Source organism: Acinetobacter sp. NigerLNRRAM0016 (assembly GCF_054112845.1).
In genome coordinates, this window is the sequence record NZ_JBSYVT010000001.1 from 115,343 (window position 1) to 230,685 (window position 115,343).

Annotated in this window: 107 protein-coding genes and 3 tRNA genes (2 of these 110 running past the window's edge); 52 read left to right on the top strand and 58 right to left on the bottom strand. The window is 43.9% G+C overall.

Annotation, left to right across the window (positions count from 1 at the left end):
• Both ACWQ4X_RS00570 and ACWQ4X_RS00575 read left to right on the top strand, forming a co-directional pair.
• A protein-coding gene (locus tag ACWQ4X_RS00570) for a hypothetical protein (protein WP_457902348.1) crosses the window boundary here: on the top strand, positions 1-280 show its 3' end. It extends 329 nt beyond the left edge of the window; 280 of the gene's 609 nt are visible here — the last part of the coding sequence; the start codon falls outside the window, past its left edge; it ends in the stop codon at positions 278-280.
• A 188-nt stretch (positions 281-468) separates the two neighbouring features.
• A complete protein-coding gene (locus ACWQ4X_RS00575) occupies positions 469-894 on the top strand; it encodes a hypothetical protein (protein WP_457902349.1) in 426 nt (141 codons plus the stop codon).
• Between the two features lie 94 nt (positions 895-988).
• Here the strand turns inward: ACWQ4X_RS00575 and ACWQ4X_RS00580 are convergent, their stop codons facing one another.
• The 3 genes from ACWQ4X_RS00580 to ACWQ4X_RS00590 form a co-directional block, all read right to left on the bottom strand.
• Positions 989-1,942, bottom strand: a complete 954-nt coding sequence (locus ACWQ4X_RS00580) for a 2-hydroxyacid dehydrogenase (RefSeq protein ID WP_457902350.1) — start codon at positions 1,940-1,942, stop codon at positions 989-991.
• A 99-nt stretch (positions 1,943-2,041) separates the two neighbouring features.
• Positions 2,042-2,239, bottom strand: a complete 198-nt coding sequence (locus ACWQ4X_RS00585) for a hypothetical protein (RefSeq protein WP_142769613.1) — start codon at positions 2,237-2,239, stop codon at positions 2,042-2,044.
• 118 nt (positions 2,240-2,357) lie between these two features.
• Complete coding sequence (locus tag ACWQ4X_RS00590) at positions 2,358-3,647, bottom strand: hypothetical protein (protein ID WP_457902351.1); 1,290 nt, start codon at positions 3,645-3,647, stop codon at positions 2,358-2,360.
• Between the two features lie 278 nt (positions 3,648-3,925).
• On the opposite strand from ACWQ4X_RS00590, the gene ACWQ4X_RS00595 reads away from it, so the two are divergent.
• A complete protein-coding gene (locus ACWQ4X_RS00595) occupies positions 3,926-4,702 on the top strand; it encodes a class I SAM-dependent methyltransferase (RefSeq protein WP_457902352.1) in 777 nt (258 codons plus the stop codon).
• Between the two features lie 22 nt (positions 4,703-4,724).
• Positions 4,725-5,276: a hypothetical protein gene (locus tag ACWQ4X_RS00600; protein WP_457902353.1), complete on the top strand. Its 552-nt coding sequence runs from the start codon at positions 4,725-4,727 to the stop codon at positions 5,274-5,276.
• An 81-nt stretch (positions 5,277-5,357) separates the two neighbouring features.
• On the opposite strand, the gene ACWQ4X_RS00605 is transcribed toward ACWQ4X_RS00600, so the two are convergent.
• Genes ACWQ4X_RS00605 through ACWQ4X_RS00615 form a run of 3 tightly spaced genes read right to left on the bottom strand, consistent with a single transcriptional unit; the run spans position 5,358 to position 7,690 of the window.
• Positions 5,358-5,765, bottom strand: coding sequence for a GFA family protein (locus ACWQ4X_RS00605; RefSeq protein ID WP_457902354.1), 408 nt, complete (start codon positions 5,763-5,765; stop codon positions 5,358-5,360).
• 53 nt (positions 5,766-5,818) lie between these two features.
• Complete coding sequence (locus tag ACWQ4X_RS00610) at positions 5,819-7,018, bottom strand: TIGR03862 family flavoprotein (protein WP_457902355.1); 1,200 nt, start codon at positions 7,016-7,018, stop codon at positions 5,819-5,821.
• A gap of 3 nt (positions 7,019-7,021) precedes the next feature.
• Positions 7,022-7,690, bottom strand: coding sequence for an SAM-dependent methyltransferase (locus ACWQ4X_RS00615; protein ID WP_457902467.1), 669 nt, complete (start codon positions 7,688-7,690; stop codon positions 7,022-7,024).
• A gap of 83 nt (positions 7,691-7,773) precedes the next feature.
• Here ACWQ4X_RS00615 and ACWQ4X_RS00620 point away from each other — a divergent pair, with 83 nt between their 5' ends.
• The 3 genes from ACWQ4X_RS00620 (at position 7,774) to ACWQ4X_RS00630 (ending at position 8,820) form a co-directional block, all read left to right on the top strand.
• A complete protein-coding gene (locus ACWQ4X_RS00620) occupies positions 7,774-7,947 on the top strand; it encodes a DNA gyrase inhibitor YacG (protein WP_457902356.1) in 174 nt (57 codons plus the stop codon).
• Positions 7,948-8,110: 163 nt separating this feature from the next.
• Positions 8,111-8,293 (top strand): hypothetical protein, encoded by a 183-nt coding sequence (locus ACWQ4X_RS00625; protein ID WP_100240477.1) that lies wholly within the window; start codon positions 8,111-8,113, stop codon positions 8,291-8,293.
• Positions 8,294-8,637: 344 nt separating this feature from the next.
• Positions 8,638-8,820 (top strand): hypothetical protein, encoded by a 183-nt coding sequence (locus ACWQ4X_RS00630; RefSeq protein ID WP_457902357.1) that lies wholly within the window; start codon positions 8,638-8,640, stop codon positions 8,818-8,820.
• A gap of 130 nt (positions 8,821-8,950) precedes the next feature.
• Here the strand turns inward: ACWQ4X_RS00630 and ACWQ4X_RS00635 are convergent, their stop codons facing one another.
• The 5 genes from ACWQ4X_RS00635 to ACWQ4X_RS00655 form a co-directional block, all read right to left on the bottom strand.
• Positions 8,951-9,595, bottom strand: coding sequence for an MBL fold metallo-hydrolase (locus tag ACWQ4X_RS00635; protein ID WP_457902358.1), 645 nt, complete (start codon positions 9,593-9,595; stop codon positions 8,951-8,953).
• A 15-nt stretch (positions 9,596-9,610) separates the two neighbouring features.
• Complete coding sequence (gene hemH, locus ACWQ4X_RS00640) at positions 9,611-10,624, bottom strand: ferrochelatase (protein ID WP_457902359.1); 1,014 nt, start codon at positions 10,622-10,624, stop codon at positions 9,611-9,613.
• A gap of 75 nt (positions 10,625-10,699) precedes the next feature.
• A complete protein-coding gene (locus ACWQ4X_RS00645) occupies positions 10,700-11,719 on the bottom strand; it encodes a DUF4062 domain-containing protein (protein ID WP_457902360.1) in 1,020 nt (339 codons plus the stop codon).
• Positions 11,720-11,827: 108 nt separating this feature from the next.
• Positions 11,828-12,703, bottom strand: a complete 876-nt coding sequence (gene murI / locus ACWQ4X_RS00650; protein ID WP_457902361.1) for a glutamate racemase — start codon at positions 12,701-12,703, stop codon at positions 11,828-11,830.
• A 47-nt stretch (positions 12,704-12,750) separates the two neighbouring features.
• Positions 12,751-13,362: a DUF1285 domain-containing protein gene (locus tag ACWQ4X_RS00655; protein ID WP_142769623.1), complete on the bottom strand. Its 612-nt coding sequence runs from the start codon at positions 13,360-13,362 to the stop codon at positions 12,751-12,753.
• 187 nt (positions 13,363-13,549) lie between these two features.
• Between ACWQ4X_RS00655 and ACWQ4X_RS00660 the strand changes: the two genes are divergently transcribed.
• Entirely contained in the window at positions 13,550-15,262 is a 1,713-nt protein-coding gene (locus ACWQ4X_RS00660) for an electron transfer flavoprotein-ubiquinone oxidoreductase (RefSeq protein ID WP_457902362.1), read from the top strand.
• 89 nt (positions 15,263-15,351) lie between these two features.
• On the opposite strand, the gene ACWQ4X_RS00665 is transcribed toward ACWQ4X_RS00660, so the two are convergent.
• Both ACWQ4X_RS00665 and tusA read right to left on the bottom strand, forming a co-directional pair.
• Complete coding sequence (locus ACWQ4X_RS00665; protein ID WP_457902363.1) at positions 15,352-15,879, bottom strand: hypothetical protein; 528 nt, start codon at positions 15,877-15,879, stop codon at positions 15,352-15,354.
• Between the two features lie 89 nt (positions 15,880-15,968).
• Positions 15,969-16,226 carry a sulfurtransferase TusA gene (gene tusA, locus ACWQ4X_RS00670; protein ID WP_016168359.1) on the bottom strand — a complete coding sequence of 86 codons (258 nt, stop codon included), beginning with the start codon at positions 16,224-16,226 and terminating at the stop codon, positions 15,969-15,971.
• Between the two features lie 242 nt (positions 16,227-16,468).
• On the opposite strand from tusA, the gene ACWQ4X_RS00675 reads away from it, so the two are divergent.
• Both ACWQ4X_RS00675 and lnt read left to right on the top strand, forming a co-directional pair.
• Positions 16,469-17,308: an HlyC/CorC family transporter gene (locus tag ACWQ4X_RS00675; protein ID WP_100240467.1), complete on the top strand. Its 840-nt coding sequence runs from the start codon at positions 16,469-16,471 to the stop codon at positions 17,306-17,308.
• Positions 17,305-18,864, top strand: a complete 1,560-nt coding sequence (gene lnt, locus ACWQ4X_RS00680) for an apolipoprotein N-acyltransferase (RefSeq protein ID WP_457902364.1) — start codon at positions 17,305-17,307, stop codon at positions 18,862-18,864. The genes ACWQ4X_RS00675 and lnt overlap by 4 nt, the downstream gene beginning before the upstream one ends.
• 73 nt (positions 18,865-18,937) lie before the next feature.
• Here lnt and ACWQ4X_RS00685 read toward each other — a convergent pair whose 3' ends face one another.
• The 3 genes from ACWQ4X_RS00685 to gspF form a co-directional block, all read right to left on the bottom strand.
• A complete protein-coding gene (locus tag ACWQ4X_RS00685) occupies positions 18,938-19,282 on the bottom strand; it encodes a hypothetical protein (RefSeq protein WP_457902365.1) in 345 nt (114 codons plus the stop codon).
• Positions 19,283-19,557: 275 nt separating this feature from the next.
• Positions 19,558-19,995: a type II secretion system major pseudopilin GspG gene (gene gspG, locus ACWQ4X_RS00690; RefSeq protein WP_100240464.1), complete on the bottom strand. Its 438-nt coding sequence runs from the start codon at positions 19,993-19,995 to the stop codon at positions 19,558-19,560.
• A 30-nt stretch (positions 19,996-20,025) separates the two neighbouring features.
• Positions 20,026-21,231 carry a type II secretion system inner membrane protein GspF gene (gspF, locus tag ACWQ4X_RS00695; protein ID WP_142769629.1) on the bottom strand — a complete coding sequence of 402 codons (1,206 nt, stop codon included), beginning with the start codon at positions 21,229-21,231 and terminating at the stop codon, positions 20,026-20,028.
• Positions 21,232-21,383: 152 nt separating this feature from the next.
• Between gspF and ACWQ4X_RS00700 the strand changes: the two genes are divergently transcribed.
• The 7 genes from ACWQ4X_RS00700 (at position 21,384) to ACWQ4X_RS00730 (ending at position 28,993) form a co-directional block, all read left to right on the top strand.
• Positions 21,384-23,606 carry a primosomal protein N' gene (locus ACWQ4X_RS00700; RefSeq protein WP_457902366.1) on the top strand — a complete coding sequence of 741 codons (2,223 nt, stop codon included), beginning with the start codon at positions 21,384-21,386 and terminating at the stop codon, positions 23,604-23,606.
• A 53-nt stretch (positions 23,607-23,659) separates the two neighbouring features.
• Positions 23,660-25,501 carry a monovalent cation:proton antiporter-2 (CPA2) family protein gene (locus tag ACWQ4X_RS00705; RefSeq protein ID WP_457902367.1) on the top strand — a complete coding sequence of 614 codons (1,842 nt, stop codon included), beginning with the start codon at positions 23,660-23,662 and terminating at the stop codon, positions 25,499-25,501.
• Positions 25,502-25,551: 50 nt separating this feature from the next.
• Positions 25,552-26,427, top strand: coding sequence for an Hsp33 family molecular chaperone HslO (hslO, locus tag ACWQ4X_RS00710; RefSeq protein ID WP_142769632.1), 876 nt, complete (start codon positions 25,552-25,554; stop codon positions 26,425-26,427).
• Positions 26,428-26,726: 299 nt separating this feature from the next.
• Positions 26,727-27,191 (top strand): DUF2147 domain-containing protein, encoded by a 465-nt coding sequence (locus tag ACWQ4X_RS00715; RefSeq protein ID WP_457902368.1) that lies wholly within the window; start codon positions 26,727-26,729, stop codon positions 27,189-27,191.
• A gap of 150 nt (positions 27,192-27,341) precedes the next feature.
• The gene (locus tag ACWQ4X_RS00720; protein ID WP_457902369.1) at positions 27,342-28,298 is read left to right on the top strand and encodes a DnaJ C-terminal domain-containing protein; all 957 of its coding nucleotides are present in this window, start codon (positions 27,342-27,344) and stop codon (positions 28,296-28,298) included.
• A 10-nt stretch (positions 28,299-28,308) separates the two neighbouring features.
• The gene (locus ACWQ4X_RS00725) at positions 28,309-28,647 is read left to right on the top strand and encodes a chaperone modulator CbpM (RefSeq protein WP_100240457.1); all 339 of its coding nucleotides are present in this window, start codon (positions 28,309-28,311) and stop codon (positions 28,645-28,647) included.
• A gap of 85 nt (positions 28,648-28,732) precedes the next feature.
• A complete protein-coding gene (locus ACWQ4X_RS00730; protein ID WP_457902370.1) occupies positions 28,733-28,993 on the top strand; it encodes a YdcH family protein in 261 nt (86 codons plus the stop codon).
• A gap of 140 nt (positions 28,994-29,133) precedes the next feature.
• Here the strand turns inward: ACWQ4X_RS00730 and ACWQ4X_RS00735 are convergent, their stop codons facing one another.
• From ACWQ4X_RS00735 to ACWQ4X_RS00760, 6 genes are all read right to left on the bottom strand, one after another.
• Positions 29,134-30,369: a magnesium transporter CorA family protein gene (locus tag ACWQ4X_RS00735; protein ID WP_457902371.1), complete on the bottom strand. Its 1,236-nt coding sequence runs from the start codon at positions 30,367-30,369 to the stop codon at positions 29,134-29,136.
• 191 nt (positions 30,370-30,560) lie between these two features.
• Positions 30,561-32,648 (bottom strand): polyribonucleotide nucleotidyltransferase, encoded by a 2,088-nt coding sequence (gene pnp / locus ACWQ4X_RS00740; RefSeq protein ID WP_171334019.1) that lies wholly within the window; start codon positions 32,646-32,648, stop codon positions 30,561-30,563.
• A 246-nt stretch (positions 32,649-32,894) separates the two neighbouring features.
• On the bottom strand, positions 32,895-33,164 hold the full coding sequence (gene rpsO, locus ACWQ4X_RS00745; protein ID WP_004637724.1) for a 30S ribosomal protein S15: 270 nt from the start codon (positions 33,162-33,164) through the stop codon (positions 32,895-32,897).
• A 1,088-nt stretch (positions 33,165-34,252) separates the two neighbouring features.
• Complete coding sequence (gene recD, locus ACWQ4X_RS00750; protein WP_457902372.1) at positions 34,253-36,001, bottom strand: exodeoxyribonuclease V subunit alpha; 1,749 nt, start codon at positions 35,999-36,001, stop codon at positions 34,253-34,255.
• Between the two features lie 62 nt (positions 36,002-36,063).
• The gene (locus tag ACWQ4X_RS00755; protein ID WP_457902373.1) at positions 36,064-39,774 is read right to left on the bottom strand and encodes a UvrD-helicase domain-containing protein; all 3,711 of its coding nucleotides are present in this window, start codon (positions 39,772-39,774) and stop codon (positions 36,064-36,066) included.
• A gap of 5 nt (positions 39,775-39,779) precedes the next feature.
• Complete coding sequence (locus tag ACWQ4X_RS00760; RefSeq protein ID WP_457902374.1) at positions 39,780-43,457, bottom strand: exodeoxyribonuclease V subunit gamma; 3,678 nt, start codon at positions 43,455-43,457, stop codon at positions 39,780-39,782.
• A gap of 178 nt (positions 43,458-43,635) precedes the next feature.
• On the opposite strand from ACWQ4X_RS00760, the gene ACWQ4X_RS00765 reads away from it, so the two are divergent.
• Positions 43,636-44,142, top strand: coding sequence for a hypothetical protein (locus ACWQ4X_RS00765; RefSeq protein ID WP_374529288.1), 507 nt, complete (start codon positions 43,636-43,638; stop codon positions 44,140-44,142).
• A 46-nt stretch (positions 44,143-44,188) separates the two neighbouring features.
• On the opposite strand, the gene pap is transcribed toward ACWQ4X_RS00765, so the two are convergent.
• On the bottom strand, positions 44,189-45,607 hold the full coding sequence (gene pap, locus ACWQ4X_RS00770) for a polyphosphate:AMP phosphotransferase (protein ID WP_457902375.1): 1,419 nt from the start codon (positions 45,605-45,607) through the stop codon (positions 44,189-44,191).
• A 214-nt stretch (positions 45,608-45,821) separates the two neighbouring features.
• Here pap and ACWQ4X_RS00775 point away from each other — a divergent pair, with 214 nt between their 5' ends.
• The 14 genes from ACWQ4X_RS00775 (at position 45,822) to ACWQ4X_RS00840 (ending at position 61,598) form a co-directional block, all read left to right on the top strand.
• Positions 45,822-46,526: an FFLEELY motif protein gene (locus ACWQ4X_RS00775; RefSeq protein WP_457902376.1), complete on the top strand. Its 705-nt coding sequence runs from the start codon at positions 45,822-45,824 to the stop codon at positions 46,524-46,526.
• A gap of 167 nt (positions 46,527-46,693) precedes the next feature.
• A complete protein-coding gene (gene ubiE / locus ACWQ4X_RS00780; protein ID WP_142769643.1) occupies positions 46,694-47,638 on the top strand; it encodes a bifunctional demethylmenaquinone methyltransferase/2-methoxy-6-polyprenyl-1,4-benzoquinol methylase UbiE in 945 nt (314 codons plus the stop codon).
• Between the two features lie 22 nt (positions 47,639-47,660).
• A complete protein-coding gene (locus tag ACWQ4X_RS00785; RefSeq protein WP_457902377.1) occupies positions 47,661-48,329 on the top strand; it encodes a ubiquinone biosynthesis accessory factor UbiJ in 669 nt (222 codons plus the stop codon).
• Between the two features lie 18 nt (positions 48,330-48,347).
• Positions 48,348-49,967: an ABC1 kinase family protein gene (locus tag ACWQ4X_RS00790; protein WP_100240445.1), complete on the top strand. Its 1,620-nt coding sequence runs from the start codon at positions 48,348-48,350 to the stop codon at positions 49,965-49,967.
• A gap of 172 nt (positions 49,968-50,139) precedes the next feature.
• Complete coding sequence (locus ACWQ4X_RS00795) at positions 50,140-51,222, top strand: patatin-like phospholipase family protein (RefSeq protein ID WP_457902378.1); 1,083 nt, start codon at positions 50,140-50,142, stop codon at positions 51,220-51,222.
• Between the two features lie 175 nt (positions 51,223-51,397).
• Positions 51,398-52,180, top strand: a complete 783-nt coding sequence (hisIE, locus tag ACWQ4X_RS00800; RefSeq protein ID WP_457902379.1) for a bifunctional phosphoribosyl-AMP cyclohydrolase/phosphoribosyl-ATP diphosphatase HisIE — start codon at positions 51,398-51,400, stop codon at positions 52,178-52,180.
• A gap of 7 nt (positions 52,181-52,187) precedes the next feature.
• Positions 52,188-53,699: a UvrD-helicase domain-containing protein gene (locus tag ACWQ4X_RS00805; protein WP_457902468.1), complete on the top strand. Its 1,512-nt coding sequence runs from the start codon at positions 52,188-52,190 to the stop codon at positions 53,697-53,699.
• 24 nt (positions 53,700-53,723) lie between these two features.
• Positions 53,724-55,103 (top strand): ATP-binding protein, encoded by a 1,380-nt coding sequence (locus ACWQ4X_RS00810; protein ID WP_457902380.1) that lies wholly within the window; start codon positions 53,724-53,726, stop codon positions 55,101-55,103.
• Positions 55,104-55,408: 305 nt separating this feature from the next.
• Positions 55,409-58,249, top strand: coding sequence for a monovalent cation/H+ antiporter subunit A (locus ACWQ4X_RS00815; RefSeq protein ID WP_457902381.1), 2,841 nt, complete (start codon positions 55,409-55,411; stop codon positions 58,247-58,249).
• A gap of 1 nt (position 58,250) precedes the next feature.
• Entirely contained in the window at positions 58,251-58,616 is a 366-nt protein-coding gene (locus ACWQ4X_RS00820) for a Na+/H+ antiporter subunit C (RefSeq protein WP_100240440.1), read from the top strand.
• A complete protein-coding gene (locus tag ACWQ4X_RS00825) occupies positions 58,616-60,427 on the top strand; it encodes a monovalent cation/H+ antiporter subunit D (RefSeq protein ID WP_457902382.1) in 1,812 nt (603 codons plus the stop codon). The genes ACWQ4X_RS00820 and ACWQ4X_RS00825 overlap by 1 nt, the downstream gene beginning before the upstream one ends.
• 2 nt (positions 60,428-60,429) lie before the next feature.
• Entirely contained in the window at positions 60,430-60,951 is a 522-nt protein-coding gene (locus ACWQ4X_RS00830; protein ID WP_100240438.1) for a Na+/H+ antiporter subunit E, read from the top strand.
• Positions 60,948-61,223, top strand: a complete 276-nt coding sequence (locus tag ACWQ4X_RS00835; RefSeq protein ID WP_100240437.1) for a monovalent cation/H+ antiporter subunit F — start codon at positions 60,948-60,950, stop codon at positions 61,221-61,223. The genes ACWQ4X_RS00830 and ACWQ4X_RS00835 overlap by 4 nt, the downstream gene beginning before the upstream one ends.
• Before the next feature lie 12 nt (positions 61,224-61,235).
• Positions 61,236-61,598: a Na+/H+ antiporter subunit G gene (locus tag ACWQ4X_RS00840; RefSeq protein ID WP_100240436.1), complete on the top strand. Its 363-nt coding sequence runs from the start codon at positions 61,236-61,238 to the stop codon at positions 61,596-61,598.
• A gap of 65 nt (positions 61,599-61,663) precedes the next feature.
• On the opposite strand, the gene ACWQ4X_RS00845 is transcribed toward ACWQ4X_RS00840, so the two are convergent.
• The 9 genes from ACWQ4X_RS00845 to tpiA form a co-directional block, all read right to left on the bottom strand.
• Positions 61,664-62,071 (bottom strand): ribosome-binding factor A, encoded by a 408-nt coding sequence (locus tag ACWQ4X_RS00845; protein WP_457902383.1) that lies wholly within the window; start codon positions 62,069-62,071, stop codon positions 61,664-61,666.
• Entirely contained in the window at positions 62,071-64,773 is a 2,703-nt protein-coding gene (gene infB / locus ACWQ4X_RS00850; RefSeq protein ID WP_457902384.1) for a translation initiation factor IF-2, read from the bottom strand. Before infB ends, ACWQ4X_RS00845 begins: the two co-directional genes overlap by 1 nt.
• A gap of 10 nt (positions 64,774-64,783) precedes the next feature.
• Positions 64,784-66,268 carry a transcription termination factor NusA gene (gene nusA, locus ACWQ4X_RS00855; protein ID WP_100240433.1) on the bottom strand — a complete coding sequence of 495 codons (1,485 nt, stop codon included), beginning with the start codon at positions 66,266-66,268 and terminating at the stop codon, positions 64,784-64,786.
• Between the two features lie 35 nt (positions 66,269-66,303).
• Positions 66,304-66,828 (bottom strand): ribosome maturation factor RimP, encoded by a 525-nt coding sequence (rimP, locus tag ACWQ4X_RS00860; RefSeq protein ID WP_142769655.1) that lies wholly within the window; start codon positions 66,826-66,828, stop codon positions 66,304-66,306.
• A gap of 204 nt (positions 66,829-67,032) precedes the next feature.
• Positions 67,033-67,109 (bottom strand) — tRNA-Met (locus tag ACWQ4X_RS00865).
• 92 nt (positions 67,110-67,201) lie between these two features.
• Positions 67,202-67,278 (bottom strand) — tRNA-Met (locus tag ACWQ4X_RS00870).
• A 44-nt stretch (positions 67,279-67,322) separates the two neighbouring features.
• Positions 67,323-67,407, bottom strand: a tRNA-Leu gene (locus ACWQ4X_RS00875).
• A 53-nt stretch (positions 67,408-67,460) separates the two neighbouring features.
• Entirely contained in the window at positions 67,461-67,790 is a 330-nt protein-coding gene (secG, locus tag ACWQ4X_RS00880; RefSeq protein WP_100242739.1) for a preprotein translocase subunit SecG, read from the bottom strand.
• A 13-nt stretch (positions 67,791-67,803) separates the two neighbouring features.
• Entirely contained in the window at positions 67,804-68,595 is a 792-nt protein-coding gene (gene tpiA / locus ACWQ4X_RS00885) for a triose-phosphate isomerase (protein ID WP_457902385.1), read from the bottom strand.
• A gap of 278 nt (positions 68,596-68,873) precedes the next feature.
• Between tpiA and pilB the strand changes: the two genes are divergently transcribed.
• From pilB to coaE, 4 genes are read left to right on the top strand one after another with little or no spacing between them, the layout of a single operon-like run.
• Complete coding sequence (gene pilB, locus ACWQ4X_RS00890) at positions 68,874-70,580, top strand: type IV-A pilus assembly ATPase PilB (protein WP_457902386.1); 1,707 nt, start codon at positions 68,874-68,876, stop codon at positions 70,578-70,580.
• A 28-nt stretch (positions 70,581-70,608) separates the two neighbouring features.
• Positions 70,609-71,835, top strand: a complete 1,227-nt coding sequence (locus tag ACWQ4X_RS00895) for a type II secretion system F family protein (protein ID WP_457902387.1) — start codon at positions 70,609-70,611, stop codon at positions 71,833-71,835.
• Entirely contained in the window at positions 71,835-72,695 is an 861-nt protein-coding gene (locus tag ACWQ4X_RS00900; protein WP_457902388.1) for a prepilin peptidase, read from the top strand. Before ACWQ4X_RS00895 ends, ACWQ4X_RS00900 begins: the two co-directional genes overlap by 1 nt.
• A 2-nt stretch (positions 72,696-72,697) precedes the next feature.
• Complete coding sequence (gene coaE, locus ACWQ4X_RS00905; RefSeq protein ID WP_457902389.1) at positions 72,698-73,315, top strand: dephospho-CoA kinase; 618 nt, start codon at positions 72,698-72,700, stop codon at positions 73,313-73,315.
• Here coaE and ACWQ4X_RS00910 read toward each other — a convergent pair.
• The 3 genes from ACWQ4X_RS00910 to ppnP all read right to left on the bottom strand — a co-directional run bounded on the left by ACWQ4X_RS00910 (position 73,312) and on the right by ppnP (position 75,475).
• Positions 73,312-74,229, bottom strand: a complete 918-nt coding sequence (locus ACWQ4X_RS00910) for a DMT family transporter (protein ID WP_457902390.1) — start codon at positions 74,227-74,229, stop codon at positions 73,312-73,314. The two genes, coaE and ACWQ4X_RS00910, sit on opposite strands and share 4 nt — an antisense overlap.
• A gap of 33 nt (positions 74,230-74,262) precedes the next feature.
• A complete protein-coding gene (gene rlmB, locus ACWQ4X_RS00915; protein WP_161933153.1) occupies positions 74,263-75,015 on the bottom strand; it encodes a 23S rRNA (guanosine(2251)-2'-O)-methyltransferase RlmB in 753 nt (250 codons plus the stop codon).
• Positions 75,016-75,151: 136 nt separating this feature from the next.
• Positions 75,152-75,475, bottom strand: a complete 324-nt coding sequence (ppnP, locus tag ACWQ4X_RS00920) for a pyrimidine/purine nucleoside phosphorylase (RefSeq protein WP_016168405.1) — start codon at positions 75,473-75,475, stop codon at positions 75,152-75,154.
• A 331-nt stretch (positions 75,476-75,806) separates the two neighbouring features.
• On the opposite strand from ppnP, the gene recN reads away from it, so the two are divergent.
• The 3 genes from recN to ruvX all read left to right on the top strand — a co-directional run bounded on the left by recN (position 75,807) and on the right by ruvX (position 78,570).
• Positions 75,807-77,468: a DNA repair protein RecN gene (gene recN, locus ACWQ4X_RS00925; RefSeq protein ID WP_457902391.1), complete on the top strand. Its 1,662-nt coding sequence runs from the start codon at positions 75,807-75,809 to the stop codon at positions 77,466-77,468.
• Between the two features lie 111 nt (positions 77,469-77,579).
• A complete protein-coding gene (locus tag ACWQ4X_RS00930; RefSeq protein ID WP_100242748.1) occupies positions 77,580-78,134 on the top strand; it encodes a YqgE/AlgH family protein in 555 nt (184 codons plus the stop codon).
• Positions 78,127-78,570 carry a Holliday junction resolvase RuvX gene (gene ruvX, locus ACWQ4X_RS00935; RefSeq protein ID WP_142769665.1) on the top strand — a complete coding sequence of 148 codons (444 nt, stop codon included), beginning with the start codon at positions 78,127-78,129 and terminating at the stop codon, positions 78,568-78,570. The genes ACWQ4X_RS00930 and ruvX overlap by 8 nt, the downstream gene beginning before the upstream one ends.
• 40 nt (positions 78,571-78,610) lie before the next feature.
• Here ruvX and ACWQ4X_RS00940 read toward each other — a convergent pair whose 3' ends face one another.
• From ACWQ4X_RS00940 to ACWQ4X_RS00950, 3 genes are read right to left on the bottom strand one after another with little or no spacing between them, the layout of a single operon-like run.
• Complete coding sequence (locus ACWQ4X_RS00940; protein WP_161933151.1) at positions 78,611-79,615, bottom strand: HlyD family secretion protein; 1,005 nt, start codon at positions 79,613-79,615, stop codon at positions 78,611-78,613.
• Positions 79,616-79,653: 38 nt separating this feature from the next.
• Positions 79,654-79,863: a DUF1656 domain-containing protein gene (locus ACWQ4X_RS00945; protein WP_100242751.1), complete on the bottom strand. Its 210-nt coding sequence runs from the start codon at positions 79,861-79,863 to the stop codon at positions 79,654-79,656.
• A gap of 1 nt (position 79,864) precedes the next feature.
• Positions 79,865-81,952, bottom strand: coding sequence for an FUSC family protein (locus ACWQ4X_RS00950; RefSeq protein WP_457902392.1), 2,088 nt, complete (start codon positions 81,950-81,952; stop codon positions 79,865-79,867).
• 436 nt (positions 81,953-82,388) lie between these two features.
• Here ACWQ4X_RS00950 and ACWQ4X_RS00955 point away from each other — a divergent pair, with 436 nt between their 5' ends.
• A complete protein-coding gene (locus tag ACWQ4X_RS00955) occupies positions 82,389-83,162 on the top strand; it encodes an IclR family transcriptional regulator (RefSeq protein WP_142769668.1) in 774 nt (257 codons plus the stop codon).
• 262 nt (positions 83,163-83,424) lie between these two features.
• Here ACWQ4X_RS00955 and pgsA read toward each other — a convergent pair whose 3' ends face one another.
• The 4 genes from pgsA to ACWQ4X_RS00975 all read right to left on the bottom strand — a co-directional run bounded on the left by pgsA (position 83,425) and on the right by ACWQ4X_RS00975 (position 87,306).
• Complete coding sequence (pgsA, locus tag ACWQ4X_RS00960; RefSeq protein WP_100242754.1) at positions 83,425-84,012, bottom strand: CDP-diacylglycerol--glycerol-3-phosphate 3-phosphatidyltransferase; 588 nt, start codon at positions 84,010-84,012, stop codon at positions 83,425-83,427.
• Positions 84,013-84,121: 109 nt separating this feature from the next.
• Positions 84,122-84,916: a thioesterase family protein gene (locus tag ACWQ4X_RS00965; RefSeq protein ID WP_457902393.1), complete on the bottom strand. Its 795-nt coding sequence runs from the start codon at positions 84,914-84,916 to the stop codon at positions 84,122-84,124.
• Between the two features lie 107 nt (positions 84,917-85,023).
• Positions 85,024-86,823 (bottom strand): excinuclease ABC subunit UvrC, encoded by a 1,800-nt coding sequence (gene uvrC / locus ACWQ4X_RS00970; protein WP_457902394.1) that lies wholly within the window; start codon positions 86,821-86,823, stop codon positions 85,024-85,026.
• A gap of 93 nt (positions 86,824-86,916) precedes the next feature.
• Complete coding sequence (locus ACWQ4X_RS00975; protein WP_142769671.1) at positions 86,917-87,306, bottom strand: winged helix-turn-helix transcriptional regulator; 390 nt, start codon at positions 87,304-87,306, stop codon at positions 86,917-86,919.
• Between the two features lie 103 nt (positions 87,307-87,409).
• Between ACWQ4X_RS00975 and ACWQ4X_RS00980 the strand changes: the two genes are divergently transcribed.
• Positions 87,410-88,411, top strand: coding sequence for a zinc-binding alcohol dehydrogenase family protein (locus tag ACWQ4X_RS00980; protein ID WP_457902395.1), 1,002 nt, complete (start codon positions 87,410-87,412; stop codon positions 88,409-88,411).
• 62 nt (positions 88,412-88,473) lie between these two features.
• Here the strand turns inward: ACWQ4X_RS00980 and ACWQ4X_RS00985 are convergent, their stop codons facing one another.
• A complete protein-coding gene (locus ACWQ4X_RS00985; RefSeq protein WP_457902396.1) occupies positions 88,474-88,884 on the bottom strand; it encodes a PH domain-containing protein in 411 nt (136 codons plus the stop codon).
• 114 nt (positions 88,885-88,998) lie between these two features.
• Entirely contained in the window at positions 88,999-89,913 is a 915-nt protein-coding gene (gene lpxO / locus ACWQ4X_RS00990) for a lipid A hydroxylase LpxO (RefSeq protein ID WP_100242760.1), read from the bottom strand.
• Positions 89,914-90,582: 669 nt separating this feature from the next.
• Between lpxO and fadB the strand changes: the two genes are divergently transcribed.
• The 4 genes from fadB to ACWQ4X_RS01010 all read left to right on the top strand — a co-directional run bounded on the left by fadB (position 90,583) and on the right by ACWQ4X_RS01010 (position 96,637).
• Positions 90,583-92,736: a fatty acid oxidation complex subunit alpha FadB gene (fadB, locus tag ACWQ4X_RS00995; protein WP_457902397.1), complete on the top strand. Its 2,154-nt coding sequence runs from the start codon at positions 90,583-90,585 to the stop codon at positions 92,734-92,736.
• Positions 92,737-92,748: 12 nt separating this feature from the next.
• Positions 92,749-93,921, top strand: coding sequence for an acetyl-CoA C-acyltransferase FadA (fadA, locus tag ACWQ4X_RS01000; protein WP_142769675.1), 1,173 nt, complete (start codon positions 92,749-92,751; stop codon positions 93,919-93,921).
• 421 nt (positions 93,922-94,342) lie between these two features.
• On the top strand, positions 94,343-95,716 hold the full coding sequence (gene drt2, locus ACWQ4X_RS01005; RefSeq protein ID WP_457902398.1) for an antiviral reverse transcriptase Drt2: 1,374 nt from the start codon (positions 94,343-94,345) through the stop codon (positions 95,714-95,716).
• 222 nt (positions 95,717-95,938) lie between these two features.
• The gene (locus tag ACWQ4X_RS01010; RefSeq protein ID WP_457902399.1) at positions 95,939-96,637 is read left to right on the top strand and encodes a hypothetical protein; all 699 of its coding nucleotides are present in this window, start codon (positions 95,939-95,941) and stop codon (positions 96,635-96,637) included.
• 55 nt (positions 96,638-96,692) lie between these two features.
• Here the strand turns inward: ACWQ4X_RS01010 and ACWQ4X_RS01015 are convergent, their stop codons facing one another.
• From ACWQ4X_RS01015 to ACWQ4X_RS01030, 4 genes are all read right to left on the bottom strand, one after another.
• A complete protein-coding gene (locus ACWQ4X_RS01015; protein WP_457902400.1) occupies positions 96,693-98,060 on the bottom strand; it encodes an 8-oxoguanine deaminase in 1,368 nt (455 codons plus the stop codon).
• 79 nt (positions 98,061-98,139) lie between these two features.
• Positions 98,140-98,412, bottom strand: a complete 273-nt coding sequence (locus ACWQ4X_RS01020; RefSeq protein ID WP_100242766.1) for a hypothetical protein — start codon at positions 98,410-98,412, stop codon at positions 98,140-98,142.
• 94 nt (positions 98,413-98,506) lie between these two features.
• Positions 98,507-99,259 (bottom strand): hypothetical protein, encoded by a 753-nt coding sequence (locus ACWQ4X_RS01025; RefSeq protein WP_457902401.1) that lies wholly within the window; start codon positions 99,257-99,259, stop codon positions 98,507-98,509.
• A 127-nt stretch (positions 99,260-99,386) separates the two neighbouring features.
• Positions 99,387-99,902 (bottom strand): hypothetical protein, encoded by a 516-nt coding sequence (locus tag ACWQ4X_RS01030; protein WP_457902402.1) that lies wholly within the window; start codon positions 99,900-99,902, stop codon positions 99,387-99,389.
• Positions 99,903-100,138: 236 nt separating this feature from the next.
• Between ACWQ4X_RS01030 and ACWQ4X_RS01035 the strand changes: the two genes are divergently transcribed.
• From ACWQ4X_RS01035 to ACWQ4X_RS01060, 6 genes are all read left to right on the top strand, one after another.
• A complete protein-coding gene (locus ACWQ4X_RS01035) occupies positions 100,139-100,837 on the top strand; it encodes a DsbA family oxidoreductase (RefSeq protein WP_100242768.1) in 699 nt (232 codons plus the stop codon).
• 252 nt (positions 100,838-101,089) lie between these two features.
• A complete protein-coding gene (locus ACWQ4X_RS01040) occupies positions 101,090-101,323 on the top strand; it encodes a hypothetical protein (protein WP_457902403.1) in 234 nt (77 codons plus the stop codon).
• Positions 101,324-101,534: 211 nt separating this feature from the next.
• Positions 101,535-101,717: a hypothetical protein gene (locus tag ACWQ4X_RS01045; protein ID WP_142769680.1), complete on the top strand. Its 183-nt coding sequence runs from the start codon at positions 101,535-101,537 to the stop codon at positions 101,715-101,717.
• A gap of 296 nt (positions 101,718-102,013) precedes the next feature.
• Positions 102,014-102,193, top strand: coding sequence for a hypothetical protein (locus ACWQ4X_RS01050; RefSeq protein ID WP_457902469.1), 180 nt, complete (start codon positions 102,014-102,016; stop codon positions 102,191-102,193).
• Between the two features lie 9 nt (positions 102,194-102,202).
• Positions 102,203-103,720, top strand: coding sequence for a hypothetical protein (locus ACWQ4X_RS01055; RefSeq protein WP_457902404.1), 1,518 nt, complete (start codon positions 102,203-102,205; stop codon positions 103,718-103,720).
• 87 nt (positions 103,721-103,807) lie between these two features.
• Complete coding sequence (locus tag ACWQ4X_RS01060) at positions 103,808-104,947, top strand: hypothetical protein (protein ID WP_457902405.1); 1,140 nt, start codon at positions 103,808-103,810, stop codon at positions 104,945-104,947.
• A 107-nt stretch (positions 104,948-105,054) separates the two neighbouring features.
• On the opposite strand, the gene htpG is transcribed toward ACWQ4X_RS01060, so the two are convergent.
• The 5 genes from htpG to ACWQ4X_RS01085 form a co-directional block, all read right to left on the bottom strand.
• Complete coding sequence (htpG, locus tag ACWQ4X_RS01065) at positions 105,055-106,974, bottom strand: molecular chaperone HtpG (RefSeq protein WP_457902406.1); 1,920 nt, start codon at positions 106,972-106,974, stop codon at positions 105,055-105,057.
• 112 nt (positions 106,975-107,086) lie between these two features.
• Complete coding sequence (locus ACWQ4X_RS01070; RefSeq protein ID WP_100242774.1) at positions 107,087-107,431, bottom strand: lysozyme inhibitor LprI family protein; 345 nt, start codon at positions 107,429-107,431, stop codon at positions 107,087-107,089.
• A 174-nt stretch (positions 107,432-107,605) separates the two neighbouring features.
• Positions 107,606-108,211 carry an OmpW/AlkL family protein gene (locus ACWQ4X_RS01075; protein ID WP_457902407.1) on the bottom strand — a complete coding sequence of 202 codons (606 nt, stop codon included), beginning with the start codon at positions 108,209-108,211 and terminating at the stop codon, positions 107,606-107,608.
• A 292-nt stretch (positions 108,212-108,503) separates the two neighbouring features.
• A complete protein-coding gene (locus ACWQ4X_RS01080) occupies positions 108,504-109,871 on the bottom strand; it encodes a Na+/H+ antiporter family protein (RefSeq protein ID WP_457902408.1) in 1,368 nt (455 codons plus the stop codon).
• Positions 109,872-109,979: 108 nt separating this feature from the next.
• A complete protein-coding gene (locus tag ACWQ4X_RS01085; protein WP_457902409.1) occupies positions 109,980-110,858 on the bottom strand; it encodes an alpha/beta fold hydrolase in 879 nt (292 codons plus the stop codon).
• A gap of 125 nt (positions 110,859-110,983) precedes the next feature.
• Between ACWQ4X_RS01085 and ACWQ4X_RS01090 the strand changes: the two genes are divergently transcribed.
• A complete protein-coding gene (locus ACWQ4X_RS01090) occupies positions 110,984-111,469 on the top strand; it encodes a DUF4442 domain-containing protein (protein WP_457902410.1) in 486 nt (161 codons plus the stop codon).
• 47 nt (positions 111,470-111,516) lie between these two features.
• Here the strand turns inward: ACWQ4X_RS01090 and ACWQ4X_RS01095 are convergent, their stop codons facing one another.
• The 5 genes from ACWQ4X_RS01095 to rpoC form a co-directional block, all read right to left on the bottom strand.
• Entirely contained in the window at positions 111,517-111,876 is a 360-nt protein-coding gene (locus ACWQ4X_RS01095; protein ID WP_457902411.1) for a DNA transfer protein p32, read from the bottom strand.
• A gap of 135 nt (positions 111,877-112,011) precedes the next feature.
• Entirely contained in the window at positions 112,012-112,551 is a 540-nt protein-coding gene (locus tag ACWQ4X_RS01100; protein ID WP_457902412.1) for a hypothetical protein, read from the bottom strand.
• 138 nt (positions 112,552-112,689) lie between these two features.
• Entirely contained in the window at positions 112,690-115,074 is a 2,385-nt protein-coding gene (locus ACWQ4X_RS01105) for a tetratricopeptide repeat protein (protein ID WP_457902413.1), read from the bottom strand.
• A complete protein-coding gene (locus ACWQ4X_RS01110) occupies positions 115,049-115,183 on the bottom strand; it encodes a hypothetical protein (RefSeq protein ID WP_457902414.1) in 135 nt (44 codons plus the stop codon). The genes ACWQ4X_RS01105 and ACWQ4X_RS01110 overlap by 26 nt, the downstream gene beginning before the upstream one ends.
• An 85-nt stretch (positions 115,184-115,268) precedes the next feature.
• Positions 115,269-115,343, bottom strand: partial view of a DNA-directed RNA polymerase subunit beta' gene (rpoC, locus tag ACWQ4X_RS01115; protein ID WP_100242781.1) — the final stretch only. 4,125 nt of this gene lie beyond the right edge of the window; the window shows 75 of its 4,200 coding nt (coding positions 4,126-4,200); the start codon falls outside the window, past its right edge; it ends in the stop codon at positions 115,269-115,271.

Below are 115,343 nucleotides of genomic sequence, written 5' to 3' on the forward strand. Positions count from 1 at the left end.
CAACACCAAACAGTTCAGCGCAGAACAAGCGCAAAATATCAATCAAGGCGCAAGCAAAGCCAAAAACTACAGTGCAGAGAAAGCAGAACGTACCCAAGCCTATTTAGGACAAAAAATGCAGCAAGGTAAAACCTCAACTGAGCGTACTTGGAACAAGACTAAAACGGCATTGACCCAACCCGCACAGTCAGATGTAAACGCACAAGTGGGGGTACATACTCCAGTTGCCAAAACTCAGGTTGGAGTTTCATCACAAACGACTGTGAACACACCAAAATAATTCTGCCAATCCGTTTGAATAGACACATTTTTAAACCAAGCTGTGCATTAGCACGCAATGAAAATTCTTGACGTCCGATGGGATACAGCAGAATATGGGGTATCCATTCGGTCATGACACTATGCAAAACATGCCAGCCTACAGCGTGTTTTCGCCTACATAGTGCAGAGCAATAGAGGACTATGTGCATGCAGTTGATGAAAACCGCCTTAATTTCGAGTACGGTGTTTATGGTTATGGTGCTCCCTGCCCATGCCGCAGAAAGTAGCAAGAAAAAAGGCTATGGAGACAATCCCAATATTTTTGAAGTGCTGGGGCAAAAAACCTTAGATACCGCGCAAGATGCCGCCAATGCTGTAGATCGCACTACCCAAGAAGGGATTGCCAAAGTCAGACCAAAAGTGGCTGAGACTTGGGAAGGCACCAAAACCTATAGCGAAGAACAGGCAGAAATTGCCAAAGAAAACTCACAAAAAGCCGCAGCCACAGTCAATAAAAAATGGCATGAAGCCAAAGCCAGCGTCTTAGGCGATCCAAACAGCCCTCCTGCCCCAATTGAATCGCATCCCTTGAGTCAACCGAATAATGCACCTGCTCAGAATGGACAGCTTTAAGTCCATTTGCTCTGCCCAAAAATCAAAAAGCGCAGCATGAACACTGCGCTTTTATCATTTGAAACGTGAATAAATCACATCAATATTTCTGTACTTAAGCGACTTGGCGAATCGGTTTCCCCTGCTGATAAGCAATAAAATTTTCCAGCATTTGCTGCACAATACGCTGTCTGGCATCGACACTGCCCCATGCACTGTGCGGGGTAATAATCAGGTTCGGAATATCCTCTGCCAGTAACACATTACCCGCTTTCGGTGGTTCCACCGTCAGTACATCAGTTGCAGCACCTGCAATCCGCCTTTCACGTAATGCTTGTGCCAAAGCCGCCTCATCCACAATTCCCCCGCGGGCACAGTTAATCAGAAAGGCACTGGTCTTCATAATTTCCAGTTCATCTGTACTGATTAAATGACGGGTAGATTCAGTCAATGGACAATGTAAGCTAAGAAAATCGATCTGAGGCAATAGCTCCGCCAAAGGCAAACGACCTTCACGTTGCGGGCGATCAGGCAAGCCTGCGATCAAGACCCGCATATCAAACGCTTGTGCAAGCTTGGCTACTGCCTGCCCCAGCTCGCCATAACCGACTATCCCCAAAGTTTTGCCTGCCAATTCCACAATTGGAAAGTCCAACAAACAAAATTGTTTAGCGGTATTCCATGCGCCCTGCTTCACCGCACGGTCATATTTCAACAGTGAAGTCGCCAGTGCCAGCATCAGCGCCAAGGTGTGCTGTGCCACCGCAGATGTGCCATAACCCTGACAATTACATACCACAATGCCTTGCGCTTTGGCTTGAACCAAGTCGACGTTATTGGTGCCCGTGGCAGAAATTAAGATCAGTTTTAACTGCGGACATTGCTGCATCACTTGTGCAGAAATCTGGACTTTATTGGTGATGATGACATCGGCATCCTGCACCCGTGGTAACACCTGATCCGATGCAGTGGCGGGATAAAGTGTCAACGCATCAAAAGCAGCAGTTAAGGGACTCAAATCCAGATCGTGCTGATCTAAAGATTCCACATCTAAAAATACTGCTTTCATTCGACGCTCCTGCTGATGTTGCTCATGACCTGTATGCAGTTCATTAAAAGCCAAAGCAGGTTTGGGTTCAATACATGCGTGTGAAAAAAGAAAAATCCACTATTTTGTGGATTCCTTTATACACTCACGCACCGAAAGTCGAATTTGCTGATAGACATAGCTTGCCAACATGAGCAGCACCAAGACGCCACTGACAAAGACCATCGCTGCCAGATCAAAACCTTGAGAAATGAGATAAATCAAACTGAGAATCAGCGTGATAGACAAAAGTACAGCAGGTATAAATATCCTATTCATACAACCTGACCTTGAGTGAGCCATAAAAAAGAGTGGATATTTTTTATCCACTCTTTCAATCTTAAACCTATTCAATTAAAAATCAAGCGATACAAATCGAATAAGATTCACCTAATTTTTAGGCCTGTTCAGTCTCTTCCGACTCTTCTGGCTGCGTCATGAACTTGGCAGTATCTGGCGTATCTTCAACAAAGTCATTGCCGCCATATTCATCACTGCTGAGGTTAAATTGCTTATAGCTGAGCAAGTAATAGTCGCTATATTTTTTCAACACCAGTGGATGCATACCGCCTGACAATTCATCCTGTTCTTTAAACAGTTTCATCACATGACGGTCATTCATGGCAATCACATAACGCTCATCATTCAGACTAATCTGTACCAGCCCTGTGCCTTTGGCAAAAATCGGAATCAGGAATTTGTGGTTCAGGTTAATCGCATTTTGCGCATAACTTTCAATTTTCTGGCTAATCACGTTAAACACCAGACCATGCCCAAAACTGTCCAGCAACTGACTGTTGCTTTCCTGTGGCAAGTTCACCTGAATACCGAGTTTCAGCAAGTCCTGCTCACTGACCTGACGGTTACTGAGTAACTGACGGATAATGCTTTGTTTGAGCTTGGCATCGAAGAACTGGCTGTCGAGCTGCATGTCATTATTTCTGAGAATTTTCCCCAGCGAACGGCGGTGATGCGGCAATAGCGTTTCAATGACTTTGCGGTAATAGAACTTACTGCCCTTTTTCACCTGACGAATTTTTTGATAGAAATAGACACTGTCAAATTCGCGGGTTAAAAAGTCTTTGAGCAACTCAGAGCTTGCCAACACAGCAATCGCATCATGTCCTGTAAATGGCAAGTTCAGCACTTTAATCTCAGGAATCACTTGTTCTAATTCAACAAAATGCGCGCGGTCTTCGGCACAATAAGGGTCATAGACCACGATATATTCGCAGTCTGCCGCAATATCCTGCGTCTGAACTTGCATATCTGCATTCAGTTCAGGGTGATAGAACATGTTATAACGACTGTCTTCAACCACCTCTGGGTCAATCGAAAACTGCGGCACCAAAGACACCACACGCTTTAAGCCCAACAAATTGGAATACTTAATGGCGGCATAGCCACCCATTGAACCACCATAGCCAATGCGTGTTTGGAAGGGTGCAATCAGCTCTTCAATGGCTTGGAATAAATTGTGCATGGACTCCGCTGGAAACCATGATTTTTCTTTGGGCATAATGCCAATCACATTAAACTCAAATTTGGCTAATGATTTTTCAGCGTTGATTGCAAGTCCTTTGGCACGGGTAATCAAGTCACCAAAAGAAAAAACTAACTCGTCTGACGAACCTTTTAAAAAAATAGCGCGAATTTGTTCGTCTTCAAAAATAATGTGTTTATCCATGTCCACACCGAAACAAATCGGCCCTAATTTTTTGTATCAATAAAATTCATAGTCCAGCAGCCTATCACGCTGTCTATGTAGGAGAATGTGCTGACTGTCATCTCAATCACAATCAACAACAAGATAATTCAACGGCATCACAGATCCGTGGCAGCATTTTAACGTATGCATCAGCAGATGTATGTATCAGAAAAACACATCCAGCTCAGGCTTGCTAATATCCATCAACAGGGACTATGTTATTTTATAGATGCCCAGCAGATAAAAAAGCGCAAAATATGACACAATCACTTCATCCTGCCGCACAACAAGGCTTCAGTTCTGCCGCTGAACTTTATCAACAAGCACGTCCAAATTATCCACAGCAGATCGTGACTTGGTTACAACAACAATTAAATTTAGATGTGCAATCGACAGTGGTCGATTTGGGCTCGGGTACAGGAAAATTCCTGCCTTACCTGCAACAAGTAACCAGCAAGATCATCGCAGTAGAACCAATCAGTGAAATGTTGGCACAGTTAAAACACGCCTATCCACAGGTTTCAACCCTGCAAGCCAGCAGTGAGCAACTGCCGATTACTTCGGAAAGTATCGATGCAGTGATTTGTGCGCAATCTTTTCACTGGTTTGCCACGATTGAAAGCCTGAACGAAATCCATCAAATCTTAAAACCCAATGGGCAACTGGGTTTGGTCTGGAATCAACGTGATATTCAAGTCGATTGGGTCAAAGCATTGGCAGATGTGCTCGAACCCCTCGAAGGTGACACGCCGCGCTTTCATAGCGGGCAATGGCAACAGGTGTTTGAACAGCAGTTTTTGTTTGAACTGGATCAGATCAAAACCTTCCCGCATGTGCATATTGGACGGGTCGATGAAGTGGTGTCCAAGCGCTTGCTCTCGACCAGTTTTATTGCCGCAATGCCAGCCGCTCAGCAACAGCAGTTAAAAGCACAGTTTGAACAGATTGTTACCGATTACACGGGTAAAGCGCCACATGACGAAATTGCTTTCCCTTATGTCACCTACGCGTATAATTTTAAGAAAACAACATAAAATATTCTTTAGGATAACCACGATGCGTAACTTTAAAGCCTATTTACTGCCCCTGCTTTGCAGCTCGCTACTGTTCACGGGGTGCAGTAAAAACAACGAAACCGATACCCCGGATCCTTCCGAAGATCGGATGATGCAGGAGCTGGAATCTTCCCCAATTAAAGAATTCCCGCAAACCAAAGATGATCAACATGACATTGCCCTGCTCCTTGACTATGACCGTCGCTTTAGTGAAATGAGCGATGAAATGGAAGATGAACTGATTAAGATGCGGGACAATGGCAACCTCACCGATGAGTTTGCCCGCAGCCGCAAACAGGACAATATCCAATCGGCATTGACCATGCTCAAAGATCTGGATTTAAAAACCGAACAAGGGCGATATATTCAAGGACTGATGGCACAGTATTGGGAGAATCAAGCCAAGCTTCTGAACAACACCAGCAAAACCTCCCAAGACATTCCCAACTCGACCCCAGACAATATTAAAGGTTTGGGTGAATTCCTGCATGCACAGGAACAACTGGATCATTGGGAAGCGCAATACCCAAGCACTGAAAAAACCAAGTCTTAAGCCTCGTTAAATAAAAGAGCTACACATAAAAAAGACCAGAGACCATCGTGCTCTGGTCTTTTCATTTTCATGATCACTGTCTCAAGGACGTTCAGAGTATTGCGGCAATTGATCGCAAATCACATCCCATTCCGCCTTAGAATCAACAAAAATATGCATGCTTGGCTTTTGTGCTAACGGCGTATCCAAAGTCCCTATACGCAGACGGTAATACTCTGGTGTATCCGCTTTAATGCTCATAATAGGCGAACCACATTCACTACAGAAACAGCGTTGTGTGGTGGCAGTTGACTGATAAGACTTTAAAAATTGTTCACCTTGTACCAACTGAAAGTCTGACTTTTTAATCGGTGCATTGGTGGCAAAGGCTGTCCCATTGGCTTTACGGCAACGCTGGCAGTGACACTGCACCACATCGCCAATTTCACCGCGCACTTCGTAACGAATTGCCCCACATAAACAGCTTCCCGCATAATATTGTTGTGACATCAGTTCTGCCCTGTGATTGGAGGAGTTTTAAACTAGCATGACTCTGGCAGGCTTTACATCACTTTTTGTTGCTGAGACAGATAGGCATGCACCCCTTCACCTGCGGCACGTCCCGTGGCAAAACAAGCCGTTAAGAGATAACCACCAGTTGGTGCATCCCAGTCCAGCATTTCGCCACAACAAAAAATCTGTGGCTGCTGTTTTAACTGTAAATGAGCTGTCAGCGCTTCACGTTTCACGCCGCCTGCACAGCTAATTGCTTCCTCAATTGGGCGAAAACCCGTTAAAGCAATCGGTAACTGTTTAATCTGCGACGCCAATTTTTCAGGGTCATTCCAGTCAGCTTTTGGCACCAATTCACGAATCAAACTGGCCTTTGCGGTATCCAGACCAGCTTTACGCCAGACATTACTTAAAGATTGCTTCTTGCTCGGCTGTAGTTTTTGTACCAATTGTGCATGACTCAGTTCAGGCAACAGATCCAGCATTAACTGCTTTTTCGACTGCTGTCTTAAGGCTCTGCCCAGTTTATAAATCAGCCCACTTTCCAAGCCATAATGGGTGATGACAATATCCCCCTGACTCTTTTGTGCAGGGTCAACCCAAGCAACCACTCGTTTCAGAGGTTGCCCAAAAACTGGCTGCATAAAGCTCGACCATGCGCGTTCAACACCTGCATTACTGGCTTGAAACGGATTCAACTGTTCGTTAGACAGCCAGTTTTGCCATTGCCCATCACCGCCCAATTGCGGCCAAGAAACAGCGCCACAAGCCAGTATAATCGCAGCAAAATCTTCAGAAAACTCGCGTTGCTGTAGTAAATCTTGGATGTGTAAAGTATTGGACTGAATCCCGATACATGCGTGACGGTAATGAAATTGCACACCTTGTTCAGCCAAGCGTTTTAGCCACGCTCGAAGCAAGGGTGCAGCTTTCATCTCAATTGGGAAAATACGCCCTGAGGAACCGACATAGGATTCCACTCCCAAGCCCTGCATCCAATACTGAATCCACGTGGCATCCCAACGGTGGATCCAGTCTGCCAACCACTCTGCCTGATCATAACGCTGTATAAATTGCTCAAGCGGCTCGGCATGTGAAATGTTCAGTCCCGTCTTGCCTGCCATCAAAAACTTACGCGCAGCAGAGGGTTTCTGCTCATACACATGTACTTCATATTCCGATTGGCTCAAGACTTCGGCTGCCATTAAACCCGCAGGACCCGCCCCAATAATCGCAATGCGTTGCTTCATGACTTAGGCATCACTTGGCGTATCGGTAGTAGTGTGTTTTGGCATATTCACACCCGCCAAAGCCTGAAAATCATCAAAACGCGTGCGGTAATGCTCGGGCTTTTCAATCAGTAATTGCTGGCACAATTCACCGCGTTCCAGATATTTGATTTCAAAATGCGTACGTGCTGAATCTGAAGCAATCACTTCTTTCACATATGGCAGTTTCCATACCTCAAGTAATTGCTGTTCTGCTTCTGCAATATATTCAGGAATATTACTAGCGAGGGTAATTTGCCCACCGACTTGTAAACGAGACAATAAAAACTCGAAGAACGGCATGTTTAACCAGCGCTGTGCTGGATTATGTGGTTCTGGATTTGGATATAAAATAAAGAATTGCTGTACTTGCTGTGGTGCCAAGGCATGCACAATCCACGGTAGAGCATCAGCATGCACCGTGTGTAAATTTGGTTGCCCTTCTAGTTGATGCTGTTTTTGCATCGCCAAGAATTTCTCGCGCGTACGTTCAATCGCAATCAATTGGCTGTCTGGATGTTCATGGGTAAACAATAAGGCATGTTTACCCTTACCTGCTCCAATTTCCACACAAATCGGGTCTGAATCAATCATGATAAAATCACGAGGGGCATGCATGTGCTGTGCTTGAAATTGACGAATCGGCATAATCAGATCAAACTAAAGAAAATCTGCGCCAGTCTAACACTGCACAAAGTTTTGACCAAATCTTCCCAGCCTTTTCTCAGGAGCCAATCATGCCGGAGACCTTTGCTTGCCCACGTTGTGGCGAACCTTCAACTTGGGAAGGCAATCCATTTCGACCATTTTGCTCTGAACGTTGCAAATTGATTGATTTGGGTGCTTGGGCAAATGATAAATATAAATTACCTACCGAAGATGCACCGCAAGCAGACAATTCTGAAGAATAAGACTTTATTTTTTACAATTCATCATAACGACATACAAATCATTAATTATTTTATACATGATTATTCTTTGCACAGGTGCCTTTTTGGCACCATAATTTAAATGAGAAAGATTTCTATTCCTTACTTTATAAATTGTGCATTTTGACCTATTCGAGAATTTCCCATGCGAGAATTAGCCCTAAAAATATTCTTCTATCTTTCTATTGCCCTCACGTTCTGTAGTTTTATTGCAGCTATTTATGCGCAGGACCTATTGTTTGCAGGAATTGGCATTCTACTTGCAATTGCAGCGGTATTATTAGGCTTAGAGAGTAAGCAATTCTCCGCAAATCCATTCAGAAAGTAATCTTCATCTATCTCATTTCATGTTGTTTAAAACCACTTTCAATGAACTGTCTACAGCTTCCAAAAGTTAGACAGTTTTTTAAATTTCTGAATAGTTCTGAATGTAAGAACTAACTTGGAACCAAAACTCCAGCGACTGGTCTTATCCTAAAAGCTTAACTTATAAGGCTTTTCTAAATAGCCATTTTCTTATTGCTTTCTATCAGCAAAAACCTATACCAGTTATCATTTTTTTAATCTTTCTCTAGATTTTCACTAAAACCTCCTTATAATGCCTAAAATTTTACGCATCAAGTAACAAATTGTTAATTGCGTTTCTTTATCTGCCGATTTGGGGAATCTCCTATGAAAGAATTAGTACTAAAATTCTCATTCTATCTTCTGATTGTTTTAACCTTATGCGCTGTGACTCTGAGACTTTTCACACATGACATGATGATCATGGGGATTGGTATTCTCTTGGCAATTGCTACTCTGCTACTTGGACTAGAAAAGAAGCAATATAAAGCAGATCCATTTCGCAGCTAAAACTGATCTATCTAAAAAATGGGAGCCTTTACCTCCCATTTTTCTAAGAAAAAATTAAATTCGGCATCCAAAATTCGTTGCAATTGAATGGCTGGATGTGAGTTTTTCCATACCCACTATCCCAAATAAACTAGCCTGCCTTACCCGCCACAAATGGATTATGTTGTTTTTCAAAACCAATGGTGCTTAAAGGTCCATGGCCTGAAATAAATTGTGTTTCATCAGGTAAACTAAAACATTCACGCTTGATCGAATCAATCAATTGCTGGTGATTACCACGCGGGAAATCAGTGCGACCAATCGAACCTTTAAACAACACATCCCCTGTCCATAACAACGCATTTTCCGCATTATAGAACATCACATGGCCTGGAGTATGACCGGGTGCAAAACGGACTTCAAAACTTTGCGAACCAAGCTGTAAGGTCTCTCCACCTTCCAGCCATTGCGTAACTTCAACTTTTTCTGGAATTGGAAAACCATAACGTGCAGAAACATCTTGCAGCATATCCAACCAGAACTGGTCTTCTTTATGTGGACCTATCACAGGCACATTCCAGATACGACTCAGCGCACCGACTGCGCCTGCATGATCTAAGTGTCCATGAGTTAACCACAACGCTTTGACTGTCAAACCTAATGCTTCAACTTCTGCCTGTAATTTTTCAGGTTCACCGCCTGCATCAATCAGCACTGCTTCTTTACTCTCTGAATCCCAAAGAATCGAACAGTTCTGCTGAAATGCAGTTACAGGTACAATTTTCACTTGAAGCATAGTCGCAGCTCTCTCTTAAGCAGATGCCAATGTTTGTTTTAAGCCATCAAGATTAGCTTGCAATAAGCTCAAGAGCAATTGCAGATGATCTTCACGCGCATTCAGAGCAGGGATATAAGCGTAGTGCTCACCACCATGAGACAAGAATAACTCTGCATTCTGAATCGCCAATTCTTCTAAGGTTTCCAAACAATCCGCTGAAAATGCAGGGCTCATAATCTGCACCGATTTCACCCCTTGCTCCGCCCAATCTTGTAACAATTGATCGGTATAAGGCTTGACCCATTCCTGTTTCCCAAAACGAGACTGGAAGCTAATGGCCCATTGATCATCCCTCAAATTCAAGGCTTGAGCCAGTAATTGTGCGGTTTTACGACAACGATCCGCATAGGGGTCGCCCTTATCGGCATAAGGTTGCGGGATACCATGGAAAGACATCAATAACTTTTCCGCCTGACCATGAGCTGCCCAATACTCTTGGACGCTCTGTGCCAAAGACTGAATATATAAAGGATGCTGATAGTAATCCCGCACAATCGAAATACCCGGCAAATTACGCTGCTTTTGCATCCACTGGGACAATAAATCATACAAAGGCGCGGTCGAGGTCGCTGAATACTGTGGAAACAATGGCAGTAAAATAATATGGTCTTGCGGGGTTTGACTGAGCTTGTCCAGTACAGTGGCCATGCCCGGTTGACCATAGGTCATGGCAGGAACCACGTTTAACTCAAACTCTGGATATTGTGCCAATAAAGTCTCACGAACTTGTGCGACTTGCGCGAGGAGAATTTCCCGCATCGGAGAATCTTCAGCCCAGACACTGGCGTAGGCATGCGCCACACGTTTTGGACGAAAAGGCAAAATAAATAAGCGCAAAATGATTTGCCATAATGGCTTGGGAATTTCAATCACGCGTTGATCAGACAGAAATTGTTGTAAAAACTTTCTAACTGCTGGTGCCGTGGGTGCATCAGGTGTCCCCAAATTGGCCAAAATAACGCTGATCTTTGCTTTTTCCGCAGGCATTATGCAACCTTCATTTCCAATTCAACCCACTCACTTTATCAACTTTTGAGTTAAATTAAATATGAATTAATACAATTATTTCGATAGAGAAACGCGATCATCTGAAAGCAAATGGCTTTCAATGAGGTTATGTCCCTTCTGCGTCAACTTCCATAACAAGCGCTGGCGGTCATCCCGCCCTGCAGGACTGATCCATTCATTCTGACGCATCTGCATTTTAATATTATGTAACGCTCGAATGTTGATTTGAGCACGTGCAACCGCATGCGCGCGCGGCATTTCCATCCGCGCATCTTGCAGACCAATTTCATTCAAAAACTCATTGATGCGTTTTGAAAAATATTCTTCAGGCGTTGGATGCAAAAAGGTACTACCCAATACCGCCAACAATTCTGCCCATGTCAGGGTTTTCTGAATTTTTAATTCTTTAAAATTGCCATCTTGATAGGCATGTACACGATACTCAAAACTAAAAGCTTCATTCATCGCCACTTTGGGCAAGGTCAAAAATGGATCAGCTTCTCGTGTTCCCAAATCGCGTTCTAATTGCGCCATTTTGGCTTTTAGGCGATCAATTTCATCATGCAAAGCTTGGGTATTTTGTGGACGCACCCATCCCGTTGCAGGATAACGTTCCAACATTTGCGTCATATTCAAACGTACCGCCATCTCCAGATCACGCAAAGTACGATAGCTAAAGACTTGATCGACTTCCTGCTGCAACAGTTTACGGAACTCGTTGAACTTTTCTTTCAGCTCAGGCTTCTGATCATGTAAGGCTGGATCACGTGCAGCAGGATCATCATGCATAAAGACAATAATCGGCTTTTGCTTGGTCACGGCATAAATATATTCCAGATGCATATAGCCCACACCCGAAACCGACTGCTCCCCGTATTGGCTGCCTAAAAGCAGAATCACATAATCACAATCATCGATCTGGCGACGCGCAAAAGCAGTACTCAGGGGTGTTCGTTGTTCTAATCCCCAAGAGAAAAAACCCATGCCCACCAAAGTTTGGGACAAAACCATCCGTTCTGGTTGCATCTCCGCACCAGATGTCGAAATAAATACTTGATAACGCTTATCGATCATTGGTTATCCTCATCCTTTCTTTGCATACCACAATCAAGATCTTGCGGTATTACAACCCCAATTTTTAATATTGATACTCAAGTTTTAAGACGGATTATTGTTCTGCATTTATTGCATCGAGATATTGTGGATACTCCAACTCAAATCAGGTTGAATCAGATGTTGCAATATCGGTTCTAAATGCGCGGCATTATTCCCACTGACATAACATTCTATGCGCGGTAAGCCATCCTTCCGTCTTTGTTCAAATAATAACTCATTTTTTAACAAAATACGGGAAGTTTGACGCGCAACGGCATATCCAGAGTCAATTAATGTCATTTTTTGCCCAAAAATTGATTCAATCGCTGGTTTTAAGAACGGGTAATGTGTACAGCCGAGCACCAAATAGTCTGCGCCTTGGTCCACCACGGGCTGTAAAATCTGTTTTAGCGTCGTTAAACAGGCAAGACTCATCTGCTGTCCATTTTCGACAAACGGCACCAAATCTAAACACGTGACAGGAATGACCGTGACATGTGATGGCTCAGCAAAACGCTGCACCACATCGTGAATTAATTTACCGCGAAAAGTCGCAGGCGTCGCCAACACCGCAACGGTTTTACTTTGACTTTGCAGCACCGCAGGCTTCAGTGCAGGCACCAAACCAATAATTGGGAAATTTTCTCCATAATGCTCACGCAAATAATCCAGACTAAAAGCGGAAGCGGTATTACAGGCGACCACAGCCACTTTACAACCTTGTCGATATAACCATTCAATCGCACGCGCAGTCAGCTCCCGAATCTCCTGATCCTCTCGCGGGCCATAAGGGACATTAGCGGTATCGGCAAAATAGAGAATGCGTTCATTTGGCAAATAATGTGCAATTTCCTGCGCCACCGATAACCCACCAATGCCTGAATCAAAAATACCAATCGGGGCATCCAATTGCGCTTTGGGCATGGGATTAACTAAAGGGTAAATCGGATGGATCGCTGTCATGACACGCTATTTACAAAGAAAAGATGGGAATGGATCAAGCTTAAACCTCAGGTGCCCAATTGCAAGTGAAAATCACCGCTTTGTAGGCTTAAAATGGTATCGCCCTGTGCATTTTCAAGCAGCTCGCCCATCTCGATCAGATGAAAAAAGGCGGAACGTTGAATCAAGGCATTCATGCCCCAGCGTACATGCACATATGGGCGCAGTTCTCCTGCAAATTCACGCATAAAAATTGGATGTTCTTCATCCACAAGAATCACATCCTGATTGGTGGTGGTGAATTGAATGAATTTCTGCCCATCAATGACCGTAGAGTCAACTTGGTTGACGAATAACGCTTCGTCTTCCACCTCAATTTCAATTTGCTCTACAGGTGTCTTTAAATAAAAGCGCCCCTCTTCTTTCCATAGAACGCTCGAAAACAGGTCCAGTAAGGACTGGCGCTTAATCAATTGACCTTCGTGCCACCATTCTCCATTCGCAAAAACCTTCAAATCCATTTTGCCACAATGCTTTGGCTGCCATTGCTCCAAAGGGGGGATTGACCTTTTGTGACCGCCCTGTGCACTTTTTAAGTCTTGTACAATACTCATTAAGTTTTTATCATCATTTTTCGCTGAATTATTCGTCGGACTGATGGAATTAGTTTGATTTACCATGAATTAATGCCTCCCTGACGTAAAAATATTATGATTCAGCCAATTGGCTAGACCGCGGTTTAAAACTATACTAGCCCACAATATAAAAGGCACGATAATCCATCTGTGCCGAATATTTAAGAACACTCATGGCAGCACTGTAAAGAGTCATACAGTTGCCACCTTTAAGTAATATGAGGAGTCCTACATGGAACACATCGAACGTGAATCGATGGAGTTTGACGTCGTTATCGTAGGCGCAGGCCCTGCAGGTCTTTCTGCTGCGATCAAAATTCGTCAACTTGCGATTGAAAACAATTTATCTGATTTATCCGTTTGTGTGGTAGAAAAGGGCTCCGAAGTCGGTGCGCATATTCTTTCTGGTGCTGTACTAGAACCACGTGCAATCAATGAATTATTCCCGAACTGGAAAGAAGAAGGTGCGCCTTTGAATGTTCCAGTCACAGAAGATAAAACCTATTTCTTGATGTCGCCTGAAAAAGCACAAGAAGCGCCGCATTGGATGGTACCTAAAACCATGCACAATGATGGCAACTACGTGATTTCTTTAGGTAACGTGGTCCGCTGGTTAGGTCAAAAAGCGGAAGAACTTGAAGTTTCAATTTTCCCGGGCTTTGCGGCAGCTGAAGTGCTTTACCATGAAGATGGTACAGTCAAAGGTATTCAAACGGGTGACATGGGTATTGGTAAAGATGGCGAACCAACGCATAACTTTACGCCGGGTTATGAACTGCATGCCAAATACACGATTTTTGCTGAAGGCTGTCGTGGTCACTTAGGTAAGCGCTTAATTGCCAAATTTGATTTGGACAAAGATGCCGATCCGCAACACTACGGTATCGGGATTAAAGAACTTTGGGAAATTGACCCTGCAAAACACAAACCAGGTTTGGTGATGCACGGTGCAGGCTGGCCTTTAAGTGAAACGGGTTCTTCAGGCGGTTGGTGGTTATACCACGCTGAAAACAACCAAGTGACTTTGGGCATGATCGTGGATTTATCTTATGAAAACCCACACATGTATCCATTTGCAGAAATGCAGCGCTGGAAAACTCACCCACTGGTGAAACAGTATCTGGAAGGCGGCAAACGTATTTCTTATGGTGCGCGTGCAGTCGTGAAAGGTGGTTTCAACTCGCTGCCTAAATTTACCTTCCCTGGCGGTTCTTTAATTGGTGATGATGCAGGCTTCCTGAACTTCGCGAAAATTAAAGGTTCACACACGGCCATGAAATCAGGCATGTTGTGTGGTGAAGCCGTGTTTGAAGCAATTCAAGCGGGTGTTGAAAAAGGTGGTGATCTGGCGATTGCTCGTGTCACCGAAGGTGAAGACTTCTTCGCGAAAGAACTCACGGCATACACTGAGAAATTCAACAACAGTTGGTTAAAAGAAGAGTTATACAACGCGCGTAACTTTGGTCCAGCGATGCATAAATTTGGCACGTTCGGCGGTGGTGCATTTAACTTCATCGACCAAAACATCTTTAAAGTGCCATTCACACTGCATGACTTGGTACCTGACTTCAGTACATTAAAAACAGTTGATGCAGCAACAGTTAAGCCAAATTATCCAAAACCAGATGGCAAGTTAACCTTTGACCGTTTGTCTTCAGTTTTCGTTTCAAACACCGTGCATGAAGAAAACCAACCTGCACATTTGAAACTGACTGATGCTTCAATTCCTGTGAACGTGAACTTACCAAAATGGGATGAGCCTGCTCAACGCTACTGCCCTGCGGGTGTTTATGAAATCATGGAAAATGATGATGGTTCAAAACGTTTCCAAATTAATGCAGCGAACTGTGTTCACTGTAAGACTTGTGACATTAAAGATCCATCACAGAACATCACATGGGTAACACCAGAAGGTGGCGGTGGTCCAAACTATCCAAACATGTAATTCACGCAGGTTCGGGCTATGCCCGACCTCACTCAGGAGATCTACATGATCTCCATAAAAAAATCCCCTCACTTGAGGGGATTTTTTATTTAGAAAAATTCTGAGTTTTTGCTAAAGACCATGACGGTCGGTCCTATTGCTGTATGCCCGACGCCATGATCCTGATAAATTTCAATTCGATAATCATGACATTGATAAATATATTTATTTTGTTGTTTTATCCAGCCTTTTTGAGCCACTTTAAACTTTTTAAGAATTCTAGTTTTAAAAAGGTTCAAATCCGTCTCATAGCTTGCCATGGGTCCATCCAAAAAACTTAAACTATAGGAAGTAATCATTTTGGAGTGCGGATCATAACGGATATGCTGAACCCAGCTCACGCCTGCTTGCTTAAGCCTTGAATCAACCCCATCCGCAAATTCTAATTGGTAATTATTGCCCCCTAACACCACAGATTTCACAGCGGGATGCTGCTTTTGAAACTCCCCGATACTTTGCCCAACTTTTAAGCCTGCGACATTCATGCTCTGTACTGGAATTTCACAAGTTTTCGACCATGCCATTGAACTACATAAGGCAAAAATACCCAACCCTAAACATAGCGAACTAATTTTCATTTTATGTCCCGAGATGAACTGTATTTATTGTTTCAAACACTTGTGATCATTGAATTCAAGCGCAGCATCAACAGCGCTCAATATCGACTTTAGCCCTTTTTTACCAAGTAATGGAACTCTTTATTACCGTTTTCATCTAAACGTTCTTCTTGCAACAACAATTCATGCCCCAAGTGCATACAAAATTTAGGAATATCCCAAGAAGTTGAATTGTCCGTTGCAAACACTTCCACCACATCCCCAGATTTAGATTTACGAATGGCTTGATGCAACATCATTACAGGTTCAGGACAACGCAAACCACGGGTATTTAATTGCAGGGTCGGGGTAACAGAGGATTCAGACATCTAGGCACTCTTGGTTCAATTTCAGCGCTATTCTAACATAAACTCGACGGGACACAGCAGCACTTGCTATTCCCCCATGGTGCACAAAATACACAGCCATCAAATGCCCGTTTGAGTCGAAGAATGACCTCAAATTATGACGATAACATTCATATTTTGCTGTATTTTTTGCATAGACATCTGCATTTTCTAAGGTATGATGAAAATAATTTTTTTCATATCTAGAGTCTTTAGGAAAGATCATGCACGATGAATCCAGCCCGTCGTGGGGCATGCGTGGCTTAAGAAAGTGGTTAGGAACCGCACCAGAAACTCGCGACGAATTGCTCAAACTCGTACAAGATTCACGTCGTTTTTTAGAACCTGATACGGTCGCCATGCTTGAAGGTGTACTTGACCTGCCTGCGACCAAAATTCGCGAAGTCATGACGCCGCGTACCGCAATGATTAGCCTGCAAGAAGATGATGAATTACTTGATATTCTGCATGTCTTGATTGAATCGGCACATTCACGCTTTCCCGTGTTTTCTTCAGACCAACCCGATAACGTGGTTGGGATTCTTTTGGCGAAAGATTTACTACCGTTTCTGACTGAAAAAGCCAGCAAAGTCGACATTCGGGTCTTGATGCGCCAACCACTGTTCGTTCCTGAAAGTGCGCGCTCGGATCAAGTACTGCGTATGCTGAAAAACACCCAGACGCATATTGCAGTGGTGATTGATGAATATGGCACGACATCAGGTTTGGTGACGCTGGAAGACATTCTGGAAGAAATTGTCGGTGAAATTGAAGATGAACATGACATGGTCGATGAAGAAGCGCAATACATCGTCCCTGATGATGATCCGAAAACCGCCAATACATGGATGGTGCAGGCACTTACACCAATTGAACACTTTAACAATCTTTTAGATGCTGATTTTCCAGAAGATGAAGTAGAAACTATGGGCGGTTTGTTGCTTCAAGAAATTGGTTTAGTGAGCGATTTACAAGGTCAAGTCATTGAAATTGGCGATTGGGAATTTACCATTGTAGAAGCAGATGCACGCACTATTCATCTGATTCGAGCTGTACTTAAATGAGAACTTACTTTCATGCGCTGTTAACGTCTTCACAACAACAAAAACAGCTCCCCATGATTTTACCTTTTATTATTTCCTTATGTTCGGGTGCCATGCTGAGTTTCGCATTGGCACCTTACTATTATTGGTGGATTGCACTGCTCTCACCAGCCTTGTTGTATGCTTGCCTGCGCCAACGCTCAGCCAAACAAGCCTTCTTCATTGGCTGGGGCTATGGTTTCGGGCTGTGGTTTGTGGGTGCGTTCTGGCTTTACACCTCAATTCACGTCTATGGCGATACTAGTGCAGTCCTCAGTGTCATCATGATTGCGATCATGGCTTTGGCGATGGGACTGTTTACGGCACTGCAAACTTGGATTTATCGCCGGTTTTTTCCTGAAACACCATTAACCTTCGCACCGCTCTGGGTCTTGTTTGAATGGGCAAAAACTTGGGTCTTTACAGGCTTTCCGTGGCTATTTGTCGGTTATGCCTTTACTGAGCGTTTCCTCGATGGCTATGCACCGCTGTTTGGGGTATTCGGGGTTTCTTTTATCGTGATCCTGCTGGCCTGTGCCATCGTGGAAATCCTCAATAAGCGTCTATTCTGGTTGGTTCCTTCGCTCCTGTTACTGCTAGGGGCTTGGGGCGCAGCGCAAATCCAGTTTGTGCAACCTAAGCATGAAAAACCGCTTTCAGTTTCTCTGATTCAAGGCAATATTCCCCAAGACCTGAAATGGCTGACCGAATACCAAACGCAGACTCTGATGATCTATGCAGAACTCAGCCGTAGTGAATGGGGCCGAGATTTAATCGTGTGGCCTGAATCTTCTATTCCAATGTTCCAGACTGACATTCAGCCCTTTTTAGATGCAATGAAAGTACAGGCAGAAAAAAAAGGAACGGTATGGGTCACAGGTATTCCGTATTGGGATTTAGCAGCCTCCAAGCAAGAAGGCTCACCGATGTTCTACAACAGCATCATAGCATTGGGTGATGATGCCGATGGCCTGTACAAGAAGCAACGTTTGGTGCCTTTTGGCGAATACATTCCACTGTCAGGCATGCTGAGCTGGGTTTTGCCTGCATTACAAAATGATCCTTCGGTCAGCGGCTTTTCTCGAGGTGCTTCAGATCAGCAACCCTTACATATCAAGCAGCATAATTTAGCGGCTGCAATTTGTTATGAAGTTGCCTATCCGAATCTGACTCGTCGCAATGCCAGCAACAGTGATTTCTTGGTGACCGTGTCGAATGATGCATGGTTTACAGGGACCGCTGGTCCATGGCAACACCTACAAATGGTGCAAATGCGTGCCAAAGAGAATGGACGTTGGTTTATTCGTGCCACCAATACAGGGGTCACCGCCTTTATTAATGAGCACGGGCATATTGTGCGCCAAGCTCCGATTGATCGACGCACGGTGTTACGTGGCGATTTACCTGCTATGCAGGGTCAAACCCTGTATACCCGTCTAAGTGACTGGCCTATCCTCGGATTTTCAGCACTACTTTTAATCATGGGCTGGTTCTTCCGCCCACGCAAAGTGGATATTTCGTTTAAATCACGACGCTAATCAAAAGGGGATTTTTAAAATCCCCTTTTTTTTTATATTGAAATTCAAGCAAACTTTTGAAAGCTAAAATAGCTTAAAACATGACTGTAAATTGACTCGCCAAATAGGCCACTAGACTGGATAAGAACAGCATCGGCACATAACGATAAGCCTGAAAGATTTTTTGCTCCATTACAGAGTGCTGAGTTTGCACCTGCCAGAGCGTGGCTTTAAGAGCCATCATGAAACACACCACCAACCAAGCACTCATGACACTCAAGGCAAAAAAGCCTATCATGATCTGGCTACTGCCCTCGGTATTTTGCCATAAGGTCACTGCCCCATTCATCAACGGCAAGATGGTCAAAATCAACAGAACAGATTTCAGCATCGCCCAATGAAATTGGGTGATTTCATCTGATAAAACGAATGCTTTCATTCTATTCTCCCCAGCACACTTTTTGTTCTTAAAATCATTATGCTAGGTTTTTTTTAAATAAAAAGTCTATTTATCTACATACTTGACAATTTTTGTAAACATTACGGTTAGGAATAATTCTTATTATAACTCTCAAAAAACCATTATTATATTTAATTATTATTTATCAATATCTTGTATTTAAATTAATAAATAAGAAAGATTATCACTTTATTTTTAATTGGAACACTCAATCATATAAAGTGATAATTTCCATGAATTTAAAAATCGATTATTTAGGGTTGATAATAAATATCAGCATCTGTGCCTTCACCGCCTTCTTTGCCATCAGCACCAAAAGAATATAAATCAAAAGCACGACCTTCCGCACCCGGACTAATATATTGAATGTCATTTTCCCAACTGTCTTTTGGATAGCCACCTTTGACATAGCCCCCTTGCATCCAGTTCTTCGCTGAAGCTGGCTGATTCACCAAGGCATCTAAACCACCATCTTGCATTGATGGGTATTTACCGTTGTCCAACTTGTATTGATCCAGCGCACCCGCAACGCCCTTCAAGGTAATCACCGTGGTATCGACTTTGGCTTTTTCACCACGTCCCATCACATTCGGGACAATCAGCGCGGCCAAGACTCCTAAAATAACAATCACCACCATCACTTCAATTAAAGTAAAACCCGATTGCTGGGCTGGATATTTATTCATTTGCATGCAACAACTCACTCTAAACTCTTTTACTTCTTAAATCATATTGTTCATATTGACGATTGGTAGCATGACCGCAATCACAATCACCAAAACAATGCTCGCCATCAGTACCAGCATTAAAGGCTCCAGCAATGCCAGCAAGGTCGAAATCAGCGTGGTCACTTCCCGATCTTGCATATTGGACGCACGCTCCAGCATCCGGTCTAATTCGCCCGAGGCTTCACCACTTTTGATCATTTGTACCATCATCGGCGGGAAATAACCACTGCGCTCCAGCTGGGTTGCCAAGTTGCCTCCCTCGGTGACTTTTTCTGCGGCCAAATCGACAGAATCACGAATGACCCAATTACTGCTCACGGCGGCACCAATGCGTAAAGCATCTACCAGCGGTACACCCGACTTGGTCAAAATAGACAGCGTACTGGCCAAGCGAGCTGAATTAATACCACGCGACAATTTACCAAATAATGGCAGTTTGAGCGTTAAACGATCAAAAGCATAATGCCCCGCTGTGCTCTTTAAAAACCGTAATAAAAAAACAATGCCCAATACTGTGAACACAATTAAAAACGGCCAAGCCACGCGAATAAAGGCACTGGCTTTCATCAGTGCCACGGTAATCCAAGGTAAGGCATCTTTATTCTGATCGAAGGTTTTGACGATGTCAGGTACGACATAAGTCATTAAGCCCATCACAATTGCAAAGGACATCAACATCAGAATAATGGGATAGATCATGGCCCCTTGAATTTTCTTTTGCATGGCAAAACGGTTCTCGGTGTAATCTGCCAATTGCTCCAGAATTAAATCCAAATGCCCTGAACGCTCGCCAGCAGCAATGGTGGCACGATACAGTTCAGGAAATCGCCCAGACTGCTGTAATGCACTCGCCAACGAATGCCCTTCCAGAACTTTTGAGCGCACAGACAGCACCAGTTGTTGCACATGGGCTTTTTCACTTTGTTTAGCCACGGCACGTAACGCTTCTTCCAACGGAATGGCAGCGGCGACCAATACAGACAACTGACGGGTAAACAGCGCTAAATCATAAGCGGTAATACTTTTTTGAAACCAACGCGTTCCTTGCTGTTTGGCTTTATGTTCTACAGGGTCAACCGTAATCGGGATCAGTGATTGCTCACGTAACTGCTGACGAATCTGGCGTGCCGAATCTCCTTCGAGCACCCCTTTTTGCTGCTTCCCTAAAGCATCAATGGCGGTAAATTGATATGCAGGCATTGTAATGCTCTAATTTTCCAAAATTTGTTGCAGCGCAGTTGCGTCTGACCACTAAAATCATTCATATTCTTCAATATAAATTTTATTTGCACACTCTAACATAACTCTAGACTACACACGACGACCTTTCAGCTGGAACCTTTGACCTGTTTATGCCAAATCCTGTATCGCCTGCCTTAGCCCCATATCGCATCCGTGTTGCCGTTCCAGCACATGTCTACGACTGTTTTGACTATCAAATTTCTGCGGAAGATTATGCACGGGCACAGGTTGGCGCACGGGTAGCGGTGCCTTTTGGTCCTCGCAACTTAATTGGCGTGATTATGGAAAAACTGGCGCTGGATGCCCCCAATAATCCCAAGTTCAAGCTAAAGTCTATTCAAGCTCTGTTAGATGATGACGCGATTTTAGATGGCAAAGTTTTAACTTTGTTGACATGGGCGGCACAATATTACCAATTCCCAATTGGTGAGGTGGTGCAGAGTGCTCTGCCGACCTTATTACGCCAAGGCAAACCTTATGATTTACTAGCACATATGTGGCGTCTGCTTGACCAGCATGCCGATGACAAAATCAAGCGTTCTGAAAAACAGCAACATGCTTATAAAATTTTAAAGCTGCACCCTGCGGGCACATCTGAAAATATTTTAAATCTGGCTGGCATTGAAACCGCCACTTTAAAGGCTCTGGAAAAGAAAGGCATCTGTAAAGCCTATTTAGAACCGAAGGATTTTAGTCCGCAAAGCATGAGCTTGGCGCAAATGCCGCTGACGGCCAATCCAGATCAAAAACATGCCATTCAGCAGGTGTTGAAATCACTGTCGTCGTATCATGCCTATTTACTGGATGGTTTAACCGGCAGCGGCAAGACCGAAGTGTATTTGCAAATCATGCATGAGGTGCTGAAGCAAGGCAAACAGGTATTGGTACTGGTTCCTGAAATTGGACTCACCCCTCAAACCATCAGCCGTTTCCAATCGCGTTTTCACTGTCATATTGCACTGCTGCATTCGGGACTGACCGATGCCAAACGTCTGCAAGCTTGGCAAAGTGCACAAATGGGCAAAGCCTCGATTATTCTCGGTACCCGTTCCGCAATTTACACCCCGCTGCATAATTTGGGCTTGATCATTTTAGATGAAGAACATGATCTATCATTTAAACAGCAGGAAGGCTTTCGCTACCATGCGCGCGATGTAGCACTCTATCGGGCACATCTGGAAAATTGTCCGATTATTCTGGGTTCCGCAACCCCAAGCATGGAAAGCTATGCACTGGTTAATCAAGGTAAATTAAGCTGTCTGGAATTGAATGAACGTGCAGGCACCGCACTACTGCCCAAACTGCATATCTTGGATTTAAAACTCGGGCGCAAACAGCATGGCTTTAGCCAGTTTTTGCTGGATGAAATGCACAAGCGCTTGGCACGCAAAGAACAAGTGCTGATTTTTCTGAATAGACGCGGTTACGCACCCGTGCTGATTTGTGAAAGTTGCGCTTGGCAGGCGAAATGCCCGCATTGCGATGCCAATTTCACCTTACACACTCAACCCTATCAGCACCTGCATTGCCATCATTGCGGCACCATTCATCGTGTCCCCGATCACTGTCCACAATGCCAACATACTGAACTAAAACCGATTGGTATGGGCACAGCCAAAGTCGAGGAAAGTTTAAACGAGTTATTCCCCGAGTTTGATGTGATTCGGGTGGATCGCGACTCGACCAGTCGCGTCGGCAGCTGGCAAAAAATTTATGATCGGATTCAAAAAAGTGAACCTGTGATTTTGCTCGGCACGCAAATGCTGGCCAAAGGACATCATTTCCCTTATGTGTCTTTGGTCGCGATTTTGGATATTGACTCGGGTTTGCTCAGTGTCGATTTTCGTGCGCCCGAGCGTACCGCACAACTGATTGTACAAGTCGCAGGTCGCGCAGGTCGGGGCGAGAAAAAAGGCGATGTGTATTTACAAACCCTGCGTCCAGAACATCCCTTATTACATACCTTGGTTGATGGGGATTATCGACAGTTTGCACGCCAAACCCTAAAAGAACGGCAACAGGCTTTGTTTCCGCCTTATCGTTATGCCGCGCTAATTCGCTGTGAGTCGAAAAGTCAGGAACAAAATCAGCAATACCTGACCGAGCATGCCCAGCAATTGCGCCAGATATCGGAATTGAATATCGATATTTGGGGACCAATTCCAGCACCGATGGAGCGTAAAGCAGGTCGTTATCAGGCACATATGGTGCTATTGTCTAAAGATCGAGCACGTTTACATTACTACTTAAGAGCATGGTGGCAAAATATGTTGCAGCATAAGCCAGCCAGCATGAAACTGAGTCTGGATGTCGATCCACAAGAATTTAGCTAAACGGGGATCATCCCCAGCTAATCACGCTTAAAACTTTCTTTCAGGACAGATGCATGTCGTTATTGTTGCAAATCACGCTTTTTCTCGGCGCAGCCCTACTGGTGGTGCCGCTACTAAAACGCTTGGGTATTGCTACAGTCTTGGGCTATCTCATCACGGGTATTGTTTTGGGACCACATGTGCTGAATATTGCCAATGACCCCGAAGCGATTCACAAATTAGCTGAATTTGGCGTGATTTTCCTGATGTTTTTAATTGGGTTGGAGCTGCGACCACAACGACTCTGGACCATGCGTCAATCCATTTTTGTCATCGGCAGTGCGCAGGTGGGTATCACTGCAGTGGTGATAGGCACCATTCTGTTTTTCGTGTTACAACAAGGCATCGCCACCAGTCTGATAATCGGCAGTGCACTGGCATTGTCCTCAACCGCATTTGTCTTGCAACTGTTGACTGAAAAACAGCAACTGAATACCAGTTATGGTCAACAGTCTTTCTCGATTTTGCTGTTCCAAGACATTGCCGCAATTCCGCTGATTGCCGTGATTCCGCTACTCGCAGGGAATGAATCCACCCATTATGGCATCGCCTATTTTGCGGCAATCGTGGCGGCATTTACTGGACTATTTTTGTTTAGTCGCTTTTTAATTCGACCTTTTTTCCGCTTTATCGTGAAAACTGGTGCACATGAGTTAATTACGGCGATCAGTTTATTCATTGTTCTCGCTGTTGTGTTACTCATGGATCTGCTCAATATCAGTACCACATTAGGTGCATTCTTAACGGGAGTATTGCTGGCAGATTCTGAGTTTCGACATGAGCTGGAAGCCAGTATTGCGCCTTTTAAAGGGCTATTACTGGGACTGTTCTTTATGACCGTGGGGATGCTGACCCCCATTCAGCTTTTATGGCAACAACCGCTGTTTATCTTGGCGGGCGCACTACTCTTGCTGTTGATCAAGTTTACCCTTTTAACGGCAATTGCCCGTTATTATCAACTGTCTTGGCCCAACAGCTTACTTCTGGCCAGTTGTTTGGCACAGGGGGGAGAATTTGCCTTTGTCATATTCAGTGTGGCACAAAGTGAACAACTGCTATCAGAAGCGATTATCGCGCCAATCACCTTAATCGTGATTATCTCGATGATCCTTACCCCAGTTTTATACTGGATTATTCGCCAAGGAATTGTGCCTCATCTTAGGCCTGTCACCGTACCCGCTTATGATGAAATTCTAGATCAGCAACCTACGATGATTATTGCCGGTTTTGGTCGTTTTGGACAAACCATTGCACGGGTGGCGCATCTGCAACACCAAAAGTTTACTGCCATCGACAGCAATCTGGAAAAAGTCGATTTTGTGCGTAATTATGGCGGTCATCTGTATTATGGCGATGCCACCCATCCTGACATTTTAAGAGCCGCGGGCATTCAACAGGCCAAGGTATTTATTCTGGCGATTGATGACATTGAGGACTCCATGAATGTCGCACGCCATATTCGCCTGAATTACCCTGAGTTACAGTTATTAGTCAGAGCACGAGACCGACATCATGTACACTTATTACGTGACTTAGGTGTGCAGCATATTTGGCGAGAAACCTATTTATCTTCACTCGGGATGGCCTATCGCGCCTTGTGTGATTTAGGTGTGAGTGACAGCGATGCCAAGAAAAGTATTGAGCTCTTTCGCGATTATGATGAACAGCTACTGGCACAGCAACAACGCGTCTATACCGACGAACAGAAGGTATATGAATCGCATCGCAATGCCCTGGCTGAACTGGAACATCTGTTTGAGCGTGATGCTGAAATTCGTGCAGTCGAAACAGGCGTGGATTTACAGCGGGGTTTAGATTCTACTCGAATAGATGTGACACGAGATGAAGCAAAATGACTTGTGTTTTACAATATCGCCACCATTAAAGCAGGGTTTTGGAGAAAATTATGTCTGATATACGTCAACGCTTTTATATTGAAGATTGCCCTGTGCGTGGTGAAGTCGTTCATTTAGAAGAAACCTTACAAACGATTCTTGCCCAACGTGACTATGCACAAGCGGTACAAATTTTACTGGGTGAAATGCTCAGTGCGACCGCCTTGTTGGCCAGCACGCTAAAAATTAAAGGGCGTATCAGCTTACAAATTCAAGCCTCTGGAACATTCAAATGGGCAATGGCGGAATGCAACCATTTAGGTGAAGTCCGTGCCTTAGCAGACTATGAAGAAGATCCGCGCTTCCAAGCCGCAAGCGACAGCAGCACTGTGCTAAAAGCATTAGTCAGTCCTGTATTGTTCATAAACATTGAACCTGAATTTGGTGAGCGTTATCAGGGCATCGTACCGCTAGATCAACCGACTCTGGCGGGCTGCTTAATGCAGTATTACGACCTGTCTGCGCAAATTCCGACGCGTATTGTGCTGGCAAGTACGGCACAACGTTCAGGCGGTTTACTGATTCAACTGTTACCGCGTATCAGTGAAGAAGAACAGCAACGTGTAGATGAAGATTTATGGCCGCGTCTGACCATGCTTACGGAAACGCTAAAAGTGGAAGAGTTGACGGACTTGGAAGCCAATGAAATTCTGTACCGTTTATACAATGAAGAAGATGTGCGTCTGCCTGAAATTGAACAACTCAAGTTCGGTTGTACCTGCTCTAAAGATCGTTGTGCCAATGCCCTACAGCAAATTGGGGTCGAAGCAGTACGTGAAACCTTAGAGCATCAAAATCCAATTACCATGGATTGCCAATTCTGTAATACCCAATATCAATTTACTGCTGAAGAAGCGCTTGGATTGTTTGGTGAGCATCTAAGCTAAGGATTAAATGTTCTCGTCTGCCTGTAGCCATCGACTCTGCTCATTAACTACAGGCAGTCATCCCCTCCTGAAACCATCTTACAGTATTCCTCTCACCACGTTTATCTGTATCAAACTTATCTTAGTCTTTGAATCTATTGAACTAAAATCGTATTTATTCAAACAATCAAAACACTCTATAAAATACTGCGACCTAGATAACAGTCATTTGTTGAACAGCGTCCAGATATGACAATAAATCCATAATTTTAATATGTGATTCATTCTAATTTTATACATTGATATTGAGGTAATGTTCCATGGGAACTTCTTTTCTTTCCCGCACGGTTTTCCTTTCCGCGTTACTCTACAGCGCGCACAGCTTGGCAGCGACAGATCCCCTAATTGGTAAATGGAAAACCATGGATGATCGTACAGGACATTCACTGGCAGATGTGATCATCAGCAAAGATCAAAACAATCTGTACAGTGCCCAAGTCACCGAAATCCGCCCCCTACCTGGCAAAGAGAAATTGAGCACCTGTCAAAAATGCACCGGCAATCTGAAAGATCAACCGATGATTGGCTTAACCATTTTGTCAGGCTTAAAACGCGATCCTGAAAAGCGTAACCAATTTATTGAGGGCAAGTTTCTGGATCCCCTCTCTGGACAGCAATATGTTTCAGAAGCCCATTTGGATCAGCAAGACAAATATCTACAAATTCGTGGTCAGGTCGCAGGCTCATCCAATGTACGTCACATGACATGGGTGAAAGTGAATTAACTACTGCGACCCATTCCACATAAAAAGCCCCAAGTGGGCTTTTTATCATTGTCATGATTTGAAACAAATACGAACAGTTCTACACTACTTCCCACTCTCCGAAAGACATAATAATATTGATGAAAATATCATCAATTTAACAATGCTCTTATGCCTAAGAATTATTACGAAATCCTTGGGGTAACTCGCGACGCAGCCCCAGACCAAATTAAAAAAGCGTATCGGAAGTTGGCACGAAAGTACCACCCCGACATTAGTAAAGAAAGTGATGCTGAAGCCCGTATGCAAGAAGTGAATGTCGCATACGACACCCTCAGCAATGAAGAAAAGAAAAAAGAATATGACTTCATCTTAGATCATCCTGAAGGATTTTCAGGCTTTGGGGGACAAGCAGGTGCCTCAGGATTCGATGGGGCTGAATTTTATCGGCAAGGATTTGGCCAAGGCAATTCTTCCGATTTTTCAGGCTTTGAAGACCTGTTTGGTCGCTTTGGTACAGGTTTTGGAGGAGGAAACTATCAGTATAAACAACGACAGCAATCTTTCCGTGGTGAAGATCAACACGCCAAGCTTGAGGTTGACTTAGATGTTGCCTTCCACGGCACTTCACAGCAGATTACCCTGCAAATTCCAACCATTAACGCCTATGGAGAACCAGAAGTTCAGCGCAAGACCTTACAGGTCAAAATTCCCAAAGGAATGAAAGAAGGACAGCAAATTCGTTTGACTGGACAAGGACAAGTCGGTGTACGTGGCGGCGAAAATGGCGACCTGTATATCGAAATTTATTATAAGGATACCGCACAGTACCGCGTTGAAGGTGCCGATATTTATTACACCATTCCCGTGACGCCATGGGAAGCAGCCTTGGGACAACAGATCGAATTACTGACGCCAGCAGGAACAAAAATTCAGGTTAATCTGCCGAAGAATGCGCAAACAGGACAACAATTACGTTTAAAAAATCAAGGGATTCCCAATAAAACAGCAGGACATTTATTTTTAATTCTTAACATTGTGAATCCACCTGCGCAGAGTGCAGAGCAAGAGCGTGCTTACCACGCCTTTGCCGAAGCCTTTTCGCAGTTTAAGCCTCGACAACTTTAAGGAGAACGCTATGACAACCATTCATTACCGAGAAATTATTTGCGACGGTTATAGCACCGCAGAGATCGTCGATGAACATCGTAGTTTCGATTTAAAACATTTTGCCGAAGCCTGTGGTCAAAGCCCAGAATGGGTTTTACAGCTGTTGGAATACGATATTTTGCCGACCCGCCCAGAAGAACGTATCCATCAATTTTTTGGTGAAGATGTTTCGCGTGCGCGTAAAGCCTATCGTTTACAACGTGACTTTGATGCCAGTTTTTCCGCAGTGGCTATGATGCTGGACCTGATTGATGAAGTACAACAATTACGTCGCCAAGTTCGACATTCACATCATCAACAATCATAAACCAAAACATAACCCATTCCCTGATGCCAAAACATCATTGAATGGGTTTCTTCTTTGATCGCTAATACGAGAGAAATACGGTTCCATGAAAACAAAAGAATGCAATAAAAAAGTCAAACTGATGTTCCCAGAACATCGTGAAATTATTCCGCAATTACGCCAAGACAATCCGCATTTTGCGAGAATTTTTGAAGAGCACGAAATACTCGATCAGGAAATTTGCCAGCGTGAGCTCAATCCTGTGTTTCGCATTAATGATGATATTGAAGCCCTCAAGCGTAAAAAACTCCGTCTTAAAGATGAAATTTATCGCCTGCTTCAGCATCATGCCAGTTCACAAGTCTAAGTGAACTCCGAACGCGCATTATGCTTTATCTGCCGAATGATAAGCGGATTAGAATAAAATCAGATCATCCACTTCTGGCTGTATCAAGCATAAAAAAAGAAGATGTCATTTTAATGACATCTTCTTGTATTTGATCGTGATTATTTTAACTTGGTCAATTTTTCCACTTCTTTTAAGGTGACTTTGACGCCTTGCTTGATCGGTTCATAATCCAAGAACCACAACAAACCCACATGCTGGTCCTGATGTTGCTGTGCCAGCATATCAATCACGCTTTTTTCTCCTCGTCCAACCAAATGGCGACGATAGAAATATAGAATCAACCAGATGGTCGTCACCAGCATCACCATCAACATGATCCAAAACCCAATCGGAGATTTCAGCCCTGGAATAAACTCGAAGTTCATGCCATAAATCCCCGTGAGCAAGGTCAGTGGCGCAAAAATAGCGGTGATAATCGCCAAGATGCGCATGTTTTCATTGGTCTGATTGGCAATCGCAGAGAAATGCAATTCAATCGCTGCCTGCACCGCACTGCGTAAGCGTGTAGTGTGTTTTTGAATGCGCTCGACATGACTGACCAAATCATCGGTACGCACCAAGACAATATCGCGTTTTTCCGAGCGCTTTTTCGGTTTTAAGTGGGAATAGTTTTCCACAATTTCATCGCGTAATTCTTGCAGGACTTCAATTTGTTCTTCACACAAATTCTCGATTTGCTGAAAGGCCATGTTCTCTTGCAACAACTGATTCCATCTAGTAAAGCGACGATGTCCTTGTAACAGTTCCTGCTGCCAATATTCCACCCGTCTGGTTAAGGGCACTCGCAAATCCAAGTAACCATCCACCATGGCGTTCAATAGGCGCAACGCTAAATCTAAAGGGCTATGCGACAATTTACGCGGCTTGTTTTGCTCATCCAACGCACGGGCTGCAATCGCGTTGATCCGTTCAATGTATTGCTCCACCACCTGATTCCCCTGTTCCCGCACCGTAATCAATACTTGTGAGGTCAAGACAAAGCTAATGGGTGTGGTCGACAGTCCGAAAAAACGTTCATGCTGTTCTAAGGCTTGCTCTCCGACCTGAATTTTGTCATCGGGTGTAATCAATTTACGGAAAATCAACAGGTCATAATCTTCCATGGCATCGAAAGCACAGGGATGTTCCAGATTCAAAATATCCTTAAGATGGAATTCATTCAGGCTAATGCCGGTCAGTTCAAAGATTTGGTTTTGCCAGTGTTCGGCATGATTCACCACATCATCACGCGTGCTGTCGACCCAGATAAATTCAGGTTCAATCTCTTGCAAGGGCTGTTGTTGCACGTACAGATAAGCATCGGTCGGATGTTGATAAAAATAGTAACTCTGCATCTATCTCGTCACTCTATTCCGTCAATCTTGTTATTCATTTCATGGCTTCGAGTGTACTGCATTCAACTGAATAGATTCATTTTTATCGCAATTTCACCACAAACTTTCTCTATTTATCTTTATTCCTAAAATTCAGGCATAAAAAAGCCCACTCATTTGAGCAGGCTCTTTTTCAGATTAAGCGCAGTAGATTAAGCTTGCTCAATATCTTTCATCGTCAATTTAATACGACCACGGTTATCAACATCCGCAACTTGTACTTTCACTTCCTGACCTTCAGATAATACGTCTGCAACGTTGGCAATACGCTCATTTGAAATTTGTGAAATGTGAAGTAAACCGTCAGTACCCGGAAGGATGTTTACGAACGCACCGAATTCAACGATACGAATCACTTTACCTGTGTAAATTGTACCTGGCTCAACTTCAGCAGTCAGCGCTTGGATTTTTGCAATCGCAGCTTGTGCAGCCGCTTTAGTTTCACCAAATACGCGCACTGTACCGTTGTCTTCGATATCAATCGCCGCTTTAGTTTCTTCAGTAATGGCACGGATTGTTGCACCACCCTTACCAATCACGTCACGGATTTTGTCTGGGTTGATGTTGATGACTTGGAATGTCGGCGCATGCATTGAAATTTCAGGGCGTGCACGTGAAATCACTTGGTTCATTGCGTTAAGGATGTGCATACGACCTGCATACGCTTGGTTTAACGCAACTTCCATGATCTCTTCAGTGATCCCTTCAATCTTGATGTCCATTTGAAGTGCAGTAATACCGTTGGCAGAACCTGCTACTTTAAAGTCCATGTCGCCAAGGTGGTCTTCGTCACCTAAGATGTCAGAAAGTACTGCGAAACGCTCGCCTTCTTTCACAAGACCCATTGCGATACCCGCAACTGGTGCTTTCAATGGAACACCTGCATCCATAAGTGATAATGAAGCACCACATACAGAAGCCATAGAAGATGAACCGTTCGACTCTGTAATGTCAGATACGATACGGATCACGTACGGGAAGCGATCAGCCGCTGGAAGAACCGCTTGTACACCACGGCGCGCCAAACGACCGTGACCGATTTCACGACGCTTAGGACCAGATTCACGACCCGTTTCACCTACAGAGTATGCAGGGAAGTTGTAGTGCAACATGAAGTTATCAGTTTTTGTGCCTGCAAGGGTATCAACCATCAAGGCATCACGTGTATTACCCAAAGTTGTTGTTACCAACGCCTGAGTTTCACCACGTGTAAACAATGCAGAACCGTGCGCACGGCCTAAAACACCTACTTGTACGTCTAATGCACGTACAGTTTTGGTGTCACGACCATCGATACGTGGTTTACCCGACAAAATGTTGTCACGTACAGTGCGGTATTTCAAATCTTCGAACAATTCGTTCAAGTCATCTGCAATACCCGCTTCGTCATTTTCAGGAACGAACTGTGCAACAGCTTCTGCTTGGATTGCATCTAATGCTGCATAACGGTCTTGCTTAACTGCAATGGTATATGCTTCAGAAATTTTCGCTTCAAATGCTTCTTTCAATTTAGTACGAAGGTCTTCATTTTTCGCTGGTGCAGTCCAAGTAGACTCTGTTGCACCCGCAGCAGCAGCAAATTCTTTAATTGCTTGTACAGCAATTTGCATTTCGTCATGACCGAAAAGCACTGCGCCTAACATTTGGTCTTCAGAAAGTTCTTTCGCTTCTGATTCAACCATCAATACTGCTGATTCTGTACCTGCAACCACTAAGTCAAGGTCAGATTGCGCCATTTGTTCGAAGTTCGGGTTAAGAACATATTCACCGTTGATTAAACCAACGCGTGCAGCACCAATTGGACCACGGAACGGTGTACCCGCAATTGCCAATGCAGCAGAAGTACCAAGCATTGCAGCAATGTCAGCATCCATCGTTTTGTCAGAAGACACAACCGTTGCTGTAACTTGAATTTCGTTGTAATAACCTTCTGGGAACAACGGACGGATTGGACGGTCAATTAAGCGTGAAATTAAAGTTTCAGCTTCTGAAGCACGACCTTCACGTTTGCCATAACCGCCAGGGATACGACCCGCTGCATATTGTTTTTCTTGGTAGTTCACAGTCAATGGGAAAAAGTCTTGACCCGCTTTAGCAGTCGGTTGAGCCACAACTGCAACCAATACAGTCACACCACCCATGGTGATTAAAACTGTATTTGCTTGACGTGCAACACGACCTGTTTCAAGTACTACATTGTACTGACCATATTGGAATTCTTTACGAACAATATTAAACATCGACATATATTTTTCTTTCCTGATTTTATTCTAGTGGAGACCCCTAAGGTTTGGCATTCACAACCTAAAGTTTGTGCAAATGACAAAGCTTAGAAGCCGACCTCACTAGATACACCATTTTTAAACACAAAGAAGGAGCGAAACATTCGCCCCTTCCCCATTATCTAGACGTAGCTAGATAGACTTTAGTTTTCAGCAATACAGCATTCAACATGCAATAATCCGAAAATAAAAGTTTCAATCGAATTAACGACGTAAACCTAAAGCACCGATCAAAGCAACATAACGGCCGTGATCTTTACCATTTAGGTAGTCAAGTAACTTACGACGTTGGTTAACCATACGGATAAGACCGCGACGGCTATGGTGGTCGTGTTTGTGCTCTTTAAAGTGACCTTGTAAGTCATTGATTTGAGCAGTTAAAAGCGCTACTTGAACTTCTGGTGAACCAGTGTCGTTTTCAGCACGAGCAAATTTAGCGATGATTTCTGCGCGATCTGCGTTTGTTAAAGCCATTCGATTTCTCCGAGATGCTTAATAAGTTACATTTGATACAAATCAAACTGATTCTTCAAAACCAATTTGACTGCCGTGCATCACTACAGCAAGAGCGATATTTTAAGGGAAAACGGTGCTGATTGCAAAATATGCGCACTATTTAAATTTTCTAAATAAATAAACTTTTCTTTTCAATCACTCGCATACAACTTTGGTATGAAATGTTGCTTAGGTTTGGATTTAAAAATAAAAAATGAATAATAAATCACATTTTCACATCCATTTAACTATTAGCACCACATTGTCATATGGAGTGAGATACAAATCCTATAGACCGCTTGTCTTAAGCCAGAATACACAACCGACATTTTAATCAAGCAGCGTTTTAATGCGGCAAGTGCAGAATAAAATTTAAGCCTAATCAAAAGCTGCTGAGTGATCCCCTACAAGCAGATACAAACCCCTAAAAACCGTGCGTTAATTCTCATAAAACATCAATAAACACCGATTACCTCTAAATATAAACAAGTGCATTTTTGATACTTTATGCCAATCCACCAACTCAATAATCGCAAAAAGAAAAAAGCCCAAGCTCAGCTTGGGCTTTTTTCATTGCGCTGTAGTTCTTATATTTATTTTTATCATTGTTCTTATTGTTGCGCATTATGCGCTTATTGTGCAAACAGTCCTTGTTTCCACCAAGATGTCCTTATGTGTAACATTTTGCCACAATCAAAAAAGAAGACTAGAGGTATTTTTCCTAACACGATGTACGTTTAAACTTACAGCCGCTGAACGGTGCAGATCTAGATTGAAGAAGTTGAATGCCGCAAACCATACAAAACTCGCAGCAATAAAAAAGCCCTGTAGTCTCTCCCAAAACTACAAGGCTTAGCGGCTGTAAGTTTCCTCTTTCACCTACTTCACTGTAAGTTCGCTGTCCTATTCCGACTTTGTTATTATCCTTTTGCGATTATGGCTCAACGTTCCTTGTTGTGCTCTTTATGTGAACTCATCTTCTCAGAAACCGAATCAAAGCTCTATGCGCAAATATCTCGAATCAATGTAAGCTTTTTCGTACAAAGTCACACATTATGTAGTACAGATTAATAATACAGAATACCCTTTATTTTTTCTAAAACTCCACTGACTCGAGTGGTTCTTTTTGACAAAGCTTGCATCAGTGCCTGAGGATCTGCCAGCACACTCACCACTGTTTTAGCACGAGTAATGGCGGTATAAAGCAACTCCTGACTCAATAAGTTTTGTGCTTGCGCATCTAATACCACAGCGGTATGGGTAAACTCCGAACCCTGTGATTTATGAATGGTCAACGCAAAAGCGGTTTCTATGTTCTTGGGTAAACGAGTTGCCAGCACCCATTTCTCCAGACTTGGGAAGTAAACCTCAAACTGGGTCTGCCCCTGACGTTGCCGCTTAAAACAAATGCCGATATCACCATTCGAGAGTCCCAACTGGTAATCATTGTAGGTCATCATCACAGGACGCCCGACATACCAATCACCTTGTTTGGCGGTATAGCGGCTCAGCCCATGCAGTAAGCGCTGCTCCATCTGTTGATTGAGTTGCTTTAAGCCAAATGCACCGTGGCGAATAGCCGTGAGAATGCGATAATCATCAAAAACTTGAATGACATGCGGAATAGACACTTCAGGATCTTCAGCACTCAAATGGGTCTTCAAGGCTTCAATATAACGCTGATAGCCCAGCATCAGTTTATCGTAATACGGCTCTGTGACTTGAACCTCCTCCGCGAAATACTCCAATTGCAACACATTCGGCATGTTCGCTAGCAGTGGCACAGTTTGCAGTTCGGTCGGAGCAACCACTTGTTGCTGAAACTGCTCGAGTAACGCTTGAGAAGAAGTGACTTCAGGAGGCTGCTGAATAAATGCAGCCATTTGTCCAATCAAAGCTTCTCCATCAAAACGTCGACTGGTCTGTAAATGCACCCGATTGCCCTGCAACGCAGGAACTTGTTGCAAATCTGCCAGCACCGCCCCGACATCAACCGACGCCAACTGATTGGCATCACCCAAGAGAATCAGTCGCGCCTGATCGGGTACAGCAGCAAACAACATGCTGGCGAGATTCAAATCCAGCATAGACGCTTCATCCACCACAATTACATCATAAGGTAAAGGCTGTGTGGCATCATAGCGAGGTCGTGCGGAATGCCCCAGCCCCAACAAACGGTGCAAGGTAACCGGGTTTAATTGCTTTAATGCTGGAGTGACCAAAGTTTGCAGGTTTTCATCATTCAAGGCTTTTTGCAGGGCTTCTTTCATGCGCTGCGCTGCCTTACCTGTCGGGGCTGCCATGGCGATGCGTAAATTGGGTAATGACTGATTCAATGCTGCGATAATACGTGCCAAGGTATAGGTTTTGCCTGTGCCTGGTCCACCCGTAATAATATTCAAGGCTTGCTGACACACCATACGCAGTGCCTGTTGCTGATGCTCGTCACTCAGCAAAGTAGCATAAGCTTGCGGATCAACCATTGCGACGGCTTGTTGCTGTAAGCGTGCTACATGTCGTGCCAGCGTATCTTCCTGTTTCCAATAACGGTAGAGATATAAATACTGCGTGTCGTAAATAAAAGGCGCTACTCGACTCGACACTTCGCCCACACTGACTGCCAAGTGACCTAGATTTTGCAGGGCATTTGCCTCAACAGGCACACAACTATTGCCCTGCAACATCGCTTCGAACACCGACTGGACGACAGCATCTGCCTGTAGATTGGGTGTTGCACAAAAAGGAGGCTGCTGAATGTATTGGCTCCACGACTTGATCCATTCGGCATTCAATGGCTGTTCCTGCTTGTTTTCCACACAGTTATCCTCAAAGTTATCCACAGTCTAATTCATTGTTTTTACATCGGAGTAAGCGCTACTTATGCACTTTTATGAACATGCTCTTCAGCAAAATAGCCCAATAATGCATCCAAACGCAGAATAAATTCTGCATCAGGGCACCAATAGTTGACCCCATATTGCGCATCGCCACGCATGCCGCGCAAGTACAGATAGCTGGCACCGCCCAAATGTTTTTGAATGTCGTAATCTTCCAACTGCACTTGTAAATAACGATGCAGTGCCACCAAATACAGCCCCGCCTGCAACCAGTAACTGGCGTGTGACATGCTTTCCTGTAATTTTGATGGCGTGTAATCGGCAATATCGGCACCCAAGAAATTACTTTTGTAATCGGCAATTTGGTAACGCTGCCCATCAAAATAAACCAAGTCGATGGAACCCGTTAAATAGCGCGCGGAATTGGCAGCATTCAGTTCAGGCATGAAAATGCCATATTCGGCATATAAGTCCTGTATGCGTTTAATCGCCAAGACATGATTGGACAAGGCCAAATAGAATGGAAATTCTGCCAAATGAGATTCTGCACTCAACTGATTTAGACAAAACTGTTGATGTAATGGGGTCGACAACACCTGCGCCAACCATTCGGTCATCCAGAGCAAGAGCTGCTCTTCATCCAGTTGCTGAAAGTCTTGCTGATATTTCTCGCACAAGGCGCTCCACAAACTTGGATAATCATTTTTAAAACGGCGACGAACTTCGATTTTCCAGTCCTGTTGCTGTTGAAAATCAATATGTTCAAAAATTTCATGCAAAAAATTACCTGCCAATGTCCCCATCGGAAATTGACGCTTGATCCAACTGATCGGTTGGGCAATTGCTTCAGGTTGATCCATCGCTTCCAGATTGATTTCATCCGCGGCACTTTGTAGTTGTTCACGCTGTACCGCGAGCGCGTCCAGTGCTTGCTGCCGACTCAAATGCTGGGCCAAGGCACTAAAACTCGTTTTAGCACGTGGATAAAAGCGCTGTGTCGGAAATTCGATGGCATACAACGCTGGTTGCAGCTGATCTTGTGTACGCTTCAGTGCAAGAGGACACTCACTTAATACCGCTTCATCTGTGCTATGTGGGTGCTGAAAAACCTGATCGGCATGCCCACGCCAGAATGCCAGCCCTGTGGTCGACTTGCCCGCCTGATCTTGCAACATAGCATAAACTCGATGACTAGCACGGGTTAGAGCCACATACCACAACCGATGCTGCTCTGCCTCTGCACGCGCATTGTGCTGTTGAATCGCTACGTCATCCAAAAGGTGTTTGTCATTCACCGCAATCACGCGCTGCATTTCGGGTTGCCCTGTCACAGGATCGGGCAATTGCTGGGTGGAGAAGTTCAAGGTCTTGTTCATTTCCCGAAAATCTTTATCTGCGCCCAACAGGAATACAATCTTAAACTCCAAACCTTTGGATTGGTGAATGGTCATCAACTGCACGCCCGCCTCATTCGACAGTTTGCGTTCCAGCTCCCACTCACGCTCACTTGGTGCTTGAATTTGTCTGAGATACCAGTGATAAAGCGCCTGCGGTCCCTGAAAATGCTCACTGTGCTGACTCAGTAATTCGGTTAAATGACGTAAGTTCACCACACTGCGTTCATTGTCGCGACTTTGGCTGGCCACCAGATTCGACCATGCCTTAAACAGATTTAAAGCATATTGCCAGGCACTTAAAAAGCCCGTGTTGAACCACATTTCCCGAATATAATCAAAATCCTCGATAAACTGGCTTAAGCCTTCAGGACGTTGCTCCAACTGCATCAACTGACTCAGTTGATAATTCAGCAAGCGTGTCAGCAAAGCCCTCTTGACCTTGGCTTCATCAAAAGGATGCATGATTGCTGTCAAAATAGCCGCGACATCCTGCGCAATGGGGCTATCAAACACACTACGTTTGGAAGGTCGATTCACCCGAATTCCCAAACGCTCAAGCTCATATTGCACCTTATCCAGTCCATCATGGTTTTTGGACAAAATCGCAATATCATTTTCATCGATACCACGGTTACCTGTTGCTTCAGCCAAATACAGTTGCTGCTGAATCCCCTGATTCAACAAATCACGAATTTTCCATGCCACTTGGATAAATTCATCTTTCTTGTCTTGCAGCATCAGCCAGCGCAACGGCTGAAGATTTTGACCTTGTGCATCGACCAAAACTGGATGGAGTCTAGGCCCTGCCTCAACAGGGCTATATTCGACCTCTTCACCAAATTGGATTTGACGCTGGAATAAGGCATCCACCACCGTGACCAGTTCTGCCACAGAGCGGTGATTGTATTTCAGGCTATATAATTGCCCTTGCTTGCTCAGCACATCGACACGGGCTTTGTTATAGGTCAGCATATCGCCGCCACGGAAGCCATAAATCGCCTGTTTCGGATCACCCACCATGATCATGCAGCCTTTGGCATAATGCCCTGCATCGCGCCAGATGCGTGCCAGCATATTGTCCTGATCCTGATTGGTATCCTGAAACTCATCCACCAAAATTAAGGGATAACGGGCTTGGACAAAACGGGCAAAGCGTGCGCCTTGCGCATCTTGCAAGGCATCAGCCAAGGTACGAATTTGCTGGGAAAAAGTGGTTTCACCTTTTTGCTGCAAGACTTGTGGCAAACGTTTCTTCACTTGCGATGCCAGATAGAACTGCAAATAGCTATCCAGCGTGTCTAGGTCAAAACTGAGCTTGTCCAGACTTTGTATAAATGCGGTGAGTTCACGGATCAGCGCATGCTGTTGAAAGCCTTGCAAGACCTCATCAGGGCATTTGTTTAATACTTTATTCGTTGCATCACTCAGATTTTTCAGGGTTTCGGCATATAAAGGCGCGAATAAGGCATAGCTGCCTTGCTGCTTTAATACTTCTAACAATTCAGGCAGTTTGAGCGTCAAGAGTTGCTGTAGTTTTTGGTCATCGCGCCATTTTTTTGCCAGCAATTTAAAATGTGCACCATCGGCAGCATAGTAATCGGCCAATTCAGCAATTCGACTCCAGTCTAGCCCCAACAAATATTCAACTTGCTGATTAAAACCGTCCACATCGACTTCGGGAGCAGCCACTGCCTGAAAATGTGCAGAGGCAAAATTCAGACTGTTTTCCACCACCGCCACATAAGCCTGCTGCGACTTTAATTTCTTGTTGAGCAGCAGATAGTCCAAAATATTTTGTGGTTGCTGCTGAATCCATTCGCGTAGTACATCGTGAATCAGTTGCTGAGTATATTGTTTGGCATCATCGGTAATTTCTGCCCGTTCAATTTTGCCGCTTTCAAAGGCAAATTCGCGCAGTAACTTCTGACTAAAACTATCCAAGGTCCCGACAAAAAGTTCATCCAGTTGATCAATCACCAATTTCAGCCGTTCACGTGCATAGTCGACCCGCGGTGCATAATCCTGCAATAGCTTTTGATATAAGGGATCCGACTCTACTGTCATTTTCTGTTGCAGTTCGGATTGCGTCAGCGTTTGGCAGGTTTCAAAATAACGCAAGGTATCGACTAAACGACTGCGAATCCGTCCTTTCAGCTCCGCCGCTGCAGCTCGGGTAAAGGTCGTGGCAATCACCTGATTCGGCAGATAATCGCCCAAGAAAATCCTCACCATCAAACTGGACAAGGTAAAGGTCTTGCCTGTGCCCGCGGAAGCTTCAATCCAGTGCAGCCCTTTAAATTGCATATCTACAATGGGATGATAAGAAATTGAAGCAGGTGGAGTTAATGTGATCATCTGCATTATTCCTTGATCAATTGTTGATACTGAAAAATCGGGGCATATAAGTCATAGGCATATTGCTGACAGGCTTGTGCCAACAGCGCAGTACTATCTTGCTGTTGCAGGATAAACTGCCAATCCCGATGCTGTTGACTGGCTTCATTGTCCAGTACGGAGAAACCTGCAAAACGTCCATCATCCTGCCAGTCTTTTAGCAAACTGTCCCAGTCTTTAATCTGAGGTCGTCCTTGTTCATCCGGCTGCCATTCCAGCTGTTTGCCTTTTTCTGCCGCTTTAAACAGTAACGCCGCAGGTAACACCACAGGCGTGGTTTGTCCGTGTTGCCACAACTTAAACCATACACTCAAATATTCTCGTGCCTGATGGGAAGTCACCCCACTACACAATACGGTCTGGTCACTAAACACCACCAATCGCGCCAAGTCCTGTCCAGCATGACCCAAGTTTTCATGTGCCAGCCAGAACAGATATTCCAGCCAGAGTTGCACCCGTCGTTTGGCACGGACACTCGATGCTTCCAGACTGACCCATTGCTGCGTTGATTGCGCGGGAACGCTAATCTGAAACTGGATCGTTGCATCCATATTCCAGAGCTGCTGTGTGACAGGCGTGACCTCTGTCGCATAACGCTGCAAACGTGCCTGTAATTGTTGCTGCTCAATCACACTGATTTGCCATGCCGCCTGCTGCATTTTACCTACAGGCAATTGATCCAAGAGCAGTTCGGGTTGGGTCGACTGTCCTTGCTGCTGCAAGAAATGGCGCACCGCATAACGTCCCAAACCATCTAAAACTAGAGGTTCCACTTCATCGGGCAAGTCTTCAGGTTTTAAGTTTTCCACCCCAAGGGTTTTCAGATACAGACGCGCGGGGAAGCAGACATCCTGAATCCATTGTCGGCTTTGCAGACTCAAAAAATCACTTTGCGTCGCGAGATAAGGACTATCTTGCCATGCCTGACGTTGCCCCGTTGGTGCCGAAATCTGTTGTGCCACCCGATACCAATGATCCTGAAAGCGGGTCGGCTTCGGCTGGGTAAATCCTGCAACATCAAAAGGCTGTAAGGGATGAATCTGATACAGCGTATTCAATTGTACAGGTACATCTAAGCCTTGCAGATTCTGGATCGGTTCTTCCACTTCATTTTTCTGGGTAATCAACGCCAAATGCTGAATCAGTTCCTGCAAGGCGGTAGATGGCTCACGCACTTCACCATCATTGACATCAAAACCGTTATAAAACAGCCACAAATTTTGCTGAGCCAGCAGCAAGGCATCCAAGAATGCCCCTTGATCATCCTCTAAACGCGAGCGATCGCCCAATTGCGGTTTCAAGATATCCATCAAATCAAAAGGTAAATGTTGATTGCGACTTGGGAACTTGCCACTGTCCAAATTCAGCATCACAATCAGGCGATACGGAATCGGACGAATCTGCCCCAACTGGCTAAAGGTAATTTGTCCCGTCGGTTCCGCCTGATCCAGCTGTGCATCCAAGGTGGTTTGAATTTCATCCAGCAAATACGCCAACGGCAAACTTAACTGATCCAGACCATATTGATCCTGCCCTTCATAGAAGTTAGACAAGGTCAGCATGCGTTCTTGTTTTTTAATAATTTGTGCAACTGTGGTCAAGACGTCGACGCCCGCCTGCTCAAATTCCGCGACTTCCTGCATCAGAATTTTCAGCCATTGCTCAACCTGTTTGGGCTGCTGTTGTTCATGTGCCAGCAACCAATCACGGCGCGCATCCAAGTCTTGATAAATCTGAATCAACTTCGCGATCAGCTCAAAATCGCTCGGCATCACCTCGGCAAAACTCAGGGTGTCTGCAAACAGAGTATGTTCTGGAATGGCGATGCCCAAAGCCAAACGATCCAGCGCAAATTTAAAGCTGAAGCGGTAATCGCAATCACCTTCGGTCAGACTAAGAGCCAAATGTGCTGCATCGAGTCCACGCTTAAAGCCCGCTTGTTCCAGCAGCTCCAACATGCGTTCGACGGCATTCATGTCTAAAGCATAGCATTGCTGCGTGGCCGCCAAACTCAACCAGTCAGCAAAGTCATCCAGACGGAAGCGTCCTTGGGTCAATTGCATGCGTCCCAACACCGCACGCCAAGCATTGGCTGCATCCAGTTGGGTTACGCCTGCAATTTTCACAGGTAGATAAATACTGTCTTGGCTAATTCGTCCCGAACTGGCACCCGCATCTTCACGTTCCCGCACGGGCGGTGCAAACACGCTGCGAATATGCGGTTCAATTTCTTTTAAATTGGGACTGAGCACCAAAATATCGCTTGGACGGCGAGGTTGTTCTTTACTGCCCTGTGCCAACCATGCAATCAACTGCTCTTTCAGCACTTCCAACTGCCGTAAACTGGAATGACAGACATGTACTTGTATGGAATCATCCTGTGCATCCAGCTCAAATTGATGTTGTTCAGGCTCGACCAAATACAGAATATCCGACTGGACTTTACCCAATAAGGTCGGCTGATATTCATCCACGAACACATCTGCCCAAACCCCATCTTCACCCGAAGAAAGTCCCGAAAGCAGTGAAAAGTGATCACGTGCTTGCTTGCCAAAGCGGGTCAACAGCGGATGGCGAGATTCACGAATTTCGGCATTAAAATGCAGGGTAAAATCCTGAAAAAACTGTTGAATTTCAGCATCACTCGCTTGCGGATTTTTAGCAATAAAACGCTCTTTAACCCGTAAGTCGTAACGTGCTTTCCAGTTCGGATCGACACTGTCTGCCCAGTATTCCTGCGATGGGTTATAGTGCAACAGGTAAATATCAAGGTATTGCCCCAAACGCTGCAAAAACTGTAACTGACTTGGAGGTAAGTCCAGCAGGGTAAACACCACCAAGGGCTGTGGCAATTTTTTTAGTGCCGCTGCATTCGGTGCTTCCACACTGCCCAAGGTCTGCCAAAATGCCGCATCAATCTGCTGCATTTCCATAAAATCCTGATGAAACACCACCTGCCATAGCCAGCGCTGCCATGCTTCTAGTTCATGTGCCTGATTCAGGGTAAAGGCCGAAATTTCGGTATTGGTCTGAAAGAACATCTGCTCAATGGCTAAGGCTTGATCATTGCCCCAGCGCTGCAACCAGTTGGTCGGACAGGAACATTGATGAGCTGGACAATTTTTCTGACAATGCCCGCGATATTCCATGTAATGGCTGAATAATTTGGACACCTGCTCTGCCACCCAATACAGCATGCGCTGCTTCTTCAGCTGTTTTTCGCTGCCTTGTTGCAGTTGATCGGCACTGGCATAAATGCGTTGCACAATCGGGGTCAGGGGATGTTCCGCATCTAAGCTGCAATGTTCAGGCTGAATATACGCCAGCAAGGCTTGATAGACCCGCCATTTAATAATAATCCGTGGAATATTGGCTTTACGCACCTGCTCTTTGTCTTGATCCAGCACCCACTGATAGGCAGACCATTGAAAACCACGAATGCGATGGTGAAACTGGGTATTGGCACTAATGCCTTTTTGTTCTGCTAACTGCTGGGTCAACCAGGCTTCTACAGCTGGTGATGGCACAATAAAATGCTGGGTTTTGAGCACCTGCAAGGCATTGCGACTTTGAGATTTTACCGTTTTCAACATGGCCTGTAACAATACATCAATCCGTTGACTTTGAATCACGTGAATGGCCATGAATATTTATTCTCCGACGATAAATGAACGACAATCTACAAAAGCATAAAGATTATTGACTATACTTGGTGTACTGTCTATGTCACGGTATAGCACAATATCGATTTAAAAATGACTTTGAAAATCGATGCTTAAAGATGCTTCAATATAAAAATGGATACAAGGTTTAAACTAGACAATGAAAATAGACAATATTCCCGACTCAATTGATGCCTCGTTAAATCTAGAACAAATCCGCGCCGAATGCCTTGAACTGGTGCAAAAGCGTGCCTATGTTTCTGCGGGTGCTGCCGTCATTCCTGTGCCTTTTTTCGATGTGGTGGTTGATGTTGGCATCTTGTCGCAACTGATTCCAGAAATTAATGCCCGTTTTGGGCTTGCACCTGAACAAATCAGCGTGTTTGATTTGGAAACTAAACAAGTTCACTGGCAAGAACTGCGTAAACGCGGATTTGAATTTTCAGGTCTGGTGGTCGCACGTACTGCGGTGAAAAATTCATTGCACAATGTCGCATCTAAAATGATTACCAAACAAGTGACCAAATATATCCCCTTAGGAGGTCAGCTGGTGGCGGCAAGTCTCGGCTATTTCGTGATGAAAAAAGTGGCTGAGGCACATGTGGAAGATTGCTACAAACTCGCCAAATCCATCCAACACAAGCAAAACCTGCAAGCCACTGCTTAAACTTAACCCAGTGAAAGCCTGATTCCAGCAAGCAACTCAGCCCAGACTATTCGGCTTTGAGTTGCTTCAAAATGCTTCTTAAAATTTCCAGCCTCGCCCCATATTTATCATCGTTGGCAACGATATACCACGGGGCATAATCGGTATGGGTTCGCTCAAACATATCTGCTGCGGCATGCAAATACTCATCCCATTTTTCACGATTACGCCAGTCATCGGGCGTGATTTTAAAGCGCTTATGCGGTGTTTCTTCACGCTCCTTAAAACGGGCATATTGCTCATCCTTACTAATCGACAGCCAAATTTTCACCACAACGGTATTACTATCGGTCAGATCTTTTTCAAAGCGATTAATTTCTTCATAAGCACGTTGCCACTCGACTTCATTGGCAAAACCCTCAACCCGCTCTACCAGCACACGCCCATACCAGGTCCGATCAAAAATCGTAATGTTCTGATTGGGTAATATTTTCCCCCAAAAGCGCCAGAGATACGGATGACGTAATTCATACTTTTCGGGTGCCGCAATACTGTGAATTTCGTATTCCCGCGGGTCTAGACTTTTCACAATCCGTTTAATGGCACCGCCTTTGCCCGCAGCATCCATCCCTTCTAAAGCAATAATCACATTGCGCTCACCAAAACGTAAGGTGTCTGCAACCTTACGGGTCAGCCGCTCTAGCTCGGTTTTATACTCGGTCTTATCAATTTTAAGAGTGGGTGGTTGTTCCAGAATGGCCGGGATTTCAACTTGTTTCCATTTATGTTGTGCCGACTTCACATGCTCGGGGCAATGCTGCATCGCTCTTAAGACATGCTGTGCAAATTGTTGATCACGCAATTGCTCATCTTCACAGTCAATAATAATCCAGTCTTCGGTAAAACGCTGACGTAACTTCTGCAAGCGATCATATTGCTTTTTATTGCGCCAATTTAAACCATGCAATTTATGCCAATGTATTTCACTGGCATCCATCTCATCCAGCCGCTTTTGTAGCGACTTCCAAGACAAGTCAAACCAGACTTTAATTACATCCACATGATTATTTTTCAGGTCTTGCTCAAAAGCACGCATGTTGTCGACATATTCATCATAAAGTGTTTCATCCAGCGGCTGTGACACATGTAAGGCAGTGCTGAGCAAATCTCCATACCAGTTTCCAAACAACACCGCAATTTGCCCTTCACTGGGAATAAAGCGTGCATAAGGCTGCCAAAAGGTTTGGGTATTATTAAACATTACGGGAGCATCGGCTTTGACGCGCAAATAACGCGGATCCATCCACTCCCGTAATTGCTTCACCGACTCCCCTTTGCCCGCCAGCTCGATGCCGCTGACTAACACCACTAAACTTTTGGCATTGGGCTGATCTTTGGTGTCTTTTAAGGCGTATTGCGCATCAATTAAATCGAGTGACAGTTGGCTTTCATCTACCAAGGCTGGTTCTAGTTGTTGTTTTGCCATTTTTGTCTCGCCATCAGTTGATTAATATCAGTTCGGTCTTTTTTAAAGCCGTTGTTTTGTTTCAGTATAAAACAAGCCGAAAGTTCATTTTTGCAGATCTTTGTATAATTTCATGACAAATTGGCTGATTTTCATGTCGTATTCGATCATTTTGTCATGGCGGGAACGTGCAACAAGCTCTAAGATTTGCACACGTTTCAAATTGAGATAGCTCATGTCTAAACTTGCAGTACTAGATGACCTACTAGAACAGTATTATCAATTGCAATATCACCATAATGCTGAGCTATTTCAACGTCTGCAAGATGTGCAAATGTGGCAAAAACAGCGGATGCAACGCACCCATCAACAGCACTTCGCAGTGAAAAATAACCAATTGATGGCGCAGTACTTTTTGAACCGTTTATACGGTGGCCCCGATTTTGATGCTTTGGCCAAACAAATAGCCCGCATGATGAAATATGTGCACAAAGCCGAGAAACTGATTCCAGAAAATGCGATTAGAACAGGCACCGCAGGGGTTGAGTTGGCAATCCTTGCCGTTCAGTTGGATGAACAAGTAGCCCTACAACTGCTCGAAGACTATGCCCCGAACACCCCACTGACCGATGAAATGATGCGCCTCAGCTATTTAAAGCTCGATCAAGGACAACCCCGTTTACATCAACTGGAACTGCTGGATCAGTTGGGCGCCAGCCTCGACAAATACATGCGTTCATTCATGGTTTATACCGCATTCAAAATGTGTAAAGGGGTGGCGTATAAACACCATTTCGACGTGATGTACGAATTTATGCAGGACGGTTTTTTGGCCATGAAACCCTTAAAATCGGCAGAGCAATTTGTCAAAGATTTCACCGCCATTGAACGTCAAATTATTGCCAAAGTGCATGCAGGTGATCTGCATCCGTTCCAATAACAGCGCATTCGCAGCGGGATAAAATCGTGCATACAGATACAGGATGGGTCATTTTTTCTGTATATTATTCATAACAATTGCATGATGATTGCTGTACATCGGCTGAGAATCTGTCATCATGCTTGCACTGCAACATTAACCCTATTTTTATGTTAGGAGTGACTTGAATGTCTAATGAAAATCAAACGCCTACCCCTACACCTGAGTCGGCTCAACAAACAGACAAAGTCAGCCCCTTCCTAAACAGCCCACTTCCTGAGGGTATCCCTCAAGGGCAGCAACAATCCTTACAACAACAATTAACCGATACGCCTGTGAATGGCACAGTACCAAAATACAACCTGCCACGCGGTGCCAATACGGGCAACGTCGGTGCGACCACCCACTTCGGTTACCAAACCGTGAACAGTGAAGACAAAGCACAGAAAGTTGCGGAAGTGTTCCATTCGGTTGCCAGCAAATACGACATCATGAATGACTTAATGTCTTTTGGTATTCACCGCCTCTGGAAACGCTTTGCGATTAACATGTCAGGTGTGCGCCGTGGTCAACACGTATTAGACATTGCAGGCGGTACAGGCGACTTGGCGAAAGTCTTTAGCCGTGAAGTCGGTCCTACAGGTCATGTAGTACTTTCAGATATTAACGAATCGATGCTCAACGTCGGTCGTGACCGTCTGATTGATGCTGGCTGTACCAATGTCGACTTCGTCTTGGCGAATGCAGAAACCTTGGAACCTTTTGCTGACAACAGCTTTGACTTGCTTACCATCAGCTTTGGCTTACGTAACGTGACCGATAAAGATGCGGCACTGGCAGCCATGTACCGTGTGCTTAAGCCAGGTGGTCGCCTTCTGGTATTGGAATTCTCGAAGCCTGTGTTCGAACCATTCTCTAAACTCTACGACTTGTATTCTTTCACGGCTCTACCAATCATGGGCAAAATTATCGCCAATGACTCTGAAAGCTATAAATACTTGGCTGAATCGATTCGTATGCACCCAGACCAACGTACCCTGAAAGGCATGATGGAACAGGCTGGCTTCCAGAACTGTGACTACCATAACCTCACTGGCGGTATCGTGGCTGTACACCGTGGTTTTAAACTCTAAACGGACTGGTGAAGGTTAAGCTATGTGGTCAATTCTGGCACTTGGTGCAGTTGAACGCTTGATTCACCATGTGATTGATCTGGATGCCATCACGCGCATTCAGCTCAATCAACTGCAAGGTAAAATGTTGCGCGTGGTGCTCGAGTCACCGCAACTCTCGGTGGATGTCTTCTTTGATCAAGACAAAGTGCGTCTTGAACCGAGTGTTACAGGTCAGGCAGAGCGTCCGTCCATTTTTGAGCAACGCCCGTTTGATCCGCAGCAAACCATTACTGCTGCAACAGCCACCTTACAGGTTAAAAATGTGATCGAACTGCTGAAACTCTTTTTAGCAGAAGATGTCGGCACCATTCCTGTACAAGGTGACTATCATTTATTGCAAGATCTCCAAAGAATCATGCAACAGGCTGAACCCGATTTGGCTGCGCATCTTAGTCCTTGGATTGGACCTGCCTTGGCGCATGAACTGGGCAAAATCCAACTTGCACCCAAACATCTAAAGCGCTCTTTACAGAGCCATCTATTCTTTGCTGAAGATGCCCTCAAAGAAGATTCAGGCTTGTTTGCTGCACGTTGGCAAATGGATGACCTGCAACAAGACACCCGTCTTTTGAATCAGAACCTTGACCGTGCAGAAGCCAAAATCCAGCAACTGCAACGTCAAATTGATGCCCTTCCAGACTCTCTTTAAATTTAGGTAATACACTTTATGATTCCGCACGTTTCACGTTTACTCGAACTTTGGCGCATTGCTGCGCACTATAGACTCGACACGTTGTTTCCTGCGGAAGAATTACCTGAAAAGGCACGTCATGCGCTGGCGATTATTCGCATGCACCCTGCAGCATGGTCGAGTAAAGAACGTAAAAATCCACTAAAACTCAAGCAAGCGCTTGAAGATATGGGACCGCTGGCGATTAAGCTGGGTCAATTACTCTCGACCCGTCGTGACTTGATTCCACCTGAAGTGCTGGCGCAACTGGTGTTGTTGCAAGATCGCGTCAAACCCTTTGGTAGCGATGTCGCAAAAACACGTATTCAACAATCGTTGAAAGCCGATGTTGCCACCCTGTTCAGCCGCTTTGATGAACAACCGCTTGCCGCAGCATCAATTGCACAAGTGCATACTGCTGCCCTGCATGATGGTCGTGAAGTGGTGGTAAAAGTCACCCGCCCTGATATTCGTAGCCAGATTCTGCAAGATTTCGAAATTTTAGAATGGCTCGGAGCCACTTTAGAAAAGCGTCTTGAAGCGGCACGTGCGCTGCATCTTTCTGAGATTATTCAGGATTATCGTCAAATTATCCTGAACGAATTGGATCTGACCTTAGAAGCGGACAACACCCGTCGCATGCGTCATTACTTTACCGGTTCAAGCATGATGTACGTGCCTGAAGTCTATATGGACAGTAAAGAAGTGATGGTCGCGGAGCGCATTACTGGCGTGCCGATTTCCGACACGGCGACCTTTGACCGTATGGGCATGGATCGTAAAGATTTGGCTGAAAAAGGTTTAACCATCTTCTTTACCCAAGTGTTCCGCGACAACTTCTTCCATGCGGATATGCATCCAGGCAACGTGTTTGTGGAAACCATCAATCCGAGCAATCCACGCTTTATTGCGCTGGACTGTGCGATTATGGGCGAATTGTCCAAGCACGACCAAATGACCGTGGCGCGCATGTTACTGGCAGTGATGAACAGTGACTTTATGCAGCTGATTCAGATTGTGCATCAAGCTGGCTGGATTCCACCGGGCACCGACCAAGATGCCTTGGCACGTGAAATGCGTCGCACGGTAGGACCGATGGTTTCAAAACCAATGCACGAATTGGACTTTGCTGGCATTCTAATTCAGGTCATGGATATTGCACGCCGTTTCCATTTAGAAATTCCGCCGCAATTGATGTTACTGCTGAAAACATTGGTACATGTAGAAGGTCTGGGCACTGACCTGTATCCAGAATTAGACATCTGGAGCTTAGCAAAACCAATCCTGACTGATTGGATCAAAGCGCAAATGAACCCGCAGAAAAACCTGAAAGAACTTGGACAGAAAATCCCCGATTTACTTTTGGGTGCGCAGGATTTCCCAACCCTGTTGGTGGACAGCTTAAATGGCTTGAAAAATCAGTCAGCTTGGAATGCCAAACAGTTGAATGAACTGCAAAGCCTGCGTCTGCAAATGGAGCATCAACAAAAACGCAGTTGGATTTTTGGCAGCCTGATGGCCATTTTCCTGTCGATTGCGATTATTGCCCCGTGGTACATCTCCATTGTTTTGATTATCTGCGCTAGTCTATTGTCAATTTGGCGCCTGTTTAAATAAACACTTGCGGATAAAACATACTGTGGATAGCCTGAGAGTTATCCACAGTATTGTTTATTTTTAGCTCACCGCACCAAAGTGACTACCAAGTCACCTAAAGTTTTTCCACGCCATTGAGACCCTAGACAGAACTTTTAAACTGAGTGCACATTCGTATATTTATAATTGCACCATGATTCAAATTCTTGAAAAGCGCTCACCCGCCTTGAACATTCGTGCTGGTCATCTGGCTCGGCAACTGATCCAACAAGAAGGCTTCCATGCTAAACAGGTCGATATTTTACCCGGTGCGGCAGGTGGTCCCAAAGGCATCGGTTTAACAGGTCTTGATCAGGCCATCTTTGGCAGTTTTCTGCCGCAAGCCAAACAGCGCCGCTTTTTAGTAGGTTCTTCTGTCGGCGCATGGCGCTTTGCAGGGATTTTGGCGCAAGGTGAAACGCTGGGTCCTGAGCAATTGGCGGAGTTATATATCCATCTGCCTTTTCATAAAAAGATGAAAATTGCCGAGATTGAAAAAATTTCACGCGACATGCTGGCAGGCATTTTAAATCAGCAAACCCCAAAATTGGTTGAACACCCTGACTATCACCTGACCATCATTGCGGCCAAAGCCCAACATTTATTCCAAAGTGATCAGCGTCTTGCCTTGTATGGCTCTTTGCTCGGTATTGTTGGGAGCAATGCCATTGCACGTCAGCATTTAAATCTATTTATGCAACGCGTGATTTGCCAGCCGCAGCATTTCCCGCAGTTCAAAATTAAAGAGGATAGCTTCACCACTCATTATCTCAACTTCAATGCTGACAATGTTGCAGACTGGCTCATGGCCTCAGGTTCGATTCCGGGGGTAACGCCTGCGGTCAAAAATATCCGTAATGCCCCGCAAGGTGCCTATCGTGATGGTGGTTTAATTGACTATCACATCGATTTACCCTTTGAAAGCCAAGGGATTGTGCTCTATCCACATTTTAGCGACAGCATTACCCCGGGCTGGTTTGACAAGATGTTTAAATCGCGCAAAGCCAATCCGAAGAATCAAGCACGCACTCTGCTGATTTCACCTTCGCAGGATTATCTGGCCAGTTTACCTTTGGGGCGTTTACCTGATCGTAAAGACTTCATCCTGAAAGACTTGGAACCGCAGCGCCGTATCCAGCTCTGGAAACAGTGTGTGGCTGAAAGCCAACGTCTGGGCGATGAGTTCTTGGAACTGGTTGAAAAACAGCGCTTTGCCGAGGTCATGCAAGCACTTTAAACCTGAGATCTGCAACATGAATGAACGGTGCCGAGTTCATGTTGCAACGCCCAGACTGGGCAAATTGATGAAAGATAATTAACACAAATCCAGCCCGATCCCCTACACTATAGCCTGATGTTTTTCGCATCAACCTGAATATTCTTTTCGATTAACTGATTTTGGTGAAGTCCCTATGAACAACGTGCGCTGGCTCGATGAAGTAAAATTTAACGAACAAGGTTTAGTCCCTGCCATTGCACAGCATCATCAAACAGGACGCGTGCTGATGGTGGCGTGGATGAACCGCGAAGCCTTGGCACTCACTGCTGAAAAAAATCAGGCGGTTTATTTTTCCCGTTCACGTAACAAGTTGTGGCACAAAGGGGAAGAATCTGGACACTTTCAAACCGTACATGAAATTCGTCTGGATTGCGATGCCGATGTGATTGTGCTGCAAATTGAACAGCATGGTGGCATTGCTTGCCATACCGGTCGTGAATCATGCTTCTACCGCAAACTCACTCCGCAAGGTTGGGAAATTGTGGATGCACAACTGAAGGATCCAAACGCGATTTATGGCGAAAAATCCAGTAACCCGCATACCCTTGCCATGAATGCATCGAATACGCAATCGGAACAGGTGGAAGTTTTATCCTATCTCGGTCAGATGATGACAGAACGCAAAGCTGCAGATCCAGACTCGTCTTATGTGGCGAAGCTCTATCACAAAGGTTTGAACAAAATTCTAGAAAAAGTCGGTGAAGAAAGTGTCGAAAGCATTTTGGCTGCCAAAGAGCTACAACTGGCAGCCAATGCAGACAATAAAAATGACCTGATTTATGAAGTTGCAGATTTGTGGTTCCATACCATTGTGATGTTGGGTCATTTCGACCTTGATCCACAACTGGTATTGAATGAATTGGCACGTCGCCAAGGACTGTCAGGTTTGGTTGAAAAAGCCAACCGTAGCCACTAAAGCCTTTTTGCCTGTGTCTAATCCACATCCAAAACCGAGCGCAACCTATGAGCAGGCGACTGCCATTGATAACGCGCGTCTGGGACAATCCTTTAAAGTGATTGCCTATGCGGGCACAGGTAAAACCACCACCCTGCAAATGATCAGTGATGCCATGCCGCAACGACGTGGCATGTATCTCGCGTTTAACAAAGCCATCGCCAGTGAAGCCCAGCAGAAGTTCCACTCCAATGTGGATTGCCGTACCTTTCACTCGTTAGCCTTTCGTAGTGTTCCACGTGGAATTACCGACAAACTGCGTTTACCCCGACTCAGCCCCAGCTTCATTGCCAAAGAGTATCGCCTAGAACCGATTACCTTAAGACGCATGATGGGCGGACGTTATGAAAAATACGTGCTGATGCCGAGTCGTCTTGCCAGTCTGGTGGCGAATGCCGTCAGCTATTTCTGCTCGACCAGTTCACAGTACCCTGCGCCGCGACATTTGCAAGCGCCGAACTGGTTGCATCCCGATGATATCGAAACGCTACAAAAGCACCTTTATCCTGCGGTTGAACGACGCTGGCTGGAATCGGTTGATCCCAATCATCAAGCTGGTATTGGGCATGATATTTATCTGAAACTTTGGGCGCTGTCTGAACCCAATATTCCTGCAGATTATGTCTTGTTTGATGAAGCACAGGATGCCGATCCGTTAATGTTGGGCATTTTGCTGCGGCAACGGAATACCCAAGTGATTTATGTCGGCGATGCGCATCAGCAAATTTATGCTTGGCGTGGTGCCGTCAATGCCATGCAGCAGCTGCCCTTGCCCGAATCTCGTTTGACCATCTCATTCCGCTTTGGCGAAAGCATCGCGCAAAATGCCAATGCGATTTTGGGCGCACTCAATGAAAAAGTGCCGCTTTTAGGTAATCCATTACTCAATTCCAAAGTCGTGAATAAACCGCATACCAAAATGCGTGATGCAATTTTATGCCGTACCAATGCCCGCGCCATGGAACTACTGCTTTCGGGTTTGGTGCATGGAGATAAAGTCAGCCTGCAAGCCGACCACGTCAAACTCAATCGTTTTGTCGATGCCGCCAGCATGCTGAAACAAGGCAAACGCGTGACCGATGTACCTGAACTGGCGTGGTTTAATTCTTGGCATGATGTGCATGAATATTGTGAAACCAATGAAGGCAGTGACATTAAACCGTTAGTGAAACTGGTGGATGATCATGGCACCGATCCACTCAAACGTGCTTTAGCCAAAATTACGCCGATTGAACACGCCGACTATATTATTTCTACGGCGCACAAAGCCAAAGGGCTGGAATGGGACCGTGTGCACATTGAAGATGACTATCAATTTAAGCTGACTGAGCAAGATCATAAAATTAGTGACGAAGAGTTAAGATTGCTGTATGTCGCTTGCACTCGTGCTAAAGTAAGTCTAAATATTCACCATATTTACGACTTGATGCAACAACTGAAAAATAGGATGCCTAGCTCATTACGCCAAGCAGCAGGCTAGCCGTTGCACGAATGCGGGGCTTATATGAAAATCGAATCGATACAGCTCAAACACACCAATCTGTTTGCCAATTTACAACTGCAATTTCAGTATCACGATCAGCCAATTACCCTCATTCTAGGCGATCAGGCGACAGGCAAAACCAGTATTTTAAAACATGCCTATCAAGCACTGACATGGTTTTCTGCTCGCTATAAAGATTTGCGCAGTGCGGGTGTGGTGATGCTTGATCAGGACATCATGTACAGTCGCCTGCAATCCAAAGTCCAGATTAGTGTCGAAATCCCTACGGACATTGGCACCCTCGCTGAATCTGAAACGGCACAAGCTGAAGCCTCGAATCGTTGCAGTTGGCAACTCTATAAAACCCTGAATCAGCAAGGCATTGGACTCAGCAAAGCAGAAACCGATCAACTGGAACAACTGGTACAGCTCTACCATCGGGCACTACAACAAGACCCGATGCAGGGCTTGCCCTTGATTGCCTATTACCCCGCTGAACGCTTTGTCAATGAAATCAATCTGCTCAGTAAAAACAATCCAATTGTATTTCAAGCGGCGCATGCCTATGAAGTCGCAGCCATCCCATTTACCACCTTTAGTCGTTTCTTTGAATGGTTTCGTGAAATCAGTGATCTGGAAAATGCCCAAACCGCACAACTGTTCCAGCAACTGATGCGGGATAAATTACATCTAGGACCACATTTACAGCCTGAAAATGTTCCCAACACCTTGTTTCAGGCGCATGTGCAACTGCACGCGCCCTGTTTAAAAGCCTTGAAAGATAGCCTGAAAATCCTTGTACCTGAACTACAGGATATTTTTGTGCAGTATCAGCCGAAACTGCAATTGATGGTGAACTACCAAGGCAAGGTCATGCAATTTCAACAGCTGTCCAGTAGTCAAAAGAACTGGATTGCCTTGATTGGCGATATTGTACGGCGAATGTGCTTGCTCAATCCCCTCAGCCTATATCCTTGCTTGGAAGGTGATGGGGTGTTATTGATTGATGCAATTGATGAACAACTCGATCAAAACCACTGCAGCCAGATTTTGCAACATTTACATCAGGCTTTTCCACGTCTGCAAATTATTGCCACAGGCAACCGCATTGAACTCCTCGAAAATGCCGCTGCCTACCAATGTCTGCAACTAGGTCCACAAGGTGTACAGGACATTCTGCTGCAACCGCTGCAGCAGCAATTTGATCAGATTTATGCCGAACTCAGCCAAATTTCCTTGTCGGGTGCTGCAACATTGGAACAATTGTCTGATGAGCCTGCCCTGTCTACTGCTCAGCACCTGTATGCACAGATTCAGCAACTTTCGCCCGAAGCCCAAACCGAATTACAACAACTTTGGCAACAAGCGAATGATTCTTCCTTCAAGGATCCCTCCTCTTAATTGCCGATTTGGACTGCATTCGGCAGCTAAGTTTTAACCTCAAATCAGAGTTCTGCGCGTATAATCGGACAGGTGTGCGCGAAATGGTTTGATGTTGTTTTATTCATGTAATAAGATCAGATTTATTTGCCTTTTTTATAGTAAAATTTTGTTTTGCTATAATTTTGCAAGTTGCGCAACACAACTTGTTTTTCGTTTTTTATTTTCTTTACGGCTTTCAAGATTGAGTATTTTTGGATATCTCTTTGCTGTCCTGTAATCCTTGAAAGATAAGATTCACCCTTAGGTTTCGACCTATCACGACAATGGATACAAGTGTGCTACCAATTATTATCTTGTTACCGTTAGTACTTGGCACAACCCTTGTCTCGTGGCTGAAGAAATTCTCTCGCGGGGTAACGGCTTTCGGGGCTATCGGAGTCAGTTTAAGTAGTTTAATTCTGTTACTGACTCAAGCAAAGCAGGTCTTTCATGGCGAAGTCATCCTTCAAAGCTGGTCATGGTTACCACAACTGGGGATTGATCTGAGTTTTCGACTCGACGCCTTAGGTCTACTCTTCTCTTTGCTGATTACCGGTATCGGTACCCTCATTTTTATTTATGCCTATTATTACCTGAGTCCCAAAAATTCATTAAGCAAACTGTATATGTTGCTGATGCTGTTTATGGCCGCGATGTTGGGCATCTCTCTTTCCAATAATTTAATTTTGCTGTTAATTTTTTGGGAACTCACCAGTATTTCTTCCTTCCTGCTCGTCGGCTACTGGAGCAACTATGACGTTGCACAGCGCGGCTCACGCATGGCTCTGACCATTACGGGCATGGGTGGCTTGGCAATGCTGGGGGGCTTTGTACTGCTGGGACAAATTACGGGCACCTATGAAATTGACCAGATTCTGACCATGTCAGAACAAATTCAAAGTCATGCGCTGTTTGTTCCGACCTTATTGCTGATTTTATTGGGTGCATTTACCAAAAGTGCGCAATTCCCGTTCCACTTCTGGCTACCGAATGCCATGGCGGCACCCACTCCGGTTTCCGCTTATCTGCATTCAGCCACCATGGTGAAAGCCGGGATTTTCCTGCTGGCACGCTTGCTCCCAATTTTTGCAGGGGCTGCGCTGTATCACAATATTGTGACCTTTGTTGGCTTGTTTACCCTGTGTATGGCGGCTTTCTTTGCCATTTTCAAAGAAGATCTCAAAGGTCTGTTGGCTTACTCCACCATCAGTCATCTCGGCTTAATCGTATGCCTGTTGGGTATCGGTTCACCGCTGGCGGTTGCTGCGGCCATTTTCCATATCATCAACCACGCCACCTTTAAGGCGGCGTTGTTTATGATTGCGGGGATCGTCGATCATGAAACAGGTACACGTGATTTACGCAAGCTGAGTGGGGTCTGGCAGTTGCTGCCATTCACCGCGACCTTGACTATGGTGACTGCCGCGGCTATGGCAGGTGTCCCGCTGACCAACGGCTTTTTGTCCAAAGAGATGTTCTTTACCGAATTGCTGGCAAACTTGAATGGTCCTGTGCTGATTTTGGCTGCAATCATTGCCACTTTTGCAGGGATCTTCGCAGTAGCCTATTCGGTACGCTTGGTGCACGGTGTGTTCTTTGATGGTCCACTGGGGGAACAAGTTCCCAATAAAGAAGGACACGAACCACCGATTGGCATGCGTGCCCCTGCCATTTTCTTGGCGATTTTATGTATTGTTGTGGGTATATTCCCAGCTCTGACAGTTGAACATATCGTCAATAGCACTGCACGTACCAGCACCCAACTGCATGATTTTTCAGGAACCCATTTAGCCATCTGGCATGGCTTTAACCTGCCTTTGGTGATGAGTCTAATTGCACTGGTCGGAGGGTTAAGTTTTTACTTCGCACTTGCCAAAAACCGTAAACTGCGCAGTATCGATTTAGATCCTGCTTTGGGTCCATTTCAAGGCAAGCTTCTCTTTGAATCTTTCCTGAAACATTTATTACTGACTTCACGCAAGATTAAACGCAAAACCGAAACAGGTTCCTTACAGACCTATCTGATCTGGATTGTGGCATTCAGTATTGTCATGGTTGCTGTACCTTTAATCGGTCAGGGTTTGACCACAGGTACACGCGAACTGACTCATGCCCCAATGCTGGCCATTGTGTTGTGGCTGCTGTTGTTCTCGGCTTGTTGGATGATGCTCTGGTTCCACCATGAACGCATTAAAGCCGTACTGATCAGTGGTGCGATCGGTCTCGTGGTCACTATGGTATTCGTGACCTTGTCAGCGCCTGATTTGGCATTGACCCAAATCACTGTCGATGTGGTAACAACCGTATTGCTGCTGATGAGCCTTTCGCTATTACCACAGCTCACCCCTTATGAATCTACGCAGGCACGTCGTTGGCGCGATGCCATTATTGCGATTGCGGGGGGTGTCGGGATTGGCTGGATCACTTGGCTAATACTAACCCGTGATCATAATTCGATTTCGTGGTTCTTCTTGCAACAGTCCATTCCGTTGGGTGGCGGCTCCAATGTGGTCAACGTGATTCTGGTCGATTTCCGTGGTTTCGATACCTTCGGGGAAATTACCGTATTGGGCATTGCCGGGATTGGGACCCTATGTTTGATGGATGGCATGCGTACGCATGGCACCACCATGACTCAGGGCTTAACCTATCGTTTCAACCCCTCCCCTTTAATGCTGCGTATCGCTTCGTCTTGGATTTTGCCTTTGGCACTGGTCATCAGCCTGTATATTTTCCTACGCGGACATAACTATCCAGGCGGTGGCTTCATTGCAGGCTTAATCACCTCCTTGGCGCTGATCATTCAGTATATTGCTTTAGGTCAGGACCAAGCCGAGCAAATGCTGAAAGCCAAATCTGGGCGTTTATATGAAATCTGGATTGGTACAGGCTTAACCATCGCTGGCTTAACTGCACTGGCGGCTTGGTATTGGGGACGTCCATTCCTGACCAGCGCACACATTTATGTGTCACCGCCAATTTTGGGTGAAATGCATTTGGCTTCTGCCGCAGCCTTTGATGTCGGGGTATATATCACAGTGGTTGGCGCAACCATGCTGATGATCTCGGTACTGGGCGACTCACGTCACTCCAGCATGTCTGGTCCATTACCAAAGGGGAAATAATATGATTAGTCTAGAATTTCTTATTGCCTCTGCGATTGGACTGTTAATTGCAACTGGCATTTATCTGATTCTACGAGCACGTACCTTTCCAGTCGTGCTCGGTTTAGCCATGATTGGTTATGCCGTCAATGTGTTCTTGTTTGCCATGGGTCGAGTACAGGTCGATGCACCAGCGGTATTAACCGAAGCGACTAAATCCACCGATCCATTACCGCAAGCACTGGTACTGACCGCAATTGTGATTGGTTTTGCCACCACCGCCTTTATTGTACAGCTAGCGTTACGCAGCCGTTATGAATCTGGGACAGACCACGTTGACTCCAAAGAAGAGATTAGTCTTGTCGACCCGCGTGAGGATGAGCCTTAATGCATAATTTCATCCAATTTTGGGCCGAACATACACCAATTTTTAGCATCATCATTCCTGCCTTCACAGGCTTCCTACTGGTTTTACTGGGCAATCCGGGTTCAGGTTCGCTTGCCTATGACTGGCGTCAGCCATGGCGACGTGGTATCAGTCTTATTTCGTCCTTACTGGGACTTGCGACTGCGGTAAGCTATTTAATCATTGCCAGTCAAGGTCAAATCAGCAGTTATAACCTGAGCGAGTGGACGGCACCTTTCGGTATCGTTTTGGTCTTGGATCAGCTTTCTGCCTTAATGCTGGTCTTAACCTACGCTCTTGCCGTACCTGTGTTGTGGTTTGCCAGCCGGGAATGGGACGAACGTGGTCGCTATTTCCATGCCATGTTCCATTTCTTACTGATGGGACTCTGTGGTGCTTTCTTAACAGGCGACTTGTTTAACCTGTTCGTTTTCTTCGAAATCCTGTTGATGGCTTCTTATGTCTTGCTCTTACACGGACAAGGCAAAGCACGTTTCCAGTTGGGTATTCATTACGTCACCATCAACCTGTTGGCTTCTGCCCTGTTCCTGATCGGTCTGGGCATGATTTATGGCAGTGTTGGTAGCTTGAATATGGCAGATGTCGCACGACTCATCCCAAGTCTACAACCTGATCAGCACAAGCTCGCAGTTGCAGGTGGTTTGCTGCTGTTCGTGGTGTTTGGCATTAAAGCCGCCATGCTCCCTGTCGGTTTCTGGCTACCCAAGACCTATGCGGTTGCCACCACACCTGTTGCCGCCATCTTTACCATCATGACCAAAGTCGGAATTTATGCGATTTTGCGGGTCAACGGGACGGTGTTTGATGATGAATTGAGCCAATCCATTTTACAGAACTGGTTATTACCGATTGGTTTGATCACTTCACTGTATGGTGTAATTGGTGCCATTGGTGCGGAACGCTTACGTCGCTTTGTCGGATTTATGGTGTTGTCTTCGATTGGCACCCTGCTGATTGCCATCTCAATGACGAATACGCAGGCATGGTCAGCTACACTGTATTATCTGGTACACAGTACCCTGATTGCAGCCGCATTTTATCTGCTCTGTGGCTGGATTACCTCACAACGTGGGGTCTATAAAGACCATCTGAAAATTGCACCGCAAATGAAGCAGCATCATGTGCTTTCGCTCTGCTATTTCCTGATTGCCTTGATGATGGCTGGTTTACCACCCTTCAGCGGCTACTTGGGCAAGGTTTTCATTCTACAAGCGACGGCTAACGAACCTTATCAAGGGCTCATTATTGCAGTTATTCTGATTGTCAGCCTGTTAAGCATTATTGCCTTTACCCGTGTCGGTTTTATCCTGTTCTGGCGTGCTAGCAAACCTGAAGAATTGACCCATACCGAAGCAGATTATATCGCTTATCAAGCCACACCAGAGCAAGCTCCGGCACGCAATGATGCGGCAATTTACATGCTGTTGGCGGGTTTAATGGTGTATATGGTTGCGGCTGGACCGATCCAGCAATACACCCAGAATGCGGCATTACAGATTCAAAATAATGCTTTGTACGAAGCTAAGATTTTGAAAAAGGATGAACTCAATCAAGTGATCAGTGTGCAGCCTTTCGATCCTGAAAACTTACCTGAAACCAAATATGGTGGTGAAACACTCGATCCAAATGCACATTTAATTCCGTATGCCATCAGTGAAGACACCTTGTCGGGTGAACATATTTCACCGTACAAATTACGTCAAATTCAAGAACAGCAGACCCAAGAAATGTTGATTCCTGATGATGCTCAACTCAAACCAGTGGAGCCATAACGATGCAAAAAACAAATTTTCTTAGTCGATGGCTGCCACATCCTTTTGTTTCGGTTTTGGTTGCCATCACTTGGATTATGCTGGCGCATAGCTTAGATGCCGCCACCTTGGTCATGGCGGCTTTGCTGGCAATAATTATTCCTCGTCTGGTACAACCGTTTATTCAGCAAACCCCAAACATCAACTGGACAGCCGCGATTAAACTGTTTTTTGTGGTGCTGTGGGATATCATCATTTCCAACATTCGTATTGCAAAATTAGTGTTGGGGCCGATGGATCGCTTGCATCCCAAATGGTATCGCGTGCCTTTGGAAACCCAGCACGATGAAGTGAATAGCTTGCTGGCAATGATCATCACTACCACGCCTGGTACCGTTTCTGCGGGAATTGACCAAGACCGTGGTGATATCTTGGTACATGCCTTAAGCACGGATGATGCGGAGATTGATATTCAAGACATTAAGAACCGCTACGAAAAGCCTCTACTGGAAATCTTCCACGTCAACTCAGGAGATGCCACATGACCATTTTGCCTTATGCTTTAGGGATTTGCATGGTGGCGATTACGCTGTCGATGTTGATGTGTCTGGGTCGCCTGATTATTGGACCTTCAATTGTCGATCGTCTCTTGGCTTTGGATACTTTGTTCCTGAATGCGACCTGCCTGATTGTGGTGTTGGGCATTTACTGGAGCACCACTTCACTGTTTGAAGGGGCGCTACTGGTCGCCATGCTCGGCTTTGTTTCAACCGTGGCTTTGGCGCGCTACTTCACCTCTGGCCATGTCATCGATTAAGGAGAACCTTTAATGCAATTACTCATGGAAATTCTGGTTTCTATTTTCTTGCTGATCGGTGCATTCTTCATGCTGGTTGGAGGCATTGGTATGGTGCGTTTACCCGATTTGTTTATGCGACTGCATGCACCGACCAAATCCAGTACTTTAGGCTTAGGTAGCTTCCTGATTGCCGCCATGATTTACTCAGCATTTCAAGGACGTATCGGCTTTGCCGAAATTCTACTGACCTTGCTCGCCTTCATCACCGCACCTGTCTCCGCCAACCTCATGGCACAAGCCGCATTACATTTACGCTTGCGCTCCATGAGTGGTGATGTACCTGAAGCTTTAAATCGACCATTGCCTTGGCAGCGCCAACGCCGTCGTGACTAAATCCTAGACATAAAAAAAGCCACCCGAAGGTGGCTTTTTTATTTCACTCAATATTTTAATTGAGCTTATTCATCATCTTGTTGCTTTGCTTCAGCAGCAGGTAAATCCTTCACTGCTTCAGCAATCAGACCAAACATATAGTTACCATAGGCATTGGTCTTGTCATAATGGAAACGCAAGCGTGGCGTAATACGTGTCTTAATACGACGACTGAGTTCATGGCGCAAGAAACCAGATGCCTTGTTCAAGACATCCAACGTTTCTTTATTTGCCGCGGCACTTTGCTCATCGCCAAGTTCACGTCCCATCACAGTGACATAGACTTCTGCATAGCCTAAATCTGGGCTGACCTTCACCGCAGAGATGGTCACAAGACCACCTAAGCGTGGATCTTTCAGCTCTTGGCGGATTAAATCAGACAACTCGCGTTGAACTGTATCTGCCATTCGCTTCAGACGCTGACTACCCGCCATTAAAGACTCCGTTTAATCAGTTGAACATCATAGACTTCGATCTTATCTTTGACTTTGATGTCTTTATAACCTTTCACCGCAAGACCACATTCCATGCCCGCACGAACTTCTTCAACCACATCTTTATAACGACGAAGAGATTCAAGCTCACCTTGGAAGACCACCACGTCATCACGTAATACGCGAATCGGTTTATTACGGTGTAAGTGACCTTCAAGAACCATACAGCCTGCTGCTGCACCAAACTTACTTGAGTGGAACACTTCACGAACTTCAGCCACACCCAGAATCGTTTCACGATGTTCTGGCGCAAGCTTACCGCTCATCGCATCTTTCACATCGTCAATCAATTGGTAAATAACTGAGTAGTAACGAATGTCGATACCATCTGCATCCGCTTTTTGACGCGCAGTGTTATCCGCACGAACGTTAAAGCCAAGCAATACCGCTTCTGAAGATTCAGCTAATGTTACGTCAGATTCAGTGATCGCACCCACGCCTGAACCAATAATACGAACTTTAACTTCATCCGTCGCAAGTTCAGCAAGGGCTACGTGCAATGCTTCCAAAGTACCACGTACGTCAGTTTTCAATACCACGTTGACAATCGGCACATCTTTCTTGCCCATTGACGCCATGATGTTTTCTAGACGCATTGCGCTTTGACGCTCAAGACGTTTTTGACGTTCACGATCCATACGTGCATCGGCAACTTCACGCGCTTTCTTCTCATCGCTCACAACAAGAACTTCGTCACCGGCCATTGGCGCTTCTGGAAGACCCAGAATTTCCACTGGAATCGATGGACCTGCTGACTTAATACGTTGACCATTTTCATCAGTCATCGCACGAACGCGACCATAAGATGAACCTGCAAGGACAAGATCACCTACTTTCAAAGTACCGTTTTGTACCAAGATAGAGGTTACTGCACCACGGCTGGTGTCTACACGCGCTTCAATGACCACACCTTGTGCTGCACCTTCTTCAGATGCTTTCAACTCTAACATTTCTGCTTGGATTGAAATCAGGTCAAGAAGTTCATCGATACCCATACCAGAATGCGCAGATACCATTGCAACTGGAACATCACCGCCCCATTGCTCTGGTACGATTTCTTTAGTGGTCAATTCATTCAATACACGATCTGGATCAGCAGATTCTTTATCCATCTTGTTGATTGCAACAATGATTGGCGTACCCGCTGCACGTGCATGATCAATTGCTTCTGCAGTTTGTGGCATTACACCATCATCTGCCGCAACAACCAATACGACGATATCCGTTGCTTTCGCACCACGTGAACGCATTGCAGTAAATGCCGCATGTCCAGGTGTGTCAAGGAAAGTAATGATACCCTTGTCCGTTGTCACATGGTAAGCACCGATGTGCTGAGTAATACCACCTGCTTCACCCGCAGCCACTTTCGAGCGACGAATACGGTCAAGTAGTGAGGTTTTACCATGGTCAACGTGACCCATAATCGTAACAACTGGCGCACGCGTCGATTGAACACCACGCGCTTCTTCAGCGGCTTCAAATAGGTTGTCTTCTGCTTGAGTTTCAGAAACTAAAACTGGGTTATGACCCATTTCTTCAACCACAAGTGCAGCAATTTCTTGATCAATCGCTTGGTTTTGTGTAACCAATTCACCCATTTTCATGAGTGATTTAATGACTTCACGTACTTTAACTGCCATTTTTGCAGCCAAGTCCGCCACCACAATCGTGGTACCAATTTCTACATCATAAACCTGTTTTTTAACAGGTTTTTCGAAACCGTGTTTGTTCGCTTGGCTAGACTTCAAACCGCGCTTATGAGAGTTATCACGGAATGATTGCTCTTCACCACGACGACCACCTTTCTTCGATGAACGTGTATTCGTCGTGCTTGTACCACGCTTAATTTCACGGTCTTCTTTCGCGAAAGAATCTTCGTAGGCTTGACCAACGAGACCTGCTGCAAGCGGAGAGTCATCAATCACACGAATTGTCGGTGCTGCATCGTCAGAAGAATATTTTGAAGCCATCTGACGCATCTGTTCAAGCGTACGTTGTTGTGCTTCTTCAGCTGCTTTACGACGCGCTGCTTCTTCAGTTGCTTTAAGCTGTGCTGCTTGAGCCTCACGCGCTTTTTTCTGCTCAGGCGTCTCAATTACTTTAACTTGAGCTTTTACAATCGGCTTATTGGTTGATTTACGCTTCACCACAACCGCAGCTTTCGCTGTTTCTTGCTTTGTGGTTTCTTGCTTCGCAGCAGCACGCATCGCTTCTAAGTTTGCAGCCGCTTTGTTTACTGGAGCTTCAGCTTTAGTCTCAACTTTCGCTTTAGAATCAACAGCTGTACGTGTTTGTTGTTCAGCTTGTGCTTTTGCCAAAGCTTCTGCTTTGATTTGTTCAGGATCTGGCTTAGTAAATGTATGTTTCTTGCGAACTTCTACATTAATCGTTTTAGCCTTACCTGAGGTACTTGCCACTTTGGCAGTACCTGTCGTTTTACGTTTCAACGTGATTTGTCCTGCTTGCCCTACGTCCTGACCATGAACTTTCTTCAAATGTTTAACGAGGGTATCTTGTTGTTCAGTGGAAATAATGTCGTCAGCTTTACGTTGCGGTAAACCTGCATCGCGAACCTGCTCTAGGAGCTTGTCTACAGGACGTCCTACGCTGAGTGCTAACTCTTGAATCGACTTGTCCGTCATATATTACCTCCTAGTTAAACCATGATTCGCGCGCTTTCATAATCAATTGACCCGCTTGTTCAGCCCCTAAACCTTCAATATCAGAGATATCGTCAGTTGCTTGGTCTGCCAAGTCATCAACTGTCACTACTCCGCGTGCAGCCAATGCATACGCGATTTCTTGTGTCATTCCTTCCATTGCAAGAAGTTCAGCACTTGGATCTTGGATATTTTCTTGCTGTTGTAATGCATCTGCCAATGCAACTTCTTTCGCACGGCTTTGCAGTAATTCAACAGTTTCAGCATCTAATTCGATTTCATCAAAGGTTTCAGCTGGTACATAAGCAATCTCTTCTAAAGAAGTGAAGCCCATCTCAACCAAAGCCATTGCCAAATCTTCTTCAATATCTAAACGTGTAACAAACAAGTCTAGGTATTGTTGAGCTTCGTTTTGCTGACGTGCATGATACTCTTCTTCAAGCATCATGTTCAGTTTGTAGCCTGTTAATTCAGACGCCAAACGTACGTTTTGACCTTGTGAACCAATGGCACGCGCCAATTGATCGCTGGTCGCGAAAATGATGTCCGCAGTACGTTCTTCTTCGTCAATCACGATACCCGAAACATCTGCTGGTTCTAATGCGCTTGCGATGTACTGTGCAGGATCATCAGACCAAACCACCACATCAATACGCTCACCATTCAACTCTTGCTGTACCGCTTGAATACGCGTACCACGCATACCAATACATGCACCTACAGGATCAATACGGTGGTCATTGGTTTTCACTGCAATTTTAGCACGAACACCAGGTTGACGAGCTGCTGCTTTAATCTCGATGATTTCTTCAGAAATTTCAGGAATTTCTTTTTTCATCAATGCCATCAGCATTTCAGGGCGAGCACGTGACAATAACAATTGTGCACCACGACCTTCGCGATTCACGTTAAACAAAATCGCGTTGACGCGTTGTTTTGGACGTAAAATCTCTTTTGCGATCATTTCTTCACGCGCAAGATACGCTTCAGCATTATCACCGAGATCAATAATAAAACCGTCTTTGGTTTGCTTTTTCACTTCACCGTAAATTAGCTCACCAACTTTAGATTCATAAGCATCAGCAACCAAAGCACGCTCAGCTTCACGAATCTTTTGTACAATCACTTGTTTCGCAATTTGCGCAGCAATACGACCGAAATCAATCGATTCCACTTCCAATTCACGGATGTCGCCAATTGACCATTTCGCAGGATCAACATCAGAAATCGCATCTTGGCATGCAGGCATTTCATGATCTTCATCTGCAACCACTTCCCATTGACGGAAAGTACGATAGTCACCCGTTTTACGATCAATCTCTACACGTAAGCGTGCTTCTTCAGAATGCGTGCCTTCATAAAATTTCTTTTTCGTCGCTGCAACGAGAGCTTGTTCAAGCGCTTCGAAAATTGCTTCGCGACCTACACCTTTTTCGTTACTAACCGTTTCAACGACGGTAAGGATTTCGCGTGCCATAAGTCACCTATTTGTTCAGATTCTTATAAATTGAATTAATCTTGATAGACCAGATTTGCTTTGTCGATATTGTTACTATCAATTTCAAGCACCTGTTGCTTTTCCACTTCAACCTGAATCACTTCATTTTCCAGATCTACGGCAACCAATTTGGCTTGAAACTTACGACGATTTTCTACAGCACTGATCAGACGTAATGCGACTTGTTGACCAATATATGCAGGCATCTGCTCCAATTGGAAAAATGGACGATCCCAACCTGGAGATGACACTTCTAGCGCATACTCCCCTGAAATTGGATCATGTACATCAAGCATAGCACCCACTTGTTGAGTGACACGCACACAGTCTTGAACGCCAATACCACGGCCGAGCTCTTCCTCACCGTCTTCATTGATAATTGGTTCTACATTTTCATCAATAGCTTTGTCAATATAGATACGCAATAACGAACGTTTGCCTTGTGGGATAAATTCAATCCCCCAAAGATCTACATTACAAGCTTGCACTGCAGGAGCGATTAAATCTTGGAGTGCTTGGGTTTTATTTGATAACTTCATTTACTCTCGTCATTTTTGTGCGATTCAATGGCCATGTTGACCGATGAAACAGACCTACTATAGTGAAGCATGACTATTTGACCAATTGATGTCGACACTACACGATAGCCAATAAAAAAGGGCGCAATCGCCCCCATTATTACACAGAAAATCAATGTCCACTGTGCAAAAAGGCCCACCTTATTGTGAGCCTCTTTAGAAACTTGGTAGCGGGAGCTGGATTTGAACCAACGACCTTCGGGTTATGAGCCCGACGAGCTACCAGACTGCTCCATCCCGCATTAACGTTGCAAAATTATATACAAAATTTAAAAAATCTTCAAGGAAAATCTTTTTCCATTTTGCTTTAATTAAGTTGCATCTTAATTAAAATTGGTAGCGGGAGCTGGATTTGAACCAACGACCTTCGGGTTATGAGCCCGACGAGCTACCAGACTGCTCCATCCCGCATCAACATATTCACTGCATACACCAAACTATCTGGTTTTATAGTTTGGTGCGGAAGGGGGGACTTGAACCCCCACGCCCGAAAGCACTACCACCTCAAGGTAGCGTGTCTACCAATTCCACCACCACCGCAGCTGTGACGCATTCTATGCGTAACAACGTAAAAAAGAAAGCCCTATTTCAGCTTATTCGCCAGTTTTTGGTGCAGTTGGTGAAGTTTCACCCGAATTAGTTGTCGCAGGTGCAGTCGTTTGTACGGATTTCAAACTATAGGCTTCGGTGGTTTGCTGTTTGGCAAATACCGCCAAGGTCAAACTAGTAATAAAGAACAAAGCCGTCAAAATTGCAGTTAAACGCGTTAAGAAGTTTCCAGAACCCGAAGCTCCAAATACGGTTGCAGCGCCGCCGCCACCGAAAGAGGCACCCGCATCAGCGCCCTTACCATGCTGTACAAGAATCAAGCCGATCATCAATACAGCAAGAATAATATGCACCACCAGCACAAAAGTATGCATGATGAACTCCTCGTTATTTCTTCAGCGCAAACGCCTGAGCAATCTGATAAAAAGATGCAGCATTCAGCGATGCTCCACCCACCAAGGCGCCATTAATATCTGGACAGGCTGCCAACTCTACTGCATTTTCTGGCTTAACACTACCACCATACAAGATTGGCATGCTGGCACCGAATGCTGTCAACTGTTTTAAACCTTCACGGATTTTGGCATGCATAGTTTGCGCATCTTCTGGTGAGGCAGTTTTACCTGTACCAATTGCCCAAATTGGTTCATAAGCAATGACAATCTGTTGCCATTGTTCAGCGCTTACACTGCTGGCGATATCACAAATTTGTTGTAATACCACTTGTTCTGCCTGACCACTTTCACGCTGCTGCAAACTTTCACCCACGCAATAAATTACCGTGAGTCCTTCCGCGAGCGCATGTTTCACTTTTTCAATGATCACCTGAGGGTCATCACCAAAGAACTCACGACGTTCAGAGTGACCAATTAACACATACTCAATGGCACTATCTTTTAATAAAGATGCACTCACCTCACCTGTATAAGCACCCGTGCCCGACATACGAGATACATCTTGTGCAACAACATGCACAGGACGACTCGCCTGTTTAAATTCATCCTGTACCCAACTCAAGGCAATTGAAATCGGCGCAACCGCTAAATGGCATTGTGCTGGAGAAATTTCATTCTTATTCAATAATTCTTTAAATTCATTTATAAGTTGTTTGGCATTGGCCTGCATTGGATTCATTTTCCAATTACCCACAACCCAAGGCATGATCGTCGAATCCGACATACTTAACCCATTCACAAAACAATTGATTTAAACGGCGACATTCTACACGGAATTGCTGAGCGAGAAGATAATTTTCTTGACGGTTTGGTATGATCTTTACTTTTTTATATTTTTTTCAGTCAGTCACATCGAAAAAATGACAGTTTCATTAGACTGGTTCATGCTTTTCATCAATACTTAGCCCAACACAACATTTTCAGATATGGTATTTTTATACAACAAAAGTATAATTTTACGATACCAATTATAAACAATTTAATTGAAGTAGGCATTTGCGAATGACAGCACTACAAAGTTCTCCACGATTTACAGGTTTTATTCGCCGCTTGGTCGAAGATGGGCTAGTTTCTACTGAAAACATGCATATTGCAGTCACCAATGCTAAGAAAGCCAACCAAGATATTGTTCCTTATCTGATTGAGAACTCGAAGCTTAATCCACTCGTGATTGCCGAAAAAATTTCTGAAGAATTTGGCGAGCCTTTATTTGATCTTTCAACTTACGATTCTTCACATATTTTAAAAGATATCGTTGAAGATAAACTGATTACTAAATTCAGAATACTACCCATTTTCAAACGTGGACATCTTTTATTTGTGGCAACCAGCAATCCCACAAATATTGAAGCTATGGATGCGATTCGTTTCAACAGTAAACTCAACATTGAAGTCATTATTGTTGAACATGACAAATTAGAAAAAATCATTGAACAAAATTATGCAGAAGACAGCACCTTCGAATTTGATGATGACTTGGAACTACACGTGCATGAGGAAAATACCGATCAAGAAGATAATGATGACGGACCTCAAGAAGATGAAGCTCCGATTGTTAAATATATCAATAAATTATTAATTGATGCGATTCGTATGGGTGCATCCGACTTACACTTTGAACCCTATGAAAAAGTCTATCGTGTTCGTTACCGCGTAGATGGCGTCTTACGTCAAATTGCAACTCCCCCATTACAGTTAGCCAATCGCCTTGCCTCACGTTTAAAAGTTATGTCGCAAATGGACATCGCTGAAAAACGGATTCCGCAAGATGGTCGTATCAAACTTAAAATTTCAAAAAGCAAAGCCATTGATTTCCGTGTCAACTCTCTCCCGACTCTATTCGGTGAAAAAATTGTATTGCGTATTCTAGATCCGTCTAGTGCAATGCTGGGGATTGATGCCCTAGGTTATGAACCTGAACAAAAAGCCTTATTTATGGAGGCACTGGAAAAACCGCAAGGGATGCTGCTCATTACAGGTCCTACAGGTTCAGGTAAAACCGTCTCGCTCTATACTGGCCTGAATATTCTTAATAAAGAAGATACCAATATTTCCACCGCGGAAGATCCAGTTGAAATTAACTTAGAGGGCATCAATCAGGTCAACGTGAATAATAAAGTTGGTCTCACCTTTTCCGCGGCATTAAAATCCTTCTTACGCCAAGATCCAGACATTGTCATGGTCGGTGAGATTCGAGACTTGGAAACTGCAGAAATTGCGATTAAAGCCGCACAAACAGGTCATATGGTGATGTCAACCCTACATACCAACAGTGCGCCAGAGACACTCACACGTTTAAGAAACATGGGCGTCCCTTCCTTTAACATTGCAACCTCTGTAAACTTGGTAATTGCACAACGTCTGGCTCGACGACTCTGTTCACAATGTAAAACACCTGTTGAAATACCTCAAAATAGCCTGTTAGAAATGGGCTTTACTGAACAGGATATACAACATCCTGACTTTAAGATTTTTCAACCTGTCGGATGTTCTGAATGTCGAGAAGGTTATAAAGGACGTGTCGGAATATATGAAGTAATGAAAGTTACACCTGAGATATCCAAGATTATTATGGAAGATGGTAATGCAATTGAAATTGCAGAAGCATCGGCAAAATCGGGGTTTAATAATCTACGTATTTCAGGCTTAAAGAAGGTCATGCAAGGGGTAACTTCTCTTCAAGAAGTCAATCGTGTGACCAGCGAATAAAGTGAGTATTTAAAATAAGGATAAATGCATGGCTGTCAAAAAAGCACAGATGATGCCAACCTTCAGTTATGAAGGAGTTGACCGCAAAGGGCTAAAAATTAAAGGGGACTTACCTGCACGAAATATGGCTTTAGCAAAAGTCACATTACGCAAGCAGGGTGTGACCATTAAAACCATTCGGGAAAAACGGAAGAATATTCTAGAAGGCTTGCTTAAAAAGAAAGTCAGCACGCTAGATATCACCATTTTTACTCGACAATTGGCAACCATGATGAAAGCGGGTGTACCCTTGGTACAAAGCTTTGAAATTGTTGCTGAAGGTCTAGAAAATCCCGCCATGCGTGAAGTCGTTTTAGGCATTAAAGGCGAGGTTGAGGGTGGTAATACCTTTGCAGGCGCCTTACGTAAATATCCTCAGTATTTTGATAACCTATTTTGCTCCTTGGTCGAGTCTGGTGAACAATCAGGTGCGCTTGAAACCATGTTAGATCGTGTTGCGATCTATAAAGAAAAAAGTGAGCTACTGAAGCAAAAAATCAAAAAAGCCATGAAATACCCTGCAACCGTTGTCGTTGTGGCAATTATTGTGACCATTATTTTGATGGTGAAAGTGGTTCCTGTTTTTCAAGACCTTTTTAGTTCATTTGGTGCTGACCTTCCTGCATTTACTAAAATGGTGGTGAATATGTCGGAATGGATGCAAAAATACTGGTTCATTCTGATTATTGCGATTGGTATTGTAATTGCTGCTTTTCTTGAAGCAAAAAAGCGTAGTAAAAAATTTCGCGACTTCTTAGATAAGGCCGCATTAAAAGCTCCAATTTTTGGTGATCTGGTCTATAAGGCCATTATCGCCCGCTACAGTCGTACTTTAGCGACTACATTCGCAGCAGGTGTTCCATTGATTGATGCCTTAGAATCTACGGCAGGAGCAACCAACAATGTGGTCTATGAACAAGCTGTAATGAAGATTCGAGAAGATGTCGCCACAGGTCAACAACTGCAATTCGCGATGCGCGTCACCGACAAGTTTCCGTCTATGGCAGTTCAAATGGTGGCAATTGGTGAGGAATCGGGCGCGCTAGATGCCATGTTAGACAAAGTTGCGACTCATTATGAAAATGAAGTCGACAATGCTGTTGATGGACTCACCTCAATGATGGAACCATTAATTATGGCAGTGCTCGGTGTACTCGTTGGTGGTCTTGTCATTGCCATGTACCTTCCAATCTTCCAAATGGGCTCTGTGGTTTAATGCACGATTTAATCAATTATTTAATTCAAAACCCAACTGCACTCTATGTCGCAGTTGGGATTTTTAGTTTATGTATTGGTAGTTTTCTGAATGTGGTGATTTACCGCACGCCTAAAATGATGGAACAGGAATGGCGTCAAGATTGCCAATTATTGCTACATCCAGAACAAGCGATTATTGATGAACATAAACTCAGTTTAAGTCGACCTGCATCCACCTGCCCAAAATGTAATACGCCGATCCGTTGGTATCAGAATATCCCCGTGATTAGCTGGTTAGCACTACGCGGTAAATGCGGAACCTGCAGCAATCCCATTAGCATCCGCTATCCTCTTGTTGAGTTACTCACAGCAATTTGTGCCTTAACAGTTGTAGCAATTTATGGTCCAACCCTTCAGATGCTGTTTGGCTTAATCCTAACCTACACATTGATTGCACTGACTTTTATCGACTTTGATACCCAGCTTTTACCAGATCGCTACACCCTTCCATTGGCAGCGCTAGGACTGGGGATCAATAGTTATTCTATTTACACCTCGCCAAGCGTTGCCATCTGGGGCTACATCATTGGTTTTCTGTGCCTTTGGATTGTGTATTACCTGTTTAAAATCATTACAGGCAAAGAAGGCATGGGCTATGGTGACTTTAAATTGCTGGCCGCTCTAGGCGCATGGATGGGCCCCTTAATGCTGCCCTTAATCGTGTTATTGTCTTCATTGGTGGGTGCAATCATCGGGATCATTCTTCTCAAAGTCCGTAAAGAAAACCAGCCCTTTGCTTTTGGTCCCTATATTGCGATTGCAGGTTGGATTGCCTTTTTATGGGGTGAGCAAATCATGAAAGTTTATCTGGGACAATAGCGATGTTAGCTCCTTTCATTCTCGGTCTAACAGGCGGAATTGGCAGCGGGAAATCCGCTGCCAGCCACTGGTTTGAAAGCCAAGGCATTCAAGTGATCGATGCCGATGTGGTGGCACGAGAAGTGGTTGAACCTGGTCAACCTGCCCTGCATGCGATTCAAACTGCTTTTGGCGACTGGGTGCTCGATAAAACAGGTGCACTGAATCGTAAAGCCTTACGTGAACATATCTTTCAGCATGCTGATGCACGAAAAATTTTAGAGGGTATCACCCACCCTGCCATTCGCCAGTCCATTCTTCAGCAACTGCAAGCTGCGACTAGTCCTTATGTGATTTTAGTCTCTCCGCTCTTACTGGAAACCAATCAACATGAACTCACTGATCGCGTGTTGCTGATTGATGCCTCGGAAGATCTACAGATCGAACGTGCCAGTCAACGTGATCGGCAAAGCATTAAACAAATTCAACAGATCATTCAAGCACAGATGCCGAGAACGCAAAAACAGCAACTGGCGCATGATATTGTGCTGAATGACGGTCATCTCAAGCACCTTTATGCCCATCTAGAACCGTTACATCAACAATATCTCAGCTTGGCACAACAAAAGAAGTTAATTTAAGACGACTTCTTTTGTTGATCGAGTCGTTCCTGTAATGAGTCTTTACGCAACCAGCGCCATGGCTGTAAAGCACCAATGGCCATACCAAACAAACCACACATAATCGCCACACTTAAAGGTTCATTAAGTAATGGAACTGCAAGAATCGCAGCAATAAATGGTGCTAAAGTCACAATACTACCAGCCTTAAAGGCCCCTAAACGTTTAATGGCTTCCACATAAGTCAGGGTTGCAACAATCACCACAAAGATGCCATGGAAGAGTGTTTGTAGCACTAAGTGCATCGGCTCTGGCTGATCGAGATGTTTCGGTAAGAATAATACATAGATCGGCAGATAAATCATGGCAGACCAAATGGCAACACTCGCCATAGAATGCCAAGCAGAGAGTTTCCACTGCCGTAACAGCACCGTAAAAATCCCCCACCAGATGGCACTGAGTAAAAACAGCAAATCTCCGAAACCAAAAGCAACCCCGGTTTCCTGATACATCAGATAGGCCATTGAGCCAATTGCGGTCAGCATAATCGCCAGACTTAACCATGTATGCCGATCAAAAGGTTGCTGAAACAGAAGATAGGCAGCAATGGCGGTACATAAAGGCAAGCAACCATTCAGGAAAATCGCCGCATGCGCCGCTGGAACATAATGAAAGGCGCTATAGGAGGTCAGGCAATACGCCACACCACCAATGAGCGCTAAAATCACAGGTTGCTTATGCCACAAAAATGCCGTGTCTTTCTTATAAATTAAAATCGGCATTAAAATGCAAAAAGCCAAGGCGAAACGTAATGCGGTAATATCCCATGCACTGATATGCCATTGCGCACTTAAACGGGAGGTTAAAGTGAAACCGCCCCAAATGCACATTGTTATAGCAACAAATAAATAACCTTGGGAGCGGTGTGAAATCATGATTTAAACAATATTTTAGAGAATAACGGTGAATCAAACACTTTGACGTTGGCGACAAGCTTCATACAGTGCCATGCCTGTTGCAACACTGACATTCAAGCTTTGCAGGTTACCCGCCATTGGAATATAAACCGTCTGATCACATTGTGACTGGGTCACAGGACGTAAACCTGTATCTTCAGCGCCCATCACCACGCATACAGCCGTACCTGTAAAATCAAATTTTTGTAGCGGTAATGCCTTTTCATCCAGCATGGTTCCGACCACACGGACATTAAATTGCTCTTTAATCTGCCCCAAAGTGCGTGCCAAATTAGTCACCTGAATAAACTTCACCTTCTCGGCACCGCCTGCTGCTACTTTACGTGCGGTCGGGGTTAAGCTTGCTGAACGATCACGCGGCACAATCACCGCTTCAACACCCATAGCTGCCGCGGTACGAATACACGCCCCCAAATTATGCGGATCTGTGACTTGGTCTAAACCTAGCAATAAACAATTCGGCGATTGCTTTAATAATTCTTCCAAATCTTTTTCATTTAAAACTGGATTAGGACGGACCGCAGCCACGACCCCCTGATGGAATGGTAAACCCGCCATTTTTTCCAATCGATCGCGACCAGTTTGTTGTACGCTAATCCCAAAAGGCTCGGCCAACTCAAGTACACGTTTTAAACGTTGATCGTCACGCCCCTTTAAAGTAAACAAAGTCAGAACACGTTCAGGCTCCAATTCTAACAGCGACTCTACCGAATGAACGCCATAATAATATTCAGGTTTTGCCATGAACGACCTCGAGCAAGCAGAATGACAGGGAGAAATGAAAAAAAGAAAATCCTGCAAAGTTGCCTTTACAGGATTTTGACATAAGCCATAGTTTAACTGATTTTAGTTAAAATAGCTTTGCTTATCCGTCCTAGACTTAGCCTTCTAAATGGCAAACATAGTCCAAAACTTCATCTGTTTCGATTTTAAAACGGCTATTGCCTGGAACATAGAAAGATTGTCCTGCACGGAACAATTCGCTTTCTTCGCTATCCGCGATTTTGACACGACATTCACCAGAAATAATTTCCATACGCTCAGGCACATGCGTTTCAAACGTTAAGGCTTGTTCAGTTGGAAGAATTACGCCTAGGGTTTTTTTGGTTCCATCTTCAAATTGAACCGTATGGCTGATACACAAACCACCAAAGTAAACGTTCGATTTTTTGATAACTGATACATGATCAAACTGAGCTGACATGCGTATTCTCCAGATGATGCGCATAAATATCTTAATGATTGATGTAGTTTAAATAGGCAATTACAACTAATCAATCGGTGTTTCTCTGTAAATAGCATTTTTCCTAGAAAACCTAGAATCACACTTTTACAGCCCCCATGTTTTAACAGAAAAAGTGTATCTGATTGAGGTCCCAGACTCAAATTGCTTTAGTCTTAAATCTTTACTATGCAATTGAAAAATTTACGCTAATATAGAATCCAACACAGTGACAGCATTGCCTGCAGCTTGTGATAATTAAAAAACTTGACTATCTTACAGAAACCAAACTTTTCGCAGCTTGGACGCGTTTATGCTGACACATTTAACTCTCATCAATTTTGCCTTAGCTGATCACTTAGCCATTGATATTGATCAAGGTTTTAATGTTCTCACGGGTGAAACAGGTGCAGGAAAATCCTTACTCCTTGATGCACTTTCGGCTTGCTTGGGTGAACGTACTGACACCAATTATGTGCGTTATGGCGCCGATAAGGCGGATATTACGGCCGTCTTTAGCTATGAGCCGCAGAGTCCCGAAGCGAACTGGTTAGCGCAACATGAGTTAGATGATGATTCGGGCGAAATTCATTTAAGACGCGTGGTGTTTGCCACAGGGCGTAGCAAAGCGTGGATTAATGGGCGCCCAAGTAGTTTGTCCGAACTGAAAGAGTTGGGACGACTACTGGTACAACTCTACAGTCAGCATAGTCAGCAACAACTTTTAGAGCCACCTTATCCTAAACACTGGTTAGACCGTTACAGCAACTTTACCCAACCTGTACAACAGGTCAAAGATGCCTATGCGAACTGGCAGCAAACCATTCGTCAACATCAGGCGGCACTGGATGCGCAAGCGACCCGCAAACAACGGATTGAAACGCTTGAATTGCAGCTCGAAGAATTAGAAGACGTGGTGCAATTAGAATATAAGGAAATTGAACAAGAGTTTGATCGACTTAGTCACCATGAACACATCATGCAAGACTGTAGTTATGCCTTAAATGCACTGGATGAAGCCGAACAAAATATTAATCAGGAATTGTCTGGACTGATCCGTCGTCTGGAATCCCATGCGGGACGCAGTGAACAGTTGGCTGAAATCCACACATCCATTCTGAATGCACAAAGTGAACTGGATGATGCAACCGCAAATTTACGTCAGTTCATAGACCGTCAAAGCTACGACCCTGAACGAATGGAAGAACTGAATACCCAACTTGAAGTCTTCCATCGTTTTGCACGCAAATACCGTACTCAACCTGAAGCCTTAAAAGCCGAATACCACGGCTGGCAAACTGAATTGGAACAATTGCATGCACTGGAAGACCCTGAAACTTTAGCAGAACAGGTCGAACTGGCACATCAGGACTTTTTAGCCAAAGCCCAGCATTTAGATGACATTCGACGTGAAGCAGCGACACCATTAGCCAAACAATTAACCGAACAAGTCAAACAATTGGCGCTGCCAGAAGCACATTTCGAGTTTAAGTTTGAACCGCTGGAACAAGCCTCTGCCGATGGTCTCAGCTTCATTCAACTGTTATTTACGGCCAATAAAGGCATCCCTGCACAACCTTTGGCGCGCGTCGCGTCGGGTGGTGAATTGTCACGTATTGCTCTGGTGATGCAGGTCATGAACGCAGAAAAAACCGAAGCCGAAGTTTTGGTCTTTGATGAAATTGATGTCGGCATCAGTGGAGGTACTGCGGAAATCGTCGGACGCTTACTGGCAGATTTAGCTCAACACGTGCAAATTCTCTGTATTACCCATCAGGCACAAGTGGCGGCACAATCGGATCAGCATTTGCTGGTGAAAAAACAGCAAACCGATCCTGCCAGCAGTACTATTATTTCCCTAGAAGAACAACAACGTATTCTAGAATTAGCACGCATGACCGGTGGCGTAGAAATTAGTGAAACCACGCTACAGCATGCCAAACAACTGCGCCAATTAAAGTTTCAAACGGCATAAATTTAATATCAAAGCGATAAAAAAGATTGGTGAATACGACAAAGTCTTGTAAGTTGAAAGCATACAGACCGTGATCATCACATCCATGAATGTTTAAGGAGAAATGCTTAGGTGACCAAACAATATCTCACGCATCGTTGCCTGATTGCCCCGCCAGAAATGAAAGATGAGTTTTTTGCTCATACCGTCATTTATTTGGCTCGTCATGATGATGAAGGTGCGCAAGGCATTATTATCAATCGACCTTCTGGCATTTCCGTAAAAGAATTACTTAATGATCTAGAAATTGATGCCGATAATGTGCATCCGCACGATGTCCTACAGGGCGGCCCATTGCGCCCTGAAGCAGGCTTTGTGCTGCATACAGGACAACCGACATGGCATTCATCGATTGCGGTTGGTGAAAATGTCTGCATTACCACATCCAAAGATATTCTGGATGCCATTGCGCACAATGAAGGGGTCGGACGCTACCAAATTGCACTAGGCTATGCCAGCTGGGCAAAGCACCAACTAGAAGATGAAATCACCCGCGGTGACTGGCTGATTTGCGATTCGGATATGGATCTGATTTTCAACTTGCCTTACGGTGAACGTTGGGATGCAGCCTATAAGAAAATGGGCGTTGATCGTACTTGGTTATCTTCAGAGATTGGTCATGCCTGAGTTAGCTCAACCCCAATTGATCATGGCATTTGACTTTGGCACACAGAAAATGGGCATGGCGGTTGGACAGTCGATTATTTCCAGTGCCAATCCCCTGCCTTTGTTTCCGATGAAAGACGGCATTCCGCACTGGGACAATTTGCTGAAAGTGGTCAAACAACATCAACCGAATTTGTTTTTGGTTGGCTTGCCGTTAAACATGGATGACAGCGAATCGGAACTATCCACCCGTGCCCGCAAGTTTGCCCGCCGCTTGCGTCATCAAACCAATATCGAAACCTTAATGGTCGATGAACGTCTCACCACCCGCGAAGCACGCGATGAGCTGGATCATTATCAAGCTCAAGGTCGGGGCAAAAAGCTGGCTGCCGATAGTCTTGCAGCTGCACTACTGATTGAAAGTTGGTATCGTCACCCCGAAGGTGTACAGCCTTAAAACCTGACCAGGAAAAGGAGAAAGCTCCTTTTCCATGTTGTTATTGCTTGGTTTGAATATGAATGGTCGCAGTACGACCCGCAACAAATGCCAACTGGTTTTTCGGCATTTCATCCAGCACAATTTTCACTGGTACACGCTGAGCTAAACGCACCCACGTAAAGGTTGGATTTACATTGGCCAACAAGGTAGAACTACTGGAACGCTCACGGTCTTCAATCCCTGAAGCAATGCCCTGCACATGACCTTTAATTTTCTGATCATCACCCATTAACTGCACCGTTGCAGGGTCACCAATTTGAATATGGTTCAATTTGGTTTCTTCAAAATAGCCCACCACATACAGTTGCTGACGATTGACCAAGGCAGCCACAGCATCACCAGTTTTCACGTAATTACCGACTTGCAAGCCAAAATTGGACAAGCTGCCATCTGCAGGTGCGACCACTTCAGAACGGGTGAGATTAAGCTGCGCCAAATGCAAATTACTGTTGGCCACTTCAATCAGTGCTTTTTGTTGCACAATATTGGCTTGCGCCTGTTCTATGGCCGCCAACATCTGCTCATGTTCGGCATGCGATTGATCTCGTGCTGCAAAGATCTGGTCCTGCTCTTGTTTTGAAATCGCGCCATCCATTAAATTGGCGTAGCGGCTGGCATTTTTATCTGCCAGATTGGCATTGGCTTTGGACTTCACCAGATTGGCTTTGGCTTGTGCCAAGGCTGCTTCCGCTTCGGCTAATCCCGCATGGGCTTTGGCTAAATCGGATTTTGCCTGTTCGACATCCAGTGACTGACGTGCCACATCAATTTTAAACAGCACCTGTCCTTTTTTCACGGTTTGGTTGTCTTCCACCAAAACCTGCGTGACCAAACCCGAAACATCCGAAGACACTTGCATGACATCCCCTCGGACTCGGCCATCACGTGTCCAAGGTGCTGAATTATAATAATTCCATAAATGCACCACCACGTAGATCGCTGCCAGCAACATCACGGCTGTCACGATCGGTCGTATGACCTTACGCGTATCCAAGGTATTCATGTCTGTTTCCTCTTCACTAATCCAATCATCTGTACGGCCTAAATACCCCAAAACACCAAAAATACTTCATGCACGCCCATCAATAAAACGAGATAGAGGCAAAGATTGAAGACACCTGGTAAAGCAATCCACCCTTGATCAATCCATCTATCGCTCAAGATGGAAACCAATTTAAAAACAACATAAGCACAAATGGCCTGTATGAGAAAAACAGGGATATAAATTCCATAGACATTCAACTCTCCCATCTCAGGCTCCTTTTTCTGCTGCATGCCCTGCCTTTACAGGGGGATGTTCATGAAAAATACTGCTGCGAATATTATTAATATTCATGCTGACCCGCGTACAAATTTCAGCATTCGACTCATCCTTTAAACTTTGTTCTACAAGCTTTAAGTCGGTAAACACTTGTTGCTTCAGTGCTTCGGGTAAAATCTGTTGTTTTTCTTGTGCTAAAAAGGCCTGTTCCAAGCTCTGTTGTAAAGTCAGCAAAGCTTGTTGCAAAGTCCTATTAAGCTTCGGGTTCTGCACAAATTCCGCCAGACGACTCAGGTTGATCACGGCACTGGTCTCAATTAAGGCCAAATTCATCGCCCGTTTGATATGTTCTGATTGCACCAGCTTGGTGTTCAGCACACCAATGCGATCTAACATACTGCGTAAATGAATCCGAAACTGCACGCCATATGGAATAAATAAGGCTTCACGCATCGCTTTATAATGTAAGGCCAAAATACGATTGGCACTGGTTTCTGGCGACATAGCCCGAATAAAATAAATTGCCAAAATGGAGATGATCGGACCAACAACACCTGCCATTGCCGTATCCATCAGCAACACCGCATCCGTGCTATAACGGTTTTGCAGATTCAAACTCATAATGAAGTTGATCAACATCGGCAAAGCCAACCCCATCAACGGCGGATTCGGGAACATGCTCAATAAATACAATGACAGCGGCGCCAGTACAAAGGCCAACTGCCAGAACTCATGCACCTCGGGCATAATCACAAAAGCATAGAACATGGTAATAAATGCCGCATAGACCGAACCACGCACAAACAGGCGTAATGCAGGAACAGGATTGTCCAGACCCGACAAGATACATACGCTGACTGCCGTCAACTGCGCCATCATATAACCCGCATGCCAACCACTATAAATCCACAGCAAGAATGAAATGATCGTGGCGATGCTTGCTGCCACCGCACTACGCACTGCCACCCCGTGATCGCGATGCAAACTCGGATAGGAGGTGGTCAAGGTCACGATTTGCTCTGGAATGCGTTTGTCGCCACGTTGAATCAGATCCCACAGACACTTGATGGTCACCACATTTTCCATAAAGTGGCGAATATCCATTTTGAGCGCATTTAATGCAATTTGTTGTTCAGCCGTCACCAGATCCGACAAAGCAGCGAAATCTTGTTCAAAAGTATCCGGCAACTGCTTCAACTGCTCGGCCTGTACGTGCTGCTGCGATTGTAAAAATTGCAGCACATGCTCATGTAAAAGAGGTAGAACCTGTCGATAACGGGTATCAATTTGATCCAGCTGAGCGATGCGTTCCGACATCGCGACCAAATTGGCAACGGTCATACTGACCTGATGCAAGAGTTCTTGTAGTGACTTGGTCATGCCCTGTAAGGCGCTACGCTCATAATTCAAATGTACGGCTAAAGCATGAATATCTGAAGTATCGCGAGTGATGCCAGCCAACAGTTGGGTATAACTGCTACTGTGCTCTGGATCGGTCAAAATACGGCGAAACACCTGACGCGTATCATCCAGCGTTTTTTGCACACGCTTTTGCAGCAAACTGCCTAAATGCACAGGAAACAGCGTACTGGAAACCACGGCGCTACACAGTACCGCCACTGATATTTCCAAGATACGCCCCAGCGCCATATCAAACACGCTATGGGTACTAATGCTGTTGATCGAGCTACAGACCACCATCACCGTGGTATAGCCTGCCAGCATGAACACATAACTGCGCGGAGTACGGTCTAACAAGGAGATATACAGGCACACGCCGACCCAGCCTGCCAAAACCAAGGTGAAAAAGATGGGAAGGTCAATAAATTGAGGCGTCAGTACAATGGCGACAATCCCGCCAATGAATGTGCCAAGCAGGCGATAAACCGCCTTCGAGGACACCATCCCTGCATAAGGGTGTGCCACAATAATCACCGTGCCTGCCGCCCACATCGGATAGGTCAGATCAAGGGAAAATGCAATAAATAGCGCCAATAACATCGCAATAAAGGTTTTAACTGCAAAAACCAAATCCATGCGACTAGGGCGAAAAGCCAATATCGGTTTAATTAATAACATCGTCCAATCCTTTAGACGAAATCAGACTGCTGAGCTGTTTCAAGGTCACACCAATGTCGACAATATCAATATGCAAGATCTGTCCATTCCGCGCAATCACGGTGACAGAAATAATGATTTAAATGAGGGTGCAGACCGTAACGTGGGAGAAACGTCATGGCTGCAATTCATGCGTAAATTTTGAGTTGCAAAATTTACAGTGAGAAATTCAATGCGGCTATTTTGCGAATAATCCACACCAAAGTCAAATAAAATATCTTATTATGATAATTTGTTTTAATTAATTTCATAATTTTAGATATTGTAAAGATAAATTATCGTCACATGCCGAATTTTGACTCTCCCGTCGTTTTATTACAAAAGCCCTGCAAGCCAACCCACAATTTGTTATAACATTACTTTAAATGTCTTTTTATTTTTGACGTTGTGGCTTGTTATGACACTTTCTAGTTTTGGTAAAATTCTCACCGTTTTAGACCTGTTTTCAGTGTCTCGCCCGATCATTAATGTCGATATCATTAGTGAAGAACTTGGCCTTTCTAAACCAACCAGCTATCGCTATTTAAAAGAATTGGTTTCTGCTGAACTATTACAACGCCTGAGTGGCACTTCTGGGGACTATACCCTTGGCTCAAAAATTGCCGTTTTAGATTATATTTCGCACAAATCGAATCCATTGATTCAAATCAGCATTCCTTTCATGAAGGAAATTGCAGAACGGACTGAATTTTGCTGTCTGTTGACCCATCTCAATCATGACTCCTGTATTGACTTACATCATGAAGTAACCAAAGGTGTGACGTTATTGTCTTATGGTCGTGGCTGTCCTCGCCCTGTCTATGCTGGCTCTTCACCGAAAACCATCATTTCGCATTTACCGAAACAAGGAATTCTGGATTATTACCAGCGTTTTGCAGTGCAACTTGATGAAGTTGGTTTTGCGCATGATGAACAAGAATTCTTGAGCAAAATGAAAAAGATCAAAAAGCAGGGCTATTACTTCTCCAATGGTGAAGTCGACCCGAATGTGTCTGGTCTATCTGTACCCATTAAATTTTCCAGCAAAGAACCACCTTTGGCACTAACTGTGCTCGGTTCCAGAAATCGATTTGAATTTGTCAATTTAGATAAACTGATTGAAGTTTTACACAACAATGCTGCCTTGATTGAACAAAAGTTCATTGCCTTGTCCAGTGAAAACGCACTCTAAATCGCTGCAAGCCGTATACAAGAATTGAACAAACTGATGGGGGATATTTTATTGAATCCAACAACAAATTCTCATAATATGATTATTGTTCTTCAGCGGCTTTATGTTTCCATGACATGAATACGCCCTATTCTCCCTCAGAAGTTGTTGTTAGAAAGCTCAAGCACTGTCTTGGGCTTTTTAATGTCTGTACCTCCTGCTTTAAGTCTAAAAATTTCAGGCATAAAAAAACTCCAGAGCTGGAGTTTTTTAGAATTCGCAATTAAGGCTGTTTTAAGTACGGCCACGCCGCTCTTAAATAAATAAACATCGACCACAAGGTCAAAACCACCGCGGTATACAACAGTAAATACGCCAAGGTTTCTAGAGGTTGCCAATTCAATAAGAACACTGAAATCGCAATCATCTGAAAAGCGGTTTTGTATTTACCGACAGTCGATACAGCCACATTGGTGCGGGCACCGAGTTCAGCCATCCACTCTCTTAATGCAGAAACGGTAATTTCACGCGAGATAATTACAATCGCGGCAAAAGCCATGGAAATTGACGGCTGCCATTGTACCAGTACAATCAATGCCGCTGCGACCATCAGCTTATCGGCAACAGGGTCAAGGAAACGACCAAATGCCGAGGTCTGGTTTAAGGTTCTGGCCAAATAGCCATCGAACCAGTCCGTGACGGCTGCTAACACAAAAATCGCAGTCAGGATCATGTGCCGCGTTAAACCGCCATCATGCCCCGCAACCCCAATGGCAGGTGGCCAATAAGCAATTAATAAAAATACAGGAATCAAGGCGATACGCGCCAAGGTCAAGATATTTGGAATGTTCAGGATTCGACCTGCTGTCATAGACACCGCCAACTTTTCCCCTTTAAGTGCGATGAGTTGATGTATTTGATTAATACATTTTACTCATCGTATTTAGGGCTCACTTTATACGAATTGGCGTACAGTGTCACTAGGCAAACACCGTAACGGTTTGTCTAGAAATAGCAATTAAGCGATTTTCTGCATCCCACAAATGCGCATATTCGGTGGCATAGCCTTCGGCAGCATAGTCGGTAAAAACTTTATATTTAAACCAATCATGCAAGTTTTGCTGTAAGGGATTCACATACGTCACATGCCAAGTCAAAGAACTGGCGGGTGCCAGATTCTTAAACAAAGGCAGCACCCCTGGTGGCCAGATATCAAAAAGCGTCATCAAATCGGCCACCCCAAAAGCTCGGTCCTGATGTTTTTCAGGTTCAAAGCGACACCAGCCGCCAAAGTCACTCTGCGTACTGGCAGTACAAGGCACCGCGCCTTCTGCCCAACGCACATCAAACTGCTGATAACATTGCGGGAAATCTGCATGCTTTTGCATACCTGATAAATGTTCGGGAGGTAAATAATTCGGTGCTGCGCGCTCCTGACGCACATGAATTTCGGAAGATCGAGCCGTACCAAAGCTGGCAATTAAAATACTTTGTACCGCATCATCCTGCCATAAGCGCACTTCTACAGTGGTAACCGATTTACCCTGACGCAAGATTTCCGCAGTAATTCGCGCTGCGCCTTGCTGTACAGGCCCCACAAAAGTCACGCTGGTACTCAGCAAGCGTTTGGTCAGATCGGCAATACTGAGCAAGGCTTTTTGCATCATCAGCCCTGCGACCACGCCACCGTAGATGGTACGCCCCTGTAACCAACCCTCTGGAATGTCAATCCATTCACTTTGCTCAAGCGCCTGATACACCGTTAGCAGCGACATGCTTTTTCTCTTATTTTATCCTTTGGAAAATATTGTTCACCAAGTTCGAGCGTTTGTGAATGCCATGTGACTGATGCGTCAATGAGCATTTTTGCTATTTACCCTGCTTATTCATGCAAAATTTTATAAATGGTACGTGCCATGACTTCACCCAAGCCCGGCACCAAAATCAGCTCATTTTCAGAGGCTTTCAGTACCCCCTGAATTCCACCAAAATGGGTCAGTAAATCACGGCGACGTTTCGGTCCTAAACCCGGAATCACTTCCAAGATAGATGAGCCACGCTTTTTATCGCGTTTGGCACGATGTTTGGTAATCGCAAAACGGTGCGCTTCATCACGCACTTGCTGAATCAGATGCAATGCCTTGTGATCTTCGGGCAACTGAATCTTAGTCCCGTCGGTGAAGTGCAGGGTTTCCAAGCCCGGTTTACGCCCTTCGCCTTTGGAGACCCCAACCATAAAGGCGTCCAGCGCTAAGTCCTGCATCACCTGCATCGCCATGTGCAATTGTCCCTTGCCCCCGTCAATCAGTAATAAATCGGGCAACATATGCTTTTTATAACGTCGTGTTAGCGCTTGACGCATCGCCGCATAATCATCGCCTTCGGTAATGTCCTGAATTGAAAATTGACGGTAATCCCGTTTCCGCGCACCACCCGCATCGAACACCACACAAGACGCCACCGTAGCTTCGCCCATGGTGTGCGAAATGTCGAAACATTCAATTCGGTCTATCGGACGACCCACCACTTGTTCCAACTGATGAAAGCGCTCATTCAACTCCAAATGATTGGCAAGTTTGCCTTTAATGGCATGTTGCACATTCATCTGCGCCAACTCCAGCCACTCGGCACGAGTCTCGCGGACATTGTGTTTAATCTGAATTTTCTGTTCAAAATGCTGCTGCAAGGCTTGTTCGAGTTCCTTACGATTCGGAATTGCCACATTGACAATCAATTCATTCGGCACTTCATCGGCCACCTGAAAATAGAAATTTGCCATAAATTCCGACAGCATTTCACCCAAGTCATCGCCCAGCATATCAGGGAAATAAGCTTTACCCCCTAGCATCTTGCCATTCCGCACATGCATAATTTGCACACAGGTCACGCCAGCTTGATAGGCAATCGCCAAAATATCGGCTTCGCCCTTAATTTTATAAATCGCTTGCTGTGCCTGCACATCACGCAGTAATGCCATACGATCCCGATAAAATACGGCCTTTTCAAATTCCAATGCTTCTGCCGCTGCTTCCATTTTCTGAATCAATTCCTGATTCAGCTCTCGGGTATCCCCCTGTAAAAAGCGAATGGAATTATTGACATCTTCCTGATAATCCTCAGGGCTAATCAAACCCACACAAGGTGCAGAACAGCGTTTGATTTGATACTGTAAACAGGGACGCTTACGCTGCGAAAAATAGCTATTTTCACACTGTCTGACATTAAACAGTTTCTGTAATACCAGCAGCGTATCACGGGCATTATAGGCACTCGGATATGGTCCAAAAAACTTGCCGACCTGATGTTTACCCTTGCCACGTCCGCTGGCAATCCGCGGATAAGGTTTATCTGCCGAGATAAAGATATACACATAGGATTTATCATCGCGCAGCATAATGTTATACGGCGGACGATGCAGCTTAATCAGATTTTGCTCGAGCAATAGCGCTTCGGTTTCGGAACGCACCACCAAGGTTTCAATGTCATAAATCCGTGCCACCAACGCCTGGGTTTTGGGATGCTCAATAGTTTTGACAAAATAACTCGACACCCGATTTTTCAGATTTTTGGCTTTGCCGACATAGAGTAACTCGCCGTCTTTGCCCAGCATACGGTACACTCCGGGCAAGGTGGTCATGTTGGCTAAAATCTTTTCGATATGTTCACGGGCGTTTTCGTTCACAGTGCGTTAAAACCTTGGAAAGTTATTCAATGATGTGGATGTGCAAAGCAACTTTTTCAAGCCGCCCTGCTCCATCCATTGTGCGTTATTCATTTACAGCTCTAGGGTTAATTTTTCTGGTGGCTGCTCTTGTTTGACTTGTCCATACAAATCCATGTGCTCATCGCCCCATGCTTTTAGCGCCATTAAAATCTCTCGTAAACTCAGGCCCAAAGGCGTCAAACTATATTCCACCTTGGGTGGCACCTGAGGATAGACTTGGCGGTGAATAATGCCATCTTCTTCTAATTCACGCAGTTGATTGGTTAGCATGCGTTGCGTCACGTTCGGAATCCGTTTACGAATTTCACTAAAACGTAGCGTATGTTCGGTCAATAAATGCCATAAAATAATACTTTTCCACTTCCCATCCAGAATGCCAATGGCAGCTTCCACCGCACACCCTGGACTGCAATTAAAGCGTGAATGCTTTGCTTTACTCATTTCAATAGTATCCTTTTCTACACTATATGCGAAATTTAACCGTATAGACTCAATTTAAAACTACGCTAAGATTTTAATCATAAACCAATCTGAGATTAAAAATATGAAAGCTGTTGGATATTTACAGGCCGGTGATGCCGAGCAACTACAAGATGTTGAACTACCCGTACCAACGCCAAAAAACAGAGAAGTCTTGGTGGCAGTTCAAGCGGTTTCGGTCAATCCTGTCGATTGTAAAATCCGTACTCGCGTCTCCCCTGAACAGGGACAAGTTAAGGTCTTGGGTTGGGATGCCGCAGGCGAAGTGGTCGACGTGGGTCCAGAAGTAGAACACTTTAAAGTGGGTGATCAGGTCTGGTATGCGGGTGACTTGACCAAAGCAGGCACCAATGCCGAATTTCATGTGGTGGATGAACGCATTATCAGCCTGAAACCACAAAATCTGTCCTTTGCCGAAGCAGCAGCCTTACCCCTCACCAGTATTACCGCTTGGGAAATGCTGTTTGATCGTTTGCAAGTACAACAGCATGATCACGAAAATGAATCGATCCTGATTATTGGTGGTGCAGGTGGTGTCGGTTCTATGGCAATTCAATTACTGAAAGCCAAAACCCAACTCAAAATCATTGCTACCGCCTCGCGCCCTGAAACGCAGGCTTGGGTAAAACAGTTGGGGGCAGATGTAGTGTTGGATCATCGCCAGTCTTTGGCTGAACAAATTCAGGCACAAGGCTTAAGCGCGCCGCGCTATGTATTTTCCACCACGCATACAGGCAGTTATCTGACTCAAATTGCAGAACTGATTGCCCCACAAGGACGGTTTGGTCTGATTGATGACCCTGAACAGTTGGACATTAATCTGTTTAAACGGAAATCGGTGGCAGTGCATTGGGAATTTATGTTTACCCGCTCCATGTTCCAAACCGTGGATATGTCTGCACAGGCCCATCTGCTGCAACAAGTCGCGCAACTGATTGAAACAGGGAAAATTAAAACCACCTTGAATCAGGTCATGGGCAGTATTAATGCTGCCAATATTCGTCAAGCGCACCATGCAATTGAATCGGAACGCACCCAAGGTAAACTGGTGCTTGAAGGCTTCTAATTAACAAAAGCCCTCGTACTGAAAAGAATGAGGGCTTTGCATGGCAGACTGAAATGAATGAATTAAGAGGGTTGTTGTAGAGCCTGACAAAAAGCCGTTTTATCTTTGGGTGAAACCAGTACAAATTTGGCTTTACCTTCCTTAAGATAGTCGATACGGAGACGATCCAAGGACAATGCAGGCGATGAAACCGAATTCGTACTTGGACTCACCTGTTGAATGCTTGATAAGGGAATTTTCCAGGATAGAAACATACAGGTGATAATCAGTTGATCTGCTTCAACTCGATATTGCGTGTTCCATACGGGCCACCACAACACTGCAATGGTGAGCACATAAGTTAGGGTGTGTACTGGATATTGCGCCATAGTGCCTTTGGCATACATGGTCAGTAATAATTGAATCAGCAAGCCCGTCATGGCAATGATAAAACCTAAAATCCACCAATCTTTTTTTGAACGAAATTTTTGCATATTCTCCCCCATTTGTGCTTATCTTACACAAAAATCCCACCGCTGTAAGATCGTGTCCTGTTGAATTTTAGACAGAAAAAAACGTCCCGCAGGACGTTTAAATTCGATTAATGCTTAGAAGACATAAGGACGCACAAAGATCAGGAAGAAAATACCCAACATCAGGAACCATTTTAAGAAATAGTACAACTGACGATTGGTTTTCTTTAATTCTTTGGCTTTTAAACGTAACTGATATACATAGCCAAATACCTTGTTCAAGCCACCCGTTTGGTCGCCTGTTTCATTCGGTGAGCTAGCAGCCGTCATCACATTTTTACCAAACCAGTGATTAAATTTTTGCATCAAGCCAGTCTTGAGTGGACGCTCGACATCGGCAAAGAAAATAATGCGATTTTGATCGGTTTTATTCTCGGCATAATGAATGTAGGTTTCATCAAACACCACGCTTTCACCATCGCGCCATGAATAACGTTGCCCATCGACATCAATAAAACAACGATCATCATTCGGTGTGATTAAACCTAAATGGTAACGCAATGAACCTGCATAAGGGTCACGGTGCCGCACCAAACGGCTATCAGGTGCCAGTTCGGTAAACATCGCCGCTTTAATGCTCGGCAAGGTCTTTAACAATTCAGTCGTTTTCGGGCACAATTCTGCTGCCGATGGATGTGCCGAGTCATACCATTTCAGATAAAAACGCTTCCAGCCTGTTTTGAAAAAAGAGTTAAATCCAAGATCATCATAACTGCTAGATGCTTTAATACCGCCGCGTTCATACAAGGCTTTGGCTTCATCTCGAATCATTTCCCAGTTTTCATCCAAGACTTTCAAATCTTTAAAATATTGGGTTTCAATATAGGGCTGATTGGGCACCTTGGAAAACAGGTACATCAAAAAGTTAATTGGCGCCAATAGGGTTGAATGGTCAAAAAATTGACGGTAAAAAGAATGACGCACTTTACCGCGATTTTGGATATATAACGCTGAAATCACAAAAATCGCCAAGATAATCCACTTAATCATACAGCACTCTTTTCATTGCTTCTGATGATCACACTTTGCAGCATGATCATGGGTCTAGACATTAATTTTGGCGAAATTCTATCAAATCTCTCCGTTTTTTTCATACCATCCAGATAAACCCTCACCCTGTAATGCCGAAACACCTGAATTTTACTTTGAATTTTCCCGTAGTCATCTCAGTCAAATGTCTGCCTTTCCTGCGTAGGTATCGGTTATAAAATCAAGCTTCCCTACAAGTGAAAAATGGTCTGTTGATGCACCCTCACTGATCCACTTATCCTCTAACAGCATCAACTGCTTAGTTCACCCAACAATAGACAAATTACTGGAAACTTCCAAAATACAATTGACTTTTTTGACACAAACCGCATAGTGAGAAGCGGTGGTTTTTTATTCTCCATCAGACATAACAAGCGCAGAACTATTACAATTTTTTGATAAAAAACAGAAGCATCTTATTGAACGGTTTTTAACACACTTTTTTCTTCAATAATTTTTGCTGTAAAGGAAATTAAAATTGATGACCATTGCGTCACTGCTTGATACAACTTGTTATGTTCTTTTTGGATATAGTTATCGTAAGATTAGCGAAGCATTCATGTGCGCAGAACAAGCGAACACGCTTCAAAACATCAACTTAGAAGTCCTCCAAAATAAAGGAGATCAGGCATGATCCACGCTGGCAATGCCATTACCGTCCAAATGCTTTCGGACGGAATTGCAGAATTCCGCTTTGACTTACAAGGTGAGTCGGTCAACAAATTTAACCGTGCAACGATTGAAGATTTTAAAGCTGCTATTGCTGCTGTAAAAGCAGACAGCTCTGTAAAAGGCTTGGTCGTTACTTCAGGTAAATCTACTTTCATCGTTGGTGCAGACATCACAGAATTTGGTGAAAACTTCGCACAAGGTGAAAAAGCGATTATCGACTGGGCAATGCCAGTACATGACATCTTCAACAGCTTTGAAGATTTAGATATTCCTAAAGTTGCTGCAATCAATGGTATGGCATTGGGCGGTGGTTTTGAAATGTGTTTGGTCTGTGACTACCGTGTCATGTCTGATCAAGCGCAAGTGGGCTTACCAGAAATCAAACTCGGGATCTTCCCTGGTTTTGGTGGTACCGTGCGTTTAAGCCGTGTGATTGGTATCGACAATGCGGTTGAATGGATGGCAATGGCTGCACCGAAAAAGCCTGCTGCTGCATTAAAAGATGGTGCTGTAGACGCAGTCGTTGCGGCAGACAAACTTCAAGATGCGGCAATTGACTTGGTAAAACAAGCGCTTGCTGGTCGCGTAGACTGGAAAGCTAAACGCCAAGAAAAACTTGACCCAGTGAAGTTAAACCAACTTGAACAAATGATGGCGTTCAACACGGCGAAAGGTGCGGTTCTTGCGAAAGCAAACCCAGCGCAATACCCTGCACCAAAACTCCTGTTGGATTCATTACAAGCAGGTGCAAGCCTTCCACGTAATGACGCATTAAAAGCGGAAGCTGAAGGCTTTGCCAAAGCAGCCGTTACTCCACAAGCTGGTGCATTGATTGGTTTATTCATCAATGACCAAGTGGTGAAGAAAACTTCGAAAAAATATGAAAAAGGTGCTCACCCTGTTAACCAAGCAGCGGTTCTAGGCGCGGGTATCATGGGTGGTGGTATTGCTTACCAAGCGGCAAGCAAAGGCACACCAATCATCATGAAAGACATTGGTAATCCACAACTTGCTTTGGGCATGAAAGAAGCCAACGGCTTACTGACCAAACAAGTTGAACGCAAGAAAATGAAGCCTGCTCAAATGGGTGAAACACTTGCGCGCATCCGCCCGACTTTAAGCTATGACGAGTTTAAAGAAGTGGACATCGTGATTGAAGCCGTGACTGAGAACCCTAAAGTTAAGGGTATCGTACTGGCTGAAACCGAGAAAAATGTTCGTGAAAACACGATCATCGCATCGAACACATCTACGATTTCAATCACGCGTTTGGCTGAAAACTTACAACGTCCTGAAAACTTCGTAGGTATGCACTTCTTTAACCCAGTTCACATGATGCCATTGGTTGAAGTGATTCGTGGTGAGAAGACGTCTGCTGAAGCGATTGCAACGACTGTGGTACTTGCTCAGAAAATGGGTAAAACACCAATCGTGGTCAACGACTGCCCAGGCTTCTTGGTAAACCGCGTATTGTTCCCTTACTTTGGTGCGTTTGACCTTCTGCTTAAAGATGGTGCGGACTTCCAACAAGTTGACAAAGTGATGGAAAAATTCGGCTGGCCGATGGGTCCTGCTTACCTCATCGACGTTGTCGGTATCGACACAGGCGTACACGGTGCGGAAGTGATGGCAGAAGGTTTCCCTGACCGCATGAAGCCAGACTTCAAAGGCGCAACTTTAACCATGTACGAAAACAAACGTCTTGGTCAAAAGAACGATGTTGGTTTCTACCAATACGTACTGGATAAGAAAGGCAAGAAAGCCAAAACTGTTGATCCAGTGGCTTATGAACTTGTGGCGTCTGTGGCAACTGCCGAGAAACACGAATTCGACCCTCAAGAAATCATTGACCGCATGATGCTTGCTTTCTGTAACGAAACTGTTCGTTGCTTGGAAGACAACATTGTTGCAACTGCTTCTGAAGCGGATATGGCGATGATTATGGGTGTAGGCTTCCCTCCATTCCGTGGTGGTCCATGCCGTTACATCGACCAAACAGGTGTTGCTGAATACGTTGCGCTTTGTGACAAATATGCACACTTAGGTAAGGCTTATGAAGCGCCACAAATGTTGCGTGACATGGCTGCTAACAACAAAAAATTCTACGGTTAAGGAGCAACGTGAATGGCTACTTTAAATCCACGTGACGTTGTCATCGTTGATGGCGTACGTTCAGCAATGGGTAAAACCAAAAACGGTATGTTCCGCAATGTACGTGCTGACAGCTTATCGGCTGAATTGGTTCGTGCACTCGTTGCTCGTAACCAGTTTGATGTTAACGAAGTTGAAGACCTCATTTGGGGCTGTGTAAACCAAACTTTAGAGCAAGGTATGAACATTGCTCGTAACATTGGTTTATTGGCAGATCTTCCTAAAACTGTTGCAGGTCAAACGGTAAACCGTCTTTGTGGTTCTTCTATGCAAGCACTTCACACGGCTGCTGCACAGATTGCAACCAACCAAGGTGACATCTTCATCATTGGTGGTGTAGAGCACATGGGTCACGTCGGTATGATGCACGGCATCGACCTGAACCCTGAAGCATCTAAACACTATGCAAAAGCATCGAACATGATGGGCTTAACTGCTGAAATGTTAGGTCGCATGAACGGGATTACCCGTGAAGAACAAGATGCGTTCGGTGTTGAATCTCACCGTCGTGCTTGGGCTGCGACGCAAGAAGGTCGTTTCAAAAACGAAATTATTGGTGTTGAAGGTCATGATGCCAATGGTTTCAAAATCCTATGCGACATCGATGAAGTGATTCGTGCAGATGCTAACCTTGAAGCATTCCAATCGTTAAAGCCTGTATTCGACCCTAAAGGTGGTTCGGTTACTGCGGCAACTTCTTCTGCGCTTTCTGACGGTGCATCTGCAATGTTGTTGATGTCTGCTGAACGTGCTCAAGCTTTAGGTCTTAAGCCACGCGCTGTCATTCGTTCTATGGCGGTTGCAGGTTGTGATGCAGCAATCATGGGTTACGGTCCTGTTCCTGCAACGCAAAAAGCGCTTAAGCGTGCTGGTTTAACGATGGCGGATATCCAAACCATCGAGTTAAACGAAGCATTTGCTGCTCAAGGCTTATCAGTGATGAAAGGCTTAGGCATTTATGACAAGCAAGACATGATTAACTTGAATGGTGGTGCGATTGCGTTGGGTCACCCATTGGGTTGTTCTGGTGCACGTATTACCACAACGTTGTTAAACGTGATGGAACAGAAAGATACGCAAATTGGTCTTGCGACCATGTGTATCGGTCTTGGTCAAGGTATCGCGACTATTATCGAACGTGTTTAATGTTTAATTAAATTCTAAGATAAAAAGAAACCCCGCCTATTGCGGGGTTTTTTTATAAATTAAACAAATATTTGAGATTTAAAATTGGATTCAGTATATTGATTATGCCCATGTTGTAGGACATGGGGAAGGTAATCTGTTGTCAAGTATTGCACCACTCAGTATTAGAACTATTTCTAGTGCTTCTGGTGAAACAATACAAACTGTTTGGAACCAACTACAGATAATGTATATTGAACTCCACAGAATGTAATCAATGCTTCTCATAGTATAATCCTTTCGCGATCTAAAGACGGTGTAGGAGTTTTTCTTCTAGAGGGTACGTAATTGTGGGTACTTGGGTATGCTCAAGGGACTCTGTTCTTAGAATGGAGTGTGTACTACGAGGATTATCGTCAGCCTTTCCTTGAGTTTTCTAATAATGATTATTGATCACCTATTTTTCAAAGAACGCCAAAAAAAGTATTTACATTTCGATTATCCTCTCTCGCCTGAACAAGTTTATAAATACGTTTTAAATCCTAAAAACATTGAAAAACATGCCTTTTATCCTTTCATACACTTTGAATTAAGCTCAAGAAAAATTAAGAAAAATGGTTTTAAGATCGTAAATGGCAAAAAGAAAATTCTTATTGAAAAGAAAGAACCTAAAATTCGTCCAATTAAATATTCTGCTCATATTGATGGACACATCTATGCTTACTATGCCGCGTTACTAACACCAAATTACGAGAGATTACTTGAGTCATCAAATTTGACAGATAGTATTTTAGCTTTTAGGAAACTTCCTCATGCTCCTAATAATATTGATTTTGCAAAGAAGGTTTTTGATGAAATAAAGCTAAGACAAAACTGCGTAGCATTATGTTTCGATATTAAAAGTTTCTTCGATGAACTTGACCATCAAATTCTAAAAAAAGCATGGCTAAAAGTTTTAAACTTAGAAGAGCTTCCTAAAGATCACTATCAAGTCTTTAAATCTATTACAAAATTCTCTTATGTATGTAAGAAAGATATCTATCAATCTTTAGGGTTATCACTAAATCGAAGTCATAAAGATTTAAAAAGACTATGTTCAAGCCATGATTTCAGAAATAAGATTAGAAAAAATAATTTAATTATCAAAGAAAATGAAAATAAAGGAATTCCTCAAGGATCAGCTATAAGTGCTTTTTTATCTAATATATACATGTTGGATTTTGATAAGAATATAAAAATCTATTTGTCAAAATTAAATGCTTCATATTACAGATATTGTGATGACATTCTAATAATCTGTGATTCTGATCTAGGAATGAAAATTGCTCTAGAGACAGAAAAAAGAATAAAACTATTGAAAGTCCAAATTCACCCCGATAAAACAAGGCGAGTTTATTTTCAAGATGGCTTACATGTATATAACAAATCCCATATGAGTAGAGAGCCTCTCCAATACCTTGGTTTTACTTATGATGGCAATAAAATTTTATTACGAGATAGTGGGTTAGCTAAATATTCACATAAAGTCATGAAAGCTGTCAAAATGACTAATAAGAAACTTAGAAGAATCAATATTGCACGAATCAGACGTGGAGAATCTCCACTTCCTATACATAAAAAACATATCTATAGACGCTTCTCATTTATCGGCTCGAGAAACTATATTAGTTATGCACTAAAAGCATCACGTATCATGAATGAGCCAGCCATAAAAAGACAAATACAACCCCATTGGTCAAAAATCCAAAGCCATCTGGATAAACATGAACAAATTAATATGGAACTCTATGACTGTATTGAATGTAAAACAAAGTAGTATTTTAATCCCGTAACATTTGATCTTTAACTTTTTAAATCAGCTCTATATACAAATTACATGACCTAAATTGACACTAAAAAAAGAAAATTTCCATTATGAATCAATGACTATATAAAAAATAAGAGATAAAAGCTTTTACAATCCTTTGAATCTTTTAATGATAGGCTTAACAACAATAAAAAATCAGCTTTATAATTTCTTAATGATTCGGAGTGACGGATGTTTTCATCACCAGTTAAAACCCTCATTGGTGTAGGCGTAATAGCAACACTTTTTACAGGCTGTGCCACCAAAACCCTCATCACCAAAGACAATAAAACCTATACTCGCTCCAACAAAGTTACTTTAGTGGAAGATCAAGTGGTTGCATTCGGTAAACCCGCCCAAGTACTCACCACCCTACCTGCCAACAGCTTGGTCATTGCAGGGCAAAAGAATAGCTACATCTTGACTCAAGGCGGTGCTCAGTTTGTCACGCTCATCACTAAACTCGATCCAAAAAATATTCAAATGACCAAAGCTCTCGATTTCTATTCAGCAAAAAATGATGGTCATTTCACAGGTACACTACCGCTGTCTTATATCAAACTCAAAGAAGACATCAGTAAAAAAGACCTCGAATTCTTTATCGAAAATGGCGCAAAAGAATGTTCAACTGTCAGTGATGAACGTATGCTGGCACAGCGTTTCTGTTTCGATATTCCTTTAACTGGTGTGGTTTACCCTGCTGCAAATAATCTGAACAGCTTAAAACCACTGAGCAAGCCGTATCAGGTCAGTATTTATAGCTATCAGGAAGAAAGCTATCAGTCCAAATCCAGCCTGAATCCTTTTGAAAAACTGGTGCTGCTGCCCTTTGCTGTTGCCATTGATGTGATTAGCCTGCCATTTCAGGCTGCCGAAAAAATCTTTGATTAATCTCAAGCGATGAAGTCCATGCAGCAAGGCATGGACTTCTTTTCAGCAATGCACATCAAGCCGCCAATAATGCCTTTGCCGCGGCGCGATGCTTGAATTGCAATTCTTCCAAATCCAGTCCTTGAATTTGTCCTGCTTTGACTTGCCATTGCCCTGCGACCATCACATGTTCCGCTTTGTCGGCACCACATAACAGTAAAGCGGCAATCGGGTCATGACTGCCTGAAAACTTCAGATCATCCAGCTTATAGCACGCCAAATCTGCCTGAAAGTTGAGTGCCAACTGTCCCAAATCCTGACCACGTCCCAATAACTGTGCCGAACCTTGCGTTCCCCAACTCAGTGCCAGTTCAGGCGTAATCTGCTCTGCCCCATATTTCAAACGCTGTAAATACAAGGCTTGGCGTGCCTCTAAAATTAAGTTCGAGGCATCACCTGAGGCAGAACCATCAACCCCCAGACCAATTGTGGCACCTGCCTGGATTAAATCCAGTGTCGGGCAAATACCCGAAGCCAAGCGCATATTCGAATGTGGACAATGGCAAATGCCGACCCCAGCCTGACCCAAACGTTGAATTTCATCGACATTAAAATGGATACCATGCGCCAACCATGTGCGTGCATTTAACCAACCGACACTTTCCAGATAGTCCACGGTACGCATGCCAAATTTCTCTAAACAGAAGGCTTCTTCATCAAGGGTTTCGGCCAAATGGGTATGCAATCGCACATCCAGCTGTTCGGCAAGTTGCGCACTTTCACGCATAATTTCAGGCGTGACCGAAAAAGGCGAACACGGCGCCAGCGCAATATTGACCATCGCCTCTGCACCACGTTGATGATAGCGCTGCACCAGCCGTTCGCTGTCTTGCAGAATGGTGTCCATGGCTTGTACTGTATGTTGCGGCGGTAAACCACCCTGTTCCTGACCCAAACTCATTGAGCCACGCGTCAGCATCACCCGCATGCCCAATTGCTGTGCCGCGTGTACTTGGATATCGATGGCATCGGTCAGTTGCTGCGGGAATAAATAATGATGATCCGCGGCAAAGGTACAGCCCGAAAGCAACAATTCAGCTAACGCCACTTGGGTCGCCAAATGCAGTTGTTCAGGATTCAGTTTTGCCCAGACAGGATACAAGTTCACCAGCCAAGGAAATAAAGGCACATTGACCACAGGTGCCCAAGCGCGGGTCAGGGTTTGGTAAAAGTGGTGATGGCTATTGATCAAGCCTGGAATAATCACCAAATCTTTGGCATCAAAAACCTCATCACACGGCAGGCTTGGCAGTTGATCTTGACCAAGTACCTCGACAATTTTCTGATCTTGAATTACCAGCCCATTGCGGGCATCCAGTTGATTGCCTGTAAAAATCGCCAGCGGTTGTTTAATCCAAATTCTTGAGTGAGTAAGCGTTGTCATGCAAAGTTTGATTTCATCCATATGGGAAACTCAAACAAGCAAAAAGCAGACCATCCAGTCAAAAACTAGAGGCTTTCGCCTAGTGCAACAGCTCTTCCATCAACCACGCCATGTATTTCTCTTTGTCCATAAAATCAGGGGCATTGCCTGTATCTAGGCTGAAATACTGACGATTAAACTCAATCACAATTTGTTCGGTATGATGCCAGTCCTCAATCAAGCGGAAATACTGACTAAAGAAGAAGCGGTTTTTGCCCCAGTTACTTAAACTTTCGAGTTTGGGATAGGCTTTATTTTCTAAAAACTCTGCATACACCTGTTGAATATCATCAAAGACCTGAATGGTTTTCATTGCTGTACCTGCTTTAAATCTGATGCGTGAATGTGTTCAACAGCTTCAACTTAACGCAGTTATCTTTAAGTTACATGACAATGCGAGCCACCACTTAATCATGCTTTTCTTGCAGGGCTTTCCGATTTTGTTGCTGGATCTGTTGCATCTGACTGTTCAGTTTCACAACCTCTTGATACAACGTATTAAATTGTTTTAATGCCTTATCATCATAAAACATGAAGGTATTGTTTTTATTTTCCCAGCGGTTATTTTTCAAGACCAGAAAAATCTGATCGGCTTTTTCCAGCACCTGTTTTTCAATTTCAAATAAAGCCAATGCTTCATTTTGCTTTGCGCTTTCACGCAAATTTTCAGCCAGTTGCTGACGATAGCGCGATTGTATCGGTAATTGTTTGGCCTGTTCCAAGGCATTCTGTTGGGCTTGCTCAATTTTGACTTGATATTCCGTCGCCAAGGCATGTGCTTGCTGCAACATTAAGTCGGTTTCTTGGTAGTCCTGCTTTTTATCTTTACTTAAACGCTGAATATTTAAAAAATCATCCCAATGAATGGCTTTTAATTCACGCAAATAGGCATTACGTGCTTCGGCACTTTGAATCATTTGGCTCAGGACAAAATTTGCCATGACCTCATAATCCCCGTGTAAACGCGGGTCGCTGACATCCACTTCAATGGGTGTGTTCCAGTCTTTGGCTTGCGCATAAATCAGGTCGGTTTTTTCATATAAAACCTTTTGATATTGCTCCAATTGTGCACTTTCTTGTTGTTGCACATGATATTGATAAAATAACCCACCAAACACGGCAGCAGTGGCTAAGCCTAAAATCAGAAAGATACGTGGCATGATTCGCTCCGACTCCCCTTTTTTCCATCATAGCAAAGATTGCCTGTTGCTGAATATTGCAACATGTTAACGCTATCATACATACCGTTGCGTAGATGAAAGATCTGCAGCAAGCGTGGTCTGCACACTATTTCAAAGGCGTGGCTTGAGGCAAACTCATATTCTGCGGCAAAACAGGCTGTGAGTTAAAATCAATTTGCCCTATCGAAATCTGTTCACGAATCAGTTGCACATTGGATGCACCCCGATCAATGCCAAAAGGCTGCAACATAATGTACAGGCCTTCGGTTGGATCGGAGGACTGCAAACCCGAAGCAATATTCAACACATGCTCACGTAGCAGAGGTGGCAGCGTATCCAGTGCAGGCTCAGGAGCAGGTGCCAAAACTTCCAAATTTTGCGTGATAGTCGGATCCACCACAAATGCCTGCGTATCTCCCTGCAACTGAATAATCCGATGCTGTAAGGCTTTACGAATATTTTCATCCTGCTGATAAGGAATCACACCCGCTTCGGCGCGAAGTTCGGACTCCGCCATGCTTTTAAAGGTCGGTAAGGATACAATTTCACCATTGGCAGACGCCAGTTGGGTACTACAGCACAACATTAGAGCTAGCACGGGGAGAAACTTCACAATCGCCATAACAGCATCCCAACAAAGCAAAGAAGAGTTCGGTCATTTCAAATGATGACGTCTCCTTTATTGTATATTTTTCAAGCTTTATGCAGCATGCTTGTCAGATAAACGGTCAGGGTGAACCTGTCATCCATCAAACCATTGCCCCGCATTCCGCTGACTTTTTCATGCTTGCTGCTTTAAATTCTGCAATTCACCCCCATTGTTTTTAGCATTGCTATTTTTACTTTTTGAGAAATTCCATGCGCGTTGATATCTGGTCTGATGTAGTCTGCCCTTTTTGCTATATCGGTAAAAAACGTTTAGAAGCAGCAGCTGAACAGGCGGGTGTAGAACTCGAAGTGCATTGGCACAGTTTTGAACTCGATCCAGAAGCACCTGCACGCCAAGAAATTTCCAATTCAGAACGTCTGGCGCAGAAATATGGTCGCACACTGGCAGAAGTGGAAGAAATGCAACGCAATATCGCAGCTATGGCGAAAGAAGAAGGCATTGAATTCAACTGGGAAAATGCCAATTCAGGCAATACCTTCAATGCCCACCGTATTATCCATTTGGCACAAAGCAAAGGCTTAGGCTCAGATGCCAAAGAAGCCTTCTTTTACAGCTATATGACTCAAGGTCTGCCAATTGGTGAACGTGAAACTGTAGAAGATGTGGCTGCACGTATCGGACTCAACCCTGTGGAAGTTGAGGATGTCCTCAACTCAGATGAATACGCCGATTTCGTGAAGTTCGATCAGGAAGTTGCGCGCGATCAGCTCAAGGTGACTGGCGTACCATTCTTTGTATTTGATCAACGCATTGCTTTGGCGGGCGCACAGCCGCGTGAAGTATTCTTACAAGTCCTCGACAAAGCGGTTGAAACTGCACAGGCAACTGAAGCAGATCAATGTGATGTTGACGGTCAATGCGACTCGAGCTCTGAACCAAACCAATAAGTCTCCATCTCTAAATGCTGGATCATCAAAATCTCCTGCAATGCAGGAGATTTTTTTTGCCTGTCGTTCTGCAAGCCTGATTTCAACCGACGTGGCAACCGAATCCCTACCGAACATACATTTCGCTCAAATAACATCACGCTTCTATTGCAGAAGCCCTATGCGGATGACACAGGAAGCCAACACGGCTTACATTCTGCTCGGCTAGGCTAAAACCTCATTCTTGTTACCGCACTTTGACATGAGGTCGATATGAATATGCAACAGAACTCAGAACAAACAGCTGTATCCGAAACTAAACCCGATTTAAGCCGTGCACGATCACAAAGCAAATCCCGAAAATCCAAAATTTCACCCGCCTTAACCGGTGCAATTATGGGAGCCATTGCAGGACGTTTTGTGCCTAAACTCAGCCCTTTTTCAGGCGCTGTACTCGGCATTATCAGCAGTAAAATGTATCAAAAACATCAAACCCGAACCCGTTAAACTGTTTATTTTTCAAAATTTTTTTTCATTCGCTAGATTGCCTTAGCCCCAAGGCAATCTTAGAGCAAAAACTCTATAATATTGATTTATAACAATAAATTAACTGATCAGTCATCTTTTAACCCGCCAAAATTGATTGTTTTTTGATAGCATAGCTTGGTTGTTATTTCTCCCTATCCATTTTGGATAATCTCTCCTCAAGGTGATTTTTATGTCTATCATGAAATCTATTTTGGCTATTGCCGCATTTGCAATCTCAGCTCAAGTGTCTGCTCAAGTGGTATTCGTACCCAACTTCCCTGTGCAACCAGAGAGCAAAGCCCAAACCTCTACAGCAACGCCATCTGAACATACGGCGCAAGATACTTCTGCACCTGCAAAAGACGCGGCATAAAACTTAGCGTTTGAGATGCTCAACAAAATAGCCCCTTTGGGGCTATTTTTTTATTCTAGCTTTACAAGGACTCAAGTCGTTCAACGACACACGCTAGCGTTCATCTTGATAATGTTTAGTTCGGCTTCACGGAGTCAAAATGAATTGTTACGAATATTTTTCAGCTAAAATTTTAAATAAATGTCATATTCAAATAAAAATGCGTCAAATATGACAAAAAATTTCATGTTTTTTTCATATAAATCCATATAATCAAAATATCTAGGTCATTGAATCAAGAGTTAAATTTCATGCACATGCAAGATATTCAAGCACTCATTCAAGGAAAAGTTACACCACAAACGATCAATTTAGATGAATTGATTGCGATGGCAGAACGTTATCCGCAACATACCTCTACGGAATACAAATTATTAGAAATAGCCGCCAATATTGTTTTGGCGAGTTATTTGGAACAGGCACAACAGCATCTTTAAAGACCGCCTATGAATGTTTTAGAAAAAGCCCATTTAGCCAAGGAATTACAAAACCTTATTCATGGTTTAGACCAGCGCTCTTTATCATTTTATGAAATAGCAAAGTCTAAATGTCGTCTCAAGGAAATTTTTGTCCGTTGTGATGAGCCTATTTTTAAAAAGCAAATTCTTAATTTTAAATCTCATATGCAACCAGAACTTGCAGCTCAAGAATTTGCTAAACATTCATTATATGTGCAAACTTTTCGGGGAGTCTTTAAGCAAGATACTGCTTTAGAACAAGCGCTTGAGCAACACCCAGAAATGGGCTGGGCAATTCTGCATCGCGCCAATTTAGGCTTCCAAATTTGGTATATTCCTGCCCCAAACCGTACAGCACTCATGAGTGACTGGGATGGACTCGAACAAAATTATGCTTGGATGTTAGAACAACAGGAAATTTATCATGGACTTAAAACTGATGTAGAACTAAATCAAGCAATTTTTGAACCGAGCAAAGGGTTCAAATCCCAGAAAAGATTTTCGATGCCTGCGACTCAGACCACTGCAGATGACAGCAAACAGGTAATGTCAAAGGTGGCAAACTTACATCAGGATAATACCTTTTATGTTGAGCCACTGACACTACAGCAAAATACCTCACTCACTGCACGTACAGAAATAAACCCTGAATCTGATTCGACTAGCATTTCAATGCTTGATCTCAGTCTTACACCAAAAGATGACGAACAAAGAACGGTCTTGACTACTCCCGCAAACATAACGATGACGGCTCATTTCAAGGCAGCGACCCCAGCAACTGCTTCAGATCATCTGCTTCCCCAAGTGATTGAACTCGGTCAATGGAAATGCCGTTTAACCGCATTACAGTTTGCACAGGCACAAGAACATAAACTATGCAGTTTAACCGTGGAAAATGTGCCTGAATTAATGCCGTTATTGGAACTGATTATTTCAGCCTCCGAATTAGCACAGTATGTTAATCAACCCGTATATTTGGCTGAACAAATCAATGCTCAGGGGTGTTTTGTTAAATATCTTGCCATTTTGGGTGCAGAAGATCAGCTACAGGCCATTCGCTTAGGCAACATTGTCAGTCAGCATTATGCTTATGAAATTTCAGCCTTAAAGTTGCTGCCGAATGAACAGAAACTGAAGCAATGCAAGACTGCTGAACAACTATTCGAGTTATATCATGAGCATGCACAATTGGTATGGAACACTGAGACTTATTATCCGTTTATTCCTACAAAATGCGTGCAAAAGCAGCGATTTATTGCCTTTGATGAAGCGCCAGCAAATTATGCAACGCCTTTAATTCTCCTGAAAGAGCGGCAGAAAATCCGAATCATTCATGGTCATGCACGACTGCAGTTATCGCATGAAGAAATTGCCTATCCATTTATTCTACTGGATCGCAATCAAGGGATTTCGTGGCAATTGATTCAAAGCATTATTCAGATGCTCCCGCAACCCATTTCGGCGTCAAAATTGCATGCTGCGATTCAAACGCACATCGGCAGTTAATTTATTTTATTTTGTAGCAAAAGCTTGATTTTCATCCCTAAAATTTACCAAACTTGTGAAGTAAATTTAGAATAAAAGATCATGAGAATGCCTACAATGAGAATAACTTTTACCCAGCCACTTGTGTTGATGGTTGCCTTGGGGATGGGGCAGACCTCAAGCTGGGCCAATACGACCGATATACAAGAAACTGCCCCAACTTCGGCTCCCTACACCATCGAGCAAGCCCCCGATCAGGAGGGCAGCTTGTTCTATACCATTCCACGCTGGATTGATTCAACACCAACCGTATTGCCTGAACAATCCGACGAACAAATCGTCCCATCGACGGTGGTGACGGAAAATCAGACTTGGATTGACCGTAAGCAAAAGCAAATTCGCAATTGGGCGGATGACACTTCACAGGACATCGATGGCTGGTTTGGGGATCGAAATACCGATGATCCCGCCTCTGCCACCTTAAGGGTATTGATTGATAACCGCTGGAATAAATACGATGAATACGACGTTAAACCGCGTATTCGCGGCAAAATCCGTTTACCCAATCTAGAGAAGAGACTCAGTCTGGTTTTCGGGGATGACTCTCTGGATAACGAATTACCGAATAATGTCGCCATTACCAATGAAAATCCGCCAAGTCCAGATAATGACAAAGCCTATGACCGTCGGCAAAACCGTGATGCCAACAGTTCCTTCGCCTTACGCTGGTCAGACATTTCCAGACGCTTACCCTTTGAAACTGACTTTGATATCGGTCTACGTTCGGGCGATGACATCTATCTACGCTTAAAAGCCAAAAAAGATTGGACCCTTGAAAATGACTTTTTCTTTCATGCTGAACAGATTTACCGTTATGGTATCGACAGTGAAAATTATTTACGAACCAACTTGGAATTGACCCATGCCCGTCCCGATGCAGCTTTTTTAAGTGACCAATTCAGCTTAACCTATGCCGATGTACAAAAAGATGATTTGAATTGGGACAACTATGCTTTCCGCCAACATCAATTCTTTCAAGGTAATACCTTTAACTATGGACTCTACACAGGTGGTTATCTCGATAATTCAGATTTACACCTGAATAGTTGGGGACCGTTTGTCTCTTGGCGTCAACCACTCTGGCGTGAATGGTTCTATGTCCAAACCGATCTCAATTATTACAATGATGATCGCGCTGACCGAGATCACTATTTCAGTACCATGCTCCGTTTAGAAGCATTGTTTTAAACCCTCTTGTGGAAACAGCGTTGTGGATAAGTTCGCTTTTATCCACATCAGCGCTCAATAAAAAAGGCAACCTAGATTAAGTTGCCTTTTTTACATTAAAGCTTAGCTTATTTCAGCAACAACTGATTAATACGCTTCACATACTCAGCAGGATTTTCAGGTAAACCACCTTCTGCAATCACCGCCTGATCAAAGATCACATTAGCAAGATCTTCAAAATGAGTGCTGCTATCCAGTTTTTTCACCAACGGATGCTCAGGGTTAATTTCCAGAATTGGCTTGCTTTCAGGAACAGCCTGACCCGCTTGTTTCAACATACGAATCAACTGTGGAGAAAGCTCACCTTCACTAGTCACCAAGCAGGCTGGTGAGTCCACCAAACGCGTGGTGACGCGAACTTCTTTGGTTTTGGCTTTTAAAGCATCAGATAATTTATCTACCACAGGTTTAAATTGCTCTGCGGCAGCCTCAAGCGCTTTCTTCTCTTCCGCATCTTGCAAGTCACCTAAATCGACCGCACCTTTAGAGACGTTTTGCATTGGCGTGCCATCGAAGTCCTGAACAAAATTCATTGCCCATTCATCCACACGGTCAGCCATTAACAAGACTTCAATGCCTTTCTTCTTGAACAACTCTAATTGTGGCGAGTTCTTCGCAGCATTCAGACTCTCCGCAGTCACATAGTAAATGGCTTTTTGCCCTTCTTTCATGCGTGCTTTGTAATCTGCCAAAGAAGTGCTGATGTCATCATTCGTCGACGTTGCAAAACGCAATAACTTTAAGATGCGCTCACGGTTGCCAAAGTCTTCACCCAAACCTTCTTTCAAGACCGAACCAAATTCAGCATAGAAAGTTTTGAATTTCTCTTGGTCTTGTGCATCTTCCGACTTTGCCAGACCATCCAGCACCGTCAAGATACGGCGGGCGTTGCCTTCACGGATGGTTTTTACATCACGGCTTTCTTGCAACAATTCACGGCTGACATTCAGCGGTAAATCTGCACTATCCACCACACCTTGTACAAAGCGTAGATAGTTCGGAATTAAATTATCCGCATCATCCATAATAAACACGCGCTTTACATACAGCTTGATGCCTGCTTTGGCTTCACGCGTGAAAATGTCATGCGGTGCTTTGCTTGGAATGTACAGCAATTGCGTATATTCGGTACTGCCTTCAACACGGTTATGTGCCCATGCCAATGGTGCATCAAAATCATGGCTTAAGTTCTTGTAAAACTCGATATATTGCTCTTCAGTGACTTCACTTTTGCTGCGGGTCCATAAGGCACTGGCTGAGTTAATCGCTTCCCACTCATCGGTTTTGACCATCTGGCCGCCTTTCGGTGTTTCACCTTCGGCAACTTCTTCTTCCTGCCAAACTTCTTTCTGCATTTCAATTGGCAAGCTGATATGGTCGGAATACTTATTAATGATTTGCTTAACTTTATAGCTTTCTAAATAGTCCAAGGCATCTTCACGTAAGTGCAGAATAATATCTGTACCACGGCTTGCCTTGGTAATTTGCGCGACTTCAAAATCACCTGTACCGCCACTGATCCAGCGCACCGCCTCTTGCTCAGGCGCACCTGCATGACGTGATTCTACTGTAATCTTATCCGCGACAATAAAGCCCGAATAGAACCCTACACCAAACTGACCAATCAATTGTGCATCGGCTTTTTGATCACCTGTGAGCTTCGACATAAAGTCTTTGGTACCTGACTTGGCAATAGTACCGAGGTTATCAATCGCTTCTTGCTCCGTCAGACCAATGCCGTTATCCGAAATGGTCAGCGTTTTTTGTTCTTTATCTAAAATGACACGCACATGTAAATTCGGGTCATTTTCATAAAATTCAGGATGATTAATGCCTTCAAAGCGCAACTTATCGCAGGCATCCGAAGCATTGGAAATTAACTCACGCAAAAAGATTTCTGGGTTTGAATACAGTGAATGGGTCACCAAATGGAGTAATTGTGCCACTTCAGCCTGAAAGCTATGTTTTTGTGTATTGTGTTCGCTCATACAACCTTCCTCGAATTCATTCACACAGTGTTTTTATCAGATGCTTTATGAATTGGAGTGACGCAGTGATTTTTCAATAGCAATTGATCTTTTTTTCAGCAGTTATGTTCTTTTAATATGGTCCGCGCTGATAGATCTGCTGTAAATAAAGATCCAGCCGCTGTTGACGCATGGCATAAACATCGGTCAAACAACGTGAATTATCTCGACATTGGTCACGTAAGCGCAGCCATTTGACTTGTTCATCCTGAATCACCGAACGCGTACCCATCGGCACTAAGCGTTTTAAGATGTTATAAGTGGCTGCCATTTTGACATCCGCATCATTCAAGCTGAGTTGGTTACAGATTTTATGTTCGGTGAGGGTTTCCGCACGTGCACAATCAAAACTAGCAGCAGAACTTCCCATTGCAATGAATGAAATCAGTGTAAATAACGTTATTTTTAAAATTCGCATGTCTGAACACTCTATTTTTTATCTAATTTAAACAAAATCAGTAAGATAAAGTGTAATCTTTTGCGTCTGCACAGTGAAGGATTGTTGCAGCTAGAAAAGAAAATGAAAAACAGAAAAAAACCCCATCAAATGATGAGGTTTTAGCGCTGTTATTATTATTCTTGTTTTTATTACTTAGAATTTATAGCTATAACCGATGGTATAAACCATTGGATCAATATCTAGATCAAATTTAATAGGTGTATTTTCTACACGTACTTCTGGGCTAATTTGAGCATAACGTGCATCTACAAATACACCCCAGTTTTTCGCATCAGCAGGTTGGAAATTAAAACCAATTTGACCAGCAAACCCATAATCTTCTTTAACCTTCACTGAGGCACCAGAAAGAGCACCTTTAGTTTCTTCATCCCAAGCAATAAATGCAGTACCACCGACACCAATATATGGGGTGAAACGGGTTGAATTTTTAAAGTTATATTTAACTGTTAATGTTGGCGGCAAATGTTTAATTTTAACTGCATTTTCACCCTCGATTGACACATCGTGGTTTACTGGAGCAGCTAATAATAATTCAGCGGAAATAGGCGAATCACCAAAGAAGTACTCTACTGAAGGGGTAAATGCCAATTCACTCTCTGCTTTTACAACACCAACACCAGCAACCGTTGTATCTTGAGTTGGAGCAATTGCAGATCCACCAACTTTGACCTGCCAGCCACCTGCCATTGCAGATGCAGAAATCCCCATTAAAGCAATAAGAGCAACTTGTTTTAACATATTAAACCAACCTCTATAATAAAAAACTTAACGCTTAATTAATATTAAACAAGACTGTTATTAATATGCAACACTTATTAAATAATATAAATATACTTTATTTTTAAGATACTGATTAATAATATTATTTATTTTAATTTGACCAATATGGTTGGTATTTAAAACCAACCATATTAATCAGAAATTTATTATTATATTCAGAGTATATTACTCAAGTTTCTTATTATTAATATATTCCAAATATATCTATTAATCCATCAAAATAAAATAGATTAAAATACTCAGAATTAAATTAAAGTACCATTGCAGCAATCCAGCCAAATACCAACAATGGCAGATTAAAATGCAAGAAAGTTGGCACTACACTATCCCGCATGTGATCGTGTTGACCATCCATATTTAAACCTGAAGTTGGACCTAACGTAGAATCGGATGCAGGAGAACCAGCATCACCCAGTGCGGCAGCCGTTCCAATAATGGCAATGGTCGCGGCTGGACTGAATCCAAATTGAATACAGAGCGGCACATAAATAATCGCCAAAATTGGCACGGTAGAGAATGAAGAACCAATCCCTAAAGTAATCAACAAACCAATCATCAGCATAAGAAAAGCCGCCAGTGCCTTGCTGTTACCAATCCACTCTACCGAAGCTTCCACCAAAGCAGGAACCTGATTGGTCGCTTCAATCACCGCTGCAAAACCCTGTGCAGCAATCATAATAAAGCCTATTAAGGCCATCATGCGCATACCGCTAATAATCACATCATCGGCTTCTTTCCACTTGAAAATGCCTGCACAGCTTAAAATGGCAACGCCAACCAGACCTGCAAGAATCATGGAATCTGAATACAGTTGCACAGCCAATGTCGCGATCACCGCAAATGCAGCCATCCATAAGGTAAATTGAGCAATTTGCGGCTTGCCATCATGACTTTGATTTACATCGGATGAAATACGGTGAATGGTATTTCCGACTTCTAAATCTTCATAGACACGCGGTTTACGGTAGCTGAAAAATACAGCCGTTAATAAACCCAAGAACATACCTGATACCGGGATTATCATCGCATGCGGAATTTGCTCATTGCTGATGGAAAAACCATAAGGCTTACCAAAGGTATTGATGTTATGCGCCAAAATGTCATTTAAGAAAATGGCACCAAAACCGACAGGCAAGCACATATAGGTGGCCACCAGACCAAATGTCAGCAAACACGCAACTGCACGACGGTCTAATTTTAAGTGGTTAAATACACTTAATAGCGGCGGAATCAACACAGGAATAAACGCAATATGCACAGGAATCAAGTTCTGAGAAAATACTGCTGCCAATGCCACGGTAAAAAAGATCACATATTTCACTTTGGTTTGTGCTTTGTGATCCGCTTCATTCTTCACCGTTTTAATGAGTTTATAAGCCAATAAATCGGGTAAACCCGAACGTGCCAAAGCCAAAGCAAATGCGCCCAATATGCCATAGGCCAAGGCAATTTTTGCCCCGCCACCAAGCCCATTGTTAAACGCTTCCAGCGTCCCTTGCAAGCCTAGACCTGCCAGCAAACCTCCTGTCACTGCACCAGTAATCAATGCAAATACCACAGGAACACGAGCTAAAGACAGTCCGAACATGACTGTAATAGCAGCAATAATCGCGAACATAACAAACAAGTATGAGAAAAAAAGAAGCATTCTAACAGAGTTAAAACTGAAAATTACTTCTCTTTCTCATACTGCTCTGGGAACAGGGTTGGCAAACTCAATGCAGATTTAACTCGTAAGTTGATTACGTTCGATAAAGTTCTGAATATGAAATGCCACTTGCTCAGGCTGACTTAAAATCGCCCAGTGATTGGCCTCCAAATCAACCCGATGAAAGTCTGGACTCCATTTTGGCATTTCATCAATCAATGCAGGACTGACAAAGTTATCCTTCTTTAACACAATGGCTTGGACTGCACATTGCGCAAAACGTTGTCGTGGCTGAGTCAGTCGAGGCAGAAAGTTTGCCCGATACAGTCCCACACCATGCTGACCATCTTTGGCAATATGGGTATTTAAAGGCAGGTCTTGCACCTGTTCCAACTGTTGCAGTACCCGCCCCCAATGCTGTGGTTTAAAGAAGCGCCAAATGGTCGGTGCCAGAAAAGGGAGATGAAAGGCCATTATGTACCATGATTTGCTCAACTGCTTGAAAAACTGTTGCGGCTGTTGCTGAAATTGTTCCCGCATCCAATACGCTGCATGGTCCAAACACGGTCCAGAAATGGTGCTGTAGGATAAAATCCGTTGACCAAACTGCTGATCGGTCACCGACTCCCATGACTGAATTGAACCCCAGTCATGCGCTGCCAAATGAAAATCACGTTGCGGTAATACACTGTCAGCCACGGCCTGCAAATCTGCCGAGAGTTGTGACAAAGCGTAAGCGTGAATAGATTTTGGCACGGAAGATTGTCCTGCCCCTCTAACATCATAGGTGATGATATAAAATTGCTGGGCCAAGAACTGAATGACGGGTTCCCAAACTTCCTGATTATCAGGATAACCATGAACCAAGACCAAGGCAGGATTTGTGATCTCTCCCCATGCTTTCACATAAAGACGCTGCTGATCTGTGGTGGTGACCCATTGAGTTTGTACTTGCATGATGGATTTCCTTTTTTGTTTTATCGTATTTTTTCTACAATCAGACGAGCTGCTGACTGCTGGTTTGCATTTTTTCGGTGTCAGGTTAAGATGAGAACAAGCGCTAAAAATACCTATTCTGTCCTATGAGTATTCTCAAAAGATTACAAAACTTCCCCACCATCACCAAATTCATATTGAATCGCTATGCCCCTTACCGTGGCGCAGGGATTCAGGTCGAAAAGATTGATTTTCCGAACTACCATATTCGGGTCAAAATGCCACTGACAAGCAAGAACCAGAATATTGTCGGTGTGCATTTCGGGGGAAGCCTCTATTCAATGATTGACCCATTCTACATGTTGTTGCTGATGCATCACCTTGGCTCAAAATACATCGTCTGGGACAAAGCAGCCAAGATTCAGTTCTTAGCGCCAGGACGTGGAACCGTATACGCCGATGTGCGAATTGATGCTGCTGAAATTCAACAGATTAAGACACTGGCTGAAGACTATTCCCCCGTGAATCGTGTCTATCAACTCAATATTTATGATGAAGCTGGTGTCAGAATTGCTGAAGTGGAAAAAACAGTCTACATCCGCCGAAAAAAACCAAAGTCCGATCCAAAATGAAAAAAGGCACTGTATTCAGTGCCTTTTTTCATTCACATCAGCCGTACTTAGCGGTTATTGTTTTCCAGTGCTGCGCCAGCACCTGCACCAATTGCACCACCAATTGCTGCGCCCGTGCTGCCACCAAACACTGATTTACCAATAATGGCACCCACGCCTGCACCTACACCACTATAGGTTGCATTTTTGGTTGAACCATTTTGCGATTTGCTTCCTACAGCCGCACCCGCACCTGCACCAAGCGCAGCACCAGTACTGCCACCGATATTACTACCTACTCCACCGCCTAAAGCGCCACCCAAGGCTGCTGCACCTACACGCTGCTCCGATGCAGACATATTGCTACACCCAGTTAATGCAAATGCAGAAACTGCAGCAACCAAGGCTAAATTCATTAATTTTTTCATGAGCGTATCTCCATTCCCCATTGTCTTAGTACACACCCTACAGGAGCATTAAGGAGTGAAGATGGAGCTTTATCAAAAAATCCCCGTAAAATTACGAGGATTTTGTAAAAACTAAGCATGCTGTAGCTTTAATCCCTACTCATCTTTGATCACCATCACATCTTTGGTGGTTTTACCATCACTCTGAATCACGGCATGGGTGGCACTTTTGCTGTGTTCAGGATTTTTGACCTGATCGATTTTCAGATTTTTATGGACGGGTTCTTCCCCTTTTTTGAATTGAACACCTGAAGCATCAACCTGTTTCCCTTCAGCCACGACTTCACCATCTCGCATTACTTTGGAATCCACTTCAATTTTTGAAGTCGGTACAATTACACTGCCTTTTTGTACCATGGGTGCTTTCATTTTTTCATCTGAAAATTCGGCTTTGTCATCCACAATCACTACATCACGTGCCACCACATCTTTACCTTTATTGGTCACTTCAAAAATGGTCGCGTTCACGGTTCTGACTGGTTCTTTGCCTGGCATGCTACGAATGACTTGAGTTTTCACAATAGGCACGACCGCTTTATCTTCGATCACGATGGTATTGGGCATTGGTGCTGCGAATACCGAACCTGCCGCCGTCATCCCAAACACACTTAAAATAAATTTATTGTTAAAATTCATATTGTTAACACCTTATGATTAATTATAGATTTACGTTTAAGCATAGAACTTTATGTGTATCATTTTGTGATTTTTTTTAGTCGTTCTGCTTCAGAATGTAAAAAAGCCACCCGAAGGTGGCTTTAAATTTCAAATATTCTATCTCAATGGGTTATGCGAAATCTTTATCTTAACGTCATGTTCAGTTCTTTTATTGTGTCTCGCATTGGAACACAGATATTCAAACATATTTTTCCCATGTAACGCGTGAGGTCCCAGATAAATCTTTTTTAAATACATAACAACATCGGAACCATAATCTATATAAAAACGCTTAAGTTGTTCATCATACTGAATAAAATCATCATCCCACTGAGTAACATATACAACACGACACTCTTGTTCTTCCTTAAAAGCCATATGTTTAATCAAAAATCTGAGTGGTAATAGTATTTCTGCTAGAAGTTCAGCTTCATGAGAATACTTTTTTAAATCTTTAGAGATCTTTTGATAGAGTGGCTGAATTAAGTCCTCAAGAATCTTAAAAGCATTTCGCACTTCATCTCTTAACTTTATAATCTCTGTTTGATAATCGTTCCATTTATCACTCTTAGAGTTTTTTTCCTCTCTGCAAAAAGTCCATTCTTCTCGATGTGAAATTTCAATCAACTTAGAATCTGGATCAATATAGATACAGCGATACAAAGGTAACTTTAGAATAATTTTACTATCAGTATTTTCATCTACATTGCCTTTTTTTGTAGCATTCCGACTTATATCATCTCCCTCAACCTCATTACTTTCTGATGCAGAATTATCTGAATCTTGAAGCCGAATATGAGAAAAACTATTTTCCTGTTCGAAGAATTGATTAGATAAAATCAAACTTAATCCACTTTCCTCTTTCTGATCCTCTTTACCATAAAGTCTAAATTGATTAAGTGAATCGTGGTGTAATGTAAAGCATCCCATAAAAGCTTGATCATTTGTTGATATTAAATCAGAAGAAATATTCAAATAATGATTCAATATTTTCCCTTCTGTTGGGTCATTCATTAAATCAATTGTATTTAATCTCATTTTTGAGTTTGTTGGGAAACCACATACCTCTTTAGCTATCAATAACTTTGCGACATTAGGAGATGTATAGTGTGCAATTAAAGTCTCATGATCCCTTTTTACAACCAAATTATTTAAAAGAGCATCAACTTTTTTAAATATCTCTATTAGCTTTTTGGACATTCCATTCTGGTTATTTAGAATTTTTCTTATTAAATATCTTTTATAGACAACTTTAGGATACCACTTTGATATTTCTAGAATATTATTCCAATAATCCAAAATTACATTTAATTTCGGATTCTCAGAATAGTACTCTAACTCCCCTAATTTAAATTGTGCAGCATAGTATTGATCTTTATCATCATCAAAATCAATTTGCTTCAAATAAATTACATTGTTTGTAGTGAGCCATAAAGCAAATCTTGCGTACGCATATGCAGAACCTAAATCACTTCTTTTAACCTTAATAAAATATTTTTTTGATAAATCAATTTCATCTAGCTGATTATATAAAAATCCTAAACTTAATTGAGAAGAAGCATACTGTTCAGCTGAATCTTTATGTTTTACATTTTTATACGCTTGTTCAGCTTCTTTGAGTCGATTTTGCTGTTTTAGTAAATTACCTAAATTATTCTGAGCTCGTGCATATTGATATGCAGAATCTTCTCTTTTTATATTTGTATATGCTTGCTCTGCTTCAGCAAAACGTTCTAACTGCTTATATAAAATACCTAGAATAAACTGTGCCTGTGCATATTGATGTGCAGAATCTTCTCTTTTTATATTTGCATATGCTTGCTCCGCCTCTGTAAAGCGACCTAACTGCTTATATAAATTGCCTAGATTAAACTGTGCTCGCACATATGACTCTGCCGATTCTTCTCTTTTTATATTTGCATATGCTTGCTCTGCTTCAGCAAAATGTTCCAACTGCTTATATAAATTTCCTAGATTAAACTGAGCTTGTGCATATAGCTTTACCGAATCCTCTCTTTTTATATTTGTATATGCTTGCTCAACTTCTTCAAACCGCTCTTGCTGATTTAATAGAATTCCCAAATTAAATTGAGTTCTTGCATATAATTCTGCTCCATCTTCTCGTAGAACCTTTCTGTACGTCTGCTCTGCTTCCTCATATTGCTTAAGATCATCTAATAAATTTCCTAAATGGAACTGAGCTCGTGCATATTGATATGCTGAATCTTCTCTTCCGACATTTCTAAATGCCTGCTCAGCTTCTTTAAGTCGGTCTTGCTGTTTTAGTAAAATACCTAAATTATTCTGAGCTCGTGCATATGACTCTGCCGAATCATCTCTTTTTATATTCTTAAATGTCTGCTCTGCTTCAGTTAAGCGATCTAACTGATTATATAAATTACCTAAATTATTCTGAGCTCGTGCATATGACTCCGCCGAATCTTCTCTTTTTACATTCTTATATGCCTGCTCTGCTTCAGTAATATGAATCTTGTAACTCATCAGATAATTTATTGATTTTAATTAAGAGTTCTATAGCTCTATCTAAATTTCCTTCTTTTTGCTCTCTTCTCGCCTGTTTCAGAATTTCTTTAGCTTCTACTAATTTCACCCTATCCCCCCAAATTTAATATTATTTTTCAATTATATAAAAAAGCCACCCGAAGGTGGCTTTTTCATCATGGTTTAAGGGCTAATTAAAGACCATTAAACTCATCATTAAATGCTTGGCTAAGCGCTTGGTCTACATCAGAGAAGTCATTGTGAAGCTC

Bases quoted from the DNA above. Each gene is read 5' to 3' on its own strand.
- ACWQ4X_RS00575 (WP_457902349.1), top strand. From the start codon at position 469: ATGCAGTTGATGAAAACCGCCTTAATTTCGAGTACGGTGTTTATGGTT.
- ACWQ4X_RS00580 (WP_457902350.1), bottom strand. From the start codon at position 1,942: ATGAAAGCAGTATTTTTAGATGTGGAATCTTTAGATCAGCACGATCTG.
- ACWQ4X_RS00585 (WP_142769613.1), bottom strand. From the start codon at position 2,239: ATGAATAGGATATTTATACCTGCTGTACTTTTGTCTATCACGCTGATT.
- ACWQ4X_RS00590 (WP_457902351.1), bottom strand. From the start codon at position 3,647: ATGGATAAACACATTATTTTTGAAGACGAACAAATTCGCGCTATTTTT.
- ACWQ4X_RS00595 (WP_457902352.1), top strand. From the start codon at position 3,926: ATGACACAATCACTTCATCCTGCCGCACAACAAGGCTTCAGTTCTGCC.
- ACWQ4X_RS00600 (WP_457902353.1), top strand. From the start codon at position 4,725: ATGCGTAACTTTAAAGCCTATTTACTGCCCCTGCTTTGCAGCTCGCTA.
- ACWQ4X_RS00605 (WP_457902354.1), bottom strand. From the start codon at position 5,765: ATGTCACAACAATATTATGCGGGAAGCTGTTTATGTGGGGCAATTCGT.
- ACWQ4X_RS00610 (WP_457902355.1), bottom strand. From the start codon at position 7,018: ATGAAGCAACGCATTGCGATTATTGGGGCGGGTCCTGCGGGTTTAATG.
- ACWQ4X_RS00620 (WP_457902356.1), top strand. From the start codon at position 7,774: ATGCCGGAGACCTTTGCTTGCCCACGTTGTGGCGAACCTTCAACTTGG.
- ACWQ4X_RS00625 (WP_100240477.1), top strand. From the start codon at position 8,111: ATGCGAGAATTAGCCCTAAAAATATTCTTCTATCTTTCTATTGCCCTC.
- ACWQ4X_RS00630 (WP_457902357.1), top strand. From the start codon at position 8,638: ATGAAAGAATTAGTACTAAAATTCTCATTCTATCTTCTGATTGTTTTA.
- ACWQ4X_RS00635 (WP_457902358.1), bottom strand. From the start codon at position 9,595: ATGCTTCAAGTGAAAATTGTACCTGTAACTGCATTTCAGCAGAACTGT.
- hemH (WP_457902359.1), bottom strand. From the start codon at position 10,624: ATGCCTGCGGAAAAAGCAAAGATCAGCGTTATTTTGGCCAATTTGGGG.
- ACWQ4X_RS00645 (WP_457902360.1), bottom strand. From the start codon at position 11,719: ATGATCGATAAGCGTTATCAAGTATTTATTTCGACATCTGGTGCGGAG.
- murI (WP_457902361.1), bottom strand. From the start codon at position 12,703: ATGACAGCGATCCATCCGATTTACCCTTTAGTTAATCCCATGCCCAAA.
- ACWQ4X_RS00655 (WP_142769623.1), bottom strand. From the start codon at position 13,362: ATGGTAAATCAAACTAATTCCATCAGTCCGACGAATAATTCAGCGAAA.
- ACWQ4X_RS00660 (WP_457902362.1), top strand. From the start codon at position 13,550: ATGGAACACATCGAACGTGAATCGATGGAGTTTGACGTCGTTATCGTA.
- ACWQ4X_RS00665 (WP_457902363.1), bottom strand. From the start codon at position 15,879: ATGAAAATTAGTTCGCTATGTTTAGGGTTGGGTATTTTTGCCTTATGT.
- tusA (WP_016168359.1), bottom strand. From the start codon at position 16,226: ATGTCTGAATCCTCTGTTACCCCGACCCTGCAATTAAATACCCGTGGT.
- ACWQ4X_RS00675 (WP_100240467.1), top strand. From the start codon at position 16,469: ATGCACGATGAATCCAGCCCGTCGTGGGGCATGCGTGGCTTAAGAAAG.
- lnt (WP_457902364.1), top strand. From the start codon at position 17,305: ATGAGAACTTACTTTCATGCGCTGTTAACGTCTTCACAACAACAAAAA.
- ACWQ4X_RS00685 (WP_457902365.1), bottom strand. From the start codon at position 19,282: ATGAAAGCATTCGTTTTATCAGATGAAATCACCCAATTTCATTGGGCG.
- gspG (WP_100240464.1), bottom strand. From the start codon at position 19,995: ATGCAAATGAATAAATATCCAGCCCAGCAATCGGGTTTTACTTTAATT.
- gspF (WP_142769629.1), bottom strand. From the start codon at position 21,231: ATGCCTGCATATCAATTTACCGCCATTGATGCTTTAGGGAAGCAGCAA.
- ACWQ4X_RS00700 (WP_457902366.1), top strand. From the start codon at position 21,384: ATGCCAAATCCTGTATCGCCTGCCTTAGCCCCATATCGCATCCGTGTT.
- ACWQ4X_RS00705 (WP_457902367.1), top strand. From the start codon at position 23,660: ATGTCGTTATTGTTGCAAATCACGCTTTTTCTCGGCGCAGCCCTACTG.
- hslO (WP_142769632.1), top strand. From the start codon at position 25,552: ATGTCTGATATACGTCAACGCTTTTATATTGAAGATTGCCCTGTGCGT.
- ACWQ4X_RS00715 (WP_457902368.1), top strand. From the start codon at position 26,727: ATGGGAACTTCTTTTCTTTCCCGCACGGTTTTCCTTTCCGCGTTACTC.
- ACWQ4X_RS00720 (WP_457902369.1), top strand. From the start codon at position 27,342: ATGCCTAAGAATTATTACGAAATCCTTGGGGTAACTCGCGACGCAGCC.
- ACWQ4X_RS00725 (WP_100240457.1), top strand. From the start codon at position 28,309: ATGACAACCATTCATTACCGAGAAATTATTTGCGACGGTTATAGCACC.
- ACWQ4X_RS00730 (WP_457902370.1), top strand. From the start codon at position 28,733: ATGAAAACAAAAGAATGCAATAAAAAAGTCAAACTGATGTTCCCAGAA.
- ACWQ4X_RS00735 (WP_457902371.1), bottom strand. From the start codon at position 30,369: ATGCAGAGTTACTATTTTTATCAACATCCGACCGATGCTTATCTGTAC.
- pnp (WP_171334019.1), bottom strand. From the start codon at position 32,648: ATGTTTAATATTGTTCGTAAAGAATTCCAATATGGTCAGTACAATGTA.
- rpsO (WP_004637724.1), bottom strand. From the start codon at position 33,164: ATGGCTTTAACAAACGCAGATCGCGCAGAAATCATCGCTAAATTTGCT.
- ACWQ4X_RS00755 (WP_457902373.1), bottom strand. From the start codon at position 39,774: ATGATCACATTAACTCCACCTGCTTCAATTTCTTATCATCCCATTGTA.
- ACWQ4X_RS00760 (WP_457902374.1), bottom strand. From the start codon at position 43,457: ATGGCCATTCACGTGATTCAAAGTCAACGGATTGATGTATTGTTACAG.
- ACWQ4X_RS00765 (WP_374529288.1), top strand. From the start codon at position 43,636: ATGAAAATAGACAATATTCCCGACTCAATTGATGCCTCGTTAAATCTA.
- pap (WP_457902375.1), bottom strand. From the start codon at position 45,607: ATGGCAAAACAACAACTAGAACCAGCCTTGGTAGATGAAAGCCAACTG.
- ACWQ4X_RS00775 (WP_457902376.1), top strand. From the start codon at position 45,822: ATGTCTAAACTTGCAGTACTAGATGACCTACTAGAACAGTATTATCAA.
- ubiE (WP_142769643.1), top strand. From the start codon at position 46,694: ATGTCTAATGAAAATCAAACGCCTACCCCTACACCTGAGTCGGCTCAA.
- ACWQ4X_RS00785 (WP_457902377.1), top strand. From the start codon at position 47,661: ATGTGGTCAATTCTGGCACTTGGTGCAGTTGAACGCTTGATTCACCAT.
- ACWQ4X_RS00790 (WP_100240445.1), top strand. From the start codon at position 48,348: ATGATTCCGCACGTTTCACGTTTACTCGAACTTTGGCGCATTGCTGCG.
- ACWQ4X_RS00795 (WP_457902378.1), top strand. From the start codon at position 50,140: ATGATTCAAATTCTTGAAAAGCGCTCACCCGCCTTGAACATTCGTGCT.
- hisIE (WP_457902379.1), top strand. From the start codon at position 51,398: ATGAACAACGTGCGCTGGCTCGATGAAGTAAAATTTAACGAACAAGGT.
- ACWQ4X_RS00810 (WP_457902380.1), top strand. From the start codon at position 53,724: ATGAAAATCGAATCGATACAGCTCAAACACACCAATCTGTTTGCCAAT.
- ACWQ4X_RS00815 (WP_457902381.1), top strand. From the start codon at position 55,409: ATGGATACAAGTGTGCTACCAATTATTATCTTGTTACCGTTAGTACTT.
- ACWQ4X_RS00820 (WP_100240440.1), top strand. From the start codon at position 58,251: ATGATTAGTCTAGAATTTCTTATTGCCTCTGCGATTGGACTGTTAATT.
- ACWQ4X_RS00825 (WP_457902382.1), top strand. From the start codon at position 58,616: ATGCATAATTTCATCCAATTTTGGGCCGAACATACACCAATTTTTAGC.
- ACWQ4X_RS00830 (WP_100240438.1), top strand. From the start codon at position 60,430: ATGCAAAAAACAAATTTTCTTAGTCGATGGCTGCCACATCCTTTTGTT.
- ACWQ4X_RS00835 (WP_100240437.1), top strand. From the start codon at position 60,948: ATGACCATTTTGCCTTATGCTTTAGGGATTTGCATGGTGGCGATTACG.
- ACWQ4X_RS00840 (WP_100240436.1), top strand. From the start codon at position 61,236: ATGCAATTACTCATGGAAATTCTGGTTTCTATTTTCTTGCTGATCGGT.
- ACWQ4X_RS00845 (WP_457902383.1), bottom strand. From the start codon at position 62,071: ATGGCGGGTAGTCAGCGTCTGAAGCGAATGGCAGATACAGTTCAACGC.
- infB (WP_457902384.1), bottom strand. From the start codon at position 64,773: ATGACGGACAAGTCGATTCAAGAGTTAGCACTCAGCGTAGGACGTCCT.
- nusA (WP_100240433.1), bottom strand. From the start codon at position 66,268: ATGGCACGCGAAATCCTTACCGTCGTTGAAACGGTTAGTAACGAAAAA.
- rimP (WP_142769655.1), bottom strand. From the start codon at position 66,828: ATGAAGTTATCAAATAAAACCCAAGCACTCCAAGATTTAATCGCTCCT.
- secG (WP_100242739.1), bottom strand. From the start codon at position 67,790: ATGCATACTTTTGTGCTGGTGGTGCATATTATTCTTGCTGTATTGATG.
- tpiA (WP_457902385.1), bottom strand. From the start codon at position 68,595: ATGTCGGATTCGACGATCATGCCTTGGGTTGTGGGTAATTGGAAAATG.
- pilB (WP_457902386.1), top strand. From the start codon at position 68,874: ATGACAGCACTACAAAGTTCTCCACGATTTACAGGTTTTATTCGCCGC.
- ACWQ4X_RS00895 (WP_457902387.1), top strand. From the start codon at position 70,609: ATGGCTGTCAAAAAAGCACAGATGATGCCAACCTTCAGTTATGAAGGA.
- ACWQ4X_RS00900 (WP_457902388.1), top strand. From the start codon at position 71,835: ATGCACGATTTAATCAATTATTTAATTCAAAACCCAACTGCACTCTAT.
- coaE (WP_457902389.1), top strand. From the start codon at position 72,698: ATGTTAGCTCCTTTCATTCTCGGTCTAACAGGCGGAATTGGCAGCGGG.
- ACWQ4X_RS00910 (WP_457902390.1), bottom strand. From the start codon at position 74,229: ATGATTTCACACCGCTCCCAAGGTTATTTATTTGTTGCTATAACAATG.
- rlmB (WP_161933153.1), bottom strand. From the start codon at position 75,015: ATGGCAAAACCTGAATATTATTATGGCGTTCATTCGGTAGAGTCGCTG.
- ppnP (WP_016168405.1), bottom strand. From the start codon at position 75,475: ATGTCAGCTCAGTTTGATCATGTATCAGTTATCAAAAAATCGAACGTT.
- recN (WP_457902391.1), top strand. From the start codon at position 75,807: ATGCTGACACATTTAACTCTCATCAATTTTGCCTTAGCTGATCACTTA.
- ruvX (WP_142769665.1), top strand. From the start codon at position 78,127: ATGCCTGAGTTAGCTCAACCCCAATTGATCATGGCATTTGACTTTGGC.
- ACWQ4X_RS00940 (WP_161933151.1), bottom strand. From the start codon at position 79,615: ATGAATACCTTGGATACGCGTAAGGTCATACGACCGATCGTGACAGCC.
- ACWQ4X_RS00945 (WP_100242751.1), bottom strand. From the start codon at position 79,863: ATGGGAGAGTTGAATGTCTATGGAATTTATATCCCTGTTTTTCTCATA.
- ACWQ4X_RS00950 (WP_457902392.1), bottom strand. From the start codon at position 81,952: ATGTTATTAATTAAACCGATATTGGCTTTTCGCCCTAGTCGCATGGAT.
- ACWQ4X_RS00955 (WP_142769668.1), top strand. From the start codon at position 82,389: ATGACACTTTCTAGTTTTGGTAAAATTCTCACCGTTTTAGACCTGTTT.
- pgsA (WP_100242754.1), bottom strand. From the start codon at position 84,012: ATGACAGCAGGTCGAATCCTGAACATTCCAAATATCTTGACCTTGGCG.
- ACWQ4X_RS00965 (WP_457902393.1), bottom strand. From the start codon at position 84,916: ATGTCGCTGCTAACGGTGTATCAGGCGCTTGAGCAAAGTGAATGGATT.
- ACWQ4X_RS00975 (WP_142769671.1), bottom strand. From the start codon at position 87,306: ATGAGTAAAGCAAAGCATTCACGCTTTAATTGCAGTCCAGGGTGTGCG.
- ACWQ4X_RS00980 (WP_457902395.1), top strand. From the start codon at position 87,410: ATGAAAGCTGTTGGATATTTACAGGCCGGTGATGCCGAGCAACTACAA.
- ACWQ4X_RS00985 (WP_457902396.1), bottom strand. From the start codon at position 88,884: ATGCAAAAATTTCGTTCAAAAAAAGATTGGTGGATTTTAGGTTTTATC.
- lpxO (WP_100242760.1), bottom strand. From the start codon at position 89,913: ATGATTAAGTGGATTATCTTGGCGATTTTTGTGATTTCAGCGTTATAT.
- fadB (WP_457902397.1), top strand. From the start codon at position 90,583: ATGATCCACGCTGGCAATGCCATTACCGTCCAAATGCTTTCGGACGGA.
- fadA (WP_142769675.1), top strand. From the start codon at position 92,749: ATGGCTACTTTAAATCCACGTGACGTTGTCATCGTTGATGGCGTACGT.
- drt2 (WP_457902398.1), top strand. From the start codon at position 94,343: ATGATTATTGATCACCTATTTTTCAAAGAACGCCAAAAAAAGTATTTA.
- ACWQ4X_RS01010 (WP_457902399.1), top strand. From the start codon at position 95,939: ATGTTTTCATCACCAGTTAAAACCCTCATTGGTGTAGGCGTAATAGCA.
- ACWQ4X_RS01015 (WP_457902400.1), bottom strand. From the start codon at position 98,060: ATGACAACGCTTACTCACTCAAGAATTTGGATTAAACAACCGCTGGCG.
- ACWQ4X_RS01020 (WP_100242766.1), bottom strand. From the start codon at position 98,412: ATGAAAACCATTCAGGTCTTTGATGATATTCAACAGGTGTATGCAGAG.
- ACWQ4X_RS01025 (WP_457902401.1), bottom strand. From the start codon at position 99,259: ATGCCACGTATCTTTCTGATTTTAGGCTTAGCCACTGCTGCCGTGTTT.
- ACWQ4X_RS01030 (WP_457902402.1), bottom strand. From the start codon at position 99,902: ATGGCGATTGTGAAGTTTCTCCCCGTGCTAGCTCTAATGTTGTGCTGT.
- ACWQ4X_RS01035 (WP_100242768.1), top strand. From the start codon at position 100,139: ATGCGCGTTGATATCTGGTCTGATGTAGTCTGCCCTTTTTGCTATATC.
- ACWQ4X_RS01040 (WP_457902403.1), top strand. From the start codon at position 101,090: ATGAATATGCAACAGAACTCAGAACAAACAGCTGTATCCGAAACTAAA.
- ACWQ4X_RS01045 (WP_142769680.1), top strand. From the start codon at position 101,535: ATGTCTATCATGAAATCTATTTTGGCTATTGCCGCATTTGCAATCTCA.
- ACWQ4X_RS01050 (WP_457902469.1), top strand. From the start codon at position 102,014: ATGCAAGATATTCAAGCACTCATTCAAGGAAAAGTTACACCACAAACG.
- ACWQ4X_RS01055 (WP_457902404.1), top strand. From the start codon at position 102,203: ATGAATGTTTTAGAAAAAGCCCATTTAGCCAAGGAATTACAAAACCTT.
- ACWQ4X_RS01060 (WP_457902405.1), top strand. From the start codon at position 103,808: ATGCCTACAATGAGAATAACTTTTACCCAGCCACTTGTGTTGATGGTT.
- htpG (WP_457902406.1), bottom strand. From the start codon at position 106,974: ATGAGCGAACACAATACACAAAAACATAGCTTTCAGGCTGAAGTGGCA.
- ACWQ4X_RS01070 (WP_100242774.1), bottom strand. From the start codon at position 107,431: ATGCGAATTTTAAAAATAACGTTATTTACACTGATTTCATTCATTGCA.
- ACWQ4X_RS01075 (WP_457902407.1), bottom strand. From the start codon at position 108,211: ATGTTAAAACAAGTTGCTCTTATTGCTTTAATGGGGATTTCTGCATCT.
- ACWQ4X_RS01080 (WP_457902408.1), bottom strand. From the start codon at position 109,871: ATGTTCGCGATTATTGCTGCTATTACAGTCATGTTCGGACTGTCTTTA.
- ACWQ4X_RS01085 (WP_457902409.1), bottom strand. From the start codon at position 110,858: ATGCAAGTACAAACTCAATGGGTCACCACCACAGATCAGCAGCGTCTT.
- ACWQ4X_RS01090 (WP_457902410.1), top strand. From the start codon at position 110,984: ATGAGTATTCTCAAAAGATTACAAAACTTCCCCACCATCACCAAATTC.
- ACWQ4X_RS01095 (WP_457902411.1), bottom strand. From the start codon at position 111,876: ATGAAAAAATTAATGAATTTAGCCTTGGTTGCTGCAGTTTCTGCATTT.
- ACWQ4X_RS01100 (WP_457902412.1), bottom strand. From the start codon at position 112,551: ATGAATTTTAACAATAAATTTATTTTAAGTGTGTTTGGGATGACGGCG.
- ACWQ4X_RS01105 (WP_457902413.1), bottom strand. From the start codon at position 115,074: ATGAGTTACAAGATTCATATTACTGAAGCAGAGCAGGCATATAAGAAT.